Annotated in this window: 114 protein-coding genes and 1 pseudogene (2 of these 115 cut by a window edge); 90 read left to right on the plus strand and 25 right to left on the minus strand. The window is 46.8% G+C overall.

Going from position 1 to position 115,343, the window contains the following annotated elements; translation table 11 throughout:
• The 4 genes in view from KI350_RS07830 to KI350_RS07845 are tightly spaced (at most 17 nt apart) and all read left to right on the plus strand, a layout consistent with a single transcriptional unit that may run on beyond the window.
• A protein-coding gene (locus tag KI350_RS07830) for an ABC transporter ATP-binding protein (protein ID WP_236808622.1) crosses the window boundary here: on the plus strand, nt 1–1,224 show its 3' portion. The gene continues 708 nt to the left of window position 1, outside the view; the window shows 1,224 of its 1,932 coding nt (coding positions 709–1,932); the start codon falls outside the window, past its left edge; its stop codon occupies nt 1,222–1,224.
• The gene (locus KI350_RS07835; RefSeq protein ID WP_023857006.1) at nt 1,218–3,026 is read left to right on the plus strand and encodes an ABC transporter ATP-binding protein; all 1,809 of its coding nucleotides are present in this window, start codon (nt 1,218–1,220) and stop codon (nt 3,024–3,026) included. The genes KI350_RS07830 and KI350_RS07835 overlap by 7 nt, the downstream gene beginning before the upstream one ends.
• Nucleotides 3,027–3,037: 11 nt before the next feature.
• Nucleotides 3,038–3,493 (plus strand): GNAT family N-acetyltransferase, encoded by a 456-nt coding sequence (locus tag KI350_RS07840; protein ID WP_059230863.1) that lies wholly within the window; start codon nt 3,038–3,040, stop codon nt 3,491–3,493.
• A gap of 17 nt (nt 3,494–3,510) precedes the next feature.
• On the plus strand, nt 3,511–4,710 hold the full coding sequence (locus KI350_RS07845) for a clostripain-related cysteine peptidase (RefSeq protein ID WP_059230861.1): 1,200 nt from the start codon (nt 3,511–3,513) through the stop codon (nt 4,708–4,710).
• 49 nt (nt 4,711–4,759) lie between these two features.
• Here KI350_RS07845 and ywcE read toward each other — a convergent pair whose 3' ends face one another.
• Both ywcE and KI350_RS07860 read right to left on the minus strand, forming a co-directional pair.
• The gene (ywcE, locus tag KI350_RS07850; protein WP_020453353.1) at nt 4,760–5,020 is read right to left on the minus strand and encodes a spore morphogenesis/germination protein YwcE; all 261 of its coding nucleotides are present in this window, start codon (nt 5,018–5,020) and stop codon (nt 4,760–4,762) included.
• Between the two features lie 406 nt (nt 5,021–5,426).
• The gene (locus tag KI350_RS07860) at nt 5,427–6,782 is read right to left on the minus strand and encodes a YjiH family protein (RefSeq protein ID WP_026580270.1); all 1,356 of its coding nucleotides are present in this window, start codon (nt 6,780–6,782) and stop codon (nt 5,427–5,429) included.
• A 278-nt stretch (nt 6,783–7,060) separates the two neighbouring features.
• On the opposite strand from KI350_RS07860, the gene KI350_RS07865 reads away from it, so the two are divergent.
• Nucleotides 7,061–8,245 (plus strand): FtsW/RodA/SpoVE family cell cycle protein, encoded by a 1,185-nt coding sequence (locus KI350_RS07865; protein WP_023857011.1) that lies wholly within the window; start codon nt 7,061–7,063, stop codon nt 8,243–8,245.
• Between the two features lie 111 nt (nt 8,246–8,356).
• Nucleotides 8,357–9,526, plus strand: coding sequence for an FtsW/RodA/SpoVE family cell cycle protein (locus tag KI350_RS07870; RefSeq protein ID WP_023857012.1), 1,170 nt, complete (start codon nt 8,357–8,359; stop codon nt 9,524–9,526).
• A 25-nt stretch (nt 9,527–9,551) separates the two neighbouring features.
• On the opposite strand, the gene KI350_RS07875 is transcribed toward KI350_RS07870, so the two are convergent.
• A complete protein-coding gene (locus KI350_RS07875) occupies nt 9,552–10,727 on the minus strand; it encodes an amidohydrolase (protein WP_059230938.1) in 1,176 nt (391 codons plus the stop codon).
• A 144-nt stretch (nt 10,728–10,871) separates the two neighbouring features.
• Between KI350_RS07875 and nfsA the strand changes: the two genes are divergently transcribed.
• A complete protein-coding gene (nfsA, locus tag KI350_RS07880; protein WP_059230860.1) occupies nt 10,872–11,621 on the plus strand; it encodes an oxygen-insensitive NADPH nitroreductase in 750 nt (249 codons plus the stop codon).
• 28 nt (nt 11,622–11,649) lie between these two features.
• Here the strand turns inward: nfsA and KI350_RS07885 are convergent, their stop codons facing one another.
• Complete coding sequence (locus KI350_RS07885; protein WP_171866315.1) at nt 11,650–11,787, minus strand: hypothetical protein; 138 nt, start codon at nt 11,785–11,787, stop codon at nt 11,650–11,652.
• A gap of 87 nt (nt 11,788–11,874) precedes the next feature.
• Here KI350_RS07885 and KI350_RS07890 point away from each other — a divergent pair.
• Nucleotides 11,875–12,882: pseudogene (locus KI350_RS07890) on the plus strand (LLM class flavin-dependent oxidoreductase).
• Here the strand turns inward: KI350_RS07890 and KI350_RS07895 are convergent.
• Both KI350_RS07895 and KI350_RS07900 read right to left on the minus strand, forming a co-directional pair.
• Nucleotides 12,879–13,127: a hypothetical protein gene (locus tag KI350_RS07895; protein ID WP_059230859.1), complete on the minus strand. Its 249-nt coding sequence runs from the start codon at nt 13,125–13,127 to the stop codon at nt 12,879–12,881. The pseudogene KI350_RS07890 and the gene KI350_RS07895 overlap by 4 nt on opposite strands.
• 123 nt (nt 13,128–13,250) lie before the next feature.
• The gene (locus KI350_RS07900) at nt 13,251–15,671 is read right to left on the minus strand and encodes a S8 family peptidase (RefSeq protein ID WP_023857018.1); all 2,421 of its coding nucleotides are present in this window, start codon (nt 15,669–15,671) and stop codon (nt 13,251–13,253) included.
• 482 nt (nt 15,672–16,153) lie between these two features.
• On the opposite strand from KI350_RS07900, the gene KI350_RS07905 reads away from it, so the two are divergent.
• The 5 genes from KI350_RS07905 (at nt 16,154) to KI350_RS07925 (ending at nt 20,751) form a co-directional block, all read left to right on the plus strand.
• Complete coding sequence (locus KI350_RS07905; RefSeq protein WP_065644449.1) at nt 16,154–16,444, plus strand: hypothetical protein; 291 nt, start codon at nt 16,154–16,156, stop codon at nt 16,442–16,444.
• 42 nt (nt 16,445–16,486) lie between these two features.
• Nucleotides 16,487–17,317, plus strand: a complete 831-nt coding sequence (locus KI350_RS07910) for a PRD domain-containing protein (protein WP_065644450.1) — start codon at nt 16,487–16,489, stop codon at nt 17,315–17,317.
• A gap of 243 nt (nt 17,318–17,560) precedes the next feature.
• On the plus strand, nt 17,561–18,940 hold the full coding sequence (locus KI350_RS07915) for a sucrose-specific PTS transporter subunit IIBC (protein WP_065644451.1): 1,380 nt from the start codon (nt 17,561–17,563) through the stop codon (nt 18,938–18,940).
• Nucleotides 18,941–18,958: 18 nt separating this feature from the next.
• Nucleotides 18,959–20,395 carry a sucrose-6-phosphate hydrolase gene (locus KI350_RS07920; protein WP_065644452.1) on the plus strand — a complete coding sequence of 479 codons (1,437 nt, stop codon included), beginning with the start codon at nt 18,959–18,961 and terminating at the stop codon, nt 20,393–20,395.
• 89 nt (nt 20,396–20,484) lie between these two features.
• Nucleotides 20,485–20,751 carry a hypothetical protein gene (locus KI350_RS07925; RefSeq protein WP_023857023.1) on the plus strand — a complete coding sequence of 89 codons (267 nt, stop codon included), beginning with the start codon at nt 20,485–20,487 and terminating at the stop codon, nt 20,749–20,751.
• A gap of 33 nt (nt 20,752–20,784) precedes the next feature.
• Here the strand turns inward: KI350_RS07925 and KI350_RS07930 are convergent, their stop codons facing one another.
• Nucleotides 20,785–21,597 carry a bifunctional hydroxymethylpyrimidine kinase/phosphomethylpyrimidine kinase gene (locus KI350_RS07930; protein WP_020453339.1) on the minus strand — a complete coding sequence of 271 codons (813 nt, stop codon included), beginning with the start codon at nt 21,595–21,597 and terminating at the stop codon, nt 20,785–20,787.
• Nucleotides 21,598–21,834: 237 nt separating this feature from the next.
• Between KI350_RS07930 and KI350_RS07935 the strand changes: the two genes are divergently transcribed.
• Together KI350_RS07935 and KI350_RS07940 are read left to right on the plus strand one after the other, a co-directional pair.
• Entirely contained in the window at nt 21,835–22,653 is an 819-nt protein-coding gene (locus tag KI350_RS07935; protein ID WP_020453338.1) for a glycosyltransferase family 2 protein, read from the plus strand.
• A 13-nt stretch (nt 22,654–22,666) separates the two neighbouring features.
• Entirely contained in the window at nt 22,667–23,344 is a 678-nt protein-coding gene (locus tag KI350_RS07940; RefSeq protein WP_020453337.1) for a uracil-DNA glycosylase, read from the plus strand.
• A 50-nt stretch (nt 23,345–23,394) separates the two neighbouring features.
• On the opposite strand, the gene KI350_RS07945 is transcribed toward KI350_RS07940, so the two are convergent.
• The gene (locus KI350_RS07945; RefSeq protein WP_025810613.1) at nt 23,395–24,777 is read right to left on the minus strand and encodes an aldehyde dehydrogenase; all 1,383 of its coding nucleotides are present in this window, start codon (nt 24,775–24,777) and stop codon (nt 23,395–23,397) included.
• Nucleotides 24,778–25,048: 271 nt separating this feature from the next.
• Between KI350_RS07945 and KI350_RS07950 the strand changes: the two genes are divergently transcribed.
• The 8 genes from KI350_RS07950 to KI350_RS07985 all read left to right on the plus strand — a co-directional run bounded on the left by KI350_RS07950 (nt 25,049) and on the right by KI350_RS07985 (nt 32,378).
• Nucleotides 25,049–25,357, plus strand: coding sequence for a YwdI family protein (locus KI350_RS07950; protein ID WP_023857026.1), 309 nt, complete (start codon nt 25,049–25,051; stop codon nt 25,355–25,357).
• Between the two features lie 38 nt (nt 25,358–25,395).
• Complete coding sequence (locus KI350_RS07955) at nt 25,396–26,697, plus strand: purine/pyrimidine permease (protein ID WP_023857027.1); 1,302 nt, start codon at nt 25,396–25,398, stop codon at nt 26,695–26,697.
• Nucleotides 26,698–26,764: 67 nt separating this feature from the next.
• Nucleotides 26,765–27,136 (plus strand): DUF423 domain-containing protein, encoded by a 372-nt coding sequence (locus KI350_RS07960; RefSeq protein ID WP_025810614.1) that lies wholly within the window; start codon nt 26,765–26,767, stop codon nt 27,134–27,136.
• Between the two features lie 156 nt (nt 27,137–27,292).
• Nucleotides 27,293–27,931 carry a response regulator gene (locus KI350_RS07965; protein WP_023857029.1) on the plus strand — a complete coding sequence of 213 codons (639 nt, stop codon included), beginning with the start codon at nt 27,293–27,295 and terminating at the stop codon, nt 27,929–27,931.
• Nucleotides 27,932–27,945: 14 nt separating this feature from the next.
• The gene (locus tag KI350_RS07970; RefSeq protein WP_023857030.1) at nt 27,946–29,052 is read left to right on the plus strand and encodes a sensor histidine kinase; all 1,107 of its coding nucleotides are present in this window, start codon (nt 27,946–27,948) and stop codon (nt 29,050–29,052) included.
• A 103-nt stretch (nt 29,053–29,155) separates the two neighbouring features.
• Nucleotides 29,156–30,091 (plus strand): ABC transporter ATP-binding protein, encoded by a 936-nt coding sequence (locus KI350_RS07975; protein ID WP_025810615.1) that lies wholly within the window; start codon nt 29,156–29,158, stop codon nt 30,089–30,091.
• A gap of 15 nt (nt 30,092–30,106) precedes the next feature.
• Nucleotides 30,107–31,231, plus strand: coding sequence for an ABC transporter permease (locus KI350_RS07980; RefSeq protein WP_020453329.1), 1,125 nt, complete (start codon nt 30,107–30,109; stop codon nt 31,229–31,231).
• A gap of 1 nt (nt 31,232) precedes the next feature.
• Nucleotides 31,233–32,378, plus strand: a complete 1,146-nt coding sequence (locus KI350_RS07985) for an ABC transporter permease (protein WP_020453328.1) — start codon at nt 31,233–31,235, stop codon at nt 32,376–32,378.
• Nucleotides 32,379–32,419: 41 nt separating this feature from the next.
• Here the strand turns inward: KI350_RS07985 and gerQ are convergent, their stop codons facing one another.
• On the minus strand, nt 32,420–32,956 hold the full coding sequence (gene gerQ / locus KI350_RS07990) for a spore coat protein GerQ (protein WP_212930464.1): 537 nt from the start codon (nt 32,954–32,956) through the stop codon (nt 32,420–32,422).
• Between the two features lie 114 nt (nt 32,957–33,070).
• Between gerQ and KI350_RS23200 the strand changes: the two genes are divergently transcribed.
• On the plus strand, nt 33,071–33,205 hold the full coding sequence (locus KI350_RS23200; RefSeq protein ID WP_262983625.1) for a hypothetical protein: 135 nt from the start codon (nt 33,071–33,073) through the stop codon (nt 33,203–33,205).
• On the opposite strand, the gene KI350_RS07995 is transcribed toward KI350_RS23200, so the two are convergent.
• Entirely contained in the window at nt 33,195–34,541 is a 1,347-nt protein-coding gene (locus tag KI350_RS07995) for a TrkH family potassium uptake protein (protein WP_059230857.1), read from the minus strand. The two genes, KI350_RS23200 and KI350_RS07995, sit on opposite strands and share 11 nt — an antisense overlap.
• Nucleotides 34,542–34,962: 421 nt before the next feature.
• On the opposite strand from KI350_RS07995, the gene bslA reads away from it, so the two are divergent.
• Complete coding sequence (gene bslA, locus KI350_RS08000; protein WP_171866317.1) at nt 34,963–35,502, plus strand: biofilm surface layer hydrophobin BslA; 540 nt, start codon at nt 34,963–34,965, stop codon at nt 35,500–35,502.
• Between the two features lie 46 nt (nt 35,503–35,548).
• Here bslA and hemQ read toward each other — a convergent pair whose 3' ends face one another.
• The gene (gene hemQ, locus KI350_RS08005) at nt 35,549–36,313 is read right to left on the minus strand and encodes a hydrogen peroxide-dependent heme synthase (protein ID WP_059230855.1); all 765 of its coding nucleotides are present in this window, start codon (nt 36,311–36,313) and stop codon (nt 35,549–35,551) included.
• 289 nt (nt 36,314–36,602) lie between these two features.
• Here hemQ and pta point away from each other — a divergent pair, with 289 nt between their 5' ends.
• Nucleotides 36,603–37,574 (plus strand): phosphate acetyltransferase, encoded by a 972-nt coding sequence (pta, locus tag KI350_RS08010; RefSeq protein WP_059230853.1) that lies wholly within the window; start codon nt 36,603–36,605, stop codon nt 37,572–37,574.
• Between the two features lie 42 nt (nt 37,575–37,616).
• On the opposite strand, the gene KI350_RS08015 is transcribed toward pta, so the two are convergent.
• Nucleotides 37,617–38,567, minus strand: coding sequence for an amidohydrolase family protein (locus KI350_RS08015; RefSeq protein ID WP_059230851.1), 951 nt, complete (start codon nt 38,565–38,567; stop codon nt 37,617–37,619).
• Between the two features lie 18 nt (nt 38,568–38,585).
• A complete protein-coding gene (locus KI350_RS08020; protein ID WP_059230934.1) occupies nt 38,586–39,365 on the minus strand; it encodes an IclR family transcriptional regulator in 780 nt (259 codons plus the stop codon).
• Between the two features lie 201 nt (nt 39,366–39,566).
• On the opposite strand from KI350_RS08020, the gene KI350_RS08025 reads away from it, so the two are divergent.
• The 7 genes from KI350_RS08025 (at nt 39,567) to lipL (ending at nt 46,508) form a co-directional block, all read left to right on the plus strand.
• Complete coding sequence (locus KI350_RS08025) at nt 39,567–41,042, plus strand: aldehyde dehydrogenase (RefSeq protein ID WP_020453319.1); 1,476 nt, start codon at nt 39,567–39,569, stop codon at nt 41,040–41,042.
• Between the two features lie 14 nt (nt 41,043–41,056).
• On the plus strand, nt 41,057–41,842 hold the full coding sequence (locus KI350_RS08030; RefSeq protein ID WP_059230849.1) for a 2-keto-4-pentenoate hydratase: 786 nt from the start codon (nt 41,057–41,059) through the stop codon (nt 41,840–41,842).
• Between the two features lie 14 nt (nt 41,843–41,856).
• A complete protein-coding gene (locus tag KI350_RS08035) occupies nt 41,857–42,048 on the plus strand; it encodes a 4-oxalocrotonate tautomerase (RefSeq protein WP_020453317.1) in 192 nt (63 codons plus the stop codon).
• Between the two features lie 23 nt (nt 42,049–42,071).
• Nucleotides 42,072–42,923: a DODA-type extradiol aromatic ring-opening family dioxygenase gene (locus KI350_RS08040; RefSeq protein ID WP_020453316.1), complete on the plus strand. Its 852-nt coding sequence runs from the start codon at nt 42,072–42,074 to the stop codon at nt 42,921–42,923.
• A 38-nt stretch (nt 42,924–42,961) separates the two neighbouring features.
• Nucleotides 42,962–44,338, plus strand: a complete 1,377-nt coding sequence (locus KI350_RS08045) for an MFS transporter (protein WP_065644462.1) — start codon at nt 42,962–42,964, stop codon at nt 44,336–44,338.
• Between the two features lie 15 nt (nt 44,339–44,353).
• Nucleotides 44,354–45,559 (plus strand): 4-hydroxybenzoate 3-monooxygenase, encoded by a 1,206-nt coding sequence (pobA, locus tag KI350_RS08050; RefSeq protein ID WP_020453314.1) that lies wholly within the window; start codon nt 44,354–44,356, stop codon nt 45,557–45,559.
• A gap of 103 nt (nt 45,560–45,662) precedes the next feature.
• A complete protein-coding gene (gene lipL, locus KI350_RS08055; RefSeq protein WP_065644463.1) occupies nt 45,663–46,508 on the plus strand; it encodes an octanoyl-[GcvH]:protein N-octanoyltransferase in 846 nt (281 codons plus the stop codon).
• A gap of 170 nt (nt 46,509–46,678) precedes the next feature.
• Here the strand turns inward: lipL and KI350_RS08060 are convergent, their stop codons facing one another.
• Both KI350_RS08060 and KI350_RS08065 read right to left on the minus strand, forming a co-directional pair.
• Nucleotides 46,679–47,008, minus strand: a complete 330-nt coding sequence (locus KI350_RS08060) for a YjdJ family protein (RefSeq protein ID WP_020453312.1) — start codon at nt 47,006–47,008, stop codon at nt 46,679–46,681.
• A gap of 179 nt (nt 47,009–47,187) precedes the next feature.
• Nucleotides 47,188–47,976 carry an RsfA family transcriptional regulator gene (locus tag KI350_RS08065; RefSeq protein ID WP_130627153.1) on the minus strand — a complete coding sequence of 263 codons (789 nt, stop codon included), beginning with the start codon at nt 47,974–47,976 and terminating at the stop codon, nt 47,188–47,190.
• 219 nt (nt 47,977–48,195) lie between these two features.
• Between KI350_RS08065 and KI350_RS08070 the strand changes: the two genes are divergently transcribed.
• The 4 genes from KI350_RS08070 (at nt 48,196) to KI350_RS08085 (ending at nt 51,484) form a co-directional block, all read left to right on the plus strand.
• Nucleotides 48,196–48,420 (plus strand): YuzB family protein, encoded by a 225-nt coding sequence (locus KI350_RS08070; protein WP_003186096.1) that lies wholly within the window; start codon nt 48,196–48,198, stop codon nt 48,418–48,420.
• A 239-nt stretch (nt 48,421–48,659) separates the two neighbouring features.
• A complete protein-coding gene (locus tag KI350_RS08075) occupies nt 48,660–49,958 on the plus strand; it encodes an HD domain-containing protein (protein WP_020453310.1) in 1,299 nt (432 codons plus the stop codon).
• Between the two features lie 30 nt (nt 49,959–49,988).
• A complete protein-coding gene (locus KI350_RS08080) occupies nt 49,989–50,492 on the plus strand; it encodes a YwgA family protein (protein ID WP_020453309.1) in 504 nt (167 codons plus the stop codon).
• 185 nt (nt 50,493–50,677) lie between these two features.
• Nucleotides 50,678–51,484, plus strand: coding sequence for a zinc-dependent metalloprotease (locus tag KI350_RS08085; RefSeq protein WP_020453308.1), 807 nt, complete (start codon nt 50,678–50,680; stop codon nt 51,482–51,484).
• Between the two features lie 42 nt (nt 51,485–51,526).
• On the opposite strand, the gene KI350_RS08090 is transcribed toward KI350_RS08085, so the two are convergent.
• The gene (locus tag KI350_RS08090; RefSeq protein WP_020453307.1) at nt 51,527–51,712 is read right to left on the minus strand and encodes a 2-hydroxymuconate tautomerase; all 186 of its coding nucleotides are present in this window, start codon (nt 51,710–51,712) and stop codon (nt 51,527–51,529) included.
• A gap of 86 nt (nt 51,713–51,798) precedes the next feature.
• On the opposite strand from KI350_RS08090, the gene KI350_RS08095 reads away from it, so the two are divergent.
• Nucleotides 51,799–52,482, plus strand: coding sequence for a site-2 protease family protein (locus tag KI350_RS08095; protein WP_041817475.1), 684 nt, complete (start codon nt 51,799–51,801; stop codon nt 52,480–52,482).
• Nucleotides 52,483–52,494: 12 nt separating this feature from the next.
• Nucleotides 52,495–53,010: a YwhD family protein gene (locus KI350_RS08100; protein WP_020453305.1), complete on the plus strand. Its 516-nt coding sequence runs from the start codon at nt 52,495–52,497 to the stop codon at nt 53,008–53,010.
• Between the two features lie 61 nt (nt 53,011–53,071).
• On the opposite strand, the gene KI350_RS08105 is transcribed toward KI350_RS08100, so the two are convergent.
• Nucleotides 53,072–55,144, minus strand: a complete 2,073-nt coding sequence (locus KI350_RS08105; protein ID WP_059230845.1) for a transglycosylase domain-containing protein — start codon at nt 55,142–55,144, stop codon at nt 53,072–53,074.
• A gap of 367 nt (nt 55,145–55,511) precedes the next feature.
• Here KI350_RS08105 and speE point away from each other — a divergent pair, with 367 nt between their 5' ends.
• From speE to argS, 4 genes are all read left to right on the plus strand, one after another.
• Nucleotides 55,512–56,342, plus strand: a complete 831-nt coding sequence (speE, locus tag KI350_RS08110; RefSeq protein ID WP_081303634.1) for a spermidine synthase — start codon at nt 55,512–55,514, stop codon at nt 56,340–56,342.
• A gap of 54 nt (nt 56,343–56,396) precedes the next feature.
• The gene (speB, locus tag KI350_RS08115; RefSeq protein ID WP_059230843.1) at nt 56,397–57,269 is read left to right on the plus strand and encodes an agmatinase; all 873 of its coding nucleotides are present in this window, start codon (nt 56,397–56,399) and stop codon (nt 57,267–57,269) included.
• 155 nt (nt 57,270–57,424) lie between these two features.
• A complete protein-coding gene (locus KI350_RS08120) occupies nt 57,425–57,853 on the plus strand; it encodes a YwiB family protein (RefSeq protein ID WP_020453301.1) in 429 nt (142 codons plus the stop codon).
• Nucleotides 57,850–59,520, plus strand: a complete 1,671-nt coding sequence (gene argS, locus KI350_RS08125; protein ID WP_020453300.1) for an arginine--tRNA ligase — start codon at nt 57,850–57,852, stop codon at nt 59,518–59,520. The genes KI350_RS08120 and argS overlap by 4 nt, the downstream gene beginning before the upstream one ends.
• Nucleotides 59,521–59,606: 86 nt before the next feature.
• On the opposite strand, the gene KI350_RS08130 is transcribed toward argS, so the two are convergent.
• Entirely contained in the window at nt 59,607–59,873 is a 267-nt protein-coding gene (locus tag KI350_RS08130) for a hypothetical protein (protein ID WP_041817356.1), read from the minus strand.
• Between the two features lie 73 nt (nt 59,874–59,946).
• Nucleotides 59,947–61,137 carry a cardiolipin synthase gene (cls, locus tag KI350_RS08135; protein ID WP_020453298.1) on the minus strand — a complete coding sequence of 397 codons (1,191 nt, stop codon included), beginning with the start codon at nt 61,135–61,137 and terminating at the stop codon, nt 59,947–59,949.
• A gap of 149 nt (nt 61,138–61,286) precedes the next feature.
• Between cls and KI350_RS08140 the strand changes: the two genes are divergently transcribed.
• From KI350_RS08140 to KI350_RS08170, 7 genes are all read left to right on the plus strand, one after another.
• The gene (locus tag KI350_RS08140) at nt 61,287–63,401 is read left to right on the plus strand and encodes a (Fe-S)-binding protein (RefSeq protein ID WP_020453297.1); all 2,115 of its coding nucleotides are present in this window, start codon (nt 61,287–61,289) and stop codon (nt 63,399–63,401) included.
• A gap of 97 nt (nt 63,402–63,498) precedes the next feature.
• Complete coding sequence (locus KI350_RS08145; RefSeq protein ID WP_212930465.1) at nt 63,499–64,677, plus strand: acetyl-CoA C-acetyltransferase; 1,179 nt, start codon at nt 63,499–63,501, stop codon at nt 64,675–64,677.
• Nucleotides 64,678–64,692: 15 nt separating this feature from the next.
• Nucleotides 64,693–65,556 carry a 3-hydroxybutyryl-CoA dehydrogenase gene (locus KI350_RS08150; protein WP_020453295.1) on the plus strand — a complete coding sequence of 288 codons (864 nt, stop codon included), beginning with the start codon at nt 64,693–64,695 and terminating at the stop codon, nt 65,554–65,556.
• Between the two features lie 12 nt (nt 65,557–65,568).
• Nucleotides 65,569–66,699 (plus strand): acyl-CoA dehydrogenase family protein, encoded by a 1,131-nt coding sequence (locus KI350_RS08155; RefSeq protein WP_065644465.1) that lies wholly within the window; start codon nt 65,569–65,571, stop codon nt 66,697–66,699.
• 12 nt (nt 66,700–66,711) lie between these two features.
• Nucleotides 66,712–67,851 carry an acyl-CoA dehydrogenase gene (locus KI350_RS08160; RefSeq protein ID WP_065644466.1) on the plus strand — a complete coding sequence of 380 codons (1,140 nt, stop codon included), beginning with the start codon at nt 66,712–66,714 and terminating at the stop codon, nt 67,849–67,851.
• A 302-nt stretch (nt 67,852–68,153) separates the two neighbouring features.
• Entirely contained in the window at nt 68,154–68,669 is a 516-nt protein-coding gene (rpoE, locus tag KI350_RS08165) for a DNA-directed RNA polymerase subunit delta (protein WP_020453292.1), read from the plus strand.
• Between the two features lie 256 nt (nt 68,670–68,925).
• A complete protein-coding gene (locus tag KI350_RS08170) occupies nt 68,926–70,533 on the plus strand; it encodes a CTP synthase (RefSeq protein WP_020453291.1) in 1,608 nt (535 codons plus the stop codon).
• Nucleotides 70,534–70,667: 134 nt separating this feature from the next.
• On the opposite strand, the gene KI350_RS08175 is transcribed toward KI350_RS08170, so the two are convergent.
• A complete protein-coding gene (locus tag KI350_RS08175; RefSeq protein ID WP_020453290.1) occupies nt 70,668–71,198 on the minus strand; it encodes a DUF2529 domain-containing protein in 531 nt (176 codons plus the stop codon).
• Between the two features lie 173 nt (nt 71,199–71,371).
• Between KI350_RS08175 and KI350_RS08180 the strand changes: the two genes are divergently transcribed.
• The 10 genes from KI350_RS08180 (at nt 71,372) to KI350_RS08225 (ending at nt 82,155) form a co-directional block, all read left to right on the plus strand.
• A complete protein-coding gene (locus KI350_RS08180) occupies nt 71,372–71,749 on the plus strand; it encodes a response regulator (RefSeq protein WP_094777382.1) in 378 nt (125 codons plus the stop codon).
• A 202-nt stretch (nt 71,750–71,951) separates the two neighbouring features.
• Nucleotides 71,952–72,809 carry a class II fructose-bisphosphate aldolase gene (locus tag KI350_RS08185; RefSeq protein WP_020453288.1) on the plus strand — a complete coding sequence of 286 codons (858 nt, stop codon included), beginning with the start codon at nt 71,952–71,954 and terminating at the stop codon, nt 72,807–72,809.
• Nucleotides 72,810–73,038: 229 nt separating this feature from the next.
• Nucleotides 73,039–73,674 (plus strand): fructose-6-phosphate aldolase, encoded by a 636-nt coding sequence (gene fsa, locus KI350_RS08190; RefSeq protein ID WP_020453287.1) that lies wholly within the window; start codon nt 73,039–73,041, stop codon nt 73,672–73,674.
• A gap of 257 nt (nt 73,675–73,931) precedes the next feature.
• A complete protein-coding gene (locus tag KI350_RS08195; protein WP_023857064.1) occupies nt 73,932–75,221 on the plus strand; it encodes a UDP-N-acetylglucosamine 1-carboxyvinyltransferase in 1,290 nt (429 codons plus the stop codon).
• Nucleotides 75,222–75,287: 66 nt separating this feature from the next.
• On the plus strand, nt 75,288–76,253 hold the full coding sequence (glpX, locus tag KI350_RS08200) for a class II fructose-bisphosphatase (protein WP_023857065.1): 966 nt from the start codon (nt 75,288–75,290) through the stop codon (nt 76,251–76,253).
• A 451-nt stretch (nt 76,254–76,704) separates the two neighbouring features.
• Nucleotides 76,705–77,988, plus strand: a complete 1,284-nt coding sequence (rho, locus tag KI350_RS08205) for a transcription termination factor Rho (RefSeq protein ID WP_003186053.1) — start codon at nt 76,705–76,707, stop codon at nt 77,986–77,988.
• 127 nt (nt 77,989–78,115) lie between these two features.
• Complete coding sequence (gene rpmE / locus KI350_RS08210) at nt 78,116–78,316, plus strand: 50S ribosomal protein L31 (protein WP_003186051.1); 201 nt, start codon at nt 78,116–78,118, stop codon at nt 78,314–78,316.
• Between the two features lie 78 nt (nt 78,317–78,394).
• Nucleotides 78,395–78,979, plus strand: a complete 585-nt coding sequence (locus KI350_RS08215) for a thymidine kinase (protein WP_020453284.1) — start codon at nt 78,395–78,397, stop codon at nt 78,977–78,979.
• A gap of 338 nt (nt 78,980–79,317) precedes the next feature.
• Nucleotides 79,318–81,021 carry an oxaloacetate-decarboxylating malate dehydrogenase gene (gene malS / locus KI350_RS08220; RefSeq protein WP_023857066.1) on the plus strand — a complete coding sequence of 568 codons (1,704 nt, stop codon included), beginning with the start codon at nt 79,318–79,320 and terminating at the stop codon, nt 81,019–81,021.
• Between the two features lie 177 nt (nt 81,022–81,198).
• A complete protein-coding gene (locus KI350_RS08225; RefSeq protein ID WP_020453282.1) occupies nt 81,199–82,155 on the plus strand; it encodes an AEC family transporter in 957 nt (318 codons plus the stop codon).
• Nucleotides 82,156–82,206: 51 nt separating this feature from the next.
• On the opposite strand, the gene racA is transcribed toward KI350_RS08225, so the two are convergent.
• On the minus strand, nt 82,207–82,767 hold the full coding sequence (gene racA, locus KI350_RS08230; protein ID WP_065644467.1) for a chromosome-anchoring protein RacA: 561 nt from the start codon (nt 82,765–82,767) through the stop codon (nt 82,207–82,209).
• A 135-nt stretch (nt 82,768–82,902) separates the two neighbouring features.
• Nucleotides 82,903–83,286: an SMU1112c/YaeR family gloxylase I-like metalloprotein gene (gene gloA2, locus KI350_RS08235; RefSeq protein ID WP_026580245.1), complete on the minus strand. Its 384-nt coding sequence runs from the start codon at nt 83,284–83,286 to the stop codon at nt 82,903–82,905.
• A 135-nt stretch (nt 83,287–83,421) separates the two neighbouring features.
• On the opposite strand from gloA2, the gene prfA reads away from it, so the two are divergent.
• Both prfA and prmC read left to right on the plus strand, forming a co-directional pair.
• Complete coding sequence (gene prfA / locus KI350_RS08240; protein ID WP_020453279.1) at nt 83,422–84,492, plus strand: peptide chain release factor 1; 1,071 nt, start codon at nt 83,422–83,424, stop codon at nt 84,490–84,492.
• A gap of 1 nt (nt 84,493) precedes the next feature.
• Nucleotides 84,494–85,360 (plus strand): peptide chain release factor N(5)-glutamine methyltransferase, encoded by an 867-nt coding sequence (gene prmC / locus KI350_RS08245; RefSeq protein WP_143261129.1) that lies wholly within the window; start codon nt 84,494–84,496, stop codon nt 85,358–85,360.
• A 767-nt stretch (nt 85,361–86,127) separates the two neighbouring features.
• Here prmC and KI350_RS08250 read toward each other — a convergent pair.
• Nucleotides 86,128–87,117, minus strand: a complete 990-nt coding sequence (locus KI350_RS08250) for a LacI family DNA-binding transcriptional regulator (RefSeq protein ID WP_020453276.1) — start codon at nt 87,115–87,117, stop codon at nt 86,128–86,130.
• Nucleotides 87,118–87,223: 106 nt separating this feature from the next.
• Between KI350_RS08250 and KI350_RS08255 the strand changes: the two genes are divergently transcribed.
• From KI350_RS08255 to KI350_RS08390, 28 genes are all read left to right on the plus strand, one after another.
• Nucleotides 87,224–88,537 (plus strand): DegT/DnrJ/EryC1/StrS family aminotransferase, encoded by a 1,314-nt coding sequence (locus KI350_RS08255; protein ID WP_035337900.1) that lies wholly within the window; start codon nt 87,224–87,226, stop codon nt 88,535–88,537.
• Nucleotides 88,524–89,372: an HAD-IIB family hydrolase gene (locus KI350_RS08260; protein WP_025810643.1), complete on the plus strand. Its 849-nt coding sequence runs from the start codon at nt 88,524–88,526 to the stop codon at nt 89,370–89,372. Before KI350_RS08255 ends, KI350_RS08260 begins: the two co-directional genes overlap by 14 nt.
• Before the next feature lie 13 nt (nt 89,373–89,385).
• A complete protein-coding gene (locus tag KI350_RS08265; RefSeq protein WP_035337897.1) occupies nt 89,386–90,432 on the plus strand; it encodes a Gfo/Idh/MocA family protein in 1,047 nt (348 codons plus the stop codon).
• A gap of 74 nt (nt 90,433–90,506) precedes the next feature.
• Complete coding sequence (locus tag KI350_RS08270; protein ID WP_035337893.1) at nt 90,507–91,691, plus strand: MFS transporter; 1,185 nt, start codon at nt 90,507–90,509, stop codon at nt 91,689–91,691.
• Nucleotides 91,692–91,811: 120 nt separating this feature from the next.
• Nucleotides 91,812–92,471 (plus strand): stage II sporulation protein R, encoded by a 660-nt coding sequence (gene spoIIR / locus KI350_RS08275; RefSeq protein WP_035339283.1) that lies wholly within the window; start codon nt 91,812–91,814, stop codon nt 92,469–92,471.
• Nucleotides 92,472–92,814: 343 nt separating this feature from the next.
• Complete coding sequence (locus KI350_RS08280; protein WP_023857076.1) at nt 92,815–93,258, plus strand: GNAT family N-acetyltransferase; 444 nt, start codon at nt 92,815–92,817, stop codon at nt 93,256–93,258.
• Nucleotides 93,259–93,415: 157 nt separating this feature from the next.
• Complete coding sequence (locus KI350_RS08285; protein ID WP_025810646.1) at nt 93,416–94,459, plus strand: L-threonylcarbamoyladenylate synthase; 1,044 nt, start codon at nt 93,416–93,418, stop codon at nt 94,457–94,459.
• Nucleotides 94,460–94,533: 74 nt separating this feature from the next.
• Nucleotides 94,534–95,094 carry a manganese efflux pump MntP gene (locus KI350_RS08290; protein ID WP_023857078.1) on the plus strand — a complete coding sequence of 187 codons (561 nt, stop codon included), beginning with the start codon at nt 94,534–94,536 and terminating at the stop codon, nt 95,092–95,094.
• 150 nt (nt 95,095–95,244) lie between these two features.
• Nucleotides 95,245–95,700 carry a low molecular weight protein arginine phosphatase gene (locus KI350_RS08295; protein WP_023857079.1) on the plus strand — a complete coding sequence of 152 codons (456 nt, stop codon included), beginning with the start codon at nt 95,245–95,247 and terminating at the stop codon, nt 95,698–95,700.
• 137 nt (nt 95,701–95,837) lie between these two features.
• Nucleotides 95,838–96,287 (plus strand): ribose 5-phosphate isomerase B, encoded by a 450-nt coding sequence (gene rpiB, locus KI350_RS08300; RefSeq protein ID WP_020453266.1) that lies wholly within the window; start codon nt 95,838–95,840, stop codon nt 96,285–96,287.
• A gap of 15 nt (nt 96,288–96,302) precedes the next feature.
• Nucleotides 96,303–96,845: a TIGR01440 family protein gene (locus tag KI350_RS08305; protein ID WP_020453265.1), complete on the plus strand. Its 543-nt coding sequence runs from the start codon at nt 96,303–96,305 to the stop codon at nt 96,843–96,845.
• 226 nt (nt 96,846–97,071) lie between these two features.
• A complete protein-coding gene (glyA, locus tag KI350_RS08310; protein WP_020453264.1) occupies nt 97,072–98,319 on the plus strand; it encodes a serine hydroxymethyltransferase in 1,248 nt (415 codons plus the stop codon).
• A gap of 127 nt (nt 98,320–98,446) precedes the next feature.
• Entirely contained in the window at nt 98,447–99,076 is a 630-nt protein-coding gene (upp, locus tag KI350_RS08315; RefSeq protein ID WP_020453263.1) for a uracil phosphoribosyltransferase, read from the plus strand.
• 400 nt (nt 99,077–99,476) lie between these two features.
• A complete protein-coding gene (locus KI350_RS08320) occupies nt 99,477–99,860 on the plus strand; it encodes an ATP synthase subunit I (protein ID WP_020453262.1) in 384 nt (127 codons plus the stop codon).
• A 7-nt stretch (nt 99,861–99,867) separates the two neighbouring features.
• The gene (atpB, locus tag KI350_RS08325) at nt 99,868–100,599 is read left to right on the plus strand and encodes a F0F1 ATP synthase subunit A (RefSeq protein ID WP_023857083.1); all 732 of its coding nucleotides are present in this window, start codon (nt 99,868–99,870) and stop codon (nt 100,597–100,599) included.
• A 49-nt stretch (nt 100,600–100,648) separates the two neighbouring features.
• A complete protein-coding gene (gene atpE, locus KI350_RS08330) occupies nt 100,649–100,861 on the plus strand; it encodes a F0F1 ATP synthase subunit C (protein WP_020453260.1) in 213 nt (70 codons plus the stop codon).
• Between the two features lie 174 nt (nt 100,862–101,035).
• Complete coding sequence (gene atpF, locus KI350_RS08335; RefSeq protein WP_020453259.1) at nt 101,036–101,554, plus strand: F0F1 ATP synthase subunit B; 519 nt, start codon at nt 101,036–101,038, stop codon at nt 101,552–101,554.
• Nucleotides 101,551–102,105 (plus strand): F0F1 ATP synthase subunit delta, encoded by a 555-nt coding sequence (locus tag KI350_RS08340; RefSeq protein ID WP_020453258.1) that lies wholly within the window; start codon nt 101,551–101,553, stop codon nt 102,103–102,105. Before atpF ends, KI350_RS08340 begins: the two co-directional genes overlap by 4 nt.
• 7 nt (nt 102,106–102,112) lie before the next feature.
• A complete protein-coding gene (atpA, locus tag KI350_RS08345; protein ID WP_020453257.1) occupies nt 102,113–103,621 on the plus strand; it encodes a F0F1 ATP synthase subunit alpha in 1,509 nt (502 codons plus the stop codon).
• An 88-nt stretch (nt 103,622–103,709) separates the two neighbouring features.
• On the plus strand, nt 103,710–104,564 hold the full coding sequence (atpG, locus tag KI350_RS08350) for an ATP synthase F1 subunit gamma (protein WP_020453256.1): 855 nt from the start codon (nt 103,710–103,712) through the stop codon (nt 104,562–104,564).
• Between the two features lie 25 nt (nt 104,565–104,589).
• The gene (gene atpD, locus KI350_RS08355) at nt 104,590–106,011 is read left to right on the plus strand and encodes a F0F1 ATP synthase subunit beta (RefSeq protein ID WP_020453255.1); all 1,422 of its coding nucleotides are present in this window, start codon (nt 104,590–104,592) and stop codon (nt 106,009–106,011) included.
• 23 nt (nt 106,012–106,034) lie between these two features.
• Entirely contained in the window at nt 106,035–106,430 is a 396-nt protein-coding gene (locus KI350_RS08360; protein WP_020453254.1) for a F0F1 ATP synthase subunit epsilon, read from the plus strand.
• A gap of 382 nt (nt 106,431–106,812) precedes the next feature.
• Nucleotides 106,813–107,046, plus strand: a complete 234-nt coding sequence (locus tag KI350_RS08365; RefSeq protein WP_003186001.1) for a DUF1146 family protein — start codon at nt 106,813–106,815, stop codon at nt 107,044–107,046.
• Nucleotides 107,047–107,182: 136 nt separating this feature from the next.
• On the plus strand, nt 107,183–107,926 hold the full coding sequence (locus KI350_RS08370; RefSeq protein WP_020453253.1) for a YwmB family TATA-box binding protein: 744 nt from the start codon (nt 107,183–107,185) through the stop codon (nt 107,924–107,926).
• A gap of 32 nt (nt 107,927–107,958) precedes the next feature.
• Nucleotides 107,959–109,269, plus strand: coding sequence for a UDP-N-acetylglucosamine 1-carboxyvinyltransferase (murA, locus tag KI350_RS08375; protein WP_020453252.1), 1,311 nt, complete (start codon nt 107,959–107,961; stop codon nt 109,267–109,269).
• A gap of 196 nt (nt 109,270–109,465) precedes the next feature.
• Complete coding sequence (gene spoIID, locus KI350_RS08380; protein ID WP_212930466.1) at nt 109,466–110,482, plus strand: stage II sporulation protein D; 1,017 nt, start codon at nt 109,466–109,468, stop codon at nt 110,480–110,482.
• 316 nt (nt 110,483–110,798) lie between these two features.
• Nucleotides 110,799–111,485: a VWA domain-containing protein gene (locus KI350_RS08385; RefSeq protein ID WP_043925142.1), complete on the plus strand. Its 687-nt coding sequence runs from the start codon at nt 110,799–110,801 to the stop codon at nt 111,483–111,485.
• Between the two features lie 372 nt (nt 111,486–111,857).
• Nucleotides 111,858–112,550, plus strand: coding sequence for a VWA domain-containing protein (locus KI350_RS08390; protein ID WP_165428300.1), 693 nt, complete (start codon nt 111,858–111,860; stop codon nt 112,548–112,550).
• Between the two features lie 50 nt (nt 112,551–112,600).
• Here KI350_RS08390 and KI350_RS08395 read toward each other — a convergent pair whose 3' ends face one another.
• On the minus strand, nt 112,601–114,952 hold the full coding sequence (locus KI350_RS08395) for an FdhF/YdeP family oxidoreductase (RefSeq protein ID WP_065644476.1): 2,352 nt from the start codon (nt 114,950–114,952) through the stop codon (nt 112,601–112,603).
• Between the two features lie 33 nt (nt 114,953–114,985).
• Nucleotides 114,986–115,343, minus strand: partial view of an L-lactate MFS transporter gene (locus KI350_RS08400; RefSeq protein ID WP_065644477.1) — the end only. The gene runs 905 nt beyond the window's last position; the window shows 358 of its 1,263 coding nt (coding positions 906–1,263); its start codon lies beyond the right edge, outside the window — the gene reads right to left on this strand; its stop codon occupies nt 114,986–114,988.

Below are 115,343 nucleotides of genomic sequence, written 5' to 3' on the forward strand. Positions count from 1 at the left end.
AAAGGCTTATATTCTGTGCTGCGGAACATTCAGATCAGAAGTGCACGCTGGTCGGTTTTAACGGGATTCTTATCTGGGGCGGGAACGGGTTTGGGGTACTTTTGGATTCTGTCCCAATCCCATTCAAGCAGTTTTTCTGTGGGGGATATATCGCTGTACTTGGGAGCTGTGTTTCAATTATCAACGGCTCTCCGGGATATCGCCAAAGAAGGTGCAGACACGTTGGATATATGGAGAATGGGAAGAGACTTTTTTCTTTTTATGAACGCTGAAAAGGATATCAGGCTTCCTTCCAATGGCGAATCTCTCGGGGACGCAGGACCGCTGGCAGTCGAATTCAAAAATGTAACCTTCCGCTATCCTTTCAGAGAAGCGGCTGCGTGCCCCCAGGTAAATGAAGCTGATGCGGATGCAGATGAGGAAGATTTGGATATGTTCGCTGAGCTTGAGGATGAAGAGCTGGGGGAACACGACGAGCAGCCTGAATCAGATGACATGCGCACAGGCGATGTTCTGAATCGAATCAGTTTTTCAGTATCACCGGGCGAAAGAATTGCCATTGTAGGGGCGAATGGATCGGGGAAAACAACGCTCATCAAACTGCTCTGCCGTTTTTATGAATATGATGAGGGTGAGATTAAAGTGAACGGCAAAGACATCCGCAAGATCGATCTTCAAGAGCTGAGAAACAAGATGGCGGTCGTGTTTCAGGAATTTGGTAAGTACGAATTGTCACTCCGGTACAATATCGCGGTAGGCCGAACGGAAGCTTTAGGTGATGAGGAAAAAATTCGCGCCTCAGCCCGGGCTGCCAAGCTGGAACCGATGATCGAGGATTTGCCTGAAGGGCTGGAAACGATGATCGGCCCTGAATGGGGCGGTACCGATTTTTCTGGAGGCCAATGGCAGCGGATTGCTTTAGCCAGATCGTTTATGAAAGATGCCGGGCTTGTCATATTGGACGAGCCTGCCGCAGCCTTGGATATTCGGGCTGAGTATGATATTTTCCGGCAATTTCACAGCTTCACAGAGGGAAAAACGGTGATCATGATTTCCCATCGGTTCAGTACGGTAAAAATGGCTGACCGCATACTGGTTTTGAAAAACGGAAGAATTGCGGAAGAGGGAAGCCATCAGGAACTTATGGACAAGAACGGGGAATACAGCAGAATGTTCCGCATGCAGGCCAAATCGTTTCAGGGGAAGGATGAGGTATATTGCTGAAGTTTTGTTCCTTTTTCAAAAAGCTGCCTCAAACCGCTTCCATCATCTTTTATGGTTTATCGTTGTTTTGGCGCTGCGACCCTTTTAAGTCGGCTGTTCTATTTTTTATTACACTGCTGAATGCAATGCTCGGACCGCTCCTAGTCTGGCTGAGTGCAGAGGTGATCGATGAGATTGCACGGGCGCCGTTTGAGCTGTCTTCTTGGAATGCGCTTGTTTGGGCGGCCTTTGCATACATTGCTTTTACGCTGATCGTAGATGCCCTTCAGCCTGTGGCTGAAATGCAGAAAAGGCTCCTTACCGCCAAGCTCGAAGCTTATCTTGATGAAATGCTCATGAAAAAGGCAATTTCCATTCCTGATATCGCGGCTTTTGAAGACGCATCTTTTCATACCAATACACAAATCATCCGCTATAATGAATATTTTGTCACGATGTGGGTTTCCATCGTGTCTCAAACCTTCGGCGGAATGGTGATGATTGCAGCCAGCAGTTTACTGATCGGCATGTCTGCACCGTGGGTGCCGCTGCTGTTTCTCATATTGGCCGTTCCTAAACTGTACTGGGAGGCGAAATTAAACAACGCGACCTTTGAAGGACGGAAAGAGGTTCAGGAACTGAGACGGCGCGCGGAATATTATGCAGGTGTCCCTCTCATGTCTGAAACAGCCGGAGAGGTCAAGATATACAATCTTGTTCCTTTTTTTAAGTCTTTTTATAAAAACACCTCGATGGAGCTCCTCCATACGCTGTCCAACGATCAAAAAAAACTGGCGCTGTATCAGCTGTTCTGGTCGGTATTACAATCTTTGGCCGCAGGTGCCGTTCTGATTTACATCGTTCACCAGGCTTTTTATGGTCGGTTGTCCATCGGGGATGTGATGCTGTTTATCGGAGCCGCGGTTCAGTTCAACGAAGGAATCAATGAAATGTTCGCTGCGTTTGCGATCGGTGCAAGAGAAACGAGGCACCTCGGAAATGTTCATTCTTTTTTAAACAGCAAAAATGGCATGGAAAATGGGGAAACCGCGCCAGCTGCTCAAAAGGAAAAAGGATTTACATGTGATCAAGTGGAATTTTCTTATGATGGAACCAAAACGGTTCTTGATATTCATAAGCTCGATATTCCATTGAATAAGACGACCGTTCTCGTGGGAGAAAATGGATCAGGCAAAAGCACACTCGTTAAATTGCTCCTGCGTTATTTTGATCCTAATCAAGGCACGATCTCTTATAATGGTTTACCACTTTATAAGTATGATATTGAACATTACCGGTCAAATGCCGCAGCTGTGTTTCAGGATTTTTTGCGGTACGAAATGACATTGAAATACAATATCGGCTTGGGCGACATTTCTTCTTGCACCGACTTGGCTAAAATAAAAAGTGCTTCGGCCTTCGGCGGAGTGGATCAGTTTTTACATAAGCTTGAAGACGGTTATGAAACAGAGCTTGGCAGACTGTTCGGCGGCAGGAATTTGTCGGGGGGAGAATGGCAGCGGATCGCCATATCCCGCGCATTTATGCGTGATGAGTCTGCCGACATTTTGATATTCGATGAACCCTCCTCTGCGCTGGATGTGTTTATTGAGGAAGAGATATTTGATAAGCTGCAAAAGCTGACGCAAGGCAAAACAGTCATTATTGTCTCGCACCGGTTAAGCACGGCCCGTTTTGCCGATCACATCGTATTTTTAGAAAAAGGAAGGGTAGCGGAGGCCGGCACCCATCAAGAATTGATGAAAAATCAGGCCCAGTATGCAGAGCTGTATCGCCTGCAGGCTGAAAAATACGCGCAGTAAAGGAGAAAACAATGAGCAATATAGAAGAACTACGTCTGTTTCGAAAAGAAAATATTGAATGGCTGCAGACTTGGTTTGAGGATGCAGAAGTGAAAAGGCGGCTGGAAGGGATGATGCCGCTTGACGAGTGGTTCAATTTTGCAGACGGGAATGAAAACTACCGGGTATGGGCGGCTTTAGAGGACGGCAAGCCTGTCGGCGTTGTCATGGTTGAAGTTGAGGAGGACTTGACCGGGAACATTGCTCTTTTAGTCGATCCGTTGTTGCGCGGAGAGGGATATGGAAAAGCGCTCATCAAAAGGACGATGGCATTGCCGGAAATGAGCCGGATCAACAAATGGTTTGCCGGAATTGAAGAGGATAACGAGAGGTGCTTAGCGTGCTTCCGATCCGTTGGATATTCATTAGAACATGAACAGCCGGACGAGGACGGCTACTACTCTCTTATTTATTTCCCGGAATCTTAAATAAGGAGCATAAGAAGATGAACTTGATCAAATGGATTGTGGTTTCCGTTATTTCAGTCGCCTTTTTTCAGCCGGCATCAGCCGCTCTATTAAAAGAAAAAGACGACTACACTATTCTTGTATATATGATTGGTTCTGACATGGAAAGCGATTTTCATATGGCAAGCGATGACATTCAGGAAATGATGGATGCGGGTTCATCTTCAAACGTCAATGTCGTTCTTCAGACAGGAGGAGCAAAAAAATGGGCGAACCCGTCGATCAGTCACAAGGTGAATCAGAGGTGGAAAGTTGAACATCAGAAGCTGGCGCCCCTCGAAAATATCGGGAAGACAAATATGGACAGTCCCGGCTCCGTCACAGATTTTATCACATGGGGAGTCAAAACATACCCGGCTAAAAAATATGTATTGATCTTCTGGGGGCATGGGCTTGGCTCCGTTGACGGCTACGGGGGAGACGAAAACTTCGGCAATAAAAAAATGAAAATAAGCGAGCTCCAGTCGGGAATCAAAAAGGCCTATGAACATACGAAGCAAAAGTTTGATTTAATCGGTTTTGACAACTGTAAAATGGCCGGGATTGAAACGGCATATGCCTTGAGGGATTATGGAAAGTACATGCTGGCTTCAGTCGACTATACGAATCAAAACGGCTGGGATTACAAATATGCGCTGCAGTCTGTTCAAGACGACCCTTCAATCGATCCGAAAGAGCTTGGCAGGGAAATCGCGGCAGGCTACATACAGCAGTCAAAAGAAAACGGTGAAACAGAAGACCTGCAGCAGTCTTTAATTCAATTAAACCGCGTCAAAGACGCTGTCGATGCCCTCGACAGGTTGAGCTTAAGCATGAACCGGGCATTGAAAGAGCCGGATGGAAAGCGCCTGCTTCACTACGCACGTCTCGCTGCCGAAGATTATGCAGATGAATCGGATATGGTTGATTTGGCCGATCTGTCAAGCTTGATCGGCCAGCAGATCGGAGCTGAGAAAGAAGCGAAAGAGGTCGTAAAATCCGTCAAAAAGGCTGTCATCATGAACATCAAGTCTCCTGAGCACCCGAGAGGAAGCGGCATGTCCGTTTATTATCCGGCCAGAGACAACCAAAAGCGGTTTGCGGAAAAATCAAAAATATACAACCTGCTTGATTTCAGCGGCCGGTATCAAACATTCATCAAAGATTACTCCCATTCAGCATTTAACTTTGATCTATAATGGTGTCTCTTACAGCAAAAAAAGCGCCGGCGGAACAACCGGCACTTTTTTATCGGCTCATGTGCTTTCGAATCAATGGAAGTCCGTAAATGATGAAAGCGGCGACATGGGCGATGACAACGTTGAGAATAAAGAGTACGATCATGAGAGAGTGTCCTGTAGGAGAAAGGCTGCTGGTCATGTAGAAAAAGAAGAAGACCCACATTAAAATGATTGGCGGAATAGAAGAAATTGCGACCTTTTTGTTGTCCAGCCATAAAAATAAAGGAGTGGCGCTTGCGATCAGCAAGTAAGCGAAAAACATATCCATGCGTTTTCAGCCCCTTTCAATAATGATAGCGCTGCCAAAAAAGCGGAATGAAACGACAATTGTGTCTAATTGGAGAATATTTTGTGAACATTCTGTTACATTTATTATACCACGTTCTTCGAAAAATGATACCTACTGGAAAGCATTTTCCGCTCCAACTATCGGCTCAATTTTCGCGGCGATTCAATAGGACATAAAGGATGAAGGAGAGAAAATGCGTGGAGGAAATTGATCCTGCAAAAGTTAGCCAAGACCGCGCGTTCCCTATACGAAACCGGCAGGATTCCGGAAACGAAGAGGAAGTGACAGGCTGGACCGCACGATAAGGCCGCAGCCCCCTTGGATCAACGACTTTTTCTAAACAAAAAAGGCTCTCGGCATTTGGCGCCGAGAGCCTCTTATTTGTCTAAAAAATAAAGTGGGCGCACAGTACGATGACAGGCAGCGTAATCAGCGTCCGAACGAGAAAAATCAAGACGAGGTCAAGGAATGTCACCGGAATTTTGGAACCGAGCAAAAGACCGCCGACTTCCGACATGTAGATTAATTGTGTAACCGATAAACAGGCGATGATGAACCTGGTCATTTCACTTTCAATCCCGCTTCCGAGCACAGACGGAAGGAACATGTCGGCGAACCCGACGACAAGCGTTTGTGAGGCCTCGGCGGCTTCAGGAACCTGGAGCAGTTCGAGCAGGGGAATGAACGGCAGCCCGAGCCATTTGAAAACAGGTGTATATTCAGCGACAATCAGTGCGGCTGTGCCGAGCGCCATGACGACGGGAGCGACGCCCATCCACATATCGAGCACGTTTTTGGCTCCGTCCTGCAAGAAATCTTTGACGCTTGTATTTTGTTTTGCTTTTGCGACAGCCCGGCTGAGTCCCCATTGGAATGGAGTGTATCCTTCGGGAATCTCCTCTTGATCCTGATCCGCTTGGTCTGTAATATAAGTATCAGCCTTTCTTGATAAAGGCGGAATCCGCGGGCTGATCACCGCGGCTACGGCACCCGCCAGCAATATCGTCAAATAAAACGGAACGAACATATGGGCAAGGTTAACCTGTGAAATAATCACGAGGCAAAACGTGATGGAGACGACTGAGAAAGTCGTGCCGATGACGGCGGCCTCACGCTTCGTGTAGAACCCTTCTTCATACTGTTTGCTTGTCAGGAGCACGCCGATCGTGCCGTCGCCGAGCCATGAGGCCATACAATCGATCGATGACCGTCCCGGCAGCTTAAAGACAGGCCTCATCAGCTTTTTCATCAAAGCGCCGCACAGCTCAAGCAAGCCGAAGTTCAACAGAAATGGCAGAAACAGGCCTGCAAATAAAAAGACGGAGAAAAGAACGGGCAGCAAGCTGAATAATAATGTTCCGCCCGTACTGTCGGCATATACCGCTTCAGGGCCGATCTTAAAGTATGCCATCACTGCGAAAATCATGCCGAACAGGCGGACGATATACCAAAATAAAGATACATTCAGCAAGTTATAGAAAAACTCGCTTTTTTTAATGAAAGCCGGATGAAAGGTTTTGGTGATAAAGGTTAAGATAAATGTTGCGGTTACGATGACCGTCATGATTAACGGCAATTGCTGCTGAAGCAGCTTCTGCAATGCATTTGAAAAGACAGCAATTGGAATCGTTAAATTTCCTTCGATTTTAACGGGAATCATAAACAGAATAATTCCGATAAGCGAAGGGACCAAAAATTTTATGAGATCAAGCCGTTTACGCTTTTGAAGTGCTTTATCCAAATGAAAAACTCCTTATGAATTGGTGATTCTGTATCGCTTCTGCCGGAGGCAAAAGTTTAATTTTATGCAACATTACTCATTTTAATACAAATCAATCAAAAATCAATGAATTTATCACATTCGACAATAGTTGGAAAAATCCTTTAAAATAGAATAGGAATTTGTTCGCAATAAAATCGAAACATTTTATTCTTTTGTACGTCATATCATTTGTGAGGAAGCGGATGCCGTCTTCCTGGATTATTTCATCGTGTCATATTATAAGGGCGGGATTTCGAATGAGTCAGAAAAAGAATATTACAAATCCCTTTTATCAGGGGGATTTGATTTTTGTCTATATTGTCTTTTTTATCATAAGCGTTGTGGCTGTGTACGCCGCTCAGCAGTTTAATCAATATAATGAACCCTTTGCGATGAAACAGTCCCTTTACTATTTGCTGGGGGCCTTTATCATCATCGTGTTTCTTTATTTTGATTTGGAGCAGCTTGAAAAGCTCAGCTTTTATTTTTATCTGCTCGGGATTTTGATGCTGATCGTGTTAAAGTTCAGTCCGGCATATATCGGATCATACAGGTTTGCGCCGGTTATCAACGGTGCCAAAAGCTGGTTTATGCTTCCCGGGTTTACGCTGCAGCCGTCGGAATTCATGAAAATCGGGCTGATCATGTATTTGGCTTCCTTCATGTCGAAAAACGGGCCTGTCGGCAAGCGTACGTTGAAAGAAGACTGCATCTTTCTGCTGAAAATCGCCGGTATTATCATTGTTCCGTTCGGCTTGATTTTAGAACAGGATACGGGTACAGCCGGAATCGTCGCGTTTGTCATTCTTGTGATGGTATTCCTGTCGGGCGTGAACTGGAAATTGATTTCTCTCATCTTCGGAACGGGTCTTACAGTCATTGTTTTGATTTTGTTTGTCATTATCAAATTTCCCGATGTCGCGGGAGCACTCGGGGTTGAACAATACCAAATCAACCGCGTCATGACCTGGGTCAATCCGAGCGAACAGAATGCCGACGATAAAATGCAGGTCGAAAGGGCGCAGCTGGCGATCGGTTCGGGGAAAGTATTTGGAAATGGTGTAAGCGATCTTCAAGTCTATGTACCTGAGGCGCAAACAGACTTTATTTTTGCCGTCATCGGCGAGAGCTTCGGGTTTGTCGGATGCACTTTTGTTGTCATTATGTTTTTCTTCCTAATTTACCGGCTTGTCGTGCTCATAGACCGAATACATCCGTTCAGCAGGTTTGCCTCATTTTTCTGTGCGGGCTTTACCGCTTTAATTGTCATTCATACCTTTCAAAATATCGGAATGAATATCGGCATTATGCCCGTGACCGGCGTCCCGCTGCTTTTGGTCAGCTATGGAGGAAGCTCAGTCGTAGCAACCTTGATCGGCTTCGCGGTTGTCTACAATTCAAGCTGCCAGTTAACAAAGTATCAAAGCTATATGTTCAAATAACAGCCTGATGCATGCAGGCTGTTATTTTATTCACCCTTTTTCGCAATGTGAACGGTTGTTCATGTTATAATGAAAGTTAGTGCTTTTGATGAAGAAATAAGGCGGGGTACAATGGGTCAGAAGAAAAATACGACAAGTCCCTATTATCAGGGAGATTTGATTTTTATATTAGCTATGTTCTTTTTAATCAGTGTGATCGCTGTTTACGCTGCAGAGCCGTCTTTTTCACTGAAGGGCTATCCGGCAAAGCAATTGTTCTTTTATCTGCTCGGCATTTCGGTGATCGTCGGCTTTCTCTATTTTGATCTGGAGCAGCTTGAAAAATTCAGCATATACATATATCTATTCGGCATCTTGTCATTGATCGTGTTAAAGTTCAGTCCAACGTCGATCGCACCGATTATCAAAGGAGCGAAAAGCTGGTTTCAATTTGGTTCGGTCACGCTGCAGCCGTCGGAATTTATGAAAATCGGCCTGATTATGATGCTGGCTTCGGTGATTTCCAAAGCAAGTCCGAAAGGCTCGCGCTCGATGCAGGAGGATGTTCACCTTTTGCTGAAAATCGCAGGGGTATCTGCGGTTCCGGTCGGTTTGATTTTAATGCAGGACGCCGGTACGGCCGGTATCTGCATGTTCTTTGTCGCCGTTATGGTGTTTTTATCAGGTGTGAACTGGAAGCTGATTTCGATTGTGGCGGGGTCAGGAATCACCCTCGTACTGCTCGTTCTGTTTTTGGTGATCAATTTTCCGGAGTTTTCGAAGGATACGCTGCACATCCAGCAATATCAGATCAACCGGGTGATGACATGGGTCGATTCGAGCCAGCAGGACGCGAACGATACGTATCAGACCGAAAAGGCCGTTACGGCGATCGGCTCTGGAGAAATCTTCGGAACGGGTATGAACAATTTGAAAGTCTACGTTCCTGAAGGCCAAACCGATTTCATCTTTGCCGTCATCGGGGAAAGTTTCGGTTTTATTGGCTGTACTTTTGTCGTCATCCTGTTTTTCCTTTTCATTTACCGGCTTGTCGTGCTGATCGATAAGATACATCCTTATAATAAGTTTGCATCATTTTTCTGTGTTGGGTATACGGCGCTGATCGTCATCCATACATTCCAAAATATCGGAATGAACGTCGGACTGATGCCGGTTACGGGCGTTCCCCTTCTGTTCATCAGCTACGGAGGGAGCTCTGTGTTGTCTGCTTTGATCGGCTATGCGATCGTTTATAATGCCAGCTGCCAGCTGACAAAATATAAAGGGTATATGTTTAAGTAAAAAAGACAGCCGAATCAGGCTGTCTTTAATCTTGGTTTAAAAATGCGAGAGCTGCCGACACAAGAATTTTCGCCGCGTTCAGCATGCCTTTTTCATCGATATCAAACAGCGGGTGATGGTGCGGGTAAACGGCTCCAGTCTTCGGATTGCCCGCGCCGGTAAAAAAGAATGATCCAGGGACATGTTCTAGATAATAAGAGAAATCTTCGCCGATCATATTCGGTTCGAGTTCGATGACAGCTTCAAGGCCGACGATTCGTTTGGCACATTGGCGGACGATGTCCGTTTCTTTTTCATGGTTGACGACAGGCGGGTAGCCTTTTTCATAATCGAGTGAAAATGAAGCGCCGTTGCTGTCGCAGACGCCCTTGATGACGCGTTCCATCTCGGCGATGATCGTCTCTTGGACATGCTTTGAAAAGGTGCGGACCGTTCCTTCAATGACCGCTTCTTCGGCGATGACGTTAAACGCCTGGCCTGAATGAAACGTTCCGATCGACAAGACGGCTGCTTCCGTCGGATCGATTCTGCGGCTGACGATTTGCTGGAGATGGTTGACGACTGAGGCTCCTGTTATTAAAGCATCTGTCGTTAAGTGAGGCGCGCCTCCGTGTCCGCCCCGCCCGGATATCGTGACTTTAAATTTATCAGCGGCTGCCATCATCGGGCCTGATGTAACACCGACTTGACCGACGGGCATCGGAGCCCAGATGTGGGTGCCGAAAATGGCATCCACGCCTTCGAGACAGCCGGCTTCAATCATCGGCTTGGCGCCGCCTGGTGTGACCTCTTCACCGAATTGATGGATCAGCACGACATTTCCTTTCAAGTCTTTTTGATGCTTTGCCAGGGCTTTTGCGGCTGTGAGGAGAGCCGACGTGTGAGCATCGTGTCCGCAAGCGTGCATGACGCCGGGGACAGTCGACCGGTACGGAACATTTTTTTGATCCTGTAATGGCAGAGCGTCGAAATCGGCTCTCAAGGCGACCGTCTTGCCGGGGCGGCCGCCTTTAATATGACCGACGACCCCTTGTCCGCCGACATTTGTTCTCACGTCAATCTCGAGGTTTTCCAAGTAATTTGCAATGGTGCGCGGTGTATTGACCTCGCGGTGGGAAAGCTCCGGATATTGGTGAAAATGTCTCCTGAGTTCGATCATTTCCGGATATAATGCATCTAATTCTTCAATTACAGACTTCACCGTCATCTCCCTTTCCGCTTCAAAAATTGTAAGACGATTCTATCATTTTACCATATGAAATTGAATCCATCTGCAGTCCGCCAAACCGTTTTGCTTTAGGGAAAAGCAGATATTGGATATGATAAAGGTTGAGGAGGTAAAAGGATGAATAAAACGATTGAAACAATTTTAAATCACCGTTCGATCAGGTCTTTTACAGATCAGCTCCTGACCGAAGAAGAGGTTCGCCTGCTTGTGGAGAGCGCTCAAAGCGCATCGACGTCCAGCTATATTCAAGCTTATTCAATCATCGGTGTCACCGACCCGGACAAGAAGCGCAAGCTTGCGGAATTGGCCGGAAATCAGCCATATGTTGAAAAAAACGGCCATCTGTTTGTATTTTGCGCAGACCTTTACCGGCATGACAAAATGGCCCGGGAAAAGGGTGTAGATATCACAGCTTCTCTTGAAGGGACGGAGACCTTTATGGTCAGCGTCATCGATGCAGCTCTTGCCGCTCAAAATATGTCAATAGCGGCCGAATCAATGGGCCTCGGCATCTGCTATATCGGCGGGATTCGCAATAACTTGAACGAAGTCTCCGGGCTTCTGGAAACACCTGAATACGTTCTGCCGCTGTTCGGGCTTGTCGTCGGCCATCCGGCCAACCTGTCGGATAAAAAGCCGCGTCTGCCGCTTGATCACATTTATCATCAAAATGCCTATCAAGCGGACGATGCCGAGTTTAAAAAACATATGTCCGCATATGACGAAACGATTTCAAACTATTATCAAAAGCGGACAGACGGCAAACGGTCTGACAAATGGACAGACCAGATCACCGGCAGCCTCAGAAAGCCGCCGCGTGCGTATATGAATGAATTCGTTAAAGGAAAAGGTTTGAACAAAAGGTAAGGAACGTCCCCTCCGACTCGGAGGGGACTTATCTTGTCAGCATGTATTGAAGGAAAAGATAAAACATCAGCCAAAAGGGAAGACTGAAAAGGATTCCGAATAAACAGCCTTTTGCAAAGTGTTCTTCTACGGCTGGCGGGTGCGTTTTTTGCTTCGTCTCATTCATCAGTATTAGGAGCTCCTTTAGGTTTATCCATGATACTATTATTTCTTTTTGCGCAGGAAAAGTAAACGAAGACTTGGGGTGAAAAAGATGTTGTCATTAAGCATACTTGATCAGACTCCCGTTTCTGAAGGAAGCACACCTGAACAGGCTTTACAGCATACGGTGGAGCTCGCGCAAGCGGCGGAGCGCCTCGGATACAAGAGATTTTGGGTTTCCGAGCACCATTTTTCAAGAAACTTGGCAGGATCAAGTCCGGAGGTTCTGATCGGTTATCTTGCGGCTAAAACAGAGAAGATCCGTATAGGATCCGGCGGCGTCATGCTTCCCCATTACAGCGCCTACAAGGTGGCAGAAAACTTCCGCGTCTTGGAAGGACTTGCGCCCGGAAGGATTGATCTCGGTGTCGGACGTGCTCCGGGAGGGATGCCGATCGCTTCCATGGCTCTTCAAAATGGAGGAAGACGGATGACTGACCAATATCCCGAACAAATTCAGGATCTTGTCACATATTTACACGATCAAGCCGATGAACACCACCGTTTTCCCAACTTGACCGCATCGCCGAACGTGGCCGCAGCGCCCGCTGTCTGGCTGCTCGGCTCCTCAGGGGAAAGCGCAAGGCTTGCCGCCCAAACAGGGGCATCGTATACATTTGCCCAATTTATTAACGGCGAAGGCGGAGAAGAGGCGGCCAGACTTTACAAAGAGAGGTTCGAACCTTCTGTATTGGGTGAACAGCCAAACGTGATCGTTGCTGTATTTGTGATTTGCGCTGAGACAGAAGAGAAAGCGGAGAACCTTGCAAAAAGCTTGGATTTCTCTTTATTAGCCAATGAACAGGGGATAGTGACCGAAGGCTTTCCATCATTGGAAACGGCGCTGTCATATCAATATTCTCCTTATGAAAGAAAGAGAGTGGAAGACAATCGAAAACGGATGGTCATCGGGACGCCGCGGTAGGTGAAGGAACAGCTGCTTGAACTGGCCGGCGCTTACGGAACGGATGAAATCATGGCGGTGACGATCACCCACGATTTTCAAGACAGGCTGGAATCTTACCGGCTGCTGGCCGAAGCGTTTCATCAGTCAATTTAACGTTTTTGCTGAAAAAAATCGAGAAAATGGCGGATCGGGAAAAGAATAAACAGAATGCATATGTATAAAGCGGTAAACAGCCAGCTGAGCGGAACGAGGATGACGGTATCGACGGTTTGCTCCGTTGCTTTTTGAAAAGGCTGGGGCTCGCGCTTCTGCAGGTTGACGGCGAAGTACAAAATCGTGAAAAATATAAAGCAGACAATAAGGAAGGATAAGCCGAATAATACGATAAAAGAAAGCATATATACGATGTCCTCCGATTGCTTTTTTCACGTTTTGAAGAGAAGGGAGAGCTTCTCCTGAACGCATTATCCGTATTTTAACATATAAAAGCCTTGTTGAGTGGTTCTCAACAAGGCTTGTCATTATTCGACGATAAAAGGGTCTTCCGTCAGAATGTAGCTTGATTTTCCTTTGGCGGACGCATAGGCTAGCATATAGTATTTTCCGGACTTAAGGGTTGCGGCGTCATTGATTTTGCCGTTCCATTGATAAGATTGATAGCCTTTGCCTTGGTTTTTATAAACGCCGGCCTGCCCGAGAAGGTTCAGATTTTCATCATAGACGAGAAATGCGAGCTCTTCAGCCCCGCCCGGCAGGTAGGCTTCGATCGTGTAAGCACCCTGCTTTGCCCCCGGTTCAACCGTTACGGATGTAACGCGCGGGTAGTCAGGCTCTTTGACGATCAACAGGAGCGGAATTTCGGCGACTTTTCTGCCTCCTTCACGGACGTAAACCGTGCCTTCATATGTGCCTGCTTTCGTTTTGGCGGAATTGACGGTTACTTTTGCCGTTGCTTTACCTGTTTGATGGGCCGGTACCACGACTCGTTCCGTTCCTGATACCGTGATGCCCGCTCCTTTAAAGGAGTATTCGAGCTGATAGGCTTTTCTGAATGAAGAAAGGTTTTCAATTGTGAACGCTTGTTTTTTCGTTTGTTTTCCTTTGTCTTTCAGGAACGTTCCGTATGAGTGGCTGCCCGGCGTTACAATTGATGAAGCATGAAGAGCCTCGATGATGCGGATGCTGCCCGCTCCTTGCGTATTGTGAGGGAGAGGCTTTCCGTTTTCATCCGTCAATTTTTCCGCCGTATTCATCAGCACGCCTTTGATTTGCTCTGGCGTCCAATCCGGTTTGGCCTGCTTTAATAGGGCTGCCGTTCCCGCGACATGCGGGGAAGCCATGCTTGTACCCTGCTTTGAACCGTAACCGTGAGGGTTTTTCGGATCGTGGGTCGGAATGGTGCTGACGATATTGACGCCTGGCGCTGAAACGTCAGGTTTAATCATCCATGTATCCATGACAGGTCCGCGCGACGAGAAGGAGGCAATCGTTTCCCCGAGCTTTTTGTCCAATTTGAAAGAAAAGACAGCAGAGCGTTCCCCTTCTTTGATCTGCTGAACAAGCTTTTCGCCCTCTTCTTTCGACAATTTGACAGTCGGTACGGCCATCCCCATAACGTTGGCCTCGATTTCCCCTGTTACATTATTGTAAATCACGGCTCCGACAGCGCCGGCGTTTTTGGCGTTTTCGGCCTTATCCACAAATGGAATGACGCCTCTCTGGATAACCGCTACTTTTCCTTTCACATCTTTGCCTTTGAAATCGTCAGCTTGTCCGATGCCAGCTTCAACAAGTTCCACGTCTTGACCGTTCAAAGCTTCAAGATCTTTTTCCTCCTGGTATCCCATCACTTTTGCTGACGAATACGAAGGAAGCCTCACAGAATATTCATTATATGGAAGCTGCGAGGCGCCGACGGAAATCGCATCCCTTGAAGTTCCCGGCGAGCCGACCGTCCAGTTTTCCGGTCCGCTGTTTCCGTTTGACGTAACGGCGACAACTCCTTCGGCCATCGCCCAGTCCAGTGCGATGCTTGTTGCATAATCAGGGCTGTTCAGTGAATTGCCCAATGAGAGGTTCATCACTTTTGCTCCGTCCGCGACGGCTTTTTCAATGCCTGCAATCACGTTCTCGGTTGTTCCTGAGCCGCCGGGGCCGAGCACACGGTAAGCAAGAAGCGTTGCTTCAGGCGCCACCCCTTTAATCTGACCGTTCGCGGCGATGGTCCCCGCAACATGGGTGCCGTGATCAGTCGCTTCTCCGCGCGGGTCGCCTGCCGGTGTTTCTTGTGGATCATAGTCATTATCCACAAAGTCATACCCCTTATATGGGCCGAAATTTTTCTTTAAGTCAGGATGTGTGTAATCCACACCCGTGTCAATGACAGCTACCTTAATGCCTTTACCGGTATAGCCTGATTTCCATGCCTGATCTGCTCCGATGTACGGTGCACTTTTATCCATCTGTGGATAAATGGCATCCGCTGCAAGTGTCACGTCTTTTCCTTTTATGCTGTCAGGTTTGTAAGCTGCGTTCGGATAAACCGCTTTTACTTCCTTGACGGCGAGCAGCTTCGGAATTTCACTGGCCGGCAGTTTCATTGAAAAACCCGAAAATACACGGTCGTATTCGCGGTTTATTTTCGCTTTTTTGAGTGTTTTCAGCGCACTGTTTTTCGCTTTGCTGCGAGCGGTTTTTAAAGAAGCTTTCGTTTGCTTTTCCCCATCCGCTTTTGCTTCGGCAAGCGACTTTTCTTTCAGCTCCACAATAACTGTTGTCTGTTTATCAGACGTCACATCAATATCACCGTAGATTTCAGCTTTCTCAAGTTCAGGCGACTTTTGATCGGGAACGGATGTTGCCTGCACTCCGGTGAGGAATGTGGATAACGAAAATAATAGAATAAAAGCCATAACGAAATAGCGCATGATACTTTTTCTCAATCTGTTTTCCCCCTTACGGATAAATGGTTTCTTTGTAATCCTTAGAGTTTCGAACTTTTAAAATATTCTCTCAGTTTCAAAAAAATCCTTCTATATATAGAAATAATTTTCAAAGATTCAATGTATTGGAGTGGATGTCTTTAGATTTATGCACAATTTACTGTGTATAAGTGAATAAACTTGTGTATAGATATTGTGGGGAATATATGTTCTTATACTAAATGTTGAATAAATATGTGGATATGTGGATATACCCTGTGGGTAATATGTGTTTATCCTTAGGATAAGCTGTGAGTAAGTTGCATTCATAGTTTGTTTCCGTTGAATCATGCGTTTCCATCAGTTTTCAACAAAACTTCTAAAAACTAGAATCATTTTGCACACACATTGTGACAAACATTTTCATTTTGCTGGGATAAGATAGAGCAAGAAAGTTTAATAGAGTTGCTAGTTTTATCACAAAGAAACTGGAGGGGATCGGTATGAAAGGTTTGATATCATTTTTAAAATTATGGATGGCCGTGCTGCTGAATGCGGTGGTGCCTGTCAGAGAGACTCAGATGAAGGTGATGGCGTTCGCTGGCGGTACATATCAGGCTGCCGATGCTTATCAGGCAGGCGGCTTTTCGGAAAAAAGAGAAGAATCAACAGAGCGGATGTCGGGCCGTAAGAGAGTGATGCCCGGCAGTTTTACGACAGAACCCAACAGGGCTGTTTGCCAAAAAGCGGTGAAGAGGGTAAGAGCCGGACCAACTCTTTACACGGGAACTTAAACAAGGTAAAATCCCACTCATAACGGGAAGTGGGTGACAGCTTTGAAAATCTATAAAGTATTGAACAACAATGCAGCAATCATAAAGGAGGATGGTCAAGAAAAAATTGTCATGGGACCTGGTATCGCTTTTCAAAAAGGCAAAAACGATACCATTCCAAGAAACAAGGTAGAAAAAATTTTTACCATTCATGAAGAAAATGAAAAGTTTAAACAAATCCTCGAAACACTTCCGGAAGAACATATTGAAGCTGCCGAAGAGATCATCAGCTATGCGGAAGGGCGGCTGTCCGCACCGTTGAGCGATCATATCCACATCGCCCTTGTGGATCATTTGTCATTTGCGATCGAGCGAGTCCGCAAAGGATTCGTCATTCAAAATAAATTATTAAATGAAATCAAAGCGCTTTATAAAAAGGAATATGAGATCGGACTCTGGGCAATCGATTTGGTCAAAGAAAAATTGAAAGTCGAATTGCCTGATGATGAAGCGGGTTATATTGCGCTGCATATTCATACCGCAAAAATGGATGCGGAAAACATGCAGAAGACACTTAAATACACGAACATCATCAAAGAATTGATAGAAAAAATCGAATGCTGTTTTAATCAGAAGATTGACGAATACAGCATCTCATATCAGCGTCTTGTCACGCATCTCAGGTATGCCATCAACAGGCTGGAATCAAATGAAGCGTTTCATGTCATGGACGATGACATGCTTTATTTCATCCGGCAAAAGTATCCTGAAAGCTACCGGTGTGCGGCAGGGCTGGCGGATTACGTAAAAACTGAATATGATCTTCATCTTCCGGAATCGGAAGTCGGATATATTACGCTGCATGTCCAGCGTTTAAATGATTCCTATAGGTAATACCGCCTGATAACGCGCGATCAGGCTTTTTTTAGGTCGATTTTCACAGAAAATAAAAAAGTAGTTGACGAAAGCGTTATCACATAATAAAATGAAAGCGTATTAAAAAATAAATACCGGGGATTGTGACTGGTAAAGCAGGCAAGACCTAAAATTTGCTAGATGAATGGGGAGAATCTATCCGCCATTCGTTGGTGAATTTTAGGTCTTTTCTGCTTTTTTTAAAAAAAAGGAGGAATCATCATGAATCACAAAGAAATCGCCGTACGTCTTATACAGCTTCTTGGCGGAGAAGATAATGTTATCAGTGCAGCTCATTGTGCGACAAGGCTTCGTTTGGTGATCAAGGACGAAGCGAAAATCGACCAGGAAAAGGTCGAAGAGCTGGAAGGTGTAAAAGGAGCCTTTTCGAGCTCTGGTCAATACCAGATTATTTTCGGAACAGGACTTGTTAATAAAGTGTATGAACAGTTTGCCAAAGAGCTGAATCTTGACCAAAAGGAAACGGTTCAGCACAGCGATGCCGCAAAGGGAAAAATGAATCCTTTAGCGCGATTCGCGAAAACGCTGTCAAATATTTTCGTGCCAATCATTCCGGCCATTGTTGCAAGCGGTTTATTAATGGGGCTGTTGGGGATGATGAAGGCATTTCAGTGGGTCGATCCTGATGCGGCGCTGTATAAAATGCTTGATATGTTCTCAAGCGCGGCATTTATTATCCTTCCGATCTTGATCGGTGTCAGTGCTGCGAAAGAATTTGGCAGCAATCCTTACCTGGGGGCTGTACTTGGAGGTATTTTAATTCACCCGAGCTTGTTTAATCCTTGGGGACTGGCAACTGGATCACCGGATGTCATGAACTTTTACGGGCTCAAAATCGAGATGCTTGGCTATCAAGGAACCGTTGTTCCAATTTTGCTTGCCGTGTATGTGATGAGTAAAATCGAAAAAGGCGTAAGAAAAATTGTTCCAAACGCGATCGATCTTTTAGTGACACCGTTTGTCACGATTATTTCAACGGGATTTATTGCCTTTATCGCGATCGGTCCTTTAGGAAGAATGCTTGGTACAGGGATCACGAACGTTTTAACTTATGTGTATGACGTTGCCGGACCTGTTGCCGGACTGATTTTCGGAGGAACATACTCGCTGATCGTTTTAACTGGTGTTCACCACAGTTTCCACGCGATTGAGGCCGGCCTTATCGCTGATATCGGCAGGAACTACCTGCTTCCGATCTGGTCTATGTCCAATGTCGCCCAAGGCGGGGCCGGACTTGCCGTATTCTTTTTGGCAAAGCGCGCAAAAACAAAAGAAATCGCTTTACCTGCTGCTTTCTCTTCTTTTCTCGGCATTACCGAACCTGTTATTTTCGGTGTTAACCTCCGTTACCGCAAGCCGTTTATCGCGGCAATGGCCGGTGGAGCGCTCGGTGCTGCATACGTTGTCTTTATGAATGTTGCGGCAAACGCCTACGGTTTGACGGGAATTCCGATGATTGCGATTGTCGCCCCGCTTGGAATGGGCAACCTGATCCATTATTTAATCGGAATGGCGATTTCTGTGTCTGTCGCGTTTATCACAGCCTTTATCTTAGGCATTAATGAAGACGAGAAAAAGTGACGGAAGGAGGGGAAAACGATGAATCAAGATCAGGAGCTTCGTCAAAAGGCAATAAACCGGGTTGAAGAATACCGGGATATTGTAAACCTTGATCCCTATCGGCTGCATTATCATATCATGCCTCCTGTCGGACTGCTGAATGATCCGAACGGGTTCATTCAGTGGAAGGGAGTTTACCATCTTTTTTATCAGTGGATGCCTTTTAAAACGGGGCACGGTGCAAAGCTGTGGGGGCACTACTCTTCAACAGATCTCGTGAACTGGCGCCATGAAGAGATCGCCCTCACGCCGAGCGACTGGTTTGATAAAAACGGCTGTTATTCAGGAAGCGCGATCGCTGAACATGATGTGCTCCACCTGTTTTATACGGGGAATGTCAGAGACGGCGAGGGAAATAGGGAGACCTATCAATGTCTCGCCGTCTCGAAAGACGGCATCTCGTTTGAAAAGCAGGGGGTTGTTGCAAGGCTTCCGGAAGGATATACGGCTCACTTCCGCGATCCGAAAGTTTGGAAAAAGAATGGAAGCTGGTACATGGTGCTCGGCGCCCAGACTGAAAATCTTGAGGGCAGGGCGGTGCTGTTTCAATCGGATAATTTGAAAGACTGGCAGTTCCTTGGCGACATCACAGGTTCAAATACAGATCAGCTCGAGGAATTCGGCTATATGTGGGAATGCCCTGACATGTTTGAACTAAACGGCAAAGACGTCTTAATTGTCTGTCCGCAAGGCCTTGAAGCAGAAGAGATGCGCTACCAAAACGTCTATCAGTCAGGTTATTTTGTCGGTGAATTGAACGAGCAGAAACCAGGGTTTGCACACGGAGATTTTGAAGAGCTTGACCGCGGCTTTGATTTTTATGCGCCGCAGACGACAAAAGACGAATCAGGCCGGAGGATATTGGTTGCCTGGATGGGTGTTCCAGATCAGGATGAACAGAGCCAGCCGACGATTCAGCATCAATGGGTGCACTGTATGACATTGCCGAGGGAATTGCATTTGCAAAACGATAAAATCGTTCAAAAACCGGTCGCGGAGCTTAGAAACCTCCGTCAAAACGAAAAACACGCAGCAATATCACTTAATCAAGCCACCGAAAAACTGGACATTGTTCAACCGGACAAAACCGAGCTTTTCATCAGCCCGCAACTTATTGAAGAGAGCTTTGAGATTTCCTTCAGGGGTGCCGCGCGACTCATTTACAATAAAGCAGACGGCATCATAACCTTGGAGAGAAACAGCTATGTTGATGAAAGAGCGGAAGCCAGACAGTGCCGTTTGCATGAGCTTCGCGATATAAACATCTTTTTAGACGCGTCTTCTATTGAAATCTTCGTCAATGGGGGAGAGGAAGTCTTTACGGCGAGATATTTTCCTTACCCGGGAAATAATGATGTTTGGATCAGTGCCAGAAAAGAAATCATAGTGAATGTGACATCCTGGACGTTGGTATAAAGGGAGCGGCTGCGGTTTGCTATTTTCTGTACAATCCCTTTATGATATGCTTTTTTTAGAGAGAGTGCAGTGAAAAAGGGGTTGTTTTTTTGGATCAAAACCAGCAGAAGTTGACAGCTGTGCGTTTGAAAAAAATAGCGGATCATATTGAGGATACGAGAGAGGAATACAATGGTTTGCTCCTTCAGATGAAGAAGCTGATCGGCGGTATTGAAGATAAAACAATTCCGGATGATGAAGAAATACAAAAGAAACTTCAAGACACTTATGAACAAATGAAAGAATATGCTCTTTTTGTGGAATCGATCGAGACTTTCTTAAGATCATCTGCAAGAACGATCAAACGCGAAAGCTAAATAAAAGCCAGCCCCTTTTAATGGGGCTGGCTTTTATTTGCCGCTGAGCCGTAAAGCGGAGTGCTTCGTTGGCCCGACGTATTGATTCAAACGGAATGATTCGCGGATGGCTTCCGTAATAAATGTTTTTGCAGAATAAATGGCTTCTTTTACATTTGAACCTTTGGCGAGTTCAGCCGTAATCGCTGCGGAATAGGTGCAGCCCGCCCCGTGCGTGTATGGAGTTTCAATTCTTTCTCCTTCGATGACTTCTGCATCCCGGCCGTCAAATAATACATCTACCGCTTTTTCGTGATTCAGTTTGCCTCCTCCTGTAATGAGGACGTGTTCAGCGCCGAGGCCGTGAATGACTTTTGCCGCTTCCTTCATTTGCTCAACCGTTTTAATTTCTCCAAGTCCGCTGAGCTGGCCGGCTTCAAAAAGGTTTGGCGTAATGACCGTGGCAAGCGGAGCCAAAAGCTCTCTTAAAGCCTTTGCGTGTTCGGGATACAGCACTTCATTTGCTCCTTTACATACCATAACGGGATCAATGACGACATTTTTCATGCTGTGCTTCTTGATTGTGTCTGCCGCCAATTCAATGATATCAACGGTCGGAAGCATGCCCGTTTTCATCGCATCTACCCCGATGCCGTCCACAATCGTCGACAGCTGGGCGCGGATGACTTCTGTATCAACTGGGAATACCTGGTGATTCCAGTTGTTCTCAGGATCCATGGCGACAACAACCGTAAGTGCCGTCATTCCATAGACGTTCTTTTCTTGGAACGTTTTTAAGTCCGCCTGAATGCCGGCGCCTCCGCTTGAGTCAGAGCCGGCGATTGTCAGTGCTTTGTGCATTGTCATGTTCAGTCAATCCTCCACGATAAGAGATTCCATCCAAAGTTGGTTTATTACTTATTATAGACAGCTTTTCGCAAGATCACAATGAAATGGCTGCCGCTTTATAGTGCAGCGGTCCTCTGCCAAATTTCGTGAATGGATTGGCATAAAAAACCAAACCATCTTTTGATCCATGTGAAATTATTCGCATTATGATTTAATATGTTTAGAATGAAATAAGAAGGAGCGTATATCACAAATATGAACATATCTATCGTAGTTGTCACGCACAACCGGGTCACCGCTTTGTGCGAATTGCTTGAATCCATTACAAAACAGTCTGTTGCACCATTTGAAGTCATTATTGTTAATGATGCCGGGGAGAGCGTCGACTTTGTTGAGCGCCTTTATTCAGACCTTCCGATCAGAGTTATCCATCTGAAAGAAAACGTGAAGCATGTAAAAGCGAGAAATATAGGGGTGAAAGAAGCTTCCGGAGATGTTATTATGCTGTGTGATGATGATGATTTTTTCACTCCGTGCCATATGGAAAGAATGTTGAATGCGCTGGAGACCGCCGATTTTGTTTATTCGGATGCTGAGATTGTGTCTTTCGAAGAAAAAGAGGATAAAAGAATTCCGACAAGCCGTTATCTTTTTGCGTATTCCTTTAACTTGGATGAAATGAGGAAGTTTTCTACATATGTTCCTTCAGGGAGTATGTACAAACGGTCTCTTCATGACGAGATCGGCTATTTTGATCCTGCTGTCCACAATTATTGGGATTGGGACTTTTTCCTGAGAGCAGCTGAGCGCTTTCGCGTGAAAAGGGTTCCTTTTGCAAGCGTCATCTATGCGTTTTCAGATCAGGGTGACAACCAATCCGGAGATCTTGGCGGAATGAGACAGTATTATTTGGATGTCTTGAGTGAAAAGCATCAGCTTGGCAAGCTGCCGACAAAGAACTTTTTCGTACTTCTCGAAGAACCTGCTATGAAAAAAAGGGAAGCGGAAAGCGAAATCGTCTGGGACGGAAAACCGGTCGCATCCAGGCTTTCCGCTGCAAGACAATTGAGTTAAGGAGGCCTGAACATTGAAACAGATTTTGAATGACAGCTGGTGGCAGCAGCTGAAGGACGAGTTTAATAAGCCTTACTATCAAGAACTGAGGGAAATGCTGAAAAGGGAGTATGCAGAGCACACCGTATATCCTGAACCGAACGATATATACAATGCTTTGCATTATACTTCCTATGAAAATGTTAAAGTCGTGATTCTCGGCCAGGATCCGTATCATGGCCCGGGGCAGGCCCATGGCTTAAGCTTTTCCGTACAACCCGGTGTCAATCCGCCGCCTTCTTTGAAAAATATCTTTATAGAATTGCAGAATGACATTGGCGCCGACATCCCTAATCACGGTTCTCTCGTCAGTTGGGCCAAGCAAGGCGTTCTGCTGCTGAACACCGTTTTGACTGTGAGACGGGGCCAGGCAAATTCGCATAAAGGAAAAGGGTGGGAACAGCTGACAGACAGTATCATAGATGTTTTAAACAAAAGAGATAAGCCGGTCGTTTTTATTCTCTGGGGCCGGCATGCCCAAATGAAAAAAGAGCGAATCGATACATCCAAGCATTTCATTATCCAGTCGCCGCATCCGAGCCCATTCTCGGCTAGAAACGGGTTTTTCGGGAGCAGACCGTTTTCAAGAGCCAATCAGTATTTGGAACAAATCGGTGATGAGCCGATTGATTGGTCCCTTCCGAATCTTTAAAATCGCGAGAACCGCTAAAATAAGCGGTTCTTCGTTTGTCTGGCTCCTATCTACCTGAGAAGTTTTTTGATGATTCGCAGCCCGTTTTTTGATGAAGGGTAACGGAATGAAATGTCAAACAGGTTTGTCTGTTTTAAAACGCTTTTCTCGTGGGAAAACGTCTTAAAGCTGTGATACCCATGGTAACTTCCGATTCCGCTTTCGCCTACGCCGCCGAAGGGGAGGTAAGGTGTGGCTGTGTGCATCAGCGTGTCATTGATGCATCCCCCGCCAAATGAAATCCGGCTGAGGATGTGCTTCTGTACCGGTTTTTCATTCGTAAACAAATAGAGCGCGAGCGGTTTAGGGCGGCTTTGAACCATTTGGATAACGTCTTCGATTGTTTCATAGCCGATGACAGGAAGGAGCGGCCCGAAAATCTCTTCCTGCATGATCGGCGATTCCCAGTCGGGTTCATCGATAATGGCCGGAGCAATTTTAAGTGCGTCTTTTTGATACGTTCCGCCTGTTACGATATTCTCGTTGTGTAAAAAGCGGAGTAACCGTTCGAAATGACGTTCGCTTATGATTTTTCCGTACGCCGGATGGCTTTCCGGCGCTTTTCCGTAAAATGTTTGGATCGATTGCTTCAGAGCGTGCAACAGCCCGCTTTTCACATCTTTGTGTACGAGCAGATAATCAGGCGCAATGCACGTCTGTCCTGCGTTTGTCAGCTTTCCGAAAACAATCCTTTGAGCTGCAAGCTTAAGATCAGCATCCTTGTGCACGATGCAGGGGCTTTTTCCGCCAAGCTCAAGTGTGACTGGAATGAGCTGTTTTGCTGCGGCTTCCATGACGACTTTGCCCACGGGAACACTGCCTGTAAAAAAGATATAGTCAAATTTTTTCCGCAAAAGCACTTGATTCGTCTCCACCCCGCCCTCAATAACGGATACATATTCGGGGGGAAAGATTTCTTTAAGCATCTTGGATATGACGCTGGATACAGCGGGAGCAAGCTCTGACGGTTTGATGACGGCCGTATTCCCCGCAGCAAGTGCGCCGATCAGAGGCGAAACGGCAAGCTGAAACGGATAGTTCCATGGCGCGATGATCAGGACCGTGCCATAAGGCTCCGCAATGACGATGCTTTTTGAACCGATGTGCGAGACGGCCGCTTTCGCCTTTTTCGGCTTGGCCCATTTTTTTAATCGTCTGCTGATGAAGCGGATTTCTTCCAGTACAATGCCGATTTCCGTCATATAGGCTTCGTGCTCTGATTTATTAAGGTCTTTCTGAAGGGCTTCAAGTATGTCCCGTTCATATTTTTTTACAGCATTCTTAAGAATGTTAAGCTGTTCCAGACGATTTTCAACAGCGAGTGTTGCCCCGCTTAAAAAATATCGCTTTTGCTCGGTAACGGTCGTTTCGATGGAGGGTGTACGTTCTGCCATTCCCTGATTCCTTTCGCTTTTAGAAATTCGAGTGAAGTTTTTTTTCATTATGTGTGACAGCCTTTTCAGCTGTCAACTTTTAGCCGTAAGAAAATCGGCGTTTTCTACCTGCGTTTGCCTGCAGATATCTTTTTTAAAAGTGCAAAAGGTGATATTTCACAGCAGGAGAGGCAATTTTTCGCAATGGATATTTGCAAAGTGCATTCGGCACGGGAGAAGTTAATTTGGTAAAATGAAATGGAAACTGAAAACGGTTTGGAGGATCGATTTGATGAACATACATATATCAAGTTTGCTGCAGAAGATGGAGGACGAATTGAAAAAAGCAAAGGAATGCAGCCAGGAAAATGAATTGAAAATGCACATCGCGGTTATCCGCTCCCTTTGCGACGTCATTGTTGAACCGCAGCAGCGGCCGTCCGTCCAGTCTTCACCCTATGTTCAAACGGCCAATAAACCATCGAGCGACCAGCTGATGCTAGAAAAAATGATGGGGAGCGCCGGTGCTGAACAGTACAAAAAACAAGAGAAACAAAAGCACGAAGATGACGGCAACGGAGATTCTATTTTTGATTTCTAGGCGCCGTCGGCTGTTTTAAAAAAGAGAGGTTGATCAACTTGAAACTGCTTTTTGGGGCTTTACAATGGACGGCATTTATTATTGCGGCCGCAATCGTGGTGCCCATTGCAATCGGGCAGTCATTCGGGCTGAACCAGGCAGAGACCGCTGGGCTGGTTCAAAGCACTTTTTTCGTGCTCGGCACAACGGCTTTTATCCAATGTTTATTGGGACACCGCCTGCCGATTAATGAGAGTCCGGCCGGCCTCTGGTGGGGCGTGTACACGATTTATTCCGGTCTTACAGGGACCGTATTTGCGACTCATATTGAAACGCTTCAGGGGCTGCAGGGAGCGATGCTGCTAAGCGCGGTTTTCTTCTTTATTTTTAGTTTATTTAAAGTTATTGATAAGCTGGCTGTGATGTTTACTCCTGTTGTGACGGGCATTTATTTACTGCTGCTGGTCATCCAGCTTAGCGATCCGATCGTTAAAGGTGTCATGGGGATCGGCTACCGGAAAAACGAGGTCGATATACCCGTGTTTTTGCTGGCGGTTGTGGTCATGCTGGCTACGTTTCTGATGAGCCGGTCAAACATTCCGGTTCTCAAGCAATATTCAATTTTAATTGCGCTTTTCGGCGGCTGGGTCTTATTTGCCGTATTCGGCGTGGCGAAGGCGCCTGAGCATGCGAACCAGCTGTTCCGCCTTCCGGATATTTTTCCGTTCGGAATGCCGCTGTTTGACAGCGGATTAGTCGTTACTTCGCTATTTATTACAGTATTGTTAATCGTCAATATGCTCGCCAGCATACGGGTGGTTGAAGGAGCGGTCAGACAGTTTGAGAAGCTGGAGGAGAGGAGGCGGGCACGTCCTGCCGGATTTATCGCCTCCGTCAGCCATTTGCTGAGCGGATTGCTCGGAGCTGTAGGCACGGTGCCGATATCCGGGGCGGCCGGGTTTATTCAAACGACGAGAATGTCTTCGAAAAAACCGTTTTTGCTCGGGAGTTTGATCGTGATCGTCATCAGCTTTTTCCCGCTGGTCATGAATACTTTTGCCAGCCTGCCGTCTCCGGTCGGCTTTGCGGTGAACTTCGTCGTGTTTTCAACGATGGTCGGCCTGGCATTTGCCGAATTCGATTCTTATGAAAAGGACGAGGCAGGCCGCATCCGTTTTGTTACCGGGATTGCGCTCCTTGCCGGCGTGGGGGTCATGTTTGTACCTGAAAGTGCTTTGGAAGGAATGCATCCTGTTTTTGTTTCCATTTTAAGCAATGGGCTTGTCCTTGGAACAATTGTAGCGATTGCTGCGGAACAGATGCAGCTACGGAAAAAGAAATTTGACAATATCGTGTCATGAGATGTGTAAACGTTGAAATTAAAGGCGTGTGCGCTATGATGATAAAAGAAAGGCGGGCGATTTGATCGTGAAATTATTTTTAATTTTAGGTGCTGTCAATGCGATGCTTGCGGTTGCTTTAGGGGCGTTCGGAGCTCATGGTCTTGAGGGGAAAATTCCCGAGAAATATTTGCAAATCTGGCAGACCGGCGTCCAGTATCATATGTATCATGCGCTCGGTTTAATTGCCGTCGCGCTCATCGCGTCAAAGCTTACAGATGCGGGAAGCGTAACTGCGGCAGGTTGGCTGATGTTTGCCGGAATCGTTTTATTTTCAGGAAGTTTATATGTCCTCAGCCTTACGCAAATCAGCGTCCTCGGTGCGATTACTCCGCTGGGCGGCGTGGCGTTTATTGCCGCATGGATCATGGTTGTTGTATCAGCTGTTAAATACTTGTAGCTTACTAAAAAGCCAATCTCCTGAAAGGATTGGCTTTTTTTTATTTTAACAGGGGCTGATTCATGGTAATTTAATGTTATGAACAGGGCGAAAGACCCGGCTTTTGCATTTTGACAGAAGGGATGTGCATGGCGGAGGACCGGTCTCCGTTCAAAGATGAAAATTAAAGTGATCATTGCGGATGACAATTCATTCATAAGAGAGGGTATGAAAATCATACTGAGCACTTATGATGAATTTGAAGTGCTGGCGACGGTGGAGGATGGCTTGCAAGCGGTCGAATTTTGCCGCGGCCAAGCTGTGGATATTGCACTGCTTGATGTCCGCATGCCCAACATGGATGGAGTGGAAGCTGCGCGGCTCATTTCAGAAACGGGCGCCAAGCCTTTTATTTTAACAACGTTTGATGATGACGAATACATCGTCGCTGCCATACGGAACGGAGCAAAAGGATATTTGCTGAAAAATGCCGATCCTGAGCGAATTAGAGACGCAATTAAAAGCGTGTACAACGGCCATACTGTCATGCAGGATATCATCCTCGACAAGATTAAATCCAATTTGGCGGAGCATAAAGAAGCGGAATCAAAAATAGACGAAAGCCTGTTTACCGAACGCGAGCTCGGAATTATGGCCCTGATTGCCAGAGGGCTGTCCAATAAAGAAATATCGAAAGAACTGTTTATTTCTGAAGGTACGATTGCCAATTATATTTCCTCGATTTTGGGGAAAACAGGGCTTGAACACCGGACGCAAATCGCAATTTATTATTTAACTGGAAAAGTTAACTTTTAATCTGGGGGATCACCATGGAATTGCGGATTATGACCGGCAAACTGATTTTGCTGGGGTTTATCATCTATCAATGCGTTTCTTCGGAAATTGACAATCTGCCGTGGCTTGTGTTCAGCATTCTTGTTTACGCCTGTATCAACCTCGGGATTTCAATTTTATCTGAAGGAAAAATAAAAAAGCTTTTTATTATTATGTCTGTCATCATTTCAATTTTTTCTTATGCCGAGGTGCACCCCCTATTTATTTTATTTCTTCCTTTTAGCCTGTATGAAGGAGCAGCTGATTTCGGGCTGCCGAAGTGGATGGTACTTGCCGCTTCAATCGTTCCGGTTTTGTTTATCAATGAAAGCATCTCAGCGGTCTACGCGTTGACAGCCGCTTTTCAATTTTTGCTGTACTGGGCGGCAAGCCAAGATGCAGCGCGGATTGAAAAGCTTGAACATCATATCGATCAAACGAGAAGAGACCTGGAGAAGGTAACAAACATGCTGCGGGAAAACAAAGAGTTCATCAGACAATCTGAATATACGTATAAGCTTGAGGAGCGGAACCGGCTTTCCCAGGAAATACACGATAAAATCGGCCATTCCATGACAGGAGCGCTGATTCAGCTCGAAGCGGCGAAGCGCGTCCTTGACATAGACAAGGAAAAAGCTTCCGAGCTCCTGCAAAACGCGATTAACATCTCCAAGGACGGGATCGAAAATATCAGATTGACGTTAAAAAGCGTCAAGCCGCCCTCAGAACAGATGGGTATCCATAGATTGAAGCTGTTTATCGATGAATGTTCGGCGCGGTATCATATGAATATTTCATTTTTGCATAAAGGTGATTTGGATGTTATTTCTCAAATTCAGTGGAAGATTATGTTTGAAAATATCACCGAAGCACTGACAAACTCGGTGAAATATGCAGAAGCGACACATGTATCCATCTATATTCATGTGCTGAATACACTCATTAAAGCAGAAGTGAAAGACAATGGAAAAGGGCGGCAGAAAATCAAGAAAGGGATGGGGATCATCGGGATGGAGGAACGGGCCGCTTCTGTTAACGGAAAGGTGATTGTTGACGGTTCGAACGGCTTCTCTGTCACCACCTTGCTGCCCAAGCATGAATGATTTCATGAATTGAATATGAATTTTCTCATGTGAAAAAGATGAAATGCTGCACTGCCGCACCATTCATCTTTTTTTTATAATGAAATCAAAATGAGGTGAGAACATGAATGTATTGGAAATCCATCATCTAACAAAAAAATTTGGCGACTTCGTTGCCGTCGACAATATATCACTCTCGATCGAAGAGGGCGAAATATTTGGATTGCTCGGCGCAAACGGGGCCGGAAAGAGCACGACCATTCACATGATCTCGAGTTTGCTGAGAAGCAATGAAGGCGAGATTTTGATTCTCGGAAAAAACATTGCGAAACACCGCAAATTCGCCAAGATGAATATCGGCATTGTCCCGCAGGATCTGGCCATTTACGAGGATTTAACGGCATATGAAAATGTGAAGTTTTTCGCCGGACTCTATGGTCTCCGCGGGGCCCAATTGCGCAATCGGGTGGAAGAAGCATTGCAGTTCGTCGGTTTAAGCGATAAGCATAAAAGCTTCCCGAAAAATTTTTCAGGCGGAATGAAAAGAAGGCTCAATATCGCCTGCGCGATCGCCCACAGGCCAAAGTTGATCATCATGGATGAACCAACGGTGGGAATTGATCCGCATTCGAGAAATTATATTTTGGAATCCGTCAAAAAGTTAAATGCGATGGGCTGCACGATTATTTACACCAGCCATTATATGGAAGAAGTTGAAGAGATCTGTACGCGGATCGCCATCGTGGATCATGGAAAAATTATCGCCGAAGGAACGAAGGAGCAGCTGAAATCGATCATTACCAACACGAAAGATATTCAGGTCGTTCTTAAATCGGCGGAAAATGTCGATATCGGCGAACTGAAAACGATCAGCGGCGTGGAGGCGGCTGCTCTTGAAGACAATACGATCAAAATCAACTCGGATGCAGGTGTCAATAATTTAAACCAGATTATTGAGAAGCTGATGAAAAACGGGGCCGAGATTCGTTCATTGGAAGAAAAAGCGCCTAATTTGGAAACCGTGTTCCTGACCTTGACCGGAAGACAGTTGCGCGATTAGAAAGGGGGCCATGGTTTGAATACACTCATCATTGCGAAAAAAGAAATTGTATCGGCTTTTCGGGACAAGCGGACATTCCTTTTTATGCTGGCATTTCCAATTGTACTGATTATGATTTTAGGCACCGCGCTGACGAACGCTTTCGATCAGCAAACAGCAGCGGTCGGCGAGGTTCATGTTCTGTATAAAGACAAGGCTGACGGAGCGTTTTCGGAAGGTTTTAAAACATTCGCAAAAGAAGCGAAAACATCCGGCGTTCATTTTAAAAAAATATTGTCTGATACGGATGGAAAACAAGAAATCAAACAAGGGAACTACGATGCTTACCTTGAGATCGAAAACAGCGGCATCAAGCTTTACCAAATGGATAAAAACAGTATGAAAAACAGCATTATTCAAGGAATGCTGACCGCGTTTGCAAACCGGTACAATGCCGCACAAGAGATCATCAAAGCCGCTCCTGAGCAAGCGGGTGCCGTGCTCGGGGACATACCTGGCGACCATTATATCAAGGAGACGTCTCTCAGCTCAGACAGAAAGCCCAACTCCATGGATTATTACGCGGTTACCATGACCACTCTGATCGCGCTTTACAGTGCACTAAGCGCCAGTTATTTAATAAGGGGAGAGCGGCTTGGAAAAACAGCCGACCGGCTGATCGCGGCGCCGGTTCATAAAGGCGAGATTTTTGCCGGCAAGCTGATTGGCAATCTTGTGACAAACGGATTATGTATTTTTGCCGTCGTCATATTCAGCAAATACGTATTTAAAGCGTACTGGGGAGATCATCTCGCCCTTGTGGCGGCCGTGCTGTTCAGCATCGTATTGTTTGCCGTATGCCTCGGCCTTGGCGTCAGTTATTTGACGAGAACGGGGGAAGCGGCAGTGGCGATCATTAACGTGTTGATTCCGCTGGTTGCATTTTTCGGAGGCGCTTATTTTCCTGTCGAGGGTGCGGAAGGTGTTTTAGCTTTGATCAAAGACCTGTCTCCGCTCACATGGACGAACGAAGCTATTATGAACATTATATTTGCGGACGATCTAGCGGCGGGGCTGCCCGTAATCTTGCTGAACATCGGTTTATCCCTGTTATTTCTGCTGATTGCCGTTGTCTCATTGCAGAGAAGGGAGGGGCTGTAAGATGAAAGAAATGCTATGGCTTGTCAAAAACACACTGAATGTCACCTTCAAAAAGAAAATCAATATCTTTCTGTTCGTATGTCTGCCCTTGCTAGGCATATTCGTATCGCTTTTAACAGAGGGAAGCATGGACAAGACAGATTTGCGCGTCGGAATTATCAATCATGACGGCGGACGAATCGCCGAAGATACTAAGGATTTTTTGAAGGGGATCGAGAATGTCAACATCAGCGCGGTCAGTGAAGCAGAAGGGAAAAGTCAAATTGCGTCAGGGGAGCTTGATTGCGTCATTACGTTTGAACAAGGCTTTTCTCAAAGCGTGCAGAGCGGAGAACCGGCTCATATCGCCATTGCATCTGTCAAAGGCGCTGAAATCACCGGGTTTGTGAAATCGTATGTTTATCATTACATTGATAATATCGCCGCAATCGGCAAATCGGCGCAGGGGAATGAAAAGCGTTTTGAGGAAATGTATAAAAATTACCGGAGTTCTGAAACGGGTGTCAAAACATATACGGTTGAAGACACGGCGAAAAATAGAAACATGACGGAGCGGACGGTCGGTTTTCTTCTGATGGCGATGCTTTTTTCAGCGGGAAGCTTGACCGAACTGTTAGTGAAGGAAAAAGAGAACAGAACGTATTTCAGGCTTTTGACCACACCGATAACGGCAAGACAGTACGTTATGTCCAATGTGGCCGTCAGTATGTCTGTCATCGCATGCCAAATCTTTTTAACATTGATAATGGTGAAATATGTGTTCCGGATGGAGACTGGCATCTCATTTTGGGAGATGGCAGCGGTGCTGTTGATTTTTGCGCTAAGCGCGGTCGGCCTGGCGCTGATCACCGTCGTCTTTGCAAATAGCTCTAAGTCATCCGGGGTATTGCGAAATTTAATATTTATGCCGACGATCATGCTGTCCGGATGTTTTTGGCCGATTGAAATCATGCCGTCTTTCGCACAGCGTATCGCGGACTTTCTTCCGCAGCGGTGGGTGCTGGATACGCTGGCAAAATTGCAGGAGGGACAGCAGCTTCAAGGTCTGTATTTGAATATCATGATCCTGTTTGCTTTCGCTGCTGTCTTTTTCCTCATCGTTATTTACAAATTCAAACGTAATAATGATGTGAGAAACTTTGCTTAATATCTATAAAAAAAGGGTTCGGTTTTAATGAAACCGAACCTTTATCTTGGGGTATATGAGGCCATTGAATACGGATAATCATAAGTGATCGGCTCATCAAACGTAATATAGTCAAGATACACCATCAGCAGCAAATAGCGTGTGCCTGTTTTTCTGTCGCTTAAAATAATGTGGTCGCGGCCGGCTGCTTCAATTTCTCCCCGAAAGACTTTCGCATTCCATTCCGGATTGTTTTCAAATGTCATATATACGGTTGCCACTTTTCCGCGATTGAGCCGCAAAATATTTTCAATGTAGGATTGCTCAAGCGGCAGCATGCCGGGGATACTCGGTGAAGTCTGCTGTGCTGAAGGCATCGGAGGGACCTGGACTCCTGCCGGCTGCGGCTGGAACAGCTGTGGGCCGGGCTGCTGATACGATTGCTGCCCCCCCGTTTGGGTGAAAGGCTGCTGTCCATGCTGCTGGTACATTTGCCCCATCTGTCCCATCTGCGGATAAGGGTTGGGCCCCATTTGCTGCCGGAAATCCGGCATCTCAAGCTCTTGAAGCGGCTGAAATTGATTTTTTTTAAATTTCATCTCGTTCCTCCTCATTTCATTGTGTCAAAGTCATGCCTACCGTCCATACATGAGGAATGATAAAGTGCTGCTATGAAGACGATCCGGCTGTAAAAGCAGGGGGGCTGACTCAAGATGATAGATCAATATTTCCCATCCCTTTTACAGTATGAACGGGCGGGATGGAATATGACGACACATCATGTTGGAAAGAGAAAAACAAAAAGACTGCTCGTGAAAAGAGCGGTCTTTCAGCATATCAACCTGTAATCACTTCATCTTCAGGATGGCGGATCGGCGCCTTCTTCGGCTTGGCCAGCGTAAACGCCATAGTCAGAGGCCCGACGCGGCCGATAAACATCATCATCATGATAACCGCTTTGCCTGCGGTCGTTAAATCAGGTGTCAGTCCCATCGACAGGCCGACCGTTCCAAAAGCGGAAAATACTTCAAAGACGATTTCCAAAAATGGAGCTTTCTCTGTGATCGTCAATATAAATAATGCGAAAAGCACGAATAAAAAACTGATCACAATGATGGCCAAAGCTCTTAAAATGGTTTTCATTTTAATCGCCCTTTTGAACACAACCGTCTCGCTTTTTCCCCTTAAAAAGGTGATCGTCGCCAAGATCATCACGATAAACGTTGTCAGTTTAATTCCGCTTCCCGTTGACGCGCTTCCGGCTCCGATAAACATCAAAACGATGGTTAACAGGAGGGACGGCGTTGTCATCTGGGCGATATCAAGGGTATTGAATCCGGCAGTTCTCGGTGTCACACCCTGGAAGTAAGCGCCCCACATTTTGTCGGCTAAAGGCAGTCCGCCGAGCGTACCCGGATTCGAGTATTCCAAAATAAAAATCAGCAAGGCGGCTGTCGTATTGATGATCAATGTTCCAACGATCATGAGCTTAGAATGCAGCGATAATGTCCGGAAGTTTCGCTTTGTCCATAAATCCAGCAGAACGGTAAAGCCGATACCCCCTGTAATGAAAAGGCCTGTGATGACAATGTTGACAATCGGGTCGCCCACATATTGAGACAAGTTGTCCGGCCACAGGGAGAACCCCGCATTGTTAAAGGCTGAAATCGTGTTAAACAAACTATGAAACAAGCCTTTTTGCAAACCGTATTCAGGAACCCATCTGATCGAAAGGATCAAAAATGCGACAAATTCTATAACAATGGTGAAAATAAACAAATGCTTGACCAAGCGGACAAGTCCGCCTAAAGAAGTCTGGTTAAATGCTTCTTGAACGAGAATCCGCTGCTGCAGGCCGATTTTTTTGCCGATCATCATGATGACGAGGACGGCAAACGTCATTAAGCCGAGTCCGCCGATTTGAATCAGGCACATAATAACTGTTTGTCCGAAAACCGTAAAATCTGCCCCTGTATCGACAACAACAAGCCCCGTTACCGTAGTTGCAGAGGTGGCCGTGAATAAAGCATCCACCCATGAGATGTAAGTAGTGGAGGCGCCGGGCAGCTTCAATAAACAGGCGCCGATGGCAATGATAATCAAGAAACTAAGCGCCAGCGTCTGCGGCGGACTAATATTGATGATCTTACCTTTTACAAGATTTGAAGAAACCAATTTAGGCATTTTTTCGTTCCTTTCTTAATCCATTCAGTCAAAACATGAATGGAGAAAAAGCAAGGTGATTTCAATTTCAAACGCAGATGGTAATGTTTCAATAATGTCAATAATGTACAGCCAGATACATCGTTTGTCAACAAAAATCAGGAGAATGAAGAGAAGGAATACGGACGGGTCTTTTGTCCTTTACTAAAGCACAGCGGAGAAAATCAAGAGGAGCAACGCCTGGTTAAATTCTATTATTTTGCATTTATTTTAAAAATATGACATGGAAAACATTTACTACCTGCTGAAAAAATGGTAGTTTTTAATAGAAATCACCAAAGTGCCGGCGCTTTGGGAAGAAGGCGTTGCTTGATGTTGCCTTTCTTGCACGCTTTCGTCATGACGAATGATGAAAAAAAGATGACCAGGGGGAATTGCTGTGTTGAAAAGAATGTATCGTTCTAAATTGTCAATCTTGGCGGTTAGTCTCGTGATGATGATTTCGATTTTTCTGCCTTCGTTCCAGGCCAGCGCTCAAACAACCAAAACTGAATCTGTCTACCGCCCGGCTGCGAACGCTTCCTTGTATGCGGTGATAACAGGTGCCAGCAAACAGGAGTGGTCGTTCTCGGATATTGAGCTGACGTATCGTCCGAATTCAATTCTGGCGCTGGGAACGGTTGAATTTACATTGCCGTCGGGATTTTCCGCAACAACGAAAGATACGGTGAATGGAAGAACACTGAAAACGGGGCAAATTTTGAATAACGGAAAAACGGTAAGGCTGCCGCTTACAATTGATCTGTTGGGCATTGCGGAGTTTAAGCTGGTGCTGGCAAACAAAACGCTGCCTGCCGCAGGAAAGTATACATTCCGGGCGGAGAACAGAGTGCTGGGGCTCGGATCGACTTTCTATGCCGAATCTTCAATCGAGGTGCAAAAAAGGGCGACTCCGCCTACACAGCCGTGTAACTGCAAGTAAATAGGCAAAAAAGCTCCAAAGACTCGGTCTTTGGAGCTTTTTATCATTACACATGCAAAAATGCAGGCAGCTGTTCATTTGCGAGGCGGTTGCCGACAAAGAATGAACCGAATTCACCGTAGCGGGCGCTTACTTCATCGAAGCGCATTTCATAGACGAGCTTTTTGAACTGGAGCACATCATCTGAAAAGAGCGTGACACCCCACTCATAATCGTCAAATCCGATTGAGCCGGTAATAATCTGTTTCACTTTGCCCGCATAGCCGCGTCCGATCATCCCGTGGCTGCGCATCAAGCTTCTTCTCTCTTCCATAGACAGCATGTACCAGTTGTCATCGCCCGATCTTCTTTTATCCATCGGATAGAAGCAGACATATTTGGCGTTCGGGAGCTCAGGGTACAGGCGCGCCCGCACTTGCGGATTTTCGTAAGGGTCTCCGTCGCCGCTTCCCATATAGTTGCTCAGCTCGACAACGGATACGTATGAATAAGCAGGTATCGTGTATTCAGCGAGTTTGGATTTGTTGAACTCAAGTTCAATTTGATTTAATTCCTCCATCGTAGGACGCAAAATCATCAGCATGAAGTCCGCTTTTTGGCCGACGATGCTGTAAAGCGTATGGCTTCCGTTACCTTCTTTTTGAGCAGCTCCCCATTTTTCAAGAAGACCTGTAAATTCGCTGATAATGATCTGGCGCTCATCGCTTGAAAGCATTTTCCATGCGGACCAGTCCATTGTCCGGAAATCGTGAAGGGCATACCAGCCGTCAAGCGTTTGTGCGGCTTCGTTCGTTTTTTGCTGTTCGCTCATTTTGCAATCACTCCCAATTTGTATGTACTTGTCTTCATCATATCATAGTTTGCCGCGTTTTATCCGTCTAGAAGATTTGAACAAAAGGTGACACTCTGTCGTATAACTGGGAAAGGCTGTTATATACTAATAGAAGGTTTTAAAGCCTGCCGCACTTAAATTAATTTAAAAAAAGCGTTTAAAAAGTGAAAGCATTATAATAAAATACAGAAGGATTGAATTTATATCACAAAAGAGTATGCTTAATAGAGAAATGAAGTATTTGTGACACTTTCAAGGAGGGTATATAGTGGCAGATCTATTTACAACAGTGCAGGAAAAAGTAGCAGGAAAAGGAGTTAAAATCGTATTTCCGGAAGGTATGGACGAGCGCATTCTCAAAGCTGTCAACGACTTGGCCGGAAACAACGTATTAAAGCCGATCCTTGTGGGAAACGAGCAGGAAATCAAAGAAAAAGCGAACGGGTTGAATTTGACGCTGGATGGCGTTGACATATACGATCCTCATACATACGAAGGAATGGAAGACCTTGTTCAGGCTTTCGTTGAACGCCGCAAAGGAAAAGCGACGGAAGAACAGGCCCGCCAAATCCTTTTAGATGAGAACTATTTTGGAACGATGCTTGTTTATAAAGGGCTTGCCGACGGTCTTGTCAGCGGTGCGGCTCATTCAACAGCGGATACGGTTCGCCCTGCGCTGCAAATTATTAAAACAAAAGAAGGCGTGAAGAAAACTTCCGGCGTCTTTATCATGGCGCGCGGCGATGAACAGTATGTATTCGCAGACTGTGCGATCAATATTGCGCCTGACAGTCAGGACCTTGCGGAAATCGCAATCGAAAGTGCGAACACAGCGAAAATGTTCAACATTGACCCTCGTGTCGCCATGCTCAGCTTTTCAACAAAAGGCTCGGCAAAATCAGACGAAACTGAAAAGGTAGCCAATGCGGTTGCAATCGCCAAAGAAAAAGCGCCTGAGCTTACACTGGACGGCGAATTCCAATTTGACGCGGCATTCGTTCCGTCTGTCGCTGAGAAAAAAGCGCCGGACTCCGTCATTAAAGGTGATGCAAACGTATTTGTTTTCCCAAGTCTTGAAGCGGGGAACATCGGCTATAAAATCGCTCAGCGCCTCGGCAACTTTGAAGCGGTCGGTCCGATTCTGCAAGGGCTGAACATGCCTGTAAACGACCTCTCCAGAGGATGCAACGCTGAAGACGTTTATAATCTTGCGCTGATTACGGCGGTTCAAGCGCTGTAATTTGTTTTTGAAAAAGGTGAACCTGAAGAGGTTCGCCTTTTTTTATGCTTCAATCGCTACATTCAGCAGAGATTCCGCCCCTTTCCGACCGGGATCGAGAGGCGGCCACTGACAAAGGTCAAAAGGAAAATCGGAACCCGGAACAAGGCGGTCTTCTCCGATGAGCTTCTTCAAATATGCCGCACTTTCTTTCTCCCACAGCACGCTGTCAAACCAAAACTTCCGCAAATATTCGATCGGCGGAGCCGAAAGCGATGAAGAAACGCCGGCCCATTTGTCATACCCTTTGTTCAGTCTTCCGATCTGATAAGGCAAAAAGCCGCCGCCGTGCGCCAACAGAATTTTCACATTGCGAAAACGGTCTGTAAACCCGCTTAATAAAAGGTCAGCGGCGCAAATTGTCGTTTCCCACGGAACGCCGATCAAATTTGGCAGCATCCTGCGGCGAAGCCGCGGATCTTCAGAAAGAAGCGGATGGATAAAGATAATCGCTTTTCTTCTGTCAGCCGTTTCCCAAAACGGTGTAAATGCTTCGTCTGAGAGAAGCATTTGCGAAGCGCCGGGGCCGATAATCGCTCCTTTAAGGCCGTTGTTCATCGCTTCATTCAGGCGCTCGCTCGCCTGTAAAGGGCTGTTCAGCGGAACGGTGCCGAGGCCTGAAAGGCGGCCGTCGTGTTTTTTAACCCATCCGGCAAGCGCTTTGTTGTATACAAAGGACAATTCGTCTGTGATTTCTTCGGCGAGATCGTAAAGGAAAAGCTGGGGAACCGGCGATACCAATGAGTGTGAGACGCCGGCTTCCTGCTGGGCTTCCAAATATAAAGCTTCCTGATAGAACAGCTCTTTTAATTCAAAGCCCCATTTGTGATTAACCGTCAAAAACTCCGCTTGGCAGCCAGCCTTTTTTTCACGGACGGCGTGGACTCTCTTTTCATTGTCGTCCAGCCAAAGCAGCACATCGTGCGGTATAAAGTGCGTGTGAAGATCATACAAAGCCAATTCCCCCAATTTTTATATTCGTTGCCAGTATCCGATCCTTTCGGAAATATCCCGGGCCGCTTTTTTTACTTGGTATACGATTTTCGCCTGCCGGGCCTTTATGCGTTCTGCCGGGCCTACGACACTGACGGCGTACAACACTCGTCCCGCGTGGTTTCTGACGGGAGCTGAGATGGATGTGACACCATCAATAAATTCCCCGCAACTGATGTCAAATCCGTTTTCTTTAACGGTTTTCAGCGCCTCTCTCAGTTTGTCCCCGTCTGTAATCGTTTGTTTCGTACAGCTTTTCAAGCCGTCCTTCACATACTCATCCAATATGCCGTCTTCATCAAAGGCGAGAAGCACCTTGCCCGAGCTTGTGCAATGCATCGGGTTTTGCCGCCCGATATATGAGAGAAGTTCGACAGGGCGGGGGCATTCCGTCCGATTGAGATAAACGACGCTGAGATCGCGTCGCATCGCAATATGCGACGTTTCGCCGGTCTCTTCTGTCAGCCGTTTGAGGACCGGCTGGGATTCGCGGTTGATTTCAAGAGTGGAGTTGACAATGGTGTTTAACTTCAGAACCGATAAGCCGAGCTTGTATCTTCTGGATTCCGGGTCCTTCATGACAAACCCTTCGCTTTCCAATGTAGTCAAAAGGCGCGATACTGTGCTTTTTCCGAGTCCGAGCGATGAGGCGAGTTCGGTTAGTTTCTTTTCCGGTGTCTCTAATGTAAACGATTGAAGCAGCCGAAGTGCATTTTTTACTGAACCGAGCAGCTGGTGGTCCTTTGTCTCAACAGTCATAGGTTCCTCAACTCTCTCCCTTGTTTTCGTTTCCTTTTGTTCCATAATATAACATGATTTAAAAAATAAAAAAGCGGAAAATATCAAATTTTCGGAAAAAATGTCTGATTTGTTCCGCATAGAGGAACATTACTGTTTTCTTGTCGTTTAAAATCATTTAACTTAATGGAAAGGATTTGAAAAGGAGGATGTTTGTAGAATATGAATGTTCAGACCCCATCGGCAAAACTCGTAAAACCTTTTGACTGTCAGCACTACATAAACGGCAGGTACTTTCCTTCAGAGAACGGAAGCACGTTTGACAACATCAATCCGGCTACACAGGAAATCATCGGGAGCGTTGCGGAAGGAGGCAAAAAAGAGGTCGATCTTGCAGTCGCGGCAGCCCGGCGTGCTTTAAACGGACGCTGGAAAAACATGACCGCTGACGAAAGGATTCGGATCATCAGAAAGATCGGCGACATCATACTTGAGCGTAAAGACGAACTGGCAAGGCTCGAGACATTGGATACGGGGAAGCCGCTTTCGCTCTCAAGTAATTTAGATATTCCGCGGGCTGCTTTCAACTTTCATTTTTTTGCGGATTTTATGAGAGGAGCCGGAACGGAAGCTTATCAAACTGACGATCTTGCAATCAATTATGCGATCCGCCGTCCGGTCGGCGTCGTCGGGCTGATCAATCCGTGGAACTTGCCGCTGCTGTTGCTGACGTGGAAATTGGCGCCTTGTCTGGCAGCGGGAAATACAGCCGTCATCAAACCTGCTGAACTGACGCCGCTGACAGCCACGCTCCTCGGGGAAATCTGCCATGATGCAGGGATGCCTGACGGGGTCGTTAATATCGTCCACGGATTTGGGCCTGATTCCGCCGGCGCTGCGCTTTCTGAGCATCCCGATGTTGATGCGATATCTTTCACGGGAGAAACGACAACCGGCAAAATCATTATGGAAGCTGCTTCGAAAACATTAAAGAAACTTTCTTTTGAATTGGGAGGAAAGAACCCGAACATTATTTTTGCCGATGCCGACATGGAGGAAGCCGTCAGCATCTCATTGAAATCGAGTTTCGTCAACCAGGGCGAAGTATGCATGAGCGGCTCCCGCATCTATGTCGAGCGGGAAGCGTATGACGAATTTCTGAACAAGTTCATTGAGAAAACGAAAGAGCTCAAAGTCGGCGATCCTTTTGATCCGGATACGAATATCGGCGCCTTAATTTCTTCTGAACACACCGAGCGTGTGATGAACTACATCGAATTGGCCAAACGGGAAGGCGGCGTTATTTTAACCGGAGGAAAACGCCCTGAAGGACAGGAATCCAGCTGCTTTCTTGAACCGACGATTATCACCGGACTTTCCCGCAATTCCAGGCTCATTAAAGAAGAAATCTTCGGTCCGGTCGTGACGGTGATTCCGTTCGACGAAGAGGAGGAAGTTATTGCACAGGCTAATGACACACATTACGGGTTAAGCGCGACCGTATGGACGAACGACCTCCGCCGGGCGCACCGCGTAGCCGGGCAAATCGAATCGGGCATGGTATGGGTCAACAGCTGGTTTCTCCGCGATCTTCGGACACCGTTTGGCGGCATGAAACAGAGCGGGCTCGGACGAGAAGGAGGCATTCACAGCCTCGAATTCTTCAGCGAATTAACCAATATTTGCATCAAGCTGTAAAAGGGGGAAAACGGATGAATGCCGCAGCATTAAAAGATACGGCGCGCCTCTTGTATCTTGCCGAAACAGAGAAGCGCGAGGTTGAAAGAATCACAAAGGATTACCCGGAGCTGACCGTCGAAGAGGCGTATGCGATTCAAGAAGAGCTGATTCAGCTGAAATTATGGGATGGCAACGGCATTATCGGTCCGAAAATGGGCCTGACAAGCCGGGCGAAAATGAAGCAGATGAACGTCGAGGAGCCGATCTACGGTTATATTTTTGAAGATATGATCGTGCCAAACGGCGGAAGCATCCGGATGAACGAGCTGATTCACCCGAAGGTTGAAGCGGAGATTGCTTTTGTGCTTGGAAAGGATATTGAAGGACCGGGTGTTACAAAGGAGAAGGTCCTTGAAGCCGTTGCTGAATTGATTCCCGTTCTTGAAGTGATTGACAGCCGCTATGAAAACTTCTCATTTACCCTGCCTGATGTCATTGCGGACAATGCGTCATCTTCAAGGGTGGTGTTAGGTGAAAAAGTGAAGATGCCGGACCAATTCAAGCTTGATGAAGCAAAAGTCTCTTTAGTGATAAACGGCGAGGTCAAAGAGCAGGGCACTGGTGCAGCGGTTGTCGGACATCCCGCAAATTCGGCGGCCATGCTCGCCAATATGCTCTCCAGGAAGAAACAAAAGCTTGCGGCCGGAAGTATCATTTTAACGGGCGGTGTAACGGGAGCTGTCATGCTGCAGCCGGGCGACCGCGTTTCAGCACAAGTAGAAGGACTGGGAGATGTATCATTTTCAGTCCAATCATAACCTGAGGTGATCATATGCCGATCGTTCATATTCAACTATTAGAAGGCCGGCCGCCTGAAAAGGTCGAGGAAGTCATTCAAAAAGTGACGGAAACGTTGAGCGCCACCCTTGATGCTCCGAGGGAAAACGTCCGCGTTCTTGTCACTGAAATTCCTAAAAGCCACTGGGGCATAGGCGGAACACCGGTTTCAAAATTAAGACCTTAAAGAAGGCGATGGGAGGAATCGACATGTCAATCGAATTGGCGGCGCTTGTTCCGCATACACCGAGGATGTGCTTTGAAGATAAAACCCCTGACTTTCAAAAAGAGCTGGTTAAAGGGATGAAGCGGCTCTCCGGGATCATCGAAAGAATTCAGCCTGATGCCGTTGTCTTGATTTCCTGTCACTGGACGTCAAGCTTCGATCATCTGATCGATGCGGCTCCCGATCATCAAGGCGTTTTAACAGCTTTGGAGTGCCCGAATTTAATTTCCGATGTTCCGTATTCTTACCCCGGGGATACGGAATTGGCGCTGCAGTTGGCCGAAGCCGGCGCAAAAGAGGGGCTTTCCGTCATTCCTATCAATGATCCCGCCTACTGCTGGGACTACGGGACGGTTGTTCCGCTGCGCTATCTCGTTCCAAAAGGGGATATTCCGGTCATCGATTTATCAGTTACATTGGCCGCGAACCTTGAAGAAACGCATTTGTGGGGCCGGATTGCCGGAAGAGTACTGAAGGAAAGCAGAAAGAAAATCGTGTTCATCAGCAGCGGGGCACTCAGCCACCATTTGGTGAGAGGGCCCGAATGCATGCCGACTTTGGCCGAACAGGCCCTCGATGCTCAATTTTTAACCTATTTAACAGACAACGATCTTATATCTGCTCAGCAGATGCTGCCTCAATATGCTAAAAATGCCGGACTTGAAGCTGGCGGCCGCCACATTGCAATGCTTTTGGGCGTGCTTGAAGACGGATGTAAAAGCACGTTTTACGGATACGGCCAGTCTTCCGGGAGCTCCAATGTCGTCATGGCATTCGAACCGGCGGGGCAAAAAGCTCGCACGCACGCTTTCAATGAAAAAGACACCGTGCGTTAAGCTGTTTTCATAATACGATTAGAATCGTGGAGGGGAACATGAAAAATCGTTCAGTTCATCCAGCAGAAATCATGGCGGCCAGCAAATTCAACAAAGTGCATCTGACTGTTTTCCTATGGTGTTTTTTCGCCATCGCCTTTGACGGTTATGATATTGCGATGTACGGCGTCAGCCTGCCGTGGCTGATGGAGGAATGGAGCCTGACCGCCATTCAAGCCGGAGCGATCGGCAGCTATACATTGATCGGTATGATGCTCGGCGCACTTATTTTTTCACCGCTCGCAGATCAATACGGCCGCAAAAAGGTGTTAGGCTTCTGTATTTTTCTGTTCAGCCTGTTTACGGCATTAGCCGGGCTGATCGATTCTCCGCTTTTGTTTACGATCATGCGGTTTCTCGCTGCTCTTGGAATGGGCGGATTGATGCCGAATGCGATTTCGTTGATGACCGAATATTCGCCGAAAAAAAACAGGGCGGTGATTGTAGCCGCCATGTATTGCGGCTATTCCGCAGGCGGTGTGCTGGCTTCCCTCGTCGGCATGTTCGCCGTGCCCGGGACAAGCTGGAGGGTGCTGTATCTGATCGGAGCCGTGCCGCTCTTTGTGCTCCCGTTCTTTTTCAGCCGGTTCCCCGAATCTCTGTCATTTTATGTTTTGAAGAAAAAGACGAAAGCGCTGGCTGAGATTCTCAATCAGGTGCATCCGGCGGGACGGTACAGGGAAGACGATAATTATCAAATTTCGGTGATTGCGAAAGAAAAGAAAGGTTTTCCGGTTAAAAAACTGTTCGAACAAAAACGTGCAGCGAGCACATTCGCATTCTGGCTTTCCGTTTTCAGCTGCCTTCTCATGGTCTACGGCTTAAATACCTGGCTTCCGAAAATGATGCAGGCGTCAGGCTACGGGCTGTCTTCAAGCTTGTCATTCAATCTGGCGCTGTGCAGCGGACAAGCCGCAGGAGCGGTATTCGGCGGATATTTGGCAGATAAGGCCGGCCATAAAAAAGTGCTTGCGGCTATGTATGTCATCGGAGCCTTTTGTTTTGCAGCGTTTGGAATGACGATAAACCCCGTTCTTCTGTACTTGCTGATTGCTTTAGGCGGAGCATGCACTGTCGGAGCGCAAAATATCGCCAATCCTTATATTTCAGAATATTATCCGAAAGAAATCAGAGCGACCGGAATCGGCTGGGCGCTCGGGGTCGGCAGACTCGGAGCGATCATTGCGCCTTCGCTGTTTGCATTGATTCTTGCTGCCGGGATGGAGCCGAAGCAGGCTTTCATGGTGTTCGCGGTCCCGAGTGTTTTTGCTGCATTCGGCATCATGCTCGTCCAAGAGAAGCATGCTTCATTTGATTTTGTCTCTGAGTCGGAAAGCGCCGAGTTTACGTTAGAAGCCACATCAAAACATGGATAAAGGGAGGAAACCATTTTGCGGACACAAGTGGGAATTATCGGAGCGGGGCCTGCCGGGCTTATGCTCGCCAACCTGCTCCAGCGCCGGGGAATCGAAGCGGTCGTGATCGAATCCCGCTCGCGAAAGGAGATTGAAGAGACCATCCGTGCAGGCGTTCTTGAACAGATGACGGTAGATTTGCTAAATGAAACAGGCGCCGGTGAACGGATGATGAAAACAGCCATGTTTCATCAAGGGATTGAGATCCGCTTTGGCGGCAAGCGGCACAGAATTGATATGCATAAGCTGACGGGAGGAAAGTACATTGCCATCTATCCCCAGCATGAAGTGATCAAAGATTTAATCGACGTCCGTCTGCAATCGGGAGGGAGCATCGTTTTCAATGTGTCTGGCGTCCGCCTGTCAAATATTGATACAGAAGCGCCCGTCATCACTTATCAGACTGAAAACGGCGATACAGAAGAACTGACCTGCGATTTCATTGCAGGGTGCGACGGCTTTCACGGGCCAAGCAGACAAAGCATTCCGAAGGAGATCCGTAAAGAGTACGAAAAGGTGTACCCATACGGATGGCTCGGCATATTGGCTGAAGCTCCTCCGTCCTCGTCTGAACTTGTGTATGCCCATCATGAAGACGGGTTTGCCCTCGTCAGCACGAGGACTCCGGAAATCCAGCGGCTTTACCTGCAAGTCAGCCCTTCAGATTCAATCGGGAACTGGCCGGACGAAAGGATATGGGAGAAGCTTCATTTAAGGCTGTCGGCCGATGACGGATGGAAGCTGACTGAAGGCCCGGTGATTCAAAAGAACATTGTCTCGATGAGAAGCTTTATTTGCGATCCGATGCAATACGGCAGACTTTATTTAGCGGGGGATGCCGCGCATATTGTACCGCCGACCGGTGCGAAAGGCCTGAATCTTGCAATGGCGGATGTCCAAAGGCTTGCGTGGGCACTCGAAGACTATTACGAAGCCGGCAAAACCGAACGGCTGGAGCGCTATTCTGAGGCTTGCCTCCGCCGCGTCTGGAAAGCGGAGCGCTTTTCCTGGTATATGACATCACTGCTGCACCGCCATCACGGCTACACGCCATTTGACTACCAAATTCAATTGGCTGAGCTTGACCATGTTACAACCTCAACAGCGGCCGCTCAAAGTCTTGCCGAAAATTACGTCGGGCTGCCGCTCGAATTCGGAGAACCGTCTTTAAGCGTCACATGAATGAAGGGGAAGCGCCGGAGATAAGAAAAATCCCACATCATGTTTTCGTAAATGGTATAATGGATGTTGGCTGAAATGCATAACGAAAGGGTTTACAATATATATGGCAAAGCAACCGATTGATCTACTCATCCAGCCGAAATGGAGAATCATTGACCAATCCAGTCTCGGCTCATATTTTGATGCAAAACAATCATTTGCGATAGATGATACGCTGTGCGCTTCTGTCGGAAAGGGTTTGTCTCCGGCGACGGCGCGTTCCTGGGTGCACCATGACACGATCGTGCTCGGAATTCAGGATACAAGGCTCCCTTATTTACAAGACGGGATTTCATTGCTTGAAGAAGCGGGCTATCAAGTCATCGTCCGCAATTCCGGCGGACTGGCCGTCGTTTTGGACAGCGGGGTTTTAAACGTTTCGCTGATTTTTCAGGATAAGAAAAACGGAATTGATATCGACCGGGGCTATGAAGCGATGTTTGAGCTCGTTAAGCGAATGCTGTCATCCTATGACGCAGCAATCGAAGCCTATGAAATCAAAGGCTCTTACTGTCCTGGGAGCTTTGATTTGAGCATCGGGGGAAGGAAGTTTGCGGGAATTTCCCAGAGACGGCTGAGAGGCGGAGTGGCTGTTCAAATTTATTTGTGCGCTGATCAAAGCGGAAGCGGTCGCGCTGAGCTGATCAAACGCTTCTACGACACCGCATTGAAAGACATGCGCGGGAAGACAAAAGCCGTTTATCCCGATATTCGCCCGGAAACGATGGCTTCGCTCTCTGAGCTTCTCAATGAAGACATCTCGGTGCAGGACTTGATGCTCCTGCTTCTGACACAGCTGAAAGAGCTGGGCGGGGAGATTTATCAAGGCCCTCTCACGCCCGCAGAAGAGGAAGCGTATGAAAAAAACCTCGTCCGTATGATTGAGCGGAATGAAAAAGTTTTTGGATAGAAGAAGAGCCTCTGCGCTCCCGTTCTATTCGTTGGCAGGCATGCTTAAAGCGGTGAAAAACTGCAGCTGCCTCTAGCGGACTGTGAAAATGCTTCAAAGACGGCAAAATCCTAAAACGGTTGAACGTTTCAGGATTTTGTCACACTTCACCGCTTTCGAAGCGGTTTTTTTTATGCTGCGCTCAAAGCGCTTTTTCGTTTTACATATGTTTTGATGAGAAGATAAGCCGCCAAAGCGATAATATACGCCAAACTGACGGCCATTAAAATAACGGTTGCCGGTGTATGCTTGGCCGCGTAGACGAAAAAATCAAGCTGGGAAATATCGTGTGCGTATTTTATGGAGTCCTCTCCATAGAGCAGTTTTGTAAACTTGGCTGTATATTTCCACTCCCACGGCACCTTTAAAAGCTCGCTGCCTTGATACCAGCTTGCCAATGCAGAAAACAAAAACAAAAGGGCTGCAGTGCCGAACTGAATCGCATATAAAACAAACTTCATCGAATACCCCGCCTTATAAATTGCTATCCCTATTATGAAATTTTTGTCATATGAAAGCAAGCCGCAGAGGTAAAAAATACCCCCTTTTTTCAAGAAAGGGGTATCAGCGTATCGGCAAATCTTTGTATGCGTTGTCAGTCCTCGCTGCCTGAGCGTCTCTGCCGCACCCTCTGAAAGCGCTATTCAGCCATTTTTTCTAAGTTGCCGTTCCGGTCCATTTTAAAGGCGGGCGCAGCGTGTTCGTCTTCTTCGAATAAAACTAGTTTTCTTGCACGGTTCATAATTTTTACGAGCGTTTCGTAGTCTTCCTGGATGGTCGACTGGTCTTTTTCCAGCTTTTTGACTTCAGCTTCAAGCTTTTCAACTTTTTTCGTCAGCTCTTCATTTTCCTGTTTTAAGCGTTCATTTTCCATTTTTAAAGCGGCAGTCTGTGCTTCGTTTCCTGTATAGTTTTGCAGGAAGCGGATCACATCATCGATCGTCATGTCTTTCGATGAATCGGCTGTATGGCCGGTCTGCGGCTGGTTTGGCGATAGAAGGTGCGATAAACTAGCTAACTCTTCTTTAAAGCTCTCATCAACATAAGGCAGATGCTCGCTGGCGATCGGCTGCTGTTCGCTTGAATCGGCGGTTGCTTTCTGCTGCTCAACGACGCTTTCTGCAGGCGGTTCAGCCTCTGTTTCGACAGGCGGCTTGTATAATAAGCGTTTTTTTGCCGGCTGGCCGTTTCCAAGGGCGCGCATTCTTTGCTTCCTCTGTTTTTTAGCCAGCTGCAATGCTTTTTCGTATTGGTGGCGGACAACCGCGTTCCATCTAAAACCGCAGGCGGCTGATGTCCTGTTCAGTCTGTCTCCGACTTCCTCGAAGGCGTTCAGCTGTGTGCTGCCTTCTCTGACATGCCGCAATACCGTTTCAGCAAGCAGTAAATCATTCTCCTCAGACCAAGCGTCTTGTCTTTGTTTCATCACTTCTCAACTCCCATTGTCAGTATTGGTATTAGATTGTCCATTTTGGAAAATATTTATACAAGTTTGCTAAAAGAATAGGAACTGATTTTTTTAGCGCGATCCTTGCAGGAATGAAAGAATCCTTGTAAAATGAAGGATGGTGTCATTTTTTATCAAAGTTCGGCACGGTTGAATGCCTTTCATAAAGACAGATGAACAAAACGAAAGGAAGCGTATGAAATGGCTAATGAATTTCGAGTATGCGACGATTGTCAGGCCACTAATTTAAAGACGCTTTTGCCCCGTCTGAAAGAAATCGATCCGGATGCAAAAGTGGAAATCGGCTGCCAGTCTTACTGCGGGCCGGGACGAAAAAAATCGTTCGCGTTTGTCAATAATCGTCCGCTGTCAGCTCCTGATGAAGACGAGCTGATTGAAAAAGTGAAAAAGAAACTCAAAAAATAACCGCCTCCCTAACGGGTCAGGCGTTTTTGCTTGTTTGCCGGCTTTTTTGCGGATTGGAACAAATAGCCGGGTAAATTCAAGGATGTTTTCAAAAAAGCAGACTCGATATAATAGAAACAGACCTAAAAGAAAACAAGCAGATCGGGCAATACTTACAATATACATTTAGTTTTCCGAAGAAAAAGAGACGGATGGGCAGCGATCAGTTTGCCTCACGTTTGAAAAAAAGAGGGACAAAAATGGCGTATCCAAACGGAAAATTATCAGAAGAAAAAGTGTTTAAAGATCCTGTTCACCGCTATGTCCATGTACGGGACAAGCTGATATGGGACTTGATCGGAACCCGTGAATTTCAGAGACTGCGCAGAATCAAACAGCTTGGAACGACCTATTTGACGTTTCACGGAGCCGAACACAGCCGTTTCAACCATTCTCTCGGCGTCTATGAAATTGTCAGAAGAATGGTTGATGACGTTTTTAAAGGCAGGGAGGAATGGGATGACAGCGAGCGTGATCTGTGCCTTTGCGCGGCATTGCTGCACGATTTGGGGCACGGCCCGTTTTCCCATTCGTTTGAAAAGGTCTTCCGGCTTGATCATGAAGATTTTACGAGAGCAATCATTTTAGGCGATACAGAAGTTAACCAAGTGTTAAACAAGGTGAGCCCGACGTTTGCAAAGGATGTCGCTGAGGTCATCGCGAAAACCTATCAAAACAAGCAGGTCGTCAGCCTGATCTCAAGCCAGATTGACGCTGACCGCATGGACTACCTTCAGAGAGACGCCTATTATACCGGCGTCAGCTACGGCCATTTCGATATGGAGCGGATCCTCCGCGTGATGCGGCCGCGCGAAGACCAAATCGTCATTAAGCAAAGCGGAATGCATGCCGTTGAGGATTATATTATGAGCCGGTACCAGATGTACTGGCAGGTCTATTTCCATCCTGTGACAAGAAGCGCGGAAGTGATTTTGACGAAGATTCTTCACCGTGCAAAGCAGCTTCATGAGGAAGGCTATGTTTTCACGCATGCGCCCGTGCATTTTTATTCTATTTTTGAAGGCGATGTCACATTGGAAGATTATTTGAGTCTTGATGAAGCAATCATTCTTTATTATTTTCAGGCCTGGGAAAAAGAAGAGGATGAGGTTTTGTCTGATTTATGCCGCCGTTTTATCAACCGCAGGCTGTTCCAGTATGCGGAATTCAATCCGAATGAGGAAATGGCGACTTACTTTGAACTGACCGCCTTGTTTAAAGAATCAGGGATTGATCCCGATTATTATCTTGTGGTGGATTCGTCCTCAGACCTTCCTTATGATTTCTACAGACCGGGGGAAGAAGAGGAGCGCCTCCCGATTCAGTTGCTGACGCACAACGGCCAGATTAAGGAGCTGTCGCGGCAATCCGATATTGTCGATGCGATATCAGGCAAGCGGAGAACGGACCATAAGCTGTATTTCCCGCTCGATTTAATCGAAGGATTGCCTGACGGCCGTCATGCGAAAAGAATGAAAGAATTGCTCGGACTGATATAGAAAGAAAAGGATGAAGGAGATGGCGGAGATTTGTTAAAAGAACATGCAAAGCTGATGAAGGTCTTCTCGGATTCGGGGGAGATTGTCGGGCGGAAAAAGCTGCAGAAAATTATTTATATCGCAAAGAAATTGGAGCTTCCCTTTTATGAAAAGTATGATTTTCATTTTTACGGGCCGTATTCAGAGGAGCTGACGCTTCAAGTCGAAGAACTTTGCAATCTCGGATTTCTTCATGAAGTCAAAGAAAAAAAAGGCGGCTATTATCAATACCGCTATTCACCCACTGAAGCGGGAAAGCAGTTTTTGAGCCAGTGTGAGCTGGATATGCGGGATATTAAAGCCTATATAGACGACGTGAACGGCCAGTCATCGCGGTTTTTGGAACTGGTGTCGACGATTCTGTATTTTGAAGGACTGGAGCAGGAAGAAATCAGAGAGAAAGTGTTTACCGTAAAAAGCAAGCAGCGGTATACGGACGAAGAATTCGATGAAGCCGTCGCTTACATAAAAAAGCTCAGAGACCTTTGTTCATAAGCCTGCCGGAAAACGGTAGGTTTTTTGTTTTGTTTTTTTGTAAACATTTTGGAATTTTTGTGGGGAAATAGAAAGGAGCAGTAAACAGAACACGTGTAATATTTCCTCTTTTTGGATGAATTGAAGGAATTTTTAGATAACTAGCAGAATCTTTCATTAGTTCAAAAAAAAGGAGGGAATTAGCAGTGAAAAAGCGTTCTTTATTCTTATCTCTATTACTTTCCGTCAGTCTCATCCCCGGTGTGACGGCAGGTGCCGCCAAGGTGGACGGGCACGATCATGACCACGGCCATGAAGTAAAAGGAACTCATATCGATTCTTTGCCTAAAGCGAAAGACTTTAAAGACTTAAAAGGAAAAGTTCAAATTGAAAGAACGGTCAATACGAAAATATTGGATGAGAAAGGAAATGTGACGGGAACGAAAACGTTTAAAAAGAATACGAGCAAAGGGACATTTTCAACCCAGGCAGGCACAGGCAGTCAGAAAGTGAGCGTCCTGGCCGTGGCTGACGCTCAGTATCGCACGAAATACAGCGATTGGCAGACGAGAATCGTCCAAATTATTGAGCAGGCGGATGTCATGTTCAACAGGGATCACGATATTGATTTTGTCGTCGAAGCCGTGGCGCCTTGGACTTCTTCAGGCAGCAACAGCTCTCAAATTCTATCAAACCTTCAGAGCAATTTCAGCGGGCGCAGCTATAAATTTGTCGTCGGATTTACGGCGAACAGCAATTTTGACGCCGGCGGCATCGCATACGTATACAACAGCAAGCCGAACGGCAGCGCCTTCAGCGTAAACCTCGACCAGGGAACGGCCAACACGGCTAAAGCGGCGACCCACGAATTTTCCCATAACTTCGGCTTGAACCACGATGCGCAAGGAAGCGGAATCCGCTGCATTATGAACTACGACTACGCCTACACGGTCGATGTCTGGGATTCGGCTCACAATAGCCAGATCACAAGAAATAAAGCTTGGTATAAATAATAAAAACGGCGTCCCGCATGTAAGCGGCAGACGCCGTTTTCATTACATATCGCTCATTCGTTTGCCGGCGACACCGTAGTTTTCCTTTTTCATTTCCTCAATGATGACCGCAATTTTTTCTGCAGGTGCGCCTGTTGTTTCGGAGACGGCTTCGGTCACTTTTTTCACCAGATTTCTTTTTTGGTCATCTGTGCGGCCTTCCAGCATTTGAACCGTTACGTACGGCATATGTTCTCCTCCTCCTTTTAAAAAATGGCTGCTTACTTTAGCATCAGCTGCTCTTATAGTATACTGGAGATAGTAAATCTTTGTATATGAGAAAGAGGGAAAGCCACATTTTAGACCGTTTTCTTATTTATCCGCTGGAAATGATTCCGTATGTTGTTTTGACACTTGCTGCCGCATTCACCGTGCATGAGGTCGCCCATGCGTATGTGGCTTACAAATTCGGCGATGAGACGGCCAAACGGCAGGGCAGACTGACGCTCAACCCGCTCAAGCATCTTGATCCGTTTGGAACGATTTTGATCTTTATTTTGGGATTCGGATGGGCAAAGCCGGTGCCCGTTAACCGCTTTTATTTTAAAAATCCGAGGCTGGCCGGATTTCTCGTGTCAATCGCAGGACCGATCAGCAACCTGATCCTTGCTTTCATCGGTTTTATATTGCTGCTTTTGTCCGTGAAGCTGTCCGGGACGCTGCCTTCCGGTTTTTACAGCGGCTTGCTTCAATTTTTTACGATTTGGGTGAATCTCAACCTGCTTTTATTTCTGTTTAATTTAATGCCGTTCCCGCCCCTTGACGGTTTTCGGGTTATACAGGATGTGGTCGCCCCCGATGTGCGGGCGAAGCTGTCGAAATATGAGGCGTACGGCTCGATCGTCTTTCTGATCATCGTCATTACGCCGCTTGGCCAATATGTATTCTGGCCGTTTTTGAATGACGGGCGGGAATTGATCATCTCGATATTTAACAGCGTTTTCCGGCCGCTGATGTAGGAGGTATTTTTGATGGAACAAGGAAAAAAGAAAAAAACAATCGGATTCAACATTATTAAAAGCGATCCGACAGACGGGCACGGGGGATTTGGAGCAGGGGCTTTAAGCCTTGACAACATCTCGCCTGTCTTTGTCGATGTCGAAGAGAAAGAAGCGTTTGTTGATATCGGCGCCATGCACGCCCGCAGCACGGTTGAAAAAGGAATCAAATTTTTGCCGAACAAGGAAGAGGTGCCGAACGGAAAACCTTACTGGCTTGTGTGGGTGACGATCGACCGCAGGGAAGAAGGCCCTTATTATGCGGGGGTGACGGCTTGCGAAATGACGGTCGACAGAAGCATCCGCCGCGGCTATAAATCGCTTCCGGAGCACGTGAATTTAATGGATAAGTCGATGAAGCGGAAGATTATTGTCGAGCACATGGATGAAAGTTCCAAGCGCGTTCTGGCCGATTTTCTGAAAAATCATGATCAAGGGCTTTGGGACCGTTCATCAGATGAGCTGAAAAAGGGATTGCTTCAGCAATAGGAAAAAAACCCCCCGGACCGCTGTGAAGTCCGGGGGGTTCGTCTATCCCGCCCAAAAAAGTTTATTCTTCTTTTTTAAACCATTTTTCCCACCACTTTTTCCGCTTATGGGGAGCGGCGGACTTTTCGCGCCCGGCTTTTTGCTCCTTATAGAGTTCCTTTCCGTAGCAAACCTGATCGGGTTCAGTACCTTCGATAAAATAAGCGAAATATTTGGACGGGCAGCTGGGCGCCGCCGCATAGCCTGTAGCCGGGTCAATATACATCCCTTTCACGCCTTCAGGCGGCTTTAAAGCTGCGGCGGGTGCGTCTTTAAGCGCTTTTTCCATAAATTCGGCCCAAATTTGTTTGGCATAGTTTTTTTCTGCGACGGCATCGATTGTGCGCTCTTTGTCATATCCCGTCCACACGCCTGAAGCAAGGCTGGGATAAAAGCCGATCATCCAGCTGTCGGTGCTGGTCGTTCCCGATTTTCCGGCGTATGGGCGCGTCAGCTGATCTGCGATTGTCCGCCCGGTAACAGATGTATAGCCGTTGAGTGATTTGTCGAACATTCCGCTCATCATGTTGGCCGTGATAAAAGCCGCTCTTGGGTCAAGGATTTGTTTGCTTCGCTTCGGTTTTTCGTAAAGAACCTCCCCGTTCGAATCGGTAATTTTCGTAATAAAGGAAGGTTCGATTTTTTTTCCGCCATTGGCAAACATGGCGTATCCGTTCACCATTTCAATCGGCTTCACGGGGGATGTTCCGAGCGCAAGCGACGGCACTTTTTGCAGCGGGCTCGTGATGCCGAATTGTTTTGCGGCATCAATCAGTTTGTCCATGCCGAGGAAAAGGTGCGTTTTCACGGCGTAAATGTTATCAGACAAAGCCAGGGCTTGAAGAAGAGTGATTGGGCCGTCTGCGTAATAGCCGTGATAGTTGCTCGGGGAATAAGCGCTGCCTTGCCCGAGCTCAAATGTCGTTTCTGCGCTCCTCATCCGGGTGGCCGGCGTAAAACCGTTTTGAACAGCCGAATAATAAAGGAAAGGCTTCATGGTGGAGCCGGGCTGCCGCATAGCCTGGGTTACGCGGTTAAACGGGCTTTTTTCGTAGTCGCGTCCTCCGACAAGCGCAAGAACGCTGCCGTCGGACGGGTTGATCGCTGCAAACCCTGCCTGAATGTCTGATGACGAATCGATCGTGCGTTCGATTGTGTCCTCGGCAATTTTTTGGAGACGCGGGTTGAGCGTGGTGAATACGTTGTAGCCGCCGGTTTCTGCTTGCTCCGGTGTCAAATGCAGCAAGCGCGCGATTTCTTTAACAGCTTCGTCATAAAAGTACGGAGCGGTTTTAGCGGTTGTTTGCTTATCCTGCTTTTCAAAGCGGAGTGGCAGTTTTTTCAGTTCTGCCGCCTGCTTTTTCGTCAGCTTGTTTTCTTTCTCCATCATTGTCAGGATCATTTCCTGGCGTTCTTTCGCTTTTTTTTCATTAACAAAAGGCGAATAAACGGAAGGACCTTTTGGAATGCCGGCAAGCATCGCGGCCTCCGCCGCATTGATATCCTTGGCCCGTTTGCCAAAATACAGCCGGGAAGCCGCTTCGATCCCGTAGGCTCCATGCCCGTAATAAATCGTATTTAAATAGCCTTCCAAAATATCTTTCTTTGTGTAGTTTTGTTCGAGCCGTATCGTATAAAAAGCTTCATTCCACTTTCTTTTCCATGTTTTATCGTGGCCGAGGTAGAGGTTTCTCGCATATTGCTGTGTAATGGTGCTGGCTCCCTGAACCTTGGACATCGCTTTTAGATCGGCGATGAGGGCACCGCCCATCCTCATATAGTCAAAGCCGTGGTGCCGGAAGAAATTCCGGTCTTCAACGGCAAGCGTGGCATCGATGACGGCGGGATTGATGTTCTTCAGCGAAACCCAGTACCGCTTTTGCCCGTAATGCGTCTCCCCCATCTGCTTTCCGCTTCCGTCATACAGCACGGTAGACCTCGGCACCTGAATCGAAGGAGCGCCTTGCCATTTGGCCGCCAGGACCACCGTCATGACAACGATTGAAAGGAAGATCAGCATCAATGCTCCCATGAACAAAAATGCGCGTATTGTCTTGATGGTTAAACGGACCCGCTTGTCCGTCATCATGTCCATGTTCAAATCTCCTCCCGGATAAATAAATGTTCTTATCATTATGAGGAAAAAGAGGAGGATTTAAACAAGCGGGAAGGAAAAAACAGCAGACCCTCGAGCAGCCGATTAACAGAGCAACCGGAGGAATCCTCAGTTTTGGCGGCCGCCGCTGCAGAATAAGCTTTTGTACATCTGTGGCAAGCTCAGCCAAAACGGCCGCCGGGAATGGAATGACTCCTGAAAATGAATCGATCCGTCTTTACAATCACCTGCAATTCCTCTATACTTTTTCCTTAGGCAAAAGCCGATGCTTCAGTGCAGAATAATCGCCGCCGCAGGCGAGAAAAATAGATGGAAATACAGCTTATCATGAAAGGAAGATGACGCTTTGAGCGGACTTTGGTATACAGAGAAGCAAACGAAAAACTTCGGCATTACGATGAAAATCAACAAGACTTTACATACAGAGCAGACGGACTTTCAAAAGCTCGAAATGGCCGAGACGGAAGAATTCGGCAACATGCTGTTTCTTGACGGCATGGTTATGACATCTGAAAAAGATGAATTTGTCTACCACGAAATGGTGGCGCATGTGCCCCTGTTTACGCATCCGAACCCTGAGCATGTCCTTGTGGTCGGCGGCGGAGACGGCGGCGTCATCCGTGAAATTTTGAAGCATCCGAGCGTGAAAAAAGCGACGCTTGTCGATATCGACGGCAAGGTGATCGAATATTCTAAGAAATTTTTGCCTTCCATTGCAGGCAAACTTGACGATCCGCGCGTCGAAGTAAAGGTCGATGACGGCTTCATGCACATTGCACAATCTGAAAATGAGTATGATGTCATCATGGTCGATTCAACCGAGCCTGTAGGGCCGGCTGTCAACTTGTTTACAAAAGGCTTTTACGCCGGCATAGCAAATGCGCTAAAGGAAGACGGCATTTTCGTTGCTCAGACGGACAACCCTTGGTTTACACCTGAACTGATCACTAACGTTCAGCGCGATGTAAAAGAGATCTTCCCGATTACAAAGCTGTATTTGGCCAACATTCCGACATATCCAAGCGGATTGTGGACGTTTACGATCGGCTCGAAAAAATACGATCCTCTTGAAGTGGAGGACAGCCGCTTCTTCGATATTGAGACGAAATATTATACAAAAGAAATTCATAAAGCGGCATTCGTCCTTCCGAAATTCGTCAGCGATTTAATCAAGTAAAACAGTTTGGCGCAGGATGGCATTCTGCGCTTTTTTTCAGGGAGGTTTTTGAAGATGAGATTTGATGAAGCATATTCCGGCAAGGTGTTTATTGCAAGCCGCCCCGATTGGGAAGAGGCGGACGCCATCCTTTACGGCATGCCGATGGATTGGACGGTCAGCTACCGTCCCGGTTCGCGCTTCGGTCCCGCGAGAATCCGCGAGGTGTCCATCGGGCTTGAAGAATACAGCCCTTATTTGGACAGGGAGCTGGACGAGGTTCATTTCTTTGACGCCGGCGACATCCCGCTGCCTTTCGGGAACCCGCAGAAGAGCCTAGACATGATTGAAGAATATGTTGACAGCATTTTAGAAAAAGGAAAATTCCCGCTCGGAATGGGGGGAGAGCACCTCGTTTCATGGCCGGTCATTAAAGCGATGTACAAAAAATATCCCGATCTTGCCATCATCCATATGGATGCGCACACAGACCTCCGCGTCGACTATGAAGGAGAGCCGCTCTCGCATTCGACGCCGATCCGCAAAGCAGCGGAACTGATCGGTCCCGGCAATGTCTATTCATTCGGCATCCGCTCCGGTATGAAAGAAGAGTTTGAATGGGCAAACGAAAACGGCATGCACATTTCCAAATTTGAAGTGCTTGAGCCGCTTAAAGCCGTCCTGCCGAAACTCGCAGGGCGTCCGGTTTATGTGACGATTGACATCGATGTCTTAGATCCCGCACATGCGCCGGGAACCGGTACGGTTGACGCCGGAGGCATCACATCAAAAGAGCTGCTCGCTTCGATTCACGAAATCGCCCGCTCAGACGTCAACGTCGTTGGAGGAGACCTTGTTGAAGTTGCTCCGGTCTACGACCATTCGGAACAAACCGCAAATACAGCAAGCAAGCTGATTCGCGAAATGCTGCTCGGCTGGGTGAAATAAACAGGCTGTCCTTTTTCGGGACGGCTTTTTTCTTAGAAAATAGTTTATCTTCCCGTCCGTTCTGTTAAGATGGTATAAAGGAGCAGCGGTTGAACTTTTTTTCCCGAATGATTATACTAATCAAGTCAAATCGGATCAAAAAAGGAAGTGTCGGAATGGATCAGGAGACACCCGTTAATATCCATGTGAAATCTGTTATCCGGGAAGGATCGGACACAGAAACGATCGAGTTCCGGACAACTGGGTTTTATTATATGAAAAAAGATAAAATATATCTTTCTTATCATGAAGAGCATGATGCGGGAAAGGTGAAGACGATCGTCAAAGCAAGCGAAAACGAAGTTCTGGTGATGCGTTCCGGCGCCATTGAAATGAAACAGCGTTTCAGGCCGGGCAGCCGCACCGTCACTCATTATAAAATGCCTTTCGGCAGGCTCGAGCTTGGCGTGGATACAAAATCCGTATCAGTCACCCGGCAGCCGCCAAACGGAAAGATCAGCGTTGAGTACGATATGATTGTAAGCGATGAACAAAAGCATTTACATATGATGTCGATTTCGTATAGAGGAGGACACGAGTCATGAACATAGTCGAACAAATGAAAGATGTGCTGAAGCAGGAAATTAAAGAAGCTGTCATGAAAGCCGGCCTCGCCGCAGAAAGCGAGATTCCCGAAGTCGTATTGGAAGTCCCGAAAGACAAGGCGCATGGCGACTATTCCACTAACATGGCGATGCAGCTGGCGAGAATCGCCAAAAAAGCGCCGCGGAATATTGCCGAGGAAATCGTCGCATCCTTTGACAAAGGAAAAGCGTCGATCGACAAACTTGATATCGCAGGACCGGGCTTTATCAATTTCTACATGAACAATCAATATTTAACGAAGCTCATTCCGGCTGTGCTTGAAGCAGGAGAGGCCTACGGTGAAACAAATATCGGGGGCGGAGAACGCGTTCAGGTGGAATTCGTCTCAGCAAACCCGACGGGCAACCTGCATCTTGGACATGCCCGCGGAGCCGCTGTCGGAGATTCTCTCTGCAATGTACTTGAAAAAGCGGGGTATGAAGTGAGCCGCGAATATTATATCAACGATGCCGGCAATCAAATCAACAACCTCGCATTATCCGTCGAGGCACGTTACTTTCAGGCGCTTGGAAAAGACAAGCCGATGCCTGAAGACGGATATCACGGCGAAGATATTAAGGAAATCGGCCGAAAGCTCGCCGATGAATTCGGCGACCGTTTTGTTCATGAAGAAGAGAGCGAACGCCTCGCGTTTTTCCGCGAATACGGCTTAAAGTACGAATTGGGCAAACTTCGTGAAGACCTCGAGAATTTCCGTGTCCCATTTGATGTCTGGTACTCAGAGACATCGCTTTACCAAAACGGGAAGATCGATCAGGCGCTCGAAGCCCTTCGCGAAAAAGGGCACATCTATGAAGAAGACGGGGCGACATGGTTCCGCTCGACGGCGTTCGGCGATGACAAAGACCGCGTCCTGATCAAAAAAGACGGGTCCTACACGTATCTTCTGCCTGACATCGCTTATCACAAAGACAAGCTTGACCGCGGCTTCCAAAAGCTGATCAACGTATGGGGAGCGGACCATCACGGCTATATCCCGCGCATGAAAGCGGCCATTGAAGCGCTCGGTTATGACAAAGAAACGCTTGAGGTCGAGATCATCCAGCTCGTCCACCTCTACAAGAACGGCGAAAAAATGAAAATGAGCAAAAGAACCGGAAAAGCTGTGACAATGCGCGATCTCATTGATGAGGTCGGCCTTGACGCGGTGCGTTACTTCTTTGCGATGCGCAGCGCCGATACGCACATGGACTTTGACCTTGACCTGGCTGTCTCCACATCGAATGAAAACCCGGTTTACTACGCGCAGTACGCTCATGCGAGAATTTGCAGCATGCTGCGACAAGGTGAAGAAAAAGGTATTTCATTTGAAGGGAACCTTGATCTGACGAAAATCGCTTCTGAAAAAGAGTATGATCTGCTTAAAGTGATCGGCTCGTTCCCTGAGGCCGTCGCCGATGCCGCAGAGAAGCGGATTCCGCACCGCATTACAAACTATATTTTTGAATTGGCATCTGTGCTCCACAGCTTTTACAATGCTGAGAAAGTTCTCGATCCCGCAGATGAAGAAAAAAGCCGGGCGCGTTTATCATTGATGAAGGCAACACAAATCACATTAAATAATGCACTCAAGCTGATCGGCGTATCAGCTCCTGAAAAAATGTAAAACGAATCCCCCGTCCTTTGAACGGGGGATTTTTTCTTTATTTGGTGAGGAGGCGTCTCACACAAAGGAAGGTCCGCCGCCTTTCCTTATTGAACTTGAGCGTCAGAAAGTATCGATTGTGCTTTTCTTACTAACTCCTGCGCCATCTTCCCTTCGATGACAATCAGGCACTCATTTTCGCGATTGGCCATTCTGAACATTTCCAGCTCAATTAAATCTTTAATTTTGCACATCGTTTTTCTTGAGCATATATAAAGCTGATGTCTGGCTAAGCGGCAAAGTCTGTACAGCTCAATCAAGTTTTTTAACGTCATCGATTGTGCGCGGAGCTTAATCGACTCTGCTTGGTTCATCATATATCCCTCCGTATGTAATCATCACTTTGGTGAAATGTTACCCGCATGTTATGCAGGATAAACGTACGATTCATAAAAAGTATGAAATCGATTTCGCCAGCCATTCGACGGGCCGCTGCATCACCGGCCGCTTCGCATACCGCTCCTTTGTCAGAAGCTCGGCGTGTTCAATGCTTTCCTTGACGACGTCAAAGAATTGTTTTGCCCAGTCTTTATCATGGATGACGACATTCACTTCATCATTGAGAAACAGGCTTCGGTTGTCAAAATTCGATGTTCCGATCATCACATGCCGGTCGTCGACGATCAATGCTTTTGCATGATAAAAGCCTCTGTAGTACCGGTAAATATAGCAGCCCGCTTCCAAAAGTGCGGGAAAGTTCGTGTAGGCGGCCTCTTTGACAAGCGGATGGTCGGCTTTCATCGGCACGAGAATCGACACGATCACGCCCCTTTCCCTGGCTGAAAGAACAGCCTGCTGCAAAGCCGGACTCGGAATATAGTACGGCGTGCAAATCATGATTCTTTCTTTTGCCTGATCAATAAATGAAATATATTTTTTTTCCAGAGAAAACCCCTTTGTCGCATGCATCGCATGGGTGACAGCTCCTTGATGGAGCGGCGGGAACATGCCGCTGTCCGGCTGTTCCTGCGGCGCTTCTCTTTTGAAGTCTGATAAAAAAATGTGCTGCAAGTCGGCAACACCTTCCCCCGTCATTCGCAAATGGTAATCCTTCCACGGGCCGAACTCCGCTTTTTTACCAAGGTATTCTTTCGCAATGTTAAATCCGCCCACATAGCCGATCTTTCCGTCTATGACGGCGATTTTCCGGTGATTTCTTGCATTCAGCCGATAAAAGAAATAAGGGAAGCCCGGCTTGTTGACAAAAAAAACGTGCGCTCCGCTTTGTTTCAAGCCTGACAGCGTTTTTTTCTTTACCTTCATCGCGCCGATCCGGTCAATCAGCAAGCGTACGCCTACGCCGGCTTTCGCTTTATCCTTCAGCACTTTCAAAAATGCAAGGCTGATGTCATCGTTCTTCACAATATAAAACATGACATGCACCGACGATTCGGCCTGGCGAATGTCATCCAGCAGCCGCTCACACAAGTCTTCTCCATTATGAATCAGTTCAATATCGCTTTTCTTCTCTGAAAAAACGGGTTCGTAGGCTTTCTTCTCAAAGGCTTTGCGGCCGAAACGGAAATCGAGCGCAAGAAGCAGGATGAGAAAACATACCATAATCATAAGCGGCACCAATGAAGACACTCCCTTTTTTCGTGTAAAGAATAGTGTCCCCCTAATTTCCTGCATTTATGAAAACATATTGACTGAACACTCATTCATTATTTAAGATAAAGGTAGTTCAAGGGGATTTAAGGTTGGGGAAATGAAAGGGGGAGCAGCTGATGAATGTCTTATTGTGGTTGAATTTCATTGCGTTTTTAGGTGTAACCGCTTACGCCGTTTATCTGTTTGTCTACTTGATCCAAACGAGAATCAGTTACATCAGGCTCGGACAAAAAGAGGATTTTGATAAGCGGACGAAGGAGCGCCTTCAAAAGATATGGGAGAACGTGTTCGGCCAAAAGAAACTGCTTAAAGATAAAAAAAGCGGCATTATCCACGTCATGTTTTTTTACGGCTTTATTCTCGTTCAGTTCGGAGCGATCGATTTTATTTTGAAAGGGCTCGTTCCCGATCAAGGACTTCCGCTTGGCAGCGTCTACCCGGCGTTTACGTTTTTTCAGGAAATCGTCACGCTGATGATTTTAATTGCGGTGGTCTGGGCCTTTCACAGGCGCTATATTGAAAAACTCGTCAGACTGAAGCGCAATTTTAAGTCGGGGATCGTACTCATGCTGATCGGCGGCTTGATGTTTACCGTTTTACTCGGAAACGGTATGAACATGATCTGGCATGAACATTCATTATCATGGCACGAACCAATGGCATCAGGCATCGCTTTTGTCCTCGGCTTCATGGGAGAAACCGCCTCAGCGGCAGTGTTCTATGCGGCATGGTGGGCGCATCTTCTCATCTTACTGACATTTTTAGTCTATGTGCCGCAGTCAAAGCACGCCCACTTAATTGCCGGACCGGCAAACGTATTTTTCAGCCGGCTGACAAACCCGGGAAAGCTTCAAAAAATCGATTTTGAAGATGAAACAAAAGAAACATTCGGCGTCGGACGGATCGAGGAATTCAGGCAATCCCAGCTGATCGACCTTTACGCGTGCGTTGAATGCGGGCGCTGTACCAATATGTGCCCGGCTACCGGAACAGGCAAGATGCTTTCTCCGATGGATCTGATTTTGCGGCTCAGAGACCATTTGACAGAAAAGGGAGCAGCAGTAACATCGAAAACGCCTTGGGTTCCCGCGCCGCTCTTTCAGCATACGAAAGGCAACCAGCTGGCCATGGCGGCAGGGGGAGAAGGATCAAGAGAAGCGGCTGCTTCAGAGCTATACAATCCGAGCTTAATCGGCGACATCATCACCGAAGAGGAAATTTGGGCATGCACAACGTGCCGGAATTGTGAAGATCAGTGCCCTGTCATGAATGAGCACGTCGACAAGATCATCGATCTCCGCCGCTATCTCGTGCTCACAGAAGGAAAAATGGATGCAGATGCCCAGCGCGCCATGACGAGCATTGAAAGACAGGGCAACCCTTGGGGATTAAACAGAAAAGAACGCGAAAACTGGCGTGACATGAGAGACGACGTTGAGGTGCCGACAGTGAAGGAAATGAAGAAAAAAGGCGAGTCCTTTGAATACCTGTTCTGGGTCGGGTCGATGGGATCGTATGACCGGAGAAGCCAGAAGATCGCCATGGCTTTCGCGCGCCTTCTCAATCAAGCCGGGGTCACGTTCGCAATTTTAGGCAATAAAGAAAAAAATTCAGGCGATACGCCGAGGCGGCTTGGCAACGAGTTTTTATTCCAGGAGCTTGCCGCAAAAAACATTGAGGAATTTGAAAAAAATGATGTTCGAAAAATTGTAACCATCGATCCGCATGCATACAATATTTTTAAAAATGAATATCCTGATTTTGGTCTGAAAGCGGAGGTGTATCATCATACAGAAATGCTCGCTGCCCTTATTGAAGAAGGAAGGCTGAAACCTGAGTTTCCGGTTCACGAAACCGTCACCTTTCATGATTCATGCTATTTGGGCCGCTACAATGAGGTTTACGATCCGCCGCGCGCTATTCTGCGCTCCATTCCGGGCATCCGTTTAGCAGAAATGGAACGCAGCCGTGAAAACGGAATGTGCTGCGGAGCGGGGGGCGGTCTCATGTGGATGGAGGAAGAGGCGGGCACAAGGATTAACGTTGCCAGAACGGAGCAGGCGCTCAGCACATCACCTTCTGTCATCAGTTCGGGCTGTCCGTATTGTTTGACGATGCTCGGCGACGGAACAAAAGCCAAGGAAATGGAGGATCAGGTCGGCACCTACGATGTGGCGGAGCTGCTTGAACGCGCCGTATTCGGCTCAGAACAAAAAGAACATGCTTCATAGACGGATTTCATGTTTTGAATAAAGAAGGTGTGAGCCGGATCTCCGCCTTCTTTTATCTTCGGGATGCACAAATCATAATAAGGGGAGAGGATGTCAGGTGGCGAGATCGGTTATTGCAGGCGGCGCGCGCACGCCTTTTGGAAAACTCGGAGGCGCGCTTCAGTCAAAGACGGCAGCGGAGCTCGGCGGAATCGCCGTAAAAGAAGCATTAAAACGTTCCGGTGTACATCCTGAGGATGTCGATGAAGTCATTATGGGTTCCGTTCTTCAAGGCGGACAGGGGCAGCTGCCGTCGAGACAGGCCGCGCGTTTTGCGGGACTGCCATGGGACGTCAGAACGGAAACGATTAATAAAGTGTGCGCTTCAGGTTTAAGAAGCGTCACAATGGCGGATCAGATCATCCGGGCCGGTGATGCGGAGGTCATTGCAGCAGGAGGTATGGAATCGATGTCAAACGCCCCTTATTTGCTTCAAAAAGCGAGATGGGGGCTGAGAATGGGAGACGGAGCGGTTAAAGATTTGATGATCACAGACGGGCTGACATGCTCATTTACGGGCGTTCATATGGGCTCCTACGGAAATGCCGCTGCGAAAGAGTTGGAGATTGCCAGGGAAGAGCAGGATCGGTGGGCGCTCAGGAGCCACATGCGGGCCGTACAGGCTGCGGATTCAGGCGCGCTCGGAGAAGAGATCGTCCCGGTTCGTATACCGCAGAAGCGAGGCGGCGAATTAACGGTCGATCAAGATGAAGCTCCGCGGCGCGACACGTCATTGGAAAGGCTGTCACAACTTGCTCCGGTTTTTGACCATGACGGGACAATTACTGCGGGAAACGCGCCGGGTGTAAATGACGGGGCATGTTCGCTTATCGTGATGAATGAAGACAGGGCAAAGGAACTCAATGTGAATGTGTCCGCCGTCATTAAAGCGCACACATCCATTGCAGTCGAAGCCAAAGATTTCCCGAAAACCCCAGGGCTTGTCATCAGAGAACTGCTTAACAAAACCGGAGCTGAGCTTTCTGATATCAAACTGTTTGAAATCAATGAAGCTTTCGCCGCGGTAGCTTTGGCAAGCGGAAAGATCGCGGGCCTTGACATGGAGAAGGTCAATGTCAACGGCGGCGCCATTGCGCTTGGCCATCCGATCGGAGCGAGCGGGGCAAGAATCATTTTGACGCTTATGTACGAATTAAAACGGCGCGGCGGCGGTACAGGTATTGCTGCCATTTGCAGCGGCGGCGGTCAGGGAGACGCCGTGATGATCGAGGTATAAAAAGGGGGATTTTAAATGAAAAAAGATACGATCATGGTCATCGGAGCCGGCCAGATGGGGGCCGGGATCGCCCAGGTCTCTGCCCAGGCCGGATACAATGTTTACATGCACGACGTATCACCTGACCAAATTGAAAAGGGAATGAAGCGCATTTCCGGCCAGCTAGTGAGACAGGCGGAAAAAGGCAAGCTTCCGCATGGAGACGTGCAGCAAATCTACCAGCGTCTTTCTCCTTCGGCTTCGCTTGACGAAGCGCGGGAAGCTTTTCTCATCATTGAAGCGGCTGTTGAGCAAATGGATGTGAAAAAAGAGATTTTCAAACGGCTTGATGAAGTGACCGAAGACTCAGCCATATTGGCATCAAATACATCGTCATTGTCGATTACGGAACTCGCTTCCGTCACGAAAAAACCTCAAAATGTCATCGGCATGCATTTTATGAACCCGGTTCCGGTCATGCAGCTTGTCGAGGTCATAAGGGGGCTTGAGACGAGCGGCGAAACATATGAAACCATCGTGGCTGTGGCGGAGCGGATGAACAAGGTGCCGATCGAGGTGCGGGATTTTCCGGGATTTATCTCCAACCGCATTTTAATGCCGATGATTAACGAGGCGGTTTTTGCGCTTTATGAAGGCGTCGCCGAGAAAGAAAGCATAGACGGAATCATGAAGCTTGGCATGAACCATCCGATGGGCCCGCTGGCTCTCGCTGACCTGATCGGTCTGGATACGTGTCTGTATATTATGGAGACGCTGCATGAAGGTTTTGGCGATGATAAATACCGGCCTTGTCCGCTTCTTAAACAATATGTCAGCGCAGGACGTCTCGGAAAGAAAACGGGCAGAGGGTTTTATACGTACGAAAAGCAGCCGACATAAGGAGGGGTGACCTTGAATTTTCAGTTTACAGAAGAGCAGACCCGCATGCAGAAGATTGTCAGGCAATTTGTTAAACAGGAGGTCGCTCCTTTTGTACCTGAAATGGAGAAAGGGCGCTTTCCAACCTCTCTTTTGAAGAAAATGGCGGAGCGCGGCTGGATGGGGCTTCCGATTCCGGCTAAGTACAGCGGGGCCGGTCATGACTTTATCACCTATATGATGACCATCCATGAGCTGTCAAAGAAAAGCGCCGTTCTTGGCGCGGTTCTATCTGTACACACGTCAATTGTCACTATTCCCATTCTTTTATACGGAAATGAGCGGCAAAAAGAGCACTATGTTAAAAAGCTGGCAGCAGGGCAGTACTTGGGAGCTTTTTGTTTAACCGAACCGAGTGCCGGTTCCGATGCGGGCAGTCTAAAAACCAGGGCCGAAAAGCGCGGCGATACCTATGTGCTCAACGGAACGAAAGTTTTTATCACAAACGGCGGAGCCGCCGACATTTATCTAGTTTTTGCTTCAACCGATCCGAACGCGGGAACGGGAGGCATTTCGGCTTTTATCGTGGAGAAGGGCACGCCGGGCTTTTTTATCGGGAAAAATGAAGAGAAAATGGGGCTTCACGGTTCGCTGACGGTCACTTTAAATTTTGATAGCGCTGTCATTCCCGCCCGGCAGCTGCTGGGGGAGGAAGGAAAAGGATTCAAAATGGCCCTGTCCAATCTGGATACTGGGCGGATCGGAATTGCGGCGCAGGCTTTGGGCATCGCCGAAGGAGCGCTTTCTGAAGCCATCGAATTTCTAAAAAAACGGCATCCGGACGGAGAGCTGTATAAGAACGGACAAGGGCTTGCCTTTAAGCTGGCCGACATGGCGGCGAGGACAGAGGCGGCCAGGCTTCTCGTCTATCAGGCTGCTTCATTGAAACAGCAAGGCGTGCAAACGGGAAAGGCTGCTTCAATGGCCAAACTGTTTGCTTCGGAAACGGCGATGTATGTCGCCGGAGAGGCCGTGCAGCTGCTCGGAGATTTTGGATATACAAAGGATTTCAGCGCTGAACGATATTTCAGGGATGCGAAAGTGTGTGAAATTTATGAGGGCACAAGCGAGATCCAGCGGATCGTCATCGGTAAGCATTTATAAGGGGGGAAAAGAATGATCTTTAAGCTGAGTGAAGAGCACCAAATGATACAGAAGATGGTGCGCGACTTTGCCCGTCAAGAGGTGGAGCCGACTGCGAAGGAGCGGGATGAGGAAGAGCGGTTTGACATGGAACTGTTTGCCAAAATGGCGGAATTGGGGCTGACGGGAATACCGTGGCCTGAGGAATACGGGGGGATCGGCAGCGACTATCTCGCCTATGTCATCGCGGTTGAAGAGCTTTCCAAAGTCTGCGCCTCAACGGGCGTCACCTTGTCAGCCCATACTTCGCTTGCGGGCTGGCCGATTTATGCATTCGGAACGGAAGAACAGAAGCAGGAATACTTAAAGCCGATGGCCCGCGGTGAAAAGATAGGCGCCTACGGATTGACGGAGCCCGGTTCAGGCTCTGATGCCGGCTGCATGAAAACGACCGCGGTCAGAAATGGTGATGATTATATTTTAAACGGAACGAAGATCTTTATCACAAACGGCGGAATTGCAGACATCTACATCGTGTTTGCCAACCTTGCGCCGGAACAGAAGCATAAAGGCACAACCGCTTTTATCGTTGAAAAGGATTTTCCCGGTTTTTCTGTCGGGAAAAAAGAAAGGAAACTGGGCATCCGTTCATCGCCGACAACCGAAATTATCTTTCAGGACTGCCGCGTGCCTTTAAAAAACCGCCTTGGCGGGGAAGGTGAAGGCTTTAAAATTGCAATGCAGACGCTTGACGGAGGCAGAAACGGAATTGCCGCTCAAGCCGTCGGGATTGCCCAGGGTGCATTTGAGGCGGCGAAGGCGTATGCGAAAGAGCGGAAGCAATTCGGCAGGCCGATCGCCGAGCAGCAGGGCATCGCTTTTAAACTGGCTGATATGGCGACGGAGATTGAAGCTTCAAGGCTTTTAACCTACCAGGCGGCATGGCTGGAATCAGAGGGGCTGCCTTATGGAAAAGCTTCCGCCATGTCGAAGCTATACGCAGGGGATACGGCTATGAAAGTGACGACGGAGGCCGTGCAAATATTCGGCGGATACGGCTACACAAAGGATTATCCGGTCGAGCGCTTTATGCGCGATGCAAAAATCACTCAAATCTATGAAGGAACGCAGGAAATTCAGAAGCTCGTCATTTCGAGAATGCTGATGAAATAAGGGTGGAAAACAGCCGTCTGGCACGGTTTGGGCTGCTGCCGGCGGACAGGCCGCCGACGCAGTTTTTTTCGTTTTCAAGGGGCCGGACGCTCCCGGCTGTTCTATGTTTCAATCCCGCTTGCCGCCGATTTCCAATGTAACAGGTAAAAATTATTGAATTAACGGGAATAAAGGTGGCATAAAGTGATTTCTTTTGTTTATAATGAGAGGTATGGTTTGTCGTAAAGACAGGGATTACATGCTTATTTTCTATGACAGAGATAGTAGATACATACATGAAGATAGAAAGGGAGTGTCTGGCGATGAGTTTGAAACAATACTCAGAGGAACAGCTAAAGGAAATGGCTTTAGTTGAAATCGCATACGAAATTTTTTCGGAACACAAAAAACCGATTACATTCCAGGAGCTAACAGATCAAGTGGCTTCCTTGCTTGGAATGGGGAAAGAAGAGCTGGAAGACCGCATCGCCCAGTTCTACACAGATTTAAATATCGACGGACGCTTTTTGGCGCTGTCAGACCAAACGTGGGGCCTGCGCAGCTGGTATCCGTATGATCAGCTTGATGAAGAAACACAGCCGACTGTAAAAGCGAAAAAGAAAAAAGCGAAAAAAGTGGTTGAAGAAGATCTTGCTCTTGACGAATTCGAAGAAATCGACGAGGATGATATTCTTCTTGACGATGTCGAAGACGATTTGGACATTGACGCCGATGAATTCGAAGAAATCGATGAAGCCGACGATGATGAACTGGATGATCTTGAAGACGAGATCCTGGATGATGATGAAGATTTTGAAGAAGAGGAAGACGAGGAGTAATTTTGCCGCCTGAACGGAATTCATGTTTAAATCGATCTTGACTTTCACAGGCGAACTATGTAGTATGTATTTTGGGCTCTTCAAAACGAAGAGATTCGAGTGATACGGACTATCAGCTCCCTTTCAAGAAATTGAAAGGGAGCTTTCTTGTTTTTCCGCCTCCTTATCATTTAAATCATTTAGAAAAGATCTAAATGATTTTTCATAAAAAGAGCATTTTAAGGAATAAGCGTTAATCGAAGAGAGGGGTACAGAAATGACAAAATATATCTTTGTAACCGGAGGAGTTGTATCCTCGCTTGGAAAAGGAATTACGGCGTCTTCGCTCGGCCGCCTGCTGAAGAACAGAGGTTTGAATGTCACCATTCAAAAATTTGACCCGTATATCAACGTAGACCCGGGGACGATGAGCCCGTATCAGCACGGTGAAGTGTTCGTAACCGACGACGGTGCGGAAACGGATCTTGACCTCGGCCACTATGAGCGCTTCATCGACATCAATTTAAATAAATACAGCAACGTGACAACAGGAAAAATCTATTCCACGGTGCTGAAAAAAGAGCGCAGAGGCGATTATTTAGGCGGTACCGTACAGGTTATACCTCATATCACAAATGAAATTAAAGACCGCGTATTCCGCGCCGGAAAAGAAACGGGCGCTGATGTCGTGATCACCGAAATCGGCGGAACCGTCGGTGATATCGAATCGCTGCCGTTTCTTGAAGCGATCCGCCAGATCAAGAGCGATGTCGGCCGCGACAATGTGATGTACATCCACTGTACGCTAGTTCCATATCTTAAAGCGGCGGGAGAAATGAAGACAAAGCCGACTCAGCACAGCGTAAAAGAACTGCGCAGCCTCGGCATCCAGCCAAATGTCATCGTCGTGAGAACAGAAATGCCGATTTCTCAGGACATGAAAGATAAAATCGCGCTGTTCTGCGACATCGATCCTAAAGCCGTCATCGAGGCCGGCGATGCGGATACGCTCTACTCCATTCCTCTCGACCTGCAAAAACAAGGGCTGGACAGCTTGGTCTGCAGCCACTTGAAGTTAGATTGTAGAGAAGCCGATATGGAAGAATGGAAAGAACTCGTCAAAAAGGTGAAAAGTCTGTCCAAGACGGTGACAATCGCTTTGGTTGGTAAATACGTCGAGCTCCCGGATGCTTACATTTCAGTTGTGGAATCGCTTCGCCATGCAGGTTATGCGTTTGACGCAGACATTCAGGTTAAATGGATCAATGCGGAAGAAGTGACGGAAGACAACGTTGCCGATCTTGTTCAGAATGCGGACGGTATTCTTGTGCCGGGCGGATTTGGAGACCGCGGTGTTGAAGGGAAAATCACGACAGTCAAATATGCCCGCGAACAAAAGATTCCGTTCTTCGGCATTTGCCTCGGAATGCAGGTGGCATCGATTGAATACGCGAGAAATGTGCTCGGTCTTGAAGGAGCGCACTCAGCCGAAATCGATCCTTCCACACCGTATCCGATTATCGACCTTCTCCCTGAACAAAAGGACATTGAAGACCTCGGCGGAACACTGCGCCTCGGACTTTATCCGTGCAAGCTTCAAGAAGGGTCGAAAGCGTATCAGGCATATGAAAATGAAGTGGTGTATGAACGCCACCGCCACCGCTATGAATTCAACAACGAATTCAGACAGCAGATGGAAGAAGCCGGATTCGTATTTTCCGGGACAAGCCCTGACGGCCGCCTTGTGGAAATTATCGAGCTTAAAGACCATCCATGGTTTGTCGCGTCTCAGTTCCACCCTGAATTCACGTCAAGACCGACAAGACCTCAGGCTCTGTTCAGAGACTTCGTACATGCTTCGCTGAAGACTTCGGAAAAGCTGTAAAAAAGAAAAAGCCTGCCGGCAAACCACGCCGGCAGGCTTTTTTGGATTTTTCTGGTGATCATGGCGGCCCGAACTGGTACTATATTCATTAAGGCCGGCCCCACCGTCATTAATTTCCTTTAGGCAACCCTGTTTTATTGGTATTCCTGAAGAATTTCCTTTAATGTAAAGGATAGGGCATGATAAATGTAGAGGCTGACCATCAGGGACGGAAATCCGAACCTTGTTCCGTCTTCATCGGGAAGAAGCGGCATTCTCAGCTTTGAATCGATATGGACATCGGCGAATGATGCGATCGGGGCGCCGTCTTTTCCCGAAGGGGAGACGACAACAAGTCCGATTCCTTTTTCAAACAGTTTTTCCGCCATTTTCAGCTCTTCGTCATCTGCTGAACCGGCGCAGAACATCAGCACTTTGTCCGTCATTTCAAAATCGGGCCAGTTTTCTTCGTCCTTCGGCAGCACTTTGACTGAGGGGAACGGTTCAGAACTGTACATCGCTTCTTTCAAAATGCCTTCCAATTCATTTTTTCCGTATACATAAACCGAATGATCACTGATGACCGCCTGAGCCAACAAGCGGGCGCCGTCCTCTATCGATTGGGCCTCGCCCTCTTGAATCCGGTTGAAGATTCCCGTCAATTGAGTGGTGAAAATTTTAAGCAAGCTGACTCCTCCTTTTTTACTGACTATCATTATATAACAAAAGAGAATAATGGGAAAAATCCTCTAAATATGTCGCAAACTTAAATATTTTAATTAAAGGAAAAGAGAAAAACAAAACAGAATAGATAAACTACTGCTTAATTTTGGCGAAAATTATAAATATAGAGGTGTAAATCATGAATGAGAAGATTTTAATCGTAGACGACCAGTACGGGATTCGGGTTCTGCTGAATGAAGTTTTCAATAAAGAAGGATACAAAACCTTCCAGGCTGCGAACGGGATTCAAGCGCTTGACATTGTGAAAAACCAGCGCCCCGACCTCGTTTTGCTCGATATGAAAATCCCCGGCATGGACGGAATTGAAATTTTGAAAAGGATGAAGGTCATTGACGAGGGGATCCGCGTCATCATTATGACGGCCTACGGAGAGCTCGACATGATCCAGGAATCGAAGGAGCTCGGAGCCCTGACGCACTTTGCGAAGCCTTTTGACATCGACGAAATTCGCGATGCCGTTAAAACCTATCTGCCCATAAAGTCCAACGGATAGCGGAAAAGTTTTTGATGTTGTCACAGTCACAATGTTGCCGATTTGTTGATTAATTGTTATTCTATATAAGTAGAGAAAAGCTATCTAACGTTTTTAAAAAACCAAAACATTTTACATATGGCGGATTTTTCTGGTCATGCTAGGTAGGTGTGGAGGCTTTTTTCGCAAAAGCAAATCAGGCTACATAAGGAGGACTTTCGACATGCCTTTAGTATCAATGACGGAAATGTTGAATAAAGCAAAAGAAAACGGATATGCTGTCGGACAATTTAACTTAAATAACCTTGAGTTCACTCAAGCGATTTTACAAGCCGCTGAAGAAGAGAAATCTCCTGTTATCCTCGGTGTATCAGAAGGTGCAGGACGCTATATGGGCGGATTTAAAACCGTTGTGGCAATGGTTAAAGCGCTGATGGAAGAATACAACGTAACAGTACCTGTTGCGATTCATTTAGACCACGGCTCAAGCTTTGAATCTTGTGCAAAAGCGATTCATGCGGGATTCACTTCCGTTATGATCGACGCTTCCCACCATCCTTTCGAGGAGAACGTTGCGACGACTTCAAAAGTTGTTGAGCTCGCTCATTTCCACGGCGTATCAGTTGAAGCTGAGCTTGGAACTGTAGGCGGACAGGAAGACGACGTCATTGCAGAAGGCGTCATCTACGCGGACCCTAAAGAGTGCCAAGAACTTGTTGAGCGCACAGGAATCGACTGCCTTGCACCTGCATTAGGTTCTGTTCACGGCCCTTACAAAGGCGAACCAAACCTTGGATTCAAAGAAATGGAAGAAATCGGAAACACAACTGGTCTTCCGCTCGTACTTCACGGCGGTACAGGCATTCCGACTGCCGACATCAAGAAAGCTATTTCTTTAGGTACGGCAAAAATCAACGTCAACACTGAAAACCAAATCGCTTCTGCGAAAGCTGTTCGCGAAACGCTTGCTGCGAAGCCTGAAGAGTATGATCCGCGCAAATACCTCGGACCTGCACGCGAAGCTATCAAAGAAACAGTGATCGGCAAAATGCGTGAATTTGGTTCTTCAAACAAAGCATAATGACGATTGGAAAAGTATCTGTTTTCCCGCAAAGCCGGGGAAACAGGATGTTTTTCTGATGTTTTAGGGAAGTGCTGTTAACACATGCCTTTGACGGCATGAGGCTCTTTTGCTTCCCGTTCAGTCAAAAAAGCCGCCTGATAGCGACAGGCGGTTTTATCCATATCATCCGGAAAGCGCAAACATGTTCCACAGTTCAGACATTTTCATGACAGGAGGTTTTATCAATATGCTGTTTTTTATTGATACTGCAAATTTAGACGAAATTAAAGAGGCGCACGCTCTCGGTGTGCTTGCAGGAGTTACGACAAATCCTAGTTTAGTAGCAAAAGAAAACATTTCGTTTCATGACCGTCTGCGTGAAATTACCGAAGTGGTTTCTGGGTCAGTCAGCGCCGAGGTTATTTCTCTGAAGGCTGAAGAGATGATTGAAGAAGGAAAAGAGCTTGCAAAAATCGCGCCGAATATTACGGTGAAAATTCCGATGACGTCTGACGGCCTGAAAGCTGTTAAAGCATTAACCGATCTCGGGATTAAAACGAACGTCACGCTGATCTTCAGCGCAAACCAGGCGCTTCTTGCCGCAAGAGCAGGAGCTACGTATGTTTCCCCGTTCCTGGGACGCCTTGACGATATCGGCCACAACGGCCTCGATTTGATCAGTGAAATTAAACAAATTTTCGATGTGCACGGTTTGGACACGCAAATCATTGCCGCGTCCATCCGCCATGCTCAGCATGTGACTGAAGCCGCGCTAAGGGGAGCGCATATCGGCACGATGCCTCTCAAAGTCATTCATCAGCTTACAAAGCACCCGCTGACTGATAAAGGGATTGAACAGTTTTTAGCTGACTGGAATAAATAATTGCTTCATGTGGGTGGCAAGTGGAGGGGCTCCCTCCGTTTGTCACCATTTTGTCTTACAAAGAGAAATGAATGTTTTGCAGAAGAGAACCTTGCCGCAGTCTGCTTCGCTGCTTTTCTTCCCGATAAATTTAAAATGTGTTGTATTCTTTCTCTTTTAATTGGATAGATTTTGAAATGAACCATTTATTTTGAGTCTGAAGGAAATCTCATTATGAAGCGCTCCATTAGCTATCTTCTTTAAGGAAGGAGACGATCATGGAAAAGTTAAATATAGCCGGCGGCGATCCTCTCAATGGCACAGTACATATAAGCGGAGCGAAAAACAGCGCTGTCGCTCTCATACCCGCGACGATTTTGGCTGATTCGACGGTTACGCTTGAAGGCCTTCCCCATATTTCAGACATTTTGACGCTGCGCGATCTGCTGAGAGAGATCGGCGGAAACGTTCACTTTGAAAAGGGAGAAATGGTCGTTGATCCTGCGCCGATGATCAGCATGCCTTTGCCGAATGGAAAAGTGAAACAGCTTCGGGCTTCTTATTACTTAATGGGCGCGATGCTCGGACGCTTTAAGAAAGCGGTCATCGGCCTTCCAGGCGGCTGCCACCTCGGTCCGAGACCGATTGATCAGCATATCAAAGGTTTCGAGGCGCTCGGAGCCGAAGTGACGAACGAACAGGGTGCGATCTATCTGCGTGCGGAGGAATTAAAAGGCGCGCGCATTTATCTTGATGTCGTCAGTGTTGGAGCAACGATCAACATCATGCTTGCCGCCGTGCTTGCCAAAGGCAGAACCGTAATTGAAAATGCTGCGAAAGAACCTGAGATTATCGATGTTGCGACCCTTTTAACGAGCATGGGAGCAAAAATAAAAGGTGCCGGTACGGATGTCATTCGCATCGAAGGCGTTGAGTCGCTTCACGGGTGCAGACACTCGATTATTCCGGACCGGATCGAAGCCGGCACTTTCATGATCGCAGCTGCTTCCATGGGACAAGAAGTGCTGATTGATAATGTGATTCCGACGCATTTGGAATCGTTAATCGCCAAGCTCCGCGAAATGGGAGTTCGAATCGAAGAAAGCAGCGAGCAGATTTTAATGGTCGGCGGACAGAAAGAGCTGAAACCCGTCGATTTAAAAACGCTCGTATACCCCGGTTTTCCGACAGATCTGCAGCAGCCGATGACATCGCTCTTAACGAAGGCAAACGGGACGAGCGTCGTCACTGACACCATTTATTCCGCCCGCTTCAAACATATTGACGAGCTGAGGCGCATGGGCGCGTCGATGAAGGTCGAAGGCAGATCGGCGATTATTACCGGTCCCGTTCCTCTGCAGGGCGCCAAGGTGAAAGCGAGCGATCTGCGGGCGGGAGCGTGTCTCGTTGTTGCGGGTCTAATGGCGGAAGGAGTCACGGAAATCACCGGTTTGGAGCACCTTGACAGAGGCTACAGCCAGCTTGAAGAAAAGCTGGCAAAGCTTGGGGCCACTGTCTGGCGCGAAAAATTGACAGACCAGGAAATTGAACAGCTGCAAAATTCCTGATGGACAAATGCTGTGATAGATCAAACATAAAACGATTTCATACGGGTGAGGGGAGATTAGATAGGAATGGAAAGAAGCTTATCGATGGAACTGGTGCGTGTGACAGAAGCGGCTGCGCTTAAGTCAGCGCGCTGGATGGGTAGAGGTAAAAAGGACGAGGCCGACGACGCTGCGACAAGCGCCATGAGGGATGTATTTGACACCATTCCTATGAAGGGAACGGTCGTAATCGGAGAAGGGGAAATGGACGAAGCGCCGATGCTTTATATTGGAGAAAAGCTCGGCAACGGCTACGGCCCTCGCGTAGACGTAGCAGTAGATCCTCTCGAAGGGACGAACATCGTTGCAAGCGGCGGATGGAACGCACTCGCAGTCATTGCTGTGGCTGATCACGGAAACTTGCTGAATGCGCCTGACATGTATATGGATAAAATCGCTGTAGGTCCTGAAGCTGTCGGCTGCATCGATATTGAAGCGCCTGTGATTGATAACTTAAAAGCTGTGGCAAAAGCAAAAAATAAAGATGTAGAAGATGTCGTAGCCACGATTTTGAACCGTTCGCGGCACGAGGAAATCATCCATGAGCTTCGCGAAGCAGGCGCCCGAATCAAGCTGATCAACGACGGGGACGTGGCCGGTGCCATTAACACCGCTTTTGATCATACAGGCGTCGATATTTTATTCGGCTCAGGGGGAGCTCCGGAAGGCGTCTTGTCTGCTGTCGCACTCAAAGCTCTCGGAGGAGAAATTCACGGAAAGCTTCTTCCTCAAAACGAAGAAGAACTGAGACGCTGTGAAAAGATGGGGCTTGATACGGGCAAAGTGCTCCGCATGGAAGACCTCGTCAAAGGAGACGACGCGATTTTTGCTGCAACCGGTGTCACAGACGGAGAGCTCTTGAAAGGCGTGCAATTCAAAGGATCTGTTGGAACGACCCACAGTATAGTCATGAGAGCGAAATCCGGTACGGTGCGGTTTGTGGACGGAAGACACAGTCTCAAGAAAAAACCTAACCTGGTCATCCGGCCATAAGAAAAAGCGGGGATATAGACGACCCGCTTTTCCCTTGTATTTCACTTCACGAATTGAATCAAGGTTCATACTCTGATACAATAGCTAACGGCTTTTTCTTCTTTATGTCAAGGCATTTTCAAAACAGGGTCATCTCTATCAATTTCATGTCAAATCGTAAATGAAGTTGAATATGTACGACAAATGGGGTAAAACTAAAGAGTGCTGCGAAATTTTCTGCACATGTTGGTTCTTAGAGAGCCAAAATCCTGCCGCATCTATCAGATATGCGATTATCTTCTCTTGTTAAGTCCTCGCTTCTTTCTCGACTCATACTTATAATCCTTTTCAATACGTCGATATATATGGGTAGAAGCGTTGCCGGTAAACGAATCGGCAGTATAATCAAGCGTCTTTCATGAATTTGATGAGACAAAGTAAATTATTCGATTAGAAAAGAGTGGTGTTCTTAGTGAAAGATGTATCCATTTCATCTTTGGAAAATATGAAATTAAAAGAGCTGTATGAGCTTGCAAGGCATTATAAAGTCTCTTATTACAGCAAACTGACAAAAAAGGAACTGATTTTTGCCATTCTGAAAGCGAACGCCGAACAGGAAGATCTGCTGTTCATGGAAGGCGTATTGGAAATCATCCAGTCTGAAGGGTTCGGCTTTCTCAGACCGATCAATTACTCCCCTAGTTCAGAGGATATCTATATTTCCGCTTCGCAAATCCGCCGTTTTGATTTGAGAAACGGTGACAAAGTGTCCGGAAAGGTCCGTCCTCCAAAAGAAAACGAACGGTATTACGGCCTTCTGCATGTTGAAGCGGTTAACGGCGACGATCCTGAATCGGCAAAAGAGCGCGTGCACTTTCCAGCGTTAACGCCTCTTTATCCAGACCGCCAGATGGTGCTTGAAACGAAACCGAATCACCTGTCAACACGGATCATGGACATGATGGCGCCGGTCGGATTTGGACAGCGCGGTCTGATCGTCGCTCCGCCTAAAGCAGGTAAAACCATGCTTTTGAAAGAGATCGCGAACAGCATCACAACCAACCATCCGGAGGCGGAGCTGATCGTGCTTCTTATCGATGAAAGGCCTGAGGAAGTGACTGATATCGAACGTTCGGTTGCAGGAGACGTCGTCAGCTCAACGTTTGACGAAGTGCCTGAAAACCACATCAAGGTGGCCGAGCTTGTTTTGGAACGTGCGATGAGGCTTGTCGAACATAAAAAGGACGTCATCATTTTAATGGACAGCATTACAAGGCTTGCCCGCGCTTATAACCTAGTCATTCCACCGAGCGGCCGAACGTTGTCAGGGGGAATCGATCCCGGCGCTTTCCACCGTCCAAAGCGTTTCTTTGGAGCAGCCCGCAACATCGAAGAGGGCGGCAGCTTAACGATCTTGGCGACCGCGCTTGTCGACACGGGCTCGCGGATGGATGACGTCATTTATGAAGAATTTAAAGGGACAGGGAACATGGAGCTTCATCTTGACCGTTCTCTTGCGGAAAGAAGAATCTTTCCTGCCATTGATATTCGCCGTTCGGGTACGCGTAAAGAAGAACTTCTCGTTCCGAAAGAGCACCTTGACCGTCTGTGGTCCATCCGGAAAACGATGTCTGACACGCCTGATTTCGTCGAGAAATTTATGAGAAAAATGAAAAAGACGAAAACGAATCAGGAGTTTTTCGATATTCTGATCCAGGAATGGAAGCAAGCGAATATGTCGGCGGCAAGGCGCTGATTTAAAACTTTAGTTTGCAAAACGTCCGAATCGCTGTTATAATTTCATCATGTGCGTTCCGGAGGTTTTGTCCCGGAATAATAACTCTGTTTCCGAATTGGATTCAGGGCGGAAGGAGATGACAGATATGAAAGCAGGAATTCATCCTGAGTTCAAAAAAGCAACAGTCAAATGCGCTTGTGGAAACGAATTTGAAACAGGTTCAGTAAAAGAAGAGGTACGCGTTGAGATTTGTTCTGAATGCCATCCGTTCTACACTGGCCGCCAAAAATTCGCTTCTGCTGATGGTCGTGTTGATCGCTTTAACAAAAAATACGGTCTTAAGTAATAATAGATATGATAAACAGGCAGGATTTTTCTTGCCTGTTTTTTTACTTGCAATAATCGCTGGAGAGGAGTTAGTCGGATGTACATCATGAAGCAAAGCGGATGGCTTGAGCTCATATGCGGAAGCATGTTTTCGGGCAAGTCAGAGGAGCTTATCCGCCGGATCAAAAGGGCAACGTTTGCGAGACAGGAAGTCAAAGTGTTTAAACCAGCCATTGATAATCGCTACAGCAGTGAATCGGTTGTTTCGCATAATGGGACATCCATTGTTTGCCATGCCATCGCATCTCCGGAAGAAATTTTTCAATACATAAGCAAAGAAACGGATGTCATCGGCGTCGATGAAGTCCAGTTTTTTGACGAATCGATTGTCGGCACGTTAACTTCTCTGGCTGATCAGGGCTACCGTGTGATTGCAGCAGGTCTTGATTTGGACTTCCGGGGCGAGCCTTTCGGTGTCGTGCCAGATCTTATGGCTTTAGCGGAAACGGTGACGAAGCTGCAAGCGGTGTGCTCTGTCTGCGGATCTCCGGCCAGCCGTACGCAGAGGCTGATCAATGGAAAACCTGCTTCTTATGACGATCCGGTCATTTTGGTGGGGGCTTCCGAAGCATATGAAGCACGCTGTCGCCACCATCATGAAGTGCCTGGAAAGCCAAAATGAAATCGGACAAACACATAGATTTTCACGCAAAAAACACTTGGTAAAAACAAGTGTTTTTTTTATTGAATCCTTTTTATAGGAATTAATGTAATTAAAAAACTTAATTAAGAATACGAAAAAATTAACTAATTTTCATCGCTTGAATTTTGATAAAGTCAGGCATAAAATGACTTACTGTAGTCAGTAAAAAGTAAATAGGTTTTAAGAAATGTTCAGTTTTTTGTCAAAAACGCGCGTTACATATTTGACAATCTACATGTGTAAAAAAGGCAAATGTTCTATATTGTTTACCGTATTTATTTCACTTCATTAATATTTTAAGAAAGAAGGTAATTAGTGTGAACAACATGAGAAGAACGAAGGAAGGATATTTGGAGACTTCTTTGCGGGGAAAAGACGTTCTTTCCATTCCGACGCTTAATAAAGGTGTTGCATTTTCGCTTGAAGAAAGAAAGAACCTTGGTCTTGAAGGGCTTCTGCCGCCGACTGTTCTCAGCCTTGATCAGCAGGCGGAACGGGCTTATGAACAATTTTCCCGTCAACCTGACAGACTTCGTCAAAATGTATATTTGAACGATCTGCAAAACAGAAACGAAGTGCTTTTCTATAAATTATTGCAAAACCATCTGCGTGAAATGCTTCCGGTTGTCTATACGCCAACTGTCGGTGAAGCGATTCAGGAATACAGCCACGAATACCGCAGACCGCACGGTGTTTACTTGTCAATCGATGATATAGACGGAATCGAAACGGCGTTTAAAAACCTGCAGGCGTCTGCTGATGACATCGATTTGATCGTTGCGACCGATTCCGAAAGCATCTTGGGCATCGGCGACTGGGGCGTCGGAGGCATCAACATTGCAATTGGTAAGCTTGCAGTATATACGGCGGCAGCAGGAATCGATCCGAGCCGCGTCATCCCAGTCGTACTGGATGTCGGAACGAATAATGAAAAACTGCTAAACGATCCGCTTTATATCGGAAACCGTCATCCGCGTGTAGAAGGTGAGCGTTACGAACAATTTATCGACGCTTATGTCGAAACAGCATTGAAGTTTTTCCCTAATGCGCTTCTTCACTGGGAAGATTTCGGAAATAAAAACGCTCGCAATATTATGAGTAAATATAACCATAAAATTTCGACATTTAACGATGATATCCAAGGAACAGGAGCTATCACGCTGGCAGCGATTTTAGCAGCTGTTAAAAAGACCGGCACGTCTTTGAAAGACCACCGCGTCGTCATCTTCGGACCTGGTTCTGCGGGTATCGGAATTGCTGACCAAATCCGTGACACCATGGTGCTTGAAGGGCTTTCAGAAGAAGAAGCCAGCCGCGCATTCTGGACAGTCGACTACAGAGGATTATTAACGACAGGCATGGATCAAATTTTGGATTTCCAAGAACCGTATTTGCGCGATACCGAAGAAGTGAAAGAATGGAAACGCAATGAAAAGGGAGAGATTTCCTTTGAGGAAGTCATCCGTCAAGTGAAGCCTACCATTCTGATTGGTACATCAGGTGTTGCCGGCGCCTTCACTGAAGAAATTATCAAAGAGATGGCGGCTCATACTGAACGTCCGGTGATTCTGCCGATGTCCAATCCGACACATCTGGCTGAAGCTGTTCCTGAAGACTTGTTCAAATGGACGGACGGAAAAGCGCTTGTGGCGACGGGAAGCCCGTTTGAAGCTGTTGAGTACAATGGCGTGAAACACGAAATCGGACAATCCAATAATGCTTTCGTATTCCCTGGATTAGGCCTGGGAACAATCGTTTCGAAGGCGAAAGTCATCACAAACGGCATGTTTGCAGCATCTGCAAACGCGGTCGCGAACATGGTTGACCATGAAAAACCGGGTGCAGGCCTGCTGCCGAAAATTGACGACCTGCAAGACGTATCCGTTCAAGTGGCAATTGATGTTGTGAAAGCTGCCATTAAAGACGGCGTGGCTCAAGTTCAGCCTGAAGATGTCGAAAAGGCGGTTCGCGAAGCCATGTGGCGTCCGGAATATCAAACAATTGTTGCAAAACGCGACTAATATTCAATACTGAGGAAACGATAAAAAGAAACAGCAGCCCGGGTCCGGATATTTTGTCACCGGGCTGCACCAATCAAAGATGAAAAATGGGATCGACGGCTGTGTAACAGGGCGACTGCGTTTATCAGCCGCCGTTAATTCGTCCCTGAAAGGGACAACATAGAGGAGGAAACAGTCTTGGACTTTTTAAATATTTTAATCCTCCTTGCGCCAATATTTTTTGTTATTGCGCTGGGATGGTTCGCGGGTCACTTTGGAAGCTATGATGCTAAATCTGCAAAAGGGGTAAGTACGCTCGTTACGAAATACGCGCTTCCGGCCCACTTTGTTTCAAGCATTTTGTCAACGCCAAAAGATAAGTTTTACAGCCAGATTCCGCTGATGATTTCACTGGTCATCGGTATCGTTGGATTTTACGTAATTATTTTGCTTCTTTTACGATTTTTATTTAAGTACGATTTAACAGATGCTTCAATGTTCTCATTAAACTCAGCTCAGCCGACATTCGCCTTTATGGGAATTCCGGTATTGGGCAGCCTGTTCGGCATGCAGGAAGTTGCGATTCCGATCGCGATTACGGGAATTGTCGTGAATGCGATGCTTGATCCTCTTGCGATCATCGTCGGAACTGTCGGCCGTTCTTCTAAAAAACAAGCGGAAACGACAGACAGCATTTGGAAGGTAACAGGAAAATCAATTTTACACGGTTTGTCTGAACCGCTCGCTTTTGCACCGCTTGCAAGTATCATTCTTGTATTATTCGGTCTGCAAATTCCTGAATTGCCGCAGAAAATGCTTGATATGCTCGGAAATACGACTTCAGGTATCGCTCTTTTCGCAGTCGGGGTGACTGTCGGAATCCGTAAAATCAAATTCAGCATGCCTGCTTTGAGCATCGCTTTATTAAAAGTCGCTGCTCAGCCTGCTTTAATGTTTGTGATCGCGATGGTCGTGGGCCTTTCTTCCGCCGACATGACAAAAGCGGTTCTGCTTGTGGCATTCCCTGGATCTGCCGTGGCGGCTATGATTGCTACAAACTTTGAAAGCCAGGAAGCAGAAACGGCATCCGCGTTTGTGATCAGTGCGGTGCTGTCAATTATTTCACTGCCGATATTGATTGCCATTACAGCATAATGAAAAAGCTTGCAAGAAGCCGTTTTATGGCCTTGCAAGCTTTTTTGCGCTTTAAAAAGAGAAGATCGATTTCAATTTGCTTTTCGGTTTTTTTTCTTCTCTTCTGCCGGCTGTATCTTTTTCGTGGCGGTTCATGCTTTCCAATTCACTGATTTTCTGTTCGAGATGTTTGATCTGCTGCCGTTCTTCTTCCAGTTCGCGCCTTTGCTGCAGAAGCTGATAGGAGACGACATCGTCCGCTTTTTGTTCAAGCTTTCTTTCCAGCTCGGCGATTTTCTTTTGGAGCAGCTCGCGTTCAAGCTGTTCGTGCTCTAAAAAACGCTGCAGCTTTTCTTCGAGCCACTCATTCAACGGGGGTGCCGGCTCTTCCGTTTGAACCATTTCGTTTTTCTTGATGAGGAAGGTTTTTTTCGGGCGTTTGACTGTGACATCCTGCATAGGCGTACCGTTTTTTAACTGCTCTTTTACTTCTTTTAAAATGGCGATATCGTCTTTCGTGAAAAAGTAGTGGCCAAGCTCATTTCGGGAAGCGGGCAGTTGCAGCTGCTTGACCCAGCGCTGCACCGTTTTGGTTGATACCCCGAGTTCATTTGCCGCATCAGCAGTATTCATATGATACCTCCTTTTAACCTGTAACTGTTCATTAAAAAGGGTATTCGACCTGAATGAAAAGCTTCCTTCCTGTTAGACAAAAGAAGAAGGGATTCGGCAAAGAAAGCGGTTTTTCCACAGATGGCGAAGGCGTTGCTATGCCTCGTAAAGCTCTAAAGGCAGGCCGTCCGGATCGGAGAAGAACGTATAGCGCTTGCCTGTTCCGGGATCGGTGCGAATCGGTTCGGCAATGATGCCTTTTTGCTTGAGCTCCTTGACGGTCTGATCAAGATCGGCCACTGTGAAAGCCAAATGGCGGAGCCCGGCAGCTTCTGGTCTGGTAAGGCGCTCGGGCGGATCTGGAAAAGAAAACAGCTCGATGACATAGCGGCCGTTTAATGAGAGATCCAGTTTATATGAATCCCGGTCCTTTCTGTACGTTTCGCTCAGAATCTCAAGTCCGAGCTTGTCGACATAGAATGTTTTGGATGCTTCATAATCCGAGCATATGATGGCGATGTGATGAATCGATTCCAGCATTGAGTTAAGCTCCTTTTTTCTTAAAAGTATAGCAAAAAGATGCGGCAGCTGCCGATAACGGCGAAGTTGTTTTGACGGGGAGGAGTCCCTGTACTATAATTAGAATGTTACGCACAGCAAACAGAGGTGAATAGCGTGTTAGACCGTTTAAAATCGATAGAGGACCGGTACGAAAAATTAAATGAACTATTAAGCGATCCGGAAGTTGTCAACGATCCGAAGAAGCTTAGAGAATATTCGAAAGAACAATCTGATTTACAGGAAACAGTTGAAGTATACAGACGTTATCGGAGCGCGTCGGAACAGCTGAGCGATGCCAAAGCGATGCTTGAGGAAAAGCTGGACTCCGATATGCGCGAGATGGTTAAAGAGGAAATTTCCGAACTGCAGGAAGAAATCGAGTCGCTCACAGACCAGCTGAAGGTATTGCTGATCCCGAAAGATCCGAACGATGACAAAAACGTTATCATGGAAATCCGCGGCGCAGCGGGCGGAGAAGAGGCTGCTTTGTTTGCCGGCAACCTGTACCGCATGTACAGCCGCTACGCAGAGCTCCAAGGCTGGAAAACAGAAGTGATGGAAGCGAATATGACAGGCACAGGCGGATATAAAGAGATCATTTTTATGATCAATGGGAACGGCGCATACTCAAGGCTGAAGTATGAGAACGGCGCACACCGCGTACAGCGCGTTCCAGAGACCGAATCCGGCGGGCGCATCCATACATCCACGGCAACGGTAGCCTGTCTTCCTGAGGCTGAAGAGGTAGAAGTGGATATTCATGAAAAAGACATCCGCGTCGACACCTTCGCGTCGAGTGGTCCGGGAGGGCAAAGCGTCAATACGACGATGTCAGCCGTCCGTCTGACCCACCTTCCGACAGGTGTTGTCGTGTCTTGCCAAGATGAGAAATCTCAGATCAAAAACAAAGAAAAAGCGATGAAAGTTCTGCGCGCGCGAATTTACGACAAATTTCAGCAGGAAGCTCAGGCTGAATATGATCAAAACCGAAAATCCGCAGTCGGAACAGGGGACCGTTCAGAGCGCATCCGCACGTATAACTTTCCGCAAAACCGCGTCACTGATCACCGGATTGGCTTGACGATCCAAAAACTCGACCAGATCCTTGAAGGCAAACTTGACGAAGTCATCGACGCGCTGATCGTAGAAGACCAGGCAAGCAAGCTGCAAGAGGCGGAAAGCTGAGATGAAGACGGTATTTGAAGCCCTTAAATGGGCTTCTTCTTATTTGGCCGAAGCGGGAAGAGACCGGAATGCCGCGGAAATTTTGCTGACAGATCAGCTGAACATCGACCGCAGCAAACTGTTGGCAAGCTTCCATGATGTCATATCAGAGTCTGATTTTTCGCGGTTTAAAAAATCTGTCGAGCTTCATCATCAAGGAGTGCCTGTTCAATATATCACCGGAAAAGAATCCTTTTACGGACGGGGATTTTTGGTAAATGAACACGTTCTGATTCCGCGTCCTGAAACAGAGGAAGTCGTTGAAGCTGTTCTTTCTGAAGCGGAAAGAGTTTTTCACGGAACAGATCGCCTTAAAGCCGTCGATATCGGTACAGGAAGCGGGGCGATTGCGGTGACTCTTGCGCTTGAGAGCCCGCGTTTTTCCGTCACGGCGACGGATATTTCGGAACAAGCTTTAAGCACGGCAAGACACAACGCTGACCGGCTTGGGGCGAAAGTGGATTTCATCGGCGGCGATTTGCTTGAGCCGCTTATCAAGCGACAGAAGAAAGCTGATGTCATCGTTTCAAATCCACCTTATATATCTGAGGAAGACATGAAGACGCTGTCAGATGTCGTACGTCTTCATGAACCCGCCGGGGCTTTGACGGACGGTGCTGACGGATTGCAGTTTTATAAGCGTTTCATGAAAGAAATTCCATTTGTCATCGCAGATCAGGCACTGGTGGTGTTTGAAATCGGCTGGACTCAGGGGAATGCCGTCAAAGACATGTTTCACCGGTTCTTTCCTGATGCTGACGTACGGGTGAGAAAGGATCTTAATGGAAAAGACCGCATCGTCTGCGCGGTAATTGAGCAACATCGTTAAGGAAACCGCCGGAAATGAAGTGACCCTAAAAAGTTAAAATCTCATGAAGCAGTTTGACTGGCATGATTCCGGTATAGTACCAGGTTTCATGCCTTTTAATTTGATCTTGATCCGTTTGTGATTGTAGAGAATCAATATACTATGCGGGTCCTTTTTTGAAATGTTCGACGCTCCAAATTCTTTAAAATAAATGAATTCTGATTTTAAAATGCTAAAAGAAGCTTTCCGCCACCGCATTGCCGTGACAGTTGCCTTTACGGGACATGCTTTGTGTGATGTTTCGTTGTTTTGAACTAAGGCTTTCAACTTTTTTAAGCAGGCATTCTCCATCCGCAGGCGTTCAATTTCCGCTTGGGTCTCTTCGTCTGATCCTTCTTCATAGGTAAACGCCGCTTTTTAGGGTACCTATTCCTCCGGTTTCAAGCTGTTTCACGGATAGATGTCCCATTTTCGAGTGAAGTACCTTTTGGTTTATCTTCGGCAGAATAGCTTGTATAGGCTTTTTAGACGCGTCTTCTCCATGATATCGGTATTGCGAATCCACCCATGAAAGACACTGTGCGAATTTCCTCAACTGTAAATTTTAAAAACTGCACCTCCAATTGTTAAGTGTGTCTAACAAAAGAGGGGCAGTTCAAATTCCCGGCGGTCTTTTTTGTTAAAAAACAGCAACCGCAGCCATGACCGTTCAGAAGGCCTTCTTTACCGTTTTTTAACAAAAATTTTATCTGAATAAAATAAAAAATAGTTCAAGATTAATATATACCCTAAACAGATTGTCTGATTTTTAATGTAGGAGACAGAGTCACGACATCCCTCTGTAATCCGCTTTCCCCATTTAGGTGGTTTACCATTGCACATACGGCTTTTTGAGCCAGCTCTTCAACAGGTATATCGATTGTCGTGATTTCCGGATCGGTCACCTCACAGATCGATTGATTATCATATCCAAGCACTGCAAGCTGCTTTGGCACTTCATATTGATAATAGCGGGCCCTTTTAATAATTCCTGCGGCCACTTGGTCGTTTCCCGTAAAAATGGCGGTCGGCTTTTCGGACATGTTGTGGATCTGGTCCATAATACGGAAGCCGTCATGAATGGTAAATGCGTGGCTGAACATCCACTTCTCCTGGAAATGTAAACCCGCATCAGACAATGCTTTCATAAACCCTTCTTTTCTCATAATCTGGGCCTTGCTGTGTATCGTGTCACAGCAAAAGGCCATTAAATGATGCCCTTTTTGAATAAAAAGCTCCGTTCCTTTATATCCGGCTTCGAATTCGTCATAGCAGATCACCGGCACGTCCGCTTCAGCGTGGAATTCATTTGCCAAGACCACGGGACCGTATTTGACGTATTTTTTGATGTCTTCCCACTCATTTTCAAGGCTGCATAACATAAGCCCGTCGACTTCTTTCCTCTTGAGCAGCTCCAGTACTTTCAGTTCATTCTGCTTTTGATAAAACGTCTGAAACACAATGACTTTGTATTGGTGTTTCAGCGCTTCAGCGGACACATGCTTCATGAGCTGCGCGAAGAATGGATGGTCCGCGTGAGGGACAGACACTGCGAGAAACATCGTTTTGTTGGATCTGAGCTTTCGTGCAGAGGTGTTCGGAATGTAGTCCAATTTTTCGATGACTTCCAAAACACGCTTCCTTTTTTCTTCAGATACATAAGGATGGTCGTTCAGTACTCTTGAAACAGTTGTTTTTGACACATTACTTAATTTTGCAATTTCGTCAATCGTAGGCATAAAGTCACTTCCTGAAAAAAAGAGTTGTTATGGTATCGATTCCATCATTTAAGATATGTCATGAAATATGACAATTTCCCAAAATAATAAAAATGGGGTGAAATTGATGAAAACCGCAAGCGAAAACATGACTTGCACAAGCAAACAGCTATTTGTCCTTCTGAATGATTTGAAGGAAGGGAAGCACGCTGGTGAATGCCGTATAGACGACACACTGGCCAATCAAAAATTAAAAGAGACATTGCAGCAGGATCAATTCGACTTGACCGCCAATTTGCTAAACAGAATGGATTCTCCGCCCTCCAGAGTTGATTTTATGCCGCTTCATCGACTGATCACAGAAGAAGAAGTAGATGACGTGATTCATGCGGTGAAAGGCGTGCTGCCGACCGGGCAATTTACAAGCGGTTCTTATGTCGGTGTATTTGAAGCTGAAATAGCCGCTCTTTTGAGAAAAAAGCATGTCATGGCTTCCTCCAGCGGAACCGATGCCATGATTGTCGCACTGAAAGCTGCGGGTATTGGACAAGGTGATGAAGTCATTATGCCTGCAAACAGCTTTGCTGCAACGGAAAACGCCGTGCTTGCAGCTGGAGGCACTCCGGTTTTCTGCGATATTGACCCTGTTACATTTTGCATGGATCCTTCTGAACTTGAAGCATGCATCACTTTGAAAACGAAATGCATTTTGCCTGTACACCTTTATGGAAAGTTGCCAGACATGGAAGGCATTGCAAAAATCGCTGATAAATACGGCATCCCGATTATTGAAGACGCCTGCCAGTCGATCGGCGTTTCCGATCTGGGAAAAAACAGCCTTTGCTCCATATTAAGCTTTAATCCGTATAAAAATCTCGGCACTTGCGGAAAAGCAGGCGCAATTGTGACGGATGATCCATCATTTGCATCCGCATGCATGGAATATATGTACCACGGCTTTGAACTGAATCAAAAAAATAAAAAGGCTGCTGATTACGGCTTTAACGCTAAGATTGATAATCTGCAAGCCGCTATTGGACTGGCAAGGATGAAACATCTTTCATTAAATAATCTGAAGCGCTTATATTTAGCAGATCGTTATATTACGCATTTGCAGCAGTATGAAGACAGAGGTCTGATCCAATTGCCTCAAATGACCGATGATCATGTATGGCATTTGTTTACAATTAAAATGATAAGCGGAAATCGAGACCAAGTCAAAGATATGATGCTTAAATTTCATAATGTCCAAACAGATATATACTACCCGATTTTATCCCATCATCAAAACACACCACTTGTAAAAGCCGATTATCAGCATACATCGCTGCCGGTCACTGAATCAGTGCATAAACAAATGCTTCAGCTTCCTCTCTATCCGGGACTCACCGTAGAAGAACAAGACAAAGTAATGGAGGCCTTAATTGATGTCGTATCATGAAACACTTTCTTTTCACACTTTGCAGCAAGTAAACAAGCCGAAGTACGCCGTATTTTGCGATTTTGATGAGACATATTTCGCCCACAGCATCACCGATGAATCGAGGAAAGCGCTCATGGACCTTGAAACATTTATTCATTCGAACCATCTCGATCACAAGATTTTGCTCGGCTGGGTGACCGGGAGCAGCCTGTCATCCGTTCTTGCAAAAATGAAGCGGGGAGGCTTTCGATATCTTCCGCATTTTGTCGCTAGTGACCTTGGCACTGAGATCACGTATTTCTCTGAAGAAGGCCAAGTCTCTGATAAAGATTGGGAAGCCCGATTGCAAGAATCGAATTTCTCCCATGATCTGGTCGAAGAAATCAAGCAGACTCTCTCTAAAAAATATGAGATTGAGCTTGTGCCTCAGACTCAGCATGGTTTTTCCCGCTATAAAATCAACTATTACTATAGATCGTCGGATGAGAACACAGATAAGAGGGCGCTTGAAGCCATCAGACGGCTTGCAAGAGAGCATGAAATAGGAGTAAATATCAATCGCTGCAACCCTTTGGCAGGCGATCCGGAAAACAGCTATGATGTGGACTTTATCCCTTTGCGGACAGGCAAACCGTACATTGTGGATTTTATATTGAATAAATTCGCGATAGAGAGGGAGAATTCATTTGCTTTCGGCGACAGCGGAAACGATGTGGATATGCTTAAAAAAACCGGACATGGTTATCTGGTGGGGAATGCGACAGCAGAAGCAAAGTCGCTCCATTCCCGTATGACAGAAGGCAGCTATACGGCTGGAATTTTAGAAGTGCTAAAAGCCCATATCAAAAGATAAGGAGTGTCCTTAGATGAAAATCGGAATTATTGGAGCCGGAGGAATTGCAAAAGCTCATGCGAAAGCTCTTTCAACAGTCAAAGGTGCCGAGCTTTCCGGGTTTTTTGATATCAACTCGCTTGCCTCGCGCAAATGTGCGTTTGAATATGGAGGAACCACATTTAACAGTATGCAGGAGCTGTTGAATCAGTCGACGGCAGTCATCGTTTCATCGCCGAACTTTTGCCATAAAGAACATGTGCTTGAAGCGATGGCCGCAGGTAAGTATGTATTGTGTGAAAAACCGATGGCTGTCTCAATGGAGGAAGCGGAGGAGATGAAAAACAGGGCGTCTCAATCTGCTTATATTCCGATCATGGGCTTCAATTACCGCCATCTTACATTTGTTCAGCGCCTAAAAGATATGCTATCCGGCAATGAACTTGGAGATATCTTGTCCATCAATGTCCATTTTAAGAAAAACAGCGCCTTGAGAAGAAAAAAATATACTTGGCGCGATCATTCGAAAAGCAATAAAACGAGCGGGGCATTAGGAGATTTGGGTGTGCATTTAATCGATCTCATTCTTTATTTGTTCGACAGCCCGTTTAAACTGGACAGTTTAAAAGTCAAAATGATGACGGTCGTCAAAGAAAAAGAACAAAAACAGGTATATGTTGATGATCATTCTGAAGTATACGGCCAGCTTGAAAATCATGTGTTTGTCAATATGATTACGTCAAAATGCACAAAAGCGGATGAATGCGGCTTTAGCATCGAGGTCAATGGCCAAAACGGCGTATTCTACTATCATTCACGGCAGAAAAATCAGTTTTTGCTGAGGACCGGATTGACGGAGCGGATGATAACAATGCCGGACACGTGGCTGACAGACCCTGAAAATGAATTTTACGGATGGGCCGATTCCTTCAGAGTTCAGCTGATTCAATGGATGAACGGAGTTCGGGATCGCAATTTCGCACCTCTTGCCACTTTTGATGATGGATACAAGACGCAGTTCTACTTAAATGAATTTTTCAATAAAGGTCAGCAGCTGTCCCTTTCAAAACAAGCAAACTAGCATTGCGAAAAACCCTTGCCGGCCGTGCCAATAGCCGCAAGGGTTTTATGGTCTGCAACGAAGGAGTGAGTCTAATGAAAAAAATATTTCTATTCGGCTGTTCGTTTTATTTTCTCGTAGGGGTTATCCATATCCTGCTGGGGAGCCTGTCACCTTATATCATTCAAGAATATCACCGGGATGTTCATGATCTATCCTTCCTGATCTTTTTCCAATTCACCGGTTTTCTAATCGGTGTCCTGCTTGCGCCGATATTTGTCAGGCGCACCTCTCATGCGGCTGTATTGACGTTTGGCCTTCTTCTTATTCTCGTAACGCTTTTAGGCGTGTTCCTTTTTGATATGTTCATCTTTTTTGTCATCATGGGGTTTTTGCTCGGCTTTGGCGCCGGTACTTTAGAAACGACGATGGGAGCGTATGTGATTGCCCAAGATAAAAATGCGAAGGGGATGAATATTTTAGAGGTTTTTTTCGGATTGGGCGCTTTGCTGTTTCCTTTTCTTATTTATATCCTTACGGAACGATATGCCTGGCATTTCCCCTTGTATGCTTTATTTATCTTCGTTTTTGTGCTTGCGTGTATGTGGGTGGTTTATTTGTGCAGAAAAACCCCTGACACTGCTTCCGGTCAAATGACTTATCAGGAAAAACCGACTGTGTCAGCCATATTTGAAACCGGAAGGAAAGAAAAAAGCATTTTCCTCTTTCTCATATTCGCTTTTGTATATGCGGGTATCGAGACCAATTTCGCAAACTTTTTGCCGGCGCTGATGCTGGAAAAAGGAGCAGAAGAAATCAGCGTGATCAGCGTTTCATTTTTTTGGACGGGAATGGTGTGCGGGCGTTTGTTGACAAGTATTTTTGGCGGACGCTTGACTTCCGTTGCCTTTCTGATCTTCAGTGCCGGAGCCTTGACTGTTTTGCTTTTGATTCTGGCATGGTTTCCGGTTCATCAAACACAGCTGCTCCTCGTATTTTTCATCGGGCTCTCGGCAGCCGGCATTTTTCCGTGCGCCGTCACTCTGGCCTCGTTGGCTGGAAAGCCTTTTACAGAGGAAATCACCAGTCTCTTCATTTCATCCGCAAGTCTGGGAGGAGCGCTTCTTTCATTTTTGATCGGCTGGGCGATTGATGCAAGCGTAGCGGCTGTCTTCCCGTTTCTGCTGTTCGGCGGATTGGGGGGCTTGCTGCTCGTGATCAGCGCGGTGATTTTTTTATCTGGCCTGCAAAAAAACAAGCAGAGCCATTTGGATATGTAGACCTTTTAGGAAGAGATTACAAGCTTAGTAGAATTTTTTTCAGCATCCGTTTAAACCGTTCCATCTTTGACCATAATATTGCTAGAAAAGGTTGAAGAACGGAGAGGAACGGTGGGGAAAATGAAGAAATCAAACATTGCCTGTATGTATATTTTTCTTTTATTAATAGGAGCGCTTGCAAATCTCACGACGGAAGAGACGGCCCAATCATCAGACGGGAAGCCTGCCGTGATTCCAGATGAAGCGATTCGGCTGCGGATTTTGGCAAACAGCGACAGCGGGAGCGACCAAAGCGTCAAACGTAAAATCAGGGATGAGGTCAATAAACAAATTACGAAATGGGTGGAAAACCTGACCTCGGTTGAGGAAGCGAGACAAGTCATCAGGTCGAAGCTGCCCGAAATCAAAGAGGTTGCCAAGGATGTTATGAAGCGCGAAAATGTCCGGCAATCCGTGTCTGTCCGTTTTGATCGAGTTTCATTTCCGACAAAGCTATACGGCAATATGGTGTATCCAGCCGGAGAATATGAGGCTGTTTTAATTACATTAGGCAAGGGAGAGGGAGCCAACTGGTGGTGTGTCCTGTTTCCGCCGCTTTGCTTTCTTGATTTTTCCAATGGGGAAGCCGTAAAGTCGCCTGAAGACGAACAAACCGATGCCGGGGAAAACGCCCGGGAAGAAAAAAGAGTCGCTGCAGATGAAGCGGTATCTGGCAAAGATAAAGAAGACAAAGAAGTGAAATTTTTTCTTGTCGAATGGATTACCGGGCTTTTTTCTTAAAGGAACCGCCGTGCTTTCGTGCAGGGCGGTTTTTTACTGTTTGTTTTTTCATGATGGTTATTCACGCTTTTGAATATGATATAATTTTCCAAAACGGTTCAGGGAAAATACTGCTTTTCGAATATACACCTTCTGCCCCTTTCTGATGTGTCAATTACATTGCCCGGTATAAAGAGAAACTGTCTTATCACCAGTACAGCGTTCATTTGCATACTCATTCAAAGCATTAGTTCCTGCTAATCAAAATTGAAAAATGAATTGCCGACTTTCTTCCAAATCAAAAGGTATATTTTACTGTCGCCCTCATAGATTGGATAGAGAAGTTAAAAAACGGGGTGAAAAGATGTTCTACCAATTGAGGTTAGCGGAAATGAAAGATATGAATGCGATCGAAGCGTTTTTAAAAAAGGCGGGGACAAGCCATAAAGGCATTGAGGAAGCGAAGAGCCAGTTTATCATGATGGAAGACCCTCCCGATGAAATCGTCGCCTGCCTCGGAATGGAGGAATTTGAAAACAAAAAAGGGCTGCTGCGCTCGCTTGTCGTGTCTGACAAGCTCAGCCAGGGCCACATCGTTTCCCTGTTTCAAAGCATGCAGGTATTGTGTGAAAAGCGGGGAATCCAAACCCTGTATTTAGTTGCCAATAAACGAACATCGATGGATTTCCTTGAAGTGCTCGGTTTTAAACAAGCTGCGGCAATTCCGGAAGAGCTTGATGGATCAGAGCATGTTTCAGACTCGTTGAGCGTAAACGGAGCCGTTTTGATGGAGAAAACGTCTAATTAGCCGTTAACTTATACACAGAGATATCCACGGATTCAAAAGCGTTATCCACAAAATGTGGACAACGCTTGTTTTCTTTTTCTTCATCTTTTATACTTTCAACAGGATTTACATGAATGATTAACGTTTTTAGTGTTTTGTTAAGGGAGTTTTGATGTTAATGAAAACAAAAGTATGGACTGTGGATGTAAAACGTGATTTGTCCACAAACTGTCCACAAATTGCACAAGCGGCAAGACTGCTCAAGCAAAATGAAACGGTTGCTTTTCCGACAGAGACTGTTTACGGTCTTGGTGCAAACGCCAAACACAGCGAAGCAGTAGCTAAAATATACGAAGCGAAAGGGCGTCCGAGCGACAATCCGCTCATTGTCCACATCGCTGAAATTGAACAGCTCGGAGAATTTGCAGAGGTTGATTCGCCTCAGGCCGAAATGCTGATGAAGCGTTTTTGGCCCGGACCGCTGACCCTTGTGCTGCCTTGCAGACCCGGGGTGTTATCCACAAAGGTGACGGCGGGGCTCGATACGGTCGCGGTCAGAATGCCTGATCATCCTGTTGCCCTTGAGCTGATTAGACAGGCCGGCGTTCCGGTGGCCGCCCCGAGCGCCAATCTGTCCGGGAAACCGAGTCCGACGAAAGCCGAGCATGTCGTTCACGATTTAAATGGAAGGATTGCAGGTATCGTTGACGGCGGTCCTACAGGAGTAGGGGTTGAATCAACAGTTGTTTCATGCACCGGGGAAATTCCGGTCATTTTGAGGCCGGGCGGCGTCACAAAAGAGCAGCTCGAAGAAGCGGCCGGCTCTGTCTTGATTGACCAGGGCCTCACCGACGAAAAAAAGGCGCCGATGTCTCCCGGGATGAAATATGCGCATTATGCACCGGAAGCCCCGCTTGCCATTGTGAACGGAAGCGTTGAAGATATTCAACGGCTGATCGGCCAATATCAGAAAGACGGCATGAAAGTCGGCGTCCTTACGACAGAGGAACGGGCTGGTGCCTATCAGGCGGATGCCGTCCGCATCTGCGGCAGAAGAGACCGTCTTGAAACGGTTGCCGCCGGTTTGTATGACATTCTCCGCAGCTTTGACGAAGAACAGCTCGATTTTATTTTTGCTGAGTCTTTCCCTGAGGAAGGGGTGGGCCGGGCGATTATGAACCGGCTCTTGAAAGCTGCAGGCCATCGCGTAATCGAAGCGTAGCCTAAGCAGGGTTGTTCTATCCGCCTTTGGACGTGCATAAGCTAGAAAAGCTGGCGTGTCCAAGGGGGAATTGCATGAATGTTGATGTGTTAATAGGCGAAATCCTGACGCTCTCGATCATGGCTTTTGCACTCGGCATGGATGCCTTTTCAGTCGGTCTTGGAATGGGAATGGCCAAGCTGAAAAGGAACCAAATCTTTCAAATCGGCGTCATTATTGGATTGTTCCATGTCATCATGCCGCTTGGCGGTATGATTGCGGGACAGTTTCTTTCGGGCGCGCTTGGTGCGCTTGCGGGGTATCTTGGAGGAGCGCTTTTATTGGTGCTGGGCATTCAGATGATTGCCGCATCTTTTAATAAAAGCGGGGAGCAGATCATCTCTCCGCACGGCTTCGGCTTATTCATTTTTGCCGTCGGCGTCAGCCTCGACAGCTTTTCAGTCGGTCTCAGCCTCGGCCTCTACGGGACGAAACCGCTATTAACGATCTTTTTGTTCGGTTTGTTCAGCATGGTGTTAACTTGGGCGGGTCTGCTGCTTGGAAAAAAGGTTCAAACGTGGCTTGGAGCTTACAGCGAAGCGCTCGGAGGAGCCATCCTACTGAGCTTCGGCCTGAAGCTTTTGCTGCCCATTTAATTGAAAGAGGAGAAAATCTTTTTCCCGCTTTGCATAACATAATGAAACTTAGAAAAAGAGGGGAGAGATCCTCTCTTTTTTGATTTCTGGAGCGGATTTTATTATTTTCCGGCTGAATCCTTTATAATATGAACAAAGGAGTGAACAGGATTGAACATACTATTTGTCTGTACTGGAAATACGTGCCGCAGCCCGATGGCGGAAGCGCTTTTTAAATCTGCGGCTGCCGAAAAAAAACTGGATGTCTCCGTCAAATCTGCCGGGTTGTTTGCTCCTGAAAACGGAAAAGCTTCTTTATATGCAGTCGAAGCGCTTTTTGAAAAAAACATCGCTCTGAATCATACATCTTCACAGCTTTCCGAGGAGAAGGTTGAATGGGCGGATCTCGTGTTGACGATGACGGAGCAGCACAAACAGGTGGCAGTACATGAATTTTCAAAGAGCCGAGATAAAATCTATACGCTGAAAGAGTATGTCAAAGGAGAAAGCGGGGACATCATTGACCCGTTCGGCGGATCTCTCAGCGACTATCAAAAAACGAGAGATGAGCTGGAGCAGCTGCTGAAAAAATTGGCAGAAATGCTGGCGGGAAAATCTCGGGAATAGAAGCTAAGGAGCGTTTGCAAATCGAGCGGCAGCGGGTACAATAGACATGATCAATCAGAAATATATAGCGGCTGTATACTGCTTAACGGTCTGCACGAGACTTTTGGCGGCACATCAAACGAGGAGGAGTCATTCCAATGAAAGTAATCATTGCTTCAGATCACGGCGGAATCAATATCAGAAAAGAAATTATGGCATTGATGGATGAATTGAACATCGAATACGAAGATTACGGCTGCGAATGCGGTTCAGGATCTGTGGACTACCCGGATTATGCGTTTCCGGTCGCGCAAAAAGTGGCGGACGGGGAAGCTGACAGAGGCATTTTAATATGCGGAACAGGAATCGGCATGAGCATTTCCGCCAATAAAGTAAAAGGCATCCGCTGCGCCCTTGTCCACGACGTTTTCAGCGCGAAAATGACAAGAGAGCACAATGACACGAATGTTCTTGCGATGGGTGAACGGGTGATCGGCCCTGGTTTAGCGAGAGAGATTGCAAAGGTTTGGCTTACAACTGAGTTTTCAGCCGGGCGGCACGCTGTCCGCATCGGAAAAATCGCCGATTATGAAGACAAGCATGAATAAAGGGTGTCGTCAATCATGAAGAATCTCGAACAAACATGGCGTTCTATATTAGATGAATTTCATCAGCAGGCAAATTTACGCGACGGCCACATCGTCGTCATCGGATGCAGCACAAGCGAGGTGGCCGGAAGGCGAATCGGCACTTCGGGAAGCGGACAAATCGCTGAAGCGGTCTACAAAGGCTTAGAAGAGCTCAGGGATCAAACAGGAGTCGCCCTTGCTTTTCAATGCTGCGAGCATTTAAACAGGGCGTTGGTTGTCGAGGAAGAAACGGCGAAAGCATACCGTCTTCCCGTTGTTTTTGCTGTTCCTGTTCCGAAAGCGGGGGGTTCCATGGCTTCATATGCCTATCAACATATGAAGGCTCCTGTCCTTGTTGAACAAATAGAGGCCGATGCGGGGATCGACATCGGCGACACGTTTATAGGGATGCATTTAAAGCCTGTGGCCGTTCCTGTCCGCGTCTCTCAAAAACAGCTGGGTGAAGCGCATGTGACGCTTGCGCGGACAAGGCCGAAGCTGATTGGAGGCGTTCGCGCCGTCTATGAAGCGGAGTAGCGGAAGAAGCGGGGGGAAGAGCCGGACAGGCTTTTTTTCTTTATTAAAATAATTTTTTGAACAAATGATATGTCGAACTATATGATTTGTCTATTCGTTTAATATTCGGTTTTTCCAATAATAAAAAACGATTTTTAAAAATAATCTCTTACATTTGCATGAAAAACCGTGTACAATGAGATGGTATAATTAACGAAATGGAAACAGATAGGAGAGGATCTCGCTGATGAAACATTTACCTGCGCAAGATGAACAAGTTTTTAGCGCCATTCAAGATGAGCGGAAACGTCAACAGTCGAAGATTGAGCTGATCGCTTCTGAAAACTTTGTAAGCGAAGCGGTTATGGAAGCTCAAGGCTCGGTTTTAACAAATAAATATGCGGAAGGATATCCTGGTAAACGCTACTACGGCGGATGTGAGCACGTAGATGTCGCAGAGGATATCGCGCGCGACCGCGCCAAGCAGATTTTCGGCGCCGAGCACGTCAACGTTCAGCCGCATTCCGGCGCACAAGCGAACATGGCGGTATACTTCACGATTTTAGAGCACGGTGACACCGTATTGGGAATGAACCTTGCTCACGGCGGACATTTAACGCACGGCAGCCCTGTCAACTTCAGCGGTGTTCAGTACAATTTCGTTGAATACGGTGTTGATAAAGAGACGCAGTATATTGACTACGAAGATGTACGTGAAAAAGCGCTTAAACATAAGCCTAAGCTGATCGTGGCCGGGGCAAGCGCGTATCCGCGCACCATCGATTTTAAAAAGTTCCGCGAAATCGCTGATGAAGTCGGAGCCTATGTGATGGTAGACATGGCGCATATCGCCGGACTTGTAGCAGCAGGTCTTCACCCGAATCCTGTTCCTTACTCTGACTTTGTGACGACGACAACTCATAAAACGCTTCGCGGACCGCGCGGCGGCATGATTCTTTGCCGTGAAGAGTTTGCAAAGCAAATCGACAAGTCGATCTTCCCTGGAATTCAAGGCGGACCGTTAATGCACGTGATCGCTGCAAAGGCTGTTTCCTTTGGCGAAGCTTTAAAAGACGAATTCAAAACATACGCCCAAAATGTCATCAATAATGCGAAGCACTTGGCTGAAACATTGAAAAAAGAGGGCATCGAGCTCGTATCAGGCGGAACGGATAACCATCTTGTGCTGGTCGACCTGCGCTCTCTCGGCATGACCGGAAAAGTGGCTGAAAATGTTCTTGATGAAGTCGGCATCACCGTCAACAAAAACGCGATTCCTTATGATCCTGAAAAACCTTTCGTAACAAGCGGAATCCGCGTAGGTACAGCAGCCGTGACAAGCCGCGGCTTTGATCTGGAAGCGATCGAAGAAGTGGGAGCGATCATCGCGCTTGCCCTTAAAAACCATGAAGAAGAAGCGAAGCTGGAAGAAGCAAAACAGCGCGTAGAAGCGCTGACAAGCAAATACCCGTTATATACCGGGCTTGATTACTAAGATATTTGTGCCGCTCCCAAAAGGGGCGGCTTTTTTCATAAAATTGTCTCCTGATTTTTGTTGAAACAAGCTGTTTTTTTATGTAGAATCAATAGAAGTGTGTGAAAAAAAGGAGCTGAAAACGGATATGGGAAAGGTATATGTGTTTGACCACCCTCTTATACAGCATAAGCTTACATACATCCGGGATGTAGAGACCGGAACAAAAGAATTCAGAGAGCTTGTTGATGAGGTTGCAACGCTGATGGCATTTGAGATTACGCGGGACCTGCCGCTGGAGGAAGTGAATGTAGAAACTCCTGTGCAAATGGCAAAGTCAAACGTCATCGCCGGAAAAAAACTCGGGGTTGTTCCGATTCTAAGAGCGGGACTGGGAATGGTAGACGGAATTTTGAAGCTGATTCCCGCTGCAAAAGTCGGACATGTCGGGCTTTACCGTGATCCTGAAACATTGAAGCCTGTTGAATATTATGTCAAGCTTCCATCCGATGTTGAAGAACGCGAATTCATCGTCGTCGATCCGATGCTGGCTACCGGAGGTTCGGCGGTAGAGGCACTGAACAGCTTGAAGAAACGCGGCGCAAAAAATATCCGTTTTATGTGTCTGATCGCTGCTCCGGAAGGTGTAGACGAAGTTCAGAAGCATCATCCTGATGTTGACATTTACATTGCCGCTTTGGATGAGAAACTAAATGAAAAAGGATATATCGTTCCCGGATTGGGCGACGCCGGAGACCGCATGTTCGGAACGAAATAATGTAAGAAAATCCTGAAAAAGGGTTTTCTTTTTTTGTGTTTTATACCATAATTAAACATGTGTGCGTCTTAAATGGGGCGAATTTGTGAACATTTTGTGAGAGACGCTGTGATTATGAATAGTTTTTTAACTTTAAACAGATTGACACCTCAGGGGGGCTATTGTATGCTAAAATAGGCTATTATGATAAGGTTTTCATAGCGGTTATCATAATGACCAGTCCTCTGTTAAAATCCTTTGAAAACCCCATATTTGCAGGCGACAGACAGATCACCGGCCCGAGAATTTTCGTAGTGTGTGAAGTCTTGAACAGAACACTACGTTCTGTAAAATGGTCAGACCGCCTAGTTTACCGTAATCGTAAGATAGATTTAAAATTTTCACATCAGGAGCGTATTTGATGACCGATGCGAGTCTTTCATTCCGTAGGCAACAAAAATATGTCCTATATATTTTAGCAGTCTGCGTGTTAGGCTATGGATTTCTGCCATTTCAGGCGATTTTTTTAGGCCTGATTACCGGCACTGTTTTCAGCTATTTCAATCTCTGGCTGCTGACCAAAAGGATGCAGGCCTTCGATAAAGCAGTGGCAAAAGGCAAAATGATCCGTTCTCTCGGGACTGCTTCCAGATTGTGCAACGCCATTATCGCGGCGGCCATTGCTTATAAATACCCTGAATATATTCATTTGGCAGGCGTCATTGTGGGGTTGATGACAATTTATCCTGTCATTATGATAGATTCCTTTATCCAGCTAAAACGTTCATCAATGGAAGAGAGGTGAAGACCCTTTGCACGAATCAAGAGTTGTTAACTTTTTAGGCCTTAACTTTGATGTATCAAGTATCTTAATGATTACTGTGACAAGCATCATCGTCTTTCTGATAGCGGTGCTGACCACAAGAACACTTGCGATCCGGCCGACGAAAGCCCAGAACTTTATGGAGTGGATTGTCGACTTTGTTCGCAATATTATCGGCAGCACAATGGATCTTAAAGTCGGCAGAGACTTTCTCGCCCTTGGCATAACCCTGCTGATGTACATATTTGTTGCCAACATGCTCGGCCTTCCGTTTTCCATTACAGTAGGCCATGAATTATGGTGGAAATCCCCGACAGCCGATCCGGCGGTTACTTTAACCCTCGCCGTCATGGTAGTAGGCCTCACTCATTACTACGGAGTGAAAAGAAAAGGGTTGGGGGAGTATACCAAAGATTTCTTCAGACCAATTCCGTATTTAGTGCCGCTCAAAATTATTGAAGAATTTGCGAATACATTAACATTGGGATTGCGTCTTTACGGTAATATTTTCGCCGGCGAAATTCTGCTCGGCCTTCTTGCCGGAATGGCAACCAACTTCTATTCTCAAAGCATTTTCATGGGGCTGGTTGGAACCATTGGAGCGGTTGTGCCGATGATCTTATGGCAGGCGTTCAGCTTGTTCGTAGGTACAATCCAGGCATTCATCTTCACGATGTTAACAATGGTTTACATGTCTCACAAAGTAAGTCATGAACACTAAAAACAAGACATATCCGAAAAGGATAACAATTTAAAGGAGGAACTTTTTCATGAATTTAATAGCAGCTGCAATCGCAATTGGATTAGGTGCACTTGGTGCAGGTATTGGTAACGGACTTATCGTATCACGTACAGTAGAAGGAATCGCACGTCAGCCTGAGGCTGGTAAAGAATTAAGAACGCTTATGTTCATCGGGGTAGCATTGGTTGAGGCCCTTCCGATTATCGCTGTTGTTATCGCGTTCTTAGCATTCTTCGGCTAAAAACTTATATAACTAGTAAAATGGCGAAGATCACTGCAAGAGGCCTTCGCCATTGCTTTATGGTTGCTTGAACTGTCATAACGGCCGGAAGAAACAACCTCTTGAAAAAAGAGGGAGAACATTTTTTCGATGGCCTCGGAGAGATAATCTGCAAGAAGGGAGTTGCCGTATTCGATGTCTTTTTTACCACAGGTTATGGGTGCAGGAGTAGGGTTTAATGCCGGAACAATGCTGTTCCAGCTTGTTGCCATGCTGATTTTGTTAGCGCTCTTGAAGAAATACGCTTTAGGGCCGCTATTAAATATAATGAAAGAGCGTGAAGACTACATTACCGGAGAGATTTCCTCTGCCGAGAAAAAGAATGAAGAAGCGAAGAAGCTCATTGAAGAGCAGCAGGCGCTTTTGAAAGAAGCGCGTGAAGAATCCCATTCTCTGATTGAAAACGCGAAAAAACTGGGAGAACAGCAAAAGGATGAAATCATCAAGGCTGCGCGCCAGGAAGCAGAACGCATGAAAGAATCAGCCAGAAGCGAGATCGTCAAAGAAAGAGACCAGGCTGTCAGCGCGCTGCGCGAGCAGGTTGCATCACTGTCTGTGATGATCGCTTCGAAAGTGATCGAAAAAGAGCTTGACGAACAAGCCCAGGAAAAATTGATCCAAGACTATCTTAAAGAAGTGGGAGAAAGCCGATGAGCCAATCAGCTGTCTCCAAACGCTACGCAGCCGCTTTGTTTGACATTGCCCTTGAATCCAAGAAGGTCAATGAAATAGAAGAAGAGCTGACCGTCGTTAAGAAGATATTTATTGATCATAAAGACCTCAATGCCGTTCTGAGTCATCCTAAAGTGCCCGCTGAAAAGAAAAAGCAGATTTTAAAAGACTCGTTCGGATCTGTTTCGACTGCAGTCTTACATACGCTTTATCTTCTCGTTGACCGCAGCCGCACGTCAATCGTCCCGGATCTCGCGGACGATTATGTTAAAATGGCGAACCGGTTCCGCGGGACGGAAGACGCGATCGTATACTCTGTAAAACCGCTCAGCGAAGAGGAAATTTCCTCTTTTTCTCAAGTGTTTGCAAAAGAAGCAGGCGCCGCTTCACTGCGCGTCAGAAACGAAGTGAATCCGGATCTGATCGGCGGAGTAAAAATCCGCATCGGGAACCGTATTTATGACGGCAGTGTAAGAGGAAAGCTTGACCGGATAGAACGTCAATTAGCAGGCGAAAATCGAAAGAAGGGGTGAAACCTAAGTGAGCATCAAAGCTGAAGAAATTAGCACTCTTATTAAACAGCAAATTGAAAATTATCAGTCTGAAATAGAAGTTCACGACGTAGGTACGGTAATTCAGGTCGGTGACGGTATCGCACGCGTGCACGGCCTTGATAACTGTATGGCAGGTGAGCTTGTCGAATTTTCAAACGGTGTGCTGGGCTTAGCTCAGAACCTTGAAGAATCAAACGTAGGTATCGTTATTTTGGGACCTTACAAAGACATCCGTGAAGGTGACGAAGTCAAAAGAACCGGACGGATCATGGAAGTTCCCGTCGGTGAAGAGCTTCTCGGCCGCGTTGTCAATCCGCTCGGTCAGCCTGTAGACGGAATGGGCCCGGTTCTCACAAGCAAAACCCGTCCGATCGAAAGCCCGGCACCTGGTGTTATGGATCGTAAATCCGTTCATGAACCGCTTCAAACGGGAATTAAACCGATCGATGCGCTGATTCCTATCGGCCGCGGTCAGCGTGAGCTGATCATCGGTGACCGTCAGACGGGTAAAACATCGATTGCGATTGACACGATCTTGAACCAAAGAGATCAGGACATGATTTGTATCTATGTTGCGATCGGTCAGAAAGAATCGACTGTTCGCGGTGTCGTTGAAACGCTGCGCAAAAAAGGCGCTCTTGACTATACCATCGTTGTCACAGCTTCCGCTTCACAGCCTGCACCGCTATTGTATCTAGCGCCGTATGCGGGTGTTACGATGGGTGAAGAATTCATGTACAACGGAAAACACGTGCTGGTTGTGTATGACGACCTTTCAAAACAAGCGACGGCTTATCGTGAACTTTCCTTGCTTCTGCGCCGTCCTCCAGGCCGTGAAGCATTCCCTGGAGATGTATTCTACCTGCACTCCCGCTTGCTTGAGCGCGCTGCGAAACTGAGCGACGCTAAAGGCGGAGGATCTTTAACAGCATTGCCGTTTGTTGAAACGCAGGCTGGCGACATTTCAGCCTATATTCCGACAAACGTCATCTCAATCACAGACGGACAGATCTTCCTGCAGTCTGATTTGTTCTTCTCAGGCGTGCGCCCTGCCGTCAACCCTGGATTATCGGTATCCCGTGTCGGCGGATCTGCGCAAATCAAAGCGATGAAGAAAGTAGCCGGTACGCTTCGTCTTGACTTGGCATCTTATCGCGAGCTTGAGTCATTTGCACAGTTCGGATCTGACCTTGATAAAGCGACGCAGGCCAAGCTGAACCGTGGAGCCCGTACAGTGGAAGTTCTGAAACAGGATCTGAACCAGCCGCTCCGCGTCGAAAAGCAGGTTGCCATTCTTTATGCCCTGACCCGCGGATTCCTTGATGATGTGCCTGTAGAGGACATCAGACGCTTTGAAGAAGAGTTCTTTATGTACCTTGATCAAAACCATAAAGATCTCCTTGATTCAATTGCTCAGACAGGAAACCTTCCGGCCGACGAGGACATGAAGGCTGCGATCGAAGGCTTTAAACGTACGTTTGCACCTAGCAACTAAACATTTGAAGTGAGAAAAAGATCTTCTTTTTCTCTCTTTTTCACGTAAATTCGGAGTGAATTTGAAAACAAAAAGGTGGTGAAACCTTTTGGCCTCATTACGGGATATTAAATCCAGAATTACTTCAAATAAAAAAACGAGTCAAATCACCAAAGCTCAGCAAATGGTTTCTGCCTCAAAGCTGAACCGCGCTGAGAGTAAAGCGAAATCGTTCGTTCCATACATGGAGAAAATGCAGGAAGTCGTTGCTGATATTGCGCTTGGATACACCGGAACGCATCCGATGATGTCGAGCCGTCCCGTGAAGCGGACCGGCTATCTGGTCATCACATCTGACCGCGGACTTGCCGGCGCTTTTAACGCTAACGTTCTCCGCAAAGCGTACCAGAAAATCCAGGAGCGCCATCAGTCAAAAGACGAATATGCGGTCATCGCGATCGGAAAAATGGGACGCGAGTTCTTCAAAAAACGCGGCATCCCGGTTATTTCCGAAATGACCGGCATCAGGGACGAAGTTTCCTTTCCAGAAATTAAGGATTTGGCGAACAGTACGATACAAATGTTTATCGATGAGACATTTGATGAACTTTACTTGTTCTACAACCACTTTGTCAGCGCGATTTCTCAAGAGGTGACGGAGAAAAAGCTGCTGCCATTATCAGATATCGCGCCAAACAAAAAAAGAACTTCCTATGAATTTGAACCGGACGAAGAAGAAATTTTGGAAGTGCTTCTGCCTCAGTACGCTGAGAGCTTGATTTTCGGCGCGATTCTGGACAGTAAAGCGAGTGAACATGCTGCGCGGATGACAGCGATGAAAAACGCAACGGACAATGCGAAAGAGCTTATCGCTGACCTCGAACTGTCTTACAACCGTGCTCGTCAGGCGGCGATTACGCAGGAGATTACGGAAATTGTCGGCGGTGCAGCTGCCTTAGAATAGAAAAAGCTTGTCAGGAGGGATAGAGATGAAAAAAGGACGCGTTAGCCAGGTATTGGGACCGGTCGTAGACGTTCGTTTTGAAGACGGTCACTTGCCTGAAATATATAATGCGATTAAAGTTACACATAAAGCGCAGAACGAGAATGAAGTAGATATCGAACTTACCCTTGAAGTAGCGCTTCACTTGGGTGATGATTCAGTTCGGACGATTGCAATGGCTTCAACTGACGGTGTTACACGCGGAATGGAAGCCATCGACCTGGGAGAGCCGATCTCCGTTCCGGTCGGAAACGTGACACTCGGCCGCGTATTTAATGTACTCGGGGAAAACATCGATTTGGATGAGCCGCTTCCGGCTGATGCTGCCAAAGATCCGATTCACAGAGAAGCTCCAACATTTGATCAGCTATCAACCGAGGTTGAAATCCTAGAGACTGGTATTAAAGTCGTCGACTTGCTCGCTCCATATATTAAAGGCGGAAAAATCGGTCTTTTCGGAGGAGCGGGAGTTGGAAAAACCGTCTTGATTCAGGAGCTAATCAACAACATCGCTCAAGAGCACGGCGGTATCTCTGTATTCGCGGGTGTCGGCGAGCGTACGCGTGAAGGAAACGACCTTTACTATGAAATGAAAGATTCCGGCGTTATCGGCAAAACGGCAATGGTCTTCGGTCAGATGAACGAGCCGCCTGGTGCGCGGATGCGCGTTGCCTTGACAGGACTTACAATGGCAGAGCATTTCCGTGATAAAGAAGGCCAGGACGTATTGTTCTTTATCGATAACATCTTCCGATTCACTCAAGCCGGATCTGAAGTATCTGCACTTCTTGGACGCATGCCGTCTGCGGTTGGTTATCAGCCGACGCTTGCAACTGAAATGGGTCAGCTTCAGGAACGGATCACTTCTACAAATGTCGGTTCCGTTACATCGATTCAGGCGATCTACGTTCCTGCCGATGACTATACTGACCCGGCACCGGCAACAACGTTCGCTCACTTGGATGCGACAACAAACCTTGAGCGTAAGCTGTCTGAAATGGGTATTTACCCTGCGGTTGACCCTCTGGCTTCAACTTCTCGTGCACTTGCGCCAGAAATCGTCGGAGAAGAGCACTATCAAGTGGCCCGCCAAGTACAGCAAATCCTGCAGCGCTATAAAGAGCTTCAGGATATCATTGCGATTCTCGGTATGGATGAGCTTTCTGACGATGATAAGCTTGTCGTCAGCCGTGCGCGCCGCGTACAGTTCTTCCTATCGCAAAACTTCCACGTAGCTGAACAGTTTACAGGACAAAAAGGTTCTTACGTTCCTGTCAAAGAAACGGTAAAAGGCTTTAAAGAAATCCTTGAAGGTAAGTATGATCACCTTCCAGAGGACGCTTTCCGTCTTGTCGGCCGAATCGAAGAAGTTGTCGAAAAAGCGAAAGAAATGGGTGTAGAAGTATAATCTGGTCCTAGGAGGGTAAAAGCATGAAGACCTTAAAAGTCAATATCGTTACTCCCGACGGCCCAGTATACGATGCGGATATAGAAATGGTAAGCGTTCGAGCAGAGAGCGGTGAGCTTGGTATTTTACCCGGCCATATTCCGACGGTTGCTCCGCTAAAAATTGCTGCAGTCCGTCTGAAAAAAGACGGTCAAACTGAGCTGGTTGCCGTCAGCGGGGGCATAGTTGAAGTCCGCCCTGACCATGTCACCATTCTGGCCCAGACGGCGGAAACATCTGAACAAATTGACAAAGAACGCGCCTTGGCCGCAAAACGGCGTGCCGAGGAACGTTTGCAAAAGCATACGCCAGATGTTGACATTATTCGGGCAGAGCTTGCTTTAAAACGCGCGATTAACCGGTTGGATGTTGCGAGATAAAGATGAGGATCCTTCCCATATTAAGGATGGGAAGGGTTCTTTTATATTCATGATTAAACAGAATTGAAAATGTTGAAAAAAGTTCACAAATTGTTCGCCTTTTTAGTTTGAATCTATCTATAATACAAAATAGTAAGCTATGTTCTCTTCCGCCAGAAAGAGGATGTAAGACATTCAAGCAAACTCCTCAACATTGGCCTCAGGCAACAGAGGATCACTCCATCTATGGGAAAAAGTTCTATCCATGAACGTCTTAACATGAAACATCAAAACTGTTAAAATGACTTGAAATGACCGGCATTATTCCTTTATCCCACAGCAGAAGAGACTAGGCAGGCCGGAGCCACCAAACCGGCTGGAACGTAAGGAGGCGTCATCAATAATGGAAGAGATCGGACAACAGGCTGCTGTCAGTATCATCGTTCATCTTTTTTTTATTGCATTGACTTGGTGGGCTCTTCTGGCGGTCAATATTGATCCGCTTATCAGGAAAGGAAAAGTCATTCAGGCGAGGGTGTTAATGATCATCATTACAATCGCCGTCGGCTCCACCGTCAGCAATTTTTTCCTGGACTATCTTTATTATTCCAGACAGCTTCAAAATTTATTTTCATGATTGAGTAAAAGAATTTTTGGGAATGGACAAATGTGGGTAACGCCGCATTCCGCAAAATCACCGGGGGACCTTGTTTTTCCACGTATGCTTTTCCTACGATCCGTCAACAATGGAGAATAGGAGAGGATGATGCGGAATGAAGACAAAACAAACGGTTAATGCCCTCATTTTTATTGTGGTTTTATTTTTAATTGTTCATGTCTTTCAATCGCTTGAAGCAGCGGGCAATACGCCGCTGGAACAGCTGGCGGAAGGTTTGAGCCGCCATGATGTCGAGCTTGAAGAATGGACCCTGCACACAAAAAAGCAGCTTACCCTAAGTGAAAAAGATTTTTTTGCAAAACTGAAACATTTCAAGAAACAGCATCGACAATATCAATGGACTATAACGCGGGAAGACGATGATACAGTTAAAGCAACAGGTGTTTTTCAGGACAAAAAAAATCACATCAATTCCAAAATACATTTGGTATCCACCCACAAAAACCAGAGACTTGTTTCGTATTTATTGTATGAGCAAAAAGGCGCGGGACCACGGGAAAACTGGAATACTACATATAAGCAGTTTGAACGGGATGCATTCGACATAATGCGAGAAAAGACCGCAATTTTTACTTGTCTAAAGGGCCATTTAAATGGTATGATGAATGTTGTTTTGCAAAAAAAAGCAAATGAACTAGTACATGAATTTGATGCAAAGTCAGTTGAAGATTTAATCGAACCAAATTTCGTTTCTATTTCTGCTTACACTAACGAGTGGAAAGAATCCATCAAGACAGAAAAACACCGTATGAATCTGCAAGTCTCGCTTAGAAATGCGGGAATGGGCGAAAAACTTACCGTCACGGTTGGCACACCAATCGTCACGACTGAATATTAATATAGAGAAATTGGGACGCGGAGGGGAATACCTTGGAAAAAATCATCGTCCGCGGCGGTCGAAAGTTAAACGGCACAGTCAAAGTTGAAGGAGCAAAAAATGCCGTTTTACCAGTTATCGCTGCATCTTTATTAGCCAGTGAAGAAAAAAGCGTAATATGTGATGTGCCTACGCTCTCCGATGTATATACGATTAACGAAGTGTTACGTCATTTAGGCGCAAGTGTACATTTTGAAAATAATACAGTAACGGTTGATGCATCTCGCACTTTGTCTACGGAAGCTCCGTTTGAATATGTTCGTAAAATGCGCGCATCTGTATTGGTGATGGGTCCGCTTCTTGCTCGCACAGGTCACTCGAGAGTGGCTTTGCCTGGAGGATGTGCAATCGGTTCAAGACCGATCGATCAGCATCTGAAAGGCTTTGAAGCAATGGGCGCAAAAATTAAAGTCGGAAACGGCTTTATTGAAGCGACTGTAGAAGGCCGCCTTCAAGGCGCAAAAATTTATCTTGATTTTCCTAGTGTCGGAGCAACTGAAAACCTGATTATGGCTGCAGCTTTGGCTGAGGGCACGACAACGCTCGAAAATGCTGCTAAAGAGCCTGAAATCGTTGATCTGGCTAACTATATCAATGCAATGGGCGGTAAAATTCGGGGTGCCGGTACAGGCACCATTAAAATTGAAGGCGTTAAGGCGCTTCATGGTGCAAAACATACCATTATTCCTGACCGGATCGAGGCGGGTACGTTCATGGTTGCCGCTGCGATTACCGAAGGGAACGTACTGGTAAAGGGAGCGGTTCCTGAGCACTTAACATCTTTAATTGCGAAAATGGAAGAAATGGGCGTTCAAATCATGGAAGAAGGAGACGGTCTTCGGATCATCGGTCCTTCTGAATTGAAGCCTATTGATTTAAAAACAATGCCACATCCAGGTTTCCCGACTGATATGCAGTCTCAGATGATGGCTCTTTTGATGCGCGCAAATGGAACCAGCATGATCACAGAAACCGTCTTTGAGAACCGCTTCATGCATGCGGAAGAATTCCGCCGTATGAACGGAGATATTAAAATCGAAGGCCGTTCTGTCATTATTAATGGTCCTGTGCAGCTTCAAGGTGCTGAGGTGGCCGCAACGGATCTTCGCGCCGGCGCAGCTCTTATCCTTGCTGGCCTTGTCGCTGACGGTCATACGCGCGTAACCGAATTAAAACATTTAGACCGGGGATATGTCAACTTCCACCAAAAACTTGCCGGTATCGGTGCTGATATTGAGCGCGTTAACGATGAAGAAGCGGTTCATATTGAAAATAAAGAAGTTGTATCCGATTTAAACGCATAAATCAACGTGAAATCAGTATGTCATCCGGCATACTGATTTTTATGTTTCAAGTATTCTATATCAGTATGCCTCCCATATCTATCATTATGCACAAGAATGGCTTTTAAAATACGCAGCCGCAGTTGAAAAGTACAGTCATATTAGCTTGTCCCCGCCCATAAAATGAAAGAGACAAAACAGAAATGGGGGCACTGATTTGAAACAGCTATTTATTGTACTAGCAGGAATCTGCATGCTGATTTTACTCATACCAACACTGCTTGTCCTCCCTTTTCACGGGGGACCGGGGGCAATCAAAACAGAAAAGCACGCTCAGCAACACGAGGAAAAAAAGAAAGTCACCTTAAAAGAGTCTCCCGTTTCAATTCCGGTCTACAGAACGGCTGACCGGAAAGTTGAAGACATTCCGCTTGAAGAGTATGTCATTGGTGTCGTTGCTTCGGAAATGCCGGCTGATTTCGATATCGAAGCTTTGAAAGCACAAGCGCTCGCGGCCCGCACATATATTGTGAGGCAAATGGTATCAGAGCAGGCTGTCCGATCGCCGAAGGGCTCGCTCGTCGATGATACGCAGATGTTCCAGGTGTATAAAAACAAAGAAGAGCTCCGCAGGCTGTGGAAGAAAGATTACGATTGGAAAATCAAAAAAGTGACCGAAGCTGTCGCCAGTACGCAAGGCAAAATTTTAACCTATGATCATAAGCCAATTGACGCTTCGTTTTTCTCGACGAGCAACGGGTACACCGAGAATGCGGGGGCTTATTGGACAAGTGATATTCCGTACCTGCAAAGCGTGAAAAGCTCCTGGGATACAAAGTCGCCGAAATTCCTGAACCACAAAACGTTTACTGTCGCTGAATTTGAACAAAAGCTCGGCGTGAAGCTGCCCAGCTCAAACAGCATTGGGAAGATCACTGAAAGAACGCCGGGAAAACGCGTTGCGACTGCCGTCATCAATGGAAAGAAGCTTGAGGGAAGAGATATTCGGGAAAAGCTCGGCCTCAAATCGGCAGACTTTGATTGGAAACGCGACGGCAATCAGATTACCGTCACGACAAGGGGTTATGGACATGGAGTAGGTATGAGCCAATACGGCGCGCATTATATGGCGAAAGACGGCAAGAAAGCTGAAGCCATCGTCAAGTATTATTACAAAGGAACAGCTGTAGCCAATGCTGATGAATTTTTAAATAAATACATGGCGAAAAAATAAAAAAGAGACGTCTGCCTTATTGGCGGCGTCTTTTTAAATGTCATCAAAATTTGGCATTCTCATGAAGTTGATGCACGCCAAAATATTATACAAATATTTCAAGAATCTGTGCCGGAGGGCTTGCTGAACAGCGCCAAAAGGCCGTAAATGTCTTGTCAATATAAGGGTTCACAGGATATAAAGTCTATTTTATCCGCTTGTTGTATGCTGAAATGAATAACGAGGAAAAGGAGACATGCCCTATTTATTTCTCCCTGGTGTTCTTCTACGATATTAATGTGTTAACGACTTTATTTCAGAAAGGGGAAAGGGAGAAATGAAGAAGAAGCTGACATTGGGTATTTTGACCGCTATGGTTCTTAGCCTTGGTTCGCCTGCATTCGCAGCTGAGAAAAAACAGGAGGTAACAGTTGCCGAAGATTCGCCTAACGTTGCGATTATGCTTGATGCAAGCGGCAGCATGGCTAAAAAGATCGGCGGTGTCTCAAAATACGAGCTTGCCAAAAATGAGGCGTTCAGCTTTGGTTCTAAGCTTGAAAATGCAAACGTGCTCATGAGAGTTTTCGGTTCAGAGGGAAACAATAAAAATTCCGGAAAGGTACAATCCTGCAATGCAATCAGAGGAGTGTACGGGTTCCAAACGTATGACGAGCAAAGCTTCCGCAACTCATTAAACGGCATCGGACCGACTGGATGGACACCGATCGCCAACGCGCTGCAAGATGCCAAAAACGCGCTTGACCAGCTGAACAACAACGGGAAAAACGTCGTTTACCTGCTGACAGACGGTGAGGAAACATGCGGAGGCAATCCGGTAAAAGTTGCAACAGAACTGCGCAAAGCTAATGCGGTTGTCAACGTGATCGGCTTTGATTATGAAGGAGATTTTCACGGACAATTGACAAGCATCGCAGCAGCCGGCGGCGGTGAATATTTCCAAGCAAAAACCAAAAATGACATCAAAAGAATTTTCACTCAGGAAGCAATCGAGCTTTCTAAATAAACTGGAAAAAAGCTGTGGACATGTTTCCGCAGCTTTCCTTTTTTGATGAAAAGATTGTCAAAAAGTCAAGCAAAACACTTTACAAATATTAAGTTATTGTTTCAGAACGTTGAACCCTGCTGAATCCTTTGGAGGGGTAATTTGTCGTAACTGTGGTGTTATTGGGACGAAAACAGTCTTTTAGCGGACTTTTTTGATAGGACTTAAGTGAAAGTGTCGATCGATTATCGTAAGGATTATGAAGAATTTGTGAATTTGAAAAGGAGATCCGGCCTATTTATTTCTATCAAGCCTTCTTTTACGATGTTGGTGGACTAGATCTCATGCGGAAGATCGGTCCGAAAAACAAATGCGGAAAGGAAAGTGAGAAAGGTGAAAAAAAGGTTTACTCTGTTAACAACGTTCACCATGCTTTTGTCATTGGCTCCGGCTGCTGCTTTCGCGGCTGAAAACGGAAATGCGGACAACAGCAAAAAAGATGTCAATGTTGCAGTTGTGCTTGATGCAAGCGGCAGCATGGCACAAAAGGTTGAAGGAGAAAGAAAATTTGATATTGCCAAAGAATCCGTAACCGACTTTGCTGACCTGCTTTCAAGCGATGCGAATGTCATGCTGAATGTGTTCGGACATAAAGGCAACAATAAAAACTCCGGAAAAGAACTATCTTGCGGTACGACGGAAACCGTCTATGATCTGCAGCCGTTTTCTTCCAACTCGTTCGAAAACGCTTTAAGCGGAATCAAGCCTACAGGCTGGTCTCCGATTGCAAAATCTCTTTATGATGTAAAAGAAGATCTTGCCGATAAAGATGGTAAGAATTATGTTTACATCGTGACAGACGGTGAAGAAACATGCGGAGGAGACCCTGTTCAGGCAGCGAAAGATCTGCGCAAATCCAACATTAAAACAATCGTCAACATCGTTGGGCTTGACGTGAAAACCGTGAAAGAAAAAGCAAAGCTTAAAAAAGTAGCTGCTGCTGGCGGCGGAAAATTGATTGAAGCCGACTCAGCTTCTGATTTTAAAAAGGTATGGAAAGAAGAAGGCGTAAAACTGTCTCAGTAACTCCATACGAGAGCGGGACGGCAGCAGTGCCGTCCCGACCTTCTGTTAAGCTAATCTGTCGACATTTCGAGTTCTTCGATTCGTTTTTCTGCATAGTGCGGATCTTTTCTTGAATGGAAAATCTCCGCCTTTTCAATCATGACCGCCGTGTTGTATTCCGGAATACGGGCATAGTTTTCGTATACGCCTTTAGGGATCAGGACATTTCCTTCCGGCCAGTAGACAGCCGTGTTTCCGCGTTGTACGCCGGCATATTTTGCCCGGCCTTGGAAAGTTCCGTAGCGGTTGAATAGAACGATCGCTTCTCCGTCTTGAATATAAAGCTCCTCGGCATCTTTTGGATGGATCATGACATCCCGGCGATCTGCCGCGTTGAAAGGATCTTTTTCACTATAAATCATCGAATTGAACTGTTTTCCCCGCCTTGTCGTCACGAGAAAGCGTCCTTCAGTTTGTCTGTTTTCAGGAAGATCGACGGGGATCAGGTTACCCCTGCCGTCTGCCGTCGGACACATTCCGCCTTCACAAAGCCAGGCGCCGCCCCATTGAAAGACATCTCCGCGTTTTTTCAAATGCTGAATCCCTTCATAATTCCGGTTGGCAGCAGCGATTTCTTCACGGATTTCCGCAGCGCTGTCAAAATGGATCAGTTCTTTGTCTTCGGGCCGAACCCGTTTGGCAAGATCCATATAAATTTCCCATTCAGAACGGGCTTCTCCGATGCGCGGTCCTTTAATTTCGGGGCTGAAATAGACCATCCGTTCCGTACTGGTTGAGGTTCCTCCGCCAGGCTGTTCATATCTTGTCATTGCGGGGAGAATGATAACTTCTTCTTTGGCATCGACAAGGGTGGAAGTATTGAAGATGATGTCCTGATGGACTCTCATCTCAACTTCCTGTAATGCTTTTTTAATAAAATCGGGGTTCGGCATCGTTTCCAAAAAGTTGCCTCCGCTCGTATAAAACACTTTTACTTTTCTTTCGCTTTCGTTCGGCAGCAGCATGTTTTCGATTGTCTGGCCGATCGTATCGCCTTGCCAAGTCGGTATTCGAAAGCCCCAAATCTTCTCGATCCGTGCGGTAGTTTCTTCGTCAAAATCACCGCCTGGCAGGACGAAAGGATCGGCACCCATTTCTCCAGAGCCCTGCACACCGCTGTGCCCTCTGATCGGCATGACGCCGCAATGCTTTCTGCCGATGAATCCTTGTAACAGGGCGAGATTTGCCACCTGTGAAATGTTGTCGGTCGCAAAACGGTGCTGTGTGAGTCCCATGCTCCAAATGAAAACGCCGGTTTTCGCCCGGGCCAGCAAGACGGCGAATTCTTTCATTCGATCTTTCGATATGCCGGATGACTCTTCAAGCGTCTTCCAATTTTGCTTTTCGATATGCTGTTTAAGCTCAGTGAACCCGTTTGTGTGTGCTTCGATAAAGGCGCGGTCAATGCTTGAACCGGGGGCCTCCCGTTCCATTTCAAACCAGTGCTTCATTACCCCGTTCATAAAGGCAATGTCGCCGCCGATATTGACTTGGTATACGTCATCAGTGATTTTGGTGCCGAAAAGGGCGCTCTCAGCTATCGATGGAATCCAGTATTTTTCCATCGAAGGTTCCAGGTACGGGTTGATCATAATGATTTTTGTTCCCGCTTTTTTGGCGGCATACATGTATTTTGTTGACACCGGCTGGTTATTGGCGGCGACAGATCCCCAGAAGACGAGGACATCCGTCCCGATCCAGTCTCGGTAGCTGCAGCTTGAGGCGCCGATGCCAAGGGACCTTTTTAAAGCCGTTTTGCTTGGCGAGTGGCAGATCCGCGAGGCGTTGTCAATGTTGTTTGTGCCGATAAACCGAGCCGCTTTTGCGGCCGTATAGTATACCTCATTCGTAATCCCCCTGGCCGTTAAATAAAAGGCGAGCTGTCGTTTATCAATCGATTTGATTTTGTCCGCGATTCGGCTGAGCGCTTCATCCCATGAAATTCTCGAGAACGATCGTTCTCCTTTTTTTCTCGACAGCGGATAAGGGATGCGTCCGAGCTTTCTCAGTTCGGTGCTGTCCAGCTTTCTCAGCTGTTCGATGTCGGCGGACAGCCATTTGTCCTCGATCGCAGGCATCGTATTTAAGCGGAGGACGTTCAGCCGCGTCGTGCAGAGATGAGGCCCTGTGAGCGTCTGATCACGGAGTCCGGATACACCGAGCGCACAGCCGTCGCACACGCCTTGCGTCAAAATTCTGTAGGCGTACGAAAGGTTGTCTTTATTGTCCCACGCTGTTTTCATCGTATCTCTGATATGCTTTGGCTTTACCTTTCCGAGTCCCATCGGCGCCCAAGAAGCCCACAGTTTTGGCGCGGGCTTTTTATTCAGCTTCATCGGACCTTGATGCTTTGTTTTTCCCATTCCATTCTCTCCTTTCCAGCGGATACTGCCGGATCATCCTTTTATCGAGTTTGAGACATGAACCGCCGCTTTTTTCCGCAACTGTTTAATGTCGGTTCTAATGAAGATCGAAATGAACAGGCCGATGGCGAACAGTGCTGCGAAAACCGTCAGGCTCTGGCTGTAGCTTCCTGTTGCATCACGCACCCAAGAAGAGAACATCGGGCCCGCAAGTCCTGCCGCCGCCCATGCCGTTAAAATGTATCCGTGGATTGCACCGAGCTGCTTTGTTCCGAACAAATCCCCGATATAAGCCGGAATTGCGGCAAACCCCCCTCCATAGCACGTATAGATCAATGCCATCAAAACAGAGAAGACGGCCTTGTCGGAAATAAACGGCAAAAGCGGAAAG

It is taken from the genome of Bacillus sp. J41TS8 (assembly GCF_018333035.1).
Classification (GTDB): Bacteria; Bacillota; Bacilli; order Bacillales; family Bacillaceae; genus Bacillus; species Bacillus paralicheniformis.

Coding starts and splice junctions, on each gene's coding strand:
- glyA (WP_020453264.1), top strand. CDS start 97,072: ATGAAACATTTACCTGCGCAAGATGAACAAGTTTTTAGCGCCATTCAA.
- KI350_RS07920 (WP_065644452.1), top strand. CDS start 18,959: ATGAATCAAGATCAGGAGCTTCGTCAAAAGGCAATAAACCGGGTTGAA.
- KI350_RS08075 (WP_020453310.1), top strand. CDS start 48,660: ATGGCGTATCCAAACGGAAAATTATCAGAAGAAAAAGTGTTTAAAGAT.
- KI350_RS08160 (WP_065644466.1), top strand. CDS start 66,712: ATGATCTTTAAGCTGAGTGAAGAGCACCAAATGATACAGAAGATGGTG.
- KI350_RS08195 (WP_023857064.1), top strand. CDS start 73,932: ATGGAAAAGTTAAATATAGCCGGCGGCGATCCTCTCAATGGCACAGTA.
- KI350_RS08120 (WP_020453301.1), top strand. CDS start 57,425: ATGGATCAGGAGACACCCGTTAATATCCATGTGAAATCTGTTATCCGG.
- rpmE (WP_003186051.1), top strand. CDS start 78,116: ATGAAAGCAGGAATTCATCCTGAGTTCAAAAAAGCAACAGTCAAATGC.
- ywcE (WP_020453353.1), bottom strand. CDS start 5,020: ATGGATATGTTTTTCGCTTACTTGCTGATCGCAAGCGCCACTCCTTTA.
- KI350_RS08305 (WP_020453265.1), top strand. CDS start 96,303: ATGAAGAATCTCGAACAAACATGGCGTTCTATATTAGATGAATTTCAT.
- KI350_RS07885 (WP_171866315.1), bottom strand. CDS start 11,787: ATGAATGAGACGAAGCAAAAAACGCACCCGCCAGCCGTAGAAGAACAC.
- KI350_RS08250 (WP_020453276.1), bottom strand. CDS start 87,117: ATGCCTACGATTGACGAAATTGCAAAATTAAGTAATGTGTCAAAAACA.
- KI350_RS08260 (WP_025810643.1), top strand. CDS start 88,524: ATGTCGTATCATGAAACACTTTCTTTTCACACTTTGCAGCAAGTAAAC.
- KI350_RS08365 (WP_003186001.1), top strand. CDS start 106,813: ATGGAAGAGATCGGACAACAGGCTGCTGTCAGTATCATCGTTCATCTT.
- KI350_RS07970 (WP_023857030.1), top strand. CDS start 27,946: ATGGAATTGCGGATTATGACCGGCAAACTGATTTTGCTGGGGTTTATC.
- KI350_RS07870 (WP_023857012.1), top strand. CDS start 8,357: ATGGGTCAGAAGAAAAATACGACAAGTCCCTATTATCAGGGAGATTTG.
- KI350_RS08140 (WP_020453297.1), top strand. CDS start 61,287: ATGAATGTCTTATTGTGGTTGAATTTCATTGCGTTTTTAGGTGTAACC.
- rpiB (WP_020453266.1), top strand. CDS start 95,838: ATGAAAGTAATCATTGCTTCAGATCACGGCGGAATCAATATCAGAAAA.
- KI350_RS08255 (WP_035337900.1), top strand. CDS start 87,224: ATGAAAACCGCAAGCGAAAACATGACTTGCACAAGCAAACAGCTATTT.
- argS (WP_020453300.1), top strand. CDS start 57,850: ATGAACATAGTCGAACAAATGAAAGATGTGCTGAAGCAGGAAATTAAA.
- KI350_RS08280 (WP_023857076.1), top strand. CDS start 92,815: ATGTTCTACCAATTGAGGTTAGCGGAAATGAAAGATATGAATGCGATC.
- KI350_RS08045 (WP_065644462.1), top strand. CDS start 42,962: ATGAAAAATCGTTCAGTTCATCCAGCAGAAATCATGGCGGCCAGCAAA.
- KI350_RS08290 (WP_023857078.1), top strand. CDS start 94,534: ATGAATGTTGATGTGTTAATAGGCGAAATCCTGACGCTCTCGATCATG.
- racA (WP_065644467.1), bottom strand. CDS start 82,767: ATGAATACTGCTGATGCGGCAAATGAACTCGGGGTATCAACCAAAACG.
- KI350_RS08040 (WP_020453316.1), top strand. CDS start 42,072: ATGTCAATCGAATTGGCGGCGCTTGTTCCGCATACACCGAGGATGTGC.
- KI350_RS08215 (WP_020453284.1), top strand. CDS start 78,395: ATGTACATCATGAAGCAAAGCGGATGGCTTGAGCTCATATGCGGAAGC.
- KI350_RS07995 (WP_059230857.1), bottom strand. CDS start 34,541: ATGCCTAAATTGGTTTCTTCAAATCTTGTAAAAGGTAAGATCATCAAT.
- lipL (WP_065644463.1), top strand. CDS start 45,663: ATGGCAAAGCAACCGATTGATCTACTCATCCAGCCGAAATGGAGAATC.
- atpD (WP_020453255.1), top strand. CDS start 104,590: ATGAAAAAAGGACGCGTTAGCCAGGTATTGGGACCGGTCGTAGACGTT.
- gerQ (WP_212930464.1), bottom strand. CDS start 32,956: ATGAAATTTAAAAAAAATCAATTTCAGCCGCTTCAAGAGCTTGAGATG.
- KI350_RS08340 (WP_020453258.1), top strand. CDS start 101,551: ATGAGCCAATCAGCTGTCTCCAAACGCTACGCAGCCGCTTTGTTTGAC.
- KI350_RS07915 (WP_065644451.1), top strand. CDS start 17,561: ATGAATCACAAAGAAATCGCCGTACGTCTTATACAGCTTCTTGGCGGA.
- atpF (WP_020453259.1), top strand. CDS start 101,036: ATGTCTTTTTTACCACAGGTTATGGGTGCAGGAGTAGGGTTTAATGCC.
- nfsA (WP_059230860.1), top strand. CDS start 10,872: ATGAATAAAACGATTGAAACAATTTTAAATCACCGTTCGATCAGGTCT.
- KI350_RS08035 (WP_020453317.1), top strand. CDS start 41,857: ATGCCGATCGTTCATATTCAACTATTAGAAGGCCGGCCGCCTGAAAAG.
- KI350_RS08320 (WP_020453262.1), top strand. CDS start 99,477: ATGACCGATGCGAGTCTTTCATTCCGTAGGCAACAAAAATATGTCCTA.
- atpE (WP_020453260.1), top strand. CDS start 100,649: ATGAATTTAATAGCAGCTGCAATCGCAATTGGATTAGGTGCACTTGGT.
- KI350_RS07945 (WP_025810613.1), bottom strand. CDS start 24,777: ATGGCAGAACGTACACCCTCCATCGAAACGACCGTTACCGAGCAAAAG.
- KI350_RS07865 (WP_023857011.1), top strand. CDS start 7,061: ATGAGTCAGAAAAAGAATATTACAAATCCCTTTTATCAGGGGGATTTG.
- KI350_RS08100 (WP_020453305.1), top strand. CDS start 52,495: ATGGAACAAGGAAAAAAGAAAAAAACAATCGGATTCAACATTATTAAA.
- KI350_RS08150 (WP_020453295.1), top strand. CDS start 64,693: ATGAAAAAAGATACGATCATGGTCATCGGAGCCGGCCAGATGGGGGCC.
- rpoE (WP_020453292.1), top strand. CDS start 68,154: ATGAGTTTGAAACAATACTCAGAGGAACAGCTAAAGGAAATGGCTTTA.
- KI350_RS07950 (WP_023857026.1), top strand. CDS start 25,049: ATGAACATACATATATCAAGTTTGCTGCAGAAGATGGAGGACGAATTG.
- KI350_RS07975 (WP_025810615.1), top strand. CDS start 29,156: ATGAATGTATTGGAAATCCATCATCTAACAAAAAAATTTGGCGACTTC.
- KI350_RS07930 (WP_020453339.1), bottom strand. CDS start 21,597: ATGACAATGCACAAAGCACTGACAATCGCCGGCTCTGACTCAAGCGGA.
- upp (WP_020453263.1), top strand. CDS start 98,447: ATGGGAAAGGTATATGTGTTTGACCACCCTCTTATACAGCATAAGCTT.
- KI350_RS08270 (WP_035337893.1), top strand. CDS start 90,507: ATGAAAAAAATATTTCTATTCGGCTGTTCGTTTTATTTTCTCGTAGGG.
- prmC (WP_143261129.1), top strand. CDS start 84,494: ATGAAGACGGTATTTGAAGCCCTTAAATGGGCTTCTTCTTATTTGGCC.
- KI350_RS07840 (WP_059230863.1), top strand. CDS start 3,038: ATGAGCAATATAGAAGAACTACGTCTGTTTCGAAAAGAAAATATTGAA.
- KI350_RS08090 (WP_020453307.1), bottom strand. CDS start 51,712: ATGCCGTACGTAACGGTTCAAATGCTGGAAGGCCGCACAGATGACCAA.
- KI350_RS08370 (WP_020453253.1), top strand. CDS start 107,183: ATGAAGACAAAACAAACGGTTAATGCCCTCATTTTTATTGTGGTTTTA.
- KI350_RS08170 (WP_020453291.1), top strand. CDS start 68,926: ATGACAAAATATATCTTTGTAACCGGAGGAGTTGTATCCTCGCTTGGA.
- KI350_RS08105 (WP_059230845.1), bottom strand. CDS start 55,144: ATGGACATGATGACGGACAAGCGGGTCCGTTTAACCATCAAGACAATA.
- KI350_RS08285 (WP_025810646.1), top strand. CDS start 93,416: ATGAAAACAAAAGTATGGACTGTGGATGTAAAACGTGATTTGTCCACA.
- KI350_RS07845 (WP_059230861.1), top strand. CDS start 3,511: ATGAACTTGATCAAATGGATTGTGGTTTCCGTTATTTCAGTCGCCTTT.
- glpX (WP_023857065.1), top strand. CDS start 75,288: ATGGAAAGAAGCTTATCGATGGAACTGGTGCGTGTGACAGAAGCGGCT.
- KI350_RS07905 (WP_065644449.1), top strand. CDS start 16,154: ATGAAAGGTTTGATATCATTTTTAAAATTATGGATGGCCGTGCTGCTG.
- KI350_RS08030 (WP_059230849.1), top strand. CDS start 41,057: ATGAATGCCGCAGCATTAAAAGATACGGCGCGCCTCTTGTATCTTGCC.
- KI350_RS08265 (WP_035337897.1), top strand. CDS start 89,386: ATGAAAATCGGAATTATTGGAGCCGGAGGAATTGCAAAAGCTCATGCG.
- KI350_RS23200 (WP_262983625.1), top strand. CDS start 33,071: ATGATAGATCAATATTTCCCATCCCTTTTACAGTATGAACGGGCGGGA.
- KI350_RS08025 (WP_020453319.1), top strand. CDS start 39,567: ATGAATGTTCAGACCCCATCGGCAAAACTCGTAAAACCTTTTGACTGT.
- spoIIR (WP_035339283.1), top strand. CDS start 91,812: ATGAAGAAATCAAACATTGCCTGTATGTATATTTTTCTTTTATTAATA.
- KI350_RS07895 (WP_059230859.1), bottom strand. CDS start 13,127: ATGCTTTCTTTTATCGTATTATTCGGCTTATCCTTCCTTATTGTCTGC.
- KI350_RS08130 (WP_041817356.1), bottom strand. CDS start 59,873: ATGAACCAAGCAGAGTCGATTAAGCTCCGCGCACAATCGATGACGTTA.
- KI350_RS08385 (WP_043925142.1), top strand. CDS start 110,799: ATGAAGAAGAAGCTGACATTGGGTATTTTGACCGCTATGGTTCTTAGC.
- KI350_RS08070 (WP_003186096.1), top strand. CDS start 48,196: ATGGCTAATGAATTTCGAGTATGCGACGATTGTCAGGCCACTAATTTA.
- KI350_RS08020 (WP_059230934.1), bottom strand. CDS start 39,365: ATGACTGTTGAGACAAAGGACCACCAGCTGCTCGGTTCAGTAAAAAAT.
- KI350_RS08095 (WP_041817475.1), top strand. CDS start 51,799: ATGAGAAAGAGGGAAAGCCACATTTTAGACCGTTTTCTTATTTATCCG.
- speB (WP_059230843.1), top strand. CDS start 56,397: ATGAGATTTGATGAAGCATATTCCGGCAAGGTGTTTATTGCAAGCCGC.
- hemQ (WP_059230855.1), bottom strand. CDS start 36,313: ATGAGCGAACAGCAAAAAACGAACGAAGCCGCACAAACGCTTGACGGC.
- fsa (WP_020453287.1), top strand. CDS start 73,039: ATGCTGTTTTTTATTGATACTGCAAATTTAGACGAAATTAAAGAGGCG.
- gloA2 (WP_026580245.1), bottom strand. CDS start 83,286: ATGCTGGAATCGATTCATCACATCGCCATCATATGCTCGGATTATGAA.
- KI350_RS08060 (WP_020453312.1), bottom strand. CDS start 47,008: ATGAAGTTTGTTTTATATGCGATTCAGTTCGGCACTGCAGCCCTTTTG.
- KI350_RS07935 (WP_020453338.1), top strand. CDS start 21,835: ATGAACATATCTATCGTAGTTGTCACGCACAACCGGGTCACCGCTTTG.
- KI350_RS07965 (WP_023857029.1), top strand. CDS start 27,293: ATGAAAATTAAAGTGATCATTGCGGATGACAATTCATTCATAAGAGAG.
- KI350_RS08360 (WP_020453254.1), top strand. CDS start 106,035: ATGAAGACCTTAAAAGTCAATATCGTTACTCCCGACGGCCCAGTATAC.
- KI350_RS08395 (WP_065644476.1), bottom strand. CDS start 114,952: ATGGGAAAAACAAAGCATCAAGGTCCGATGAAGCTGAATAAAAAGCCC.
- KI350_RS07985 (WP_020453328.1), top strand. CDS start 31,233: ATGAAAGAAATGCTATGGCTTGTCAAAAACACACTGAATGTCACCTTC.
- KI350_RS08185 (WP_020453288.1), top strand. CDS start 71,952: ATGCCTTTAGTATCAATGACGGAAATGTTGAATAAAGCAAAAGAAAAC.